Annotated in this window: 105 protein-coding genes and 1 tRNA gene (1 of these 106 only partly in view); 57 read left to right on the top strand and 49 right to left on the bottom strand. The window is 62.6% G+C overall.

Translation table 11 applies throughout. From position 1 onward, the window contains the following. Together ilvA and AC2FML_RS10605 are read right to left on the bottom strand one after the other, a co-directional pair. Window positions 1-940, bottom strand: partial view of a threonine ammonia-lyase IlvA gene (gene ilvA / locus AC2FML_RS10610; protein ID WP_170340699.1) — the 5' portion only. It extends 287 nt beyond the left edge of the window; the window shows 940 of its 1,227 coding nt (coding positions 1-940); its start codon is at window positions 938-940; the stop codon falls past the left edge of the window. A 59-nt stretch (window positions 941-999) separates the two neighbouring features. Next, the gene (locus AC2FML_RS10605) at window positions 1,000-1,767 is read right to left on the bottom strand and encodes a hypothetical protein (RefSeq protein WP_170364369.1); all 768 of its coding nucleotides are present in this window, start codon (window positions 1,765-1,767) and stop codon (window positions 1,000-1,002) included. A 134-nt stretch (window positions 1,768-1,901) separates the two neighbouring features. Between AC2FML_RS10605 and AC2FML_RS10600 the strand changes: the two genes are divergently transcribed. The 4 genes from AC2FML_RS10600 to msrA (AC2FML_RS10585) all read left to right on the top strand — a co-directional run bounded on the left by AC2FML_RS10600 (window position 1,902) and on the right by msrA (AC2FML_RS10585) (window position 4,682). Beyond that, window positions 1,902-3,128 carry an argininosuccinate synthase gene (locus tag AC2FML_RS10600; RefSeq protein WP_170433562.1) on the top strand — a complete coding sequence of 409 codons (1,227 nt, stop codon included), beginning with the start codon at window positions 1,902-1,904 and terminating at the stop codon, window positions 3,126-3,128. Window positions 3,129-3,160: 32 nt separating this feature from the next. Then, window positions 3,161-3,559: a DUF1810 domain-containing protein gene (locus AC2FML_RS10595; protein ID WP_170361345.1), complete on the top strand. Its 399-nt coding sequence runs from the start codon at window positions 3,161-3,163 to the stop codon at window positions 3,557-3,559. Window positions 3,560-3,639: 80 nt separating this feature from the next. After that, entirely contained in the window at window positions 3,640-3,921 is a 282-nt protein-coding gene (locus AC2FML_RS10590; RefSeq protein WP_170361121.1) for an SCP2 sterol-binding domain-containing protein, read from the top strand. 95 nt (window positions 3,922-4,016) lie between these two features. Next, window positions 4,017-4,682, top strand: a complete 666-nt coding sequence (gene msrA / locus AC2FML_RS10585) for a peptide-methionine (S)-S-oxide reductase MsrA (protein ID WP_170370389.1) — start codon at window positions 4,017-4,019, stop codon at window positions 4,680-4,682. Here msrA (AC2FML_RS10585) and AC2FML_RS10580 read toward each other — a convergent pair. Next, window positions 4,679-5,551: a ribokinase gene (locus AC2FML_RS10580; protein ID WP_170438912.1), complete on the bottom strand. Its 873-nt coding sequence runs from the start codon at window positions 5,549-5,551 to the stop codon at window positions 4,679-4,681. The two genes, msrA (AC2FML_RS10585) and AC2FML_RS10580, sit on opposite strands and share 4 nt — an antisense overlap. A gap of 4 nt (window positions 5,552-5,555) precedes the next feature. Beyond that, window positions 5,556-7,811: an NADP-dependent malic enzyme gene (locus AC2FML_RS10575; RefSeq protein ID WP_170373150.1), complete on the bottom strand. Its 2,256-nt coding sequence runs from the start codon at window positions 7,809-7,811 to the stop codon at window positions 5,556-5,558. Window positions 7,812-7,971: 160 nt separating this feature from the next. Here AC2FML_RS10575 and mutS point away from each other — a divergent pair, with 160 nt between their 5' ends. Next, window positions 7,972-10,587, top strand: coding sequence for a DNA mismatch repair protein MutS (mutS, locus tag AC2FML_RS10570; RefSeq protein WP_496783462.1), 2,616 nt, complete (start codon window positions 7,972-7,974; stop codon window positions 10,585-10,587). Between the two features lie 35 nt (window positions 10,588-10,622). Here mutS and AC2FML_RS10565 read toward each other — a convergent pair whose 3' ends face one another. Continuing rightward, window positions 10,623-11,186 carry a nucleotide exchange factor GrpE gene (locus AC2FML_RS10565; RefSeq protein ID WP_093963902.1) on the bottom strand — a complete coding sequence of 188 codons (564 nt, stop codon included), beginning with the start codon at window positions 11,184-11,186 and terminating at the stop codon, window positions 10,623-10,625. Between the two features lie 10 nt (window positions 11,187-11,196). After that, window positions 11,197-12,261, bottom strand: coding sequence for a heat-inducible transcriptional repressor HrcA (gene hrcA / locus AC2FML_RS10560; RefSeq protein WP_170342649.1), 1,065 nt, complete (start codon window positions 12,259-12,261; stop codon window positions 11,197-11,199). Between the two features lie 113 nt (window positions 12,262-12,374). Here hrcA and rph point away from each other — a divergent pair, with 113 nt between their 5' ends. From rph to AC2FML_RS10540, 4 genes are read left to right on the top strand one after another with little or no spacing between them, the layout of a single operon-like run. Continuing rightward, entirely contained in the window at window positions 12,375-13,088 is a 714-nt protein-coding gene (rph, locus tag AC2FML_RS10555) for a ribonuclease PH (protein WP_170443854.1), read from the top strand. Beyond that, window positions 13,085-13,699 carry an RdgB/HAM1 family non-canonical purine NTP pyrophosphatase gene (rdgB, locus tag AC2FML_RS10550; RefSeq protein WP_496783067.1) on the top strand — a complete coding sequence of 205 codons (615 nt, stop codon included), beginning with the start codon at window positions 13,085-13,087 and terminating at the stop codon, window positions 13,697-13,699. The genes rph and rdgB overlap by 4 nt, the downstream gene beginning before the upstream one ends. Then, entirely contained in the window at window positions 13,689-14,843 is a 1,155-nt protein-coding gene (gene hemW / locus AC2FML_RS10545; protein WP_496783066.1) for a radical SAM family heme chaperone HemW, read from the top strand. Before rdgB ends, hemW begins: the two co-directional genes overlap by 11 nt. A 2-nt stretch (window positions 14,844-14,845) precedes the next feature. Then, window positions 14,846-15,199 (top strand): YbaN family protein, encoded by a 354-nt coding sequence (locus AC2FML_RS10540; RefSeq protein WP_496783064.1) that lies wholly within the window; start codon window positions 14,846-14,848, stop codon window positions 15,197-15,199. On the opposite strand, the gene AC2FML_RS10535 is transcribed toward AC2FML_RS10540, so the two are convergent. The 7 genes from AC2FML_RS10535 to AC2FML_RS10505 form a co-directional block, all read right to left on the bottom strand. Next, window positions 15,189-16,085 (bottom strand): ParB/RepB/Spo0J family partition protein, encoded by an 897-nt coding sequence (locus tag AC2FML_RS10535; protein WP_496783063.1) that lies wholly within the window; start codon window positions 16,083-16,085, stop codon window positions 15,189-15,191. The two genes, AC2FML_RS10540 and AC2FML_RS10535, sit on opposite strands and share 11 nt — an antisense overlap. Before the next feature lie 20 nt (window positions 16,086-16,105). Continuing rightward, the gene (locus AC2FML_RS10530; protein WP_315901682.1) at window positions 16,106-16,909 is read right to left on the bottom strand and encodes a ParA family protein; all 804 of its coding nucleotides are present in this window, start codon (window positions 16,907-16,909) and stop codon (window positions 16,106-16,108) included. After that, window positions 16,902-17,525, bottom strand: coding sequence for a 16S rRNA (guanine(527)-N(7))-methyltransferase RsmG (rsmG, locus tag AC2FML_RS10525; protein WP_496783062.1), 624 nt, complete (start codon window positions 17,523-17,525; stop codon window positions 16,902-16,904). Before rsmG ends, AC2FML_RS10530 begins: the two co-directional genes overlap by 8 nt. Continuing rightward, the gene (gene mnmG / locus AC2FML_RS10520) at window positions 17,522-19,390 is read right to left on the bottom strand and encodes a tRNA uridine-5-carboxymethylaminomethyl(34) synthesis enzyme MnmG (protein WP_496783060.1); all 1,869 of its coding nucleotides are present in this window, start codon (window positions 19,388-19,390) and stop codon (window positions 17,522-17,524) included. Before mnmG ends, rsmG begins: the two co-directional genes overlap by 4 nt. A 12-nt stretch (window positions 19,391-19,402) precedes the next feature. Next, on the bottom strand, window positions 19,403-20,689 hold the full coding sequence (gene mnmE / locus AC2FML_RS10515) for a tRNA uridine-5-carboxymethylaminomethyl(34) synthesis GTPase MnmE (protein WP_496783058.1): 1,287 nt from the start codon (window positions 20,687-20,689) through the stop codon (window positions 19,403-19,405). A gap of 31 nt (window positions 20,690-20,720) precedes the next feature. Continuing rightward, complete coding sequence (rho, locus tag AC2FML_RS10510; protein WP_170361100.1) at window positions 20,721-21,992, bottom strand: transcription termination factor Rho; 1,272 nt, start codon at window positions 21,990-21,992, stop codon at window positions 20,721-20,723. A gap of 135 nt (window positions 21,993-22,127) precedes the next feature. Beyond that, complete coding sequence (locus AC2FML_RS10505) at window positions 22,128-22,577, bottom strand: CopD family protein (RefSeq protein WP_149774104.1); 450 nt, start codon at window positions 22,575-22,577, stop codon at window positions 22,128-22,130. A gap of 403 nt (window positions 22,578-22,980) precedes the next feature. On the opposite strand from AC2FML_RS10505, the gene AC2FML_RS10500 reads away from it, so the two are divergent. Genes AC2FML_RS10500 through dnaQ form a run of 4 tightly spaced genes read left to right on the top strand, consistent with a single transcriptional unit; the run spans window position 22,981 to window position 25,715 of the window. Continuing rightward, the gene (locus tag AC2FML_RS10500; protein WP_170370397.1) at window positions 22,981-23,580 is read left to right on the top strand and encodes a Maf family protein; all 600 of its coding nucleotides are present in this window, start codon (window positions 22,981-22,983) and stop codon (window positions 23,578-23,580) included. Then, window positions 23,577-24,410, top strand: coding sequence for a shikimate dehydrogenase (locus AC2FML_RS10495; RefSeq protein WP_170433534.1), 834 nt, complete (start codon window positions 23,577-23,579; stop codon window positions 24,408-24,410). The genes AC2FML_RS10500 and AC2FML_RS10495 overlap by 4 nt, the downstream gene beginning before the upstream one ends. Beyond that, window positions 24,407-25,000 (top strand): dephospho-CoA kinase, encoded by a 594-nt coding sequence (gene coaE / locus AC2FML_RS10490; protein ID WP_496783056.1) that lies wholly within the window; start codon window positions 24,407-24,409, stop codon window positions 24,998-25,000. Before AC2FML_RS10495 ends, coaE begins: the two co-directional genes overlap by 4 nt. Continuing rightward, window positions 24,993-25,715, top strand: coding sequence for a DNA polymerase III subunit epsilon (gene dnaQ, locus AC2FML_RS10485; RefSeq protein WP_496783055.1), 723 nt, complete (start codon window positions 24,993-24,995; stop codon window positions 25,713-25,715). Before coaE ends, dnaQ begins: the two co-directional genes overlap by 8 nt. Window positions 25,716-25,740: 25 nt before the next feature. Here the strand turns inward: dnaQ and secB are convergent, their stop codons facing one another. Beyond that, entirely contained in the window at window positions 25,741-26,241 is a 501-nt protein-coding gene (gene secB / locus AC2FML_RS10480) for a protein-export chaperone SecB (RefSeq protein ID WP_170342607.1), read from the bottom strand. A gap of 54 nt (window positions 26,242-26,295) precedes the next feature. After that, window positions 26,296-26,790 (bottom strand): FxsA family protein, encoded by a 495-nt coding sequence (locus AC2FML_RS10475; RefSeq protein ID WP_496783054.1) that lies wholly within the window; start codon window positions 26,788-26,790, stop codon window positions 26,296-26,298. A 108-nt stretch (window positions 26,791-26,898) separates the two neighbouring features. Here AC2FML_RS10475 and AC2FML_RS10470 point away from each other — a divergent pair, with 108 nt between their 5' ends. From AC2FML_RS10470 to AC2FML_RS10460, 3 genes are read left to right on the top strand one after another with little or no spacing between them, the layout of a single operon-like run. After that, a complete protein-coding gene (locus AC2FML_RS10470) occupies window positions 26,899-27,558 on the top strand; it encodes a Tim44/TimA family putative adaptor protein (RefSeq protein ID WP_170340666.1) in 660 nt (219 codons plus the stop codon). Further along, window positions 27,555-28,595, top strand: coding sequence for a murein transglycosylase A (mltA, locus tag AC2FML_RS10465; protein ID WP_170447201.1), 1,041 nt, complete (start codon window positions 27,555-27,557; stop codon window positions 28,593-28,595). The genes AC2FML_RS10470 and mltA overlap by 4 nt, the downstream gene beginning before the upstream one ends. Next, entirely contained in the window at window positions 28,595-29,182 is a 588-nt protein-coding gene (locus AC2FML_RS10460; protein ID WP_170361086.1) for a Smr/MutS family protein, read from the top strand. The genes mltA and AC2FML_RS10460 overlap by 1 nt, the downstream gene beginning before the upstream one ends. On the opposite strand, the gene AC2FML_RS10455 is transcribed toward AC2FML_RS10460, so the two are convergent. The 3 genes from AC2FML_RS10455 to hslU form a co-directional block, all read right to left on the bottom strand. Then, window positions 29,179-30,324: an MFS transporter gene (locus AC2FML_RS10455; RefSeq protein WP_496783052.1), complete on the bottom strand. Its 1,146-nt coding sequence runs from the start codon at window positions 30,322-30,324 to the stop codon at window positions 29,179-29,181. The two genes, AC2FML_RS10460 and AC2FML_RS10455, sit on opposite strands and share 4 nt — an antisense overlap. A gap of 71 nt (window positions 30,325-30,395) precedes the next feature. Beyond that, window positions 30,396-31,493 carry an alpha/beta hydrolase gene (locus AC2FML_RS10450; RefSeq protein ID WP_170342596.1) on the bottom strand — a complete coding sequence of 366 codons (1,098 nt, stop codon included), beginning with the start codon at window positions 31,491-31,493 and terminating at the stop codon, window positions 30,396-30,398. 100 nt (window positions 31,494-31,593) lie between these two features. Next, a complete protein-coding gene (gene hslU, locus AC2FML_RS10445; RefSeq protein ID WP_496783050.1) occupies window positions 31,594-32,901 on the bottom strand; it encodes an ATP-dependent protease ATPase subunit HslU in 1,308 nt (435 codons plus the stop codon). Window positions 32,902-33,101: 200 nt separating this feature from the next. Here hslU and AC2FML_RS10440 point away from each other — a divergent pair, with 200 nt between their 5' ends. After that, window positions 33,102-34,343 (top strand): MFS transporter, encoded by a 1,242-nt coding sequence (locus tag AC2FML_RS10440; RefSeq protein WP_170361080.1) that lies wholly within the window; start codon window positions 33,102-33,104, stop codon window positions 34,341-34,343. 3 nt (window positions 34,344-34,346) lie between these two features. On the opposite strand, the gene hslV is transcribed toward AC2FML_RS10440, so the two are convergent. Then, window positions 34,347-34,904, bottom strand: a complete 558-nt coding sequence (hslV, locus tag AC2FML_RS10435; protein WP_093963878.1) for an ATP-dependent protease subunit HslV — start codon at window positions 34,902-34,904, stop codon at window positions 34,347-34,349. A gap of 195 nt (window positions 34,905-35,099) precedes the next feature. Between hslV and AC2FML_RS10430 the strand changes: the two genes are divergently transcribed. Further along, window positions 35,100-35,294, top strand: a complete 195-nt coding sequence (locus AC2FML_RS10430; RefSeq protein WP_496783048.1) for a DUF1127 domain-containing protein — start codon at window positions 35,100-35,102, stop codon at window positions 35,292-35,294. A gap of 127 nt (window positions 35,295-35,421) precedes the next feature. Here AC2FML_RS10430 and trxA read toward each other — a convergent pair whose 3' ends face one another. From trxA to regB, 8 genes are all read right to left on the bottom strand, one after another. Beyond that, the gene (trxA, locus tag AC2FML_RS10425; RefSeq protein ID WP_093963876.1) at window positions 35,422-35,742 is read right to left on the bottom strand and encodes a thioredoxin; all 321 of its coding nucleotides are present in this window, start codon (window positions 35,740-35,742) and stop codon (window positions 35,422-35,424) included. Window positions 35,743-35,802: 60 nt separating this feature from the next. After that, window positions 35,803-39,162 carry a double-strand break repair helicase AddA gene (addA, locus tag AC2FML_RS10420; protein ID WP_496783046.1) on the bottom strand — a complete coding sequence of 1,120 codons (3,360 nt, stop codon included), beginning with the start codon at window positions 39,160-39,162 and terminating at the stop codon, window positions 35,803-35,805. Next, a complete protein-coding gene (gene addB / locus AC2FML_RS10415) occupies window positions 39,159-42,086 on the bottom strand; it encodes a double-strand break repair protein AddB (protein WP_496783044.1) in 2,928 nt (975 codons plus the stop codon). Before addB ends, addA begins: the two co-directional genes overlap by 4 nt. Beyond that, window positions 42,079-42,765, bottom strand: a complete 687-nt coding sequence (locus AC2FML_RS10410) for a nucleotidyltransferase family protein (protein ID WP_170391400.1) — start codon at window positions 42,763-42,765, stop codon at window positions 42,079-42,081. Before AC2FML_RS10410 ends, addB begins: the two co-directional genes overlap by 8 nt. After that, the gene (locus tag AC2FML_RS10405; RefSeq protein WP_480636932.1) at window positions 42,762-43,766 is read right to left on the bottom strand and encodes an aminoglycoside phosphotransferase family protein; all 1,005 of its coding nucleotides are present in this window, start codon (window positions 43,764-43,766) and stop codon (window positions 42,762-42,764) included. The genes AC2FML_RS10410 and AC2FML_RS10405 overlap by 4 nt, the downstream gene beginning before the upstream one ends. Beyond that, entirely contained in the window at window positions 43,763-44,233 is a 471-nt protein-coding gene (tsaE, locus tag AC2FML_RS10400; RefSeq protein ID WP_170363940.1) for a tRNA (adenosine(37)-N6)-threonylcarbamoyltransferase complex ATPase subunit type 1 TsaE, read from the bottom strand. The genes AC2FML_RS10405 and tsaE overlap by 4 nt, the downstream gene beginning before the upstream one ends. Window positions 44,234-44,274: 41 nt before the next feature. Then, complete coding sequence (locus AC2FML_RS10395; protein ID WP_496783041.1) at window positions 44,275-45,783, bottom strand: PAS-domain containing protein; 1,509 nt, start codon at window positions 45,781-45,783, stop codon at window positions 44,275-44,277. Window positions 45,784-45,849: 66 nt separating this feature from the next. Next, window positions 45,850-47,247: a sensor histidine kinase RegB gene (gene regB / locus AC2FML_RS10390; RefSeq protein WP_093963869.1), complete on the bottom strand. Its 1,398-nt coding sequence runs from the start codon at window positions 47,245-47,247 to the stop codon at window positions 45,850-45,852. 90 nt (window positions 47,248-47,337) lie between these two features. Here regB and AC2FML_RS10385 point away from each other — a divergent pair, with 90 nt between their 5' ends. Together AC2FML_RS10385 and AC2FML_RS10380 are read left to right on the top strand one after the other, a co-directional pair. Further along, entirely contained in the window at window positions 47,338-47,964 is a 627-nt protein-coding gene (locus AC2FML_RS10385) for an SCO family protein (RefSeq protein WP_170340640.1), read from the top strand. An 80-nt stretch (window positions 47,965-48,044) separates the two neighbouring features. Continuing rightward, window positions 48,045-48,599 (top strand): ActR/PrrA/RegA family redox response regulator transcription factor, encoded by a 555-nt coding sequence (locus tag AC2FML_RS10380; protein ID WP_170368977.1) that lies wholly within the window; start codon window positions 48,045-48,047, stop codon window positions 48,597-48,599. 50 nt (window positions 48,600-48,649) lie between these two features. Here the strand turns inward: AC2FML_RS10380 and AC2FML_RS10375 are convergent, their stop codons facing one another. Both AC2FML_RS10375 and AC2FML_RS10370 read right to left on the bottom strand, forming a co-directional pair. Beyond that, on the bottom strand, window positions 48,650-49,789 hold the full coding sequence (locus AC2FML_RS10375; RefSeq protein ID WP_217355917.1) for an alpha/beta hydrolase: 1,140 nt from the start codon (window positions 49,787-49,789) through the stop codon (window positions 48,650-48,652). Window positions 49,790-50,017: 228 nt separating this feature from the next. Then, window positions 50,018-50,611 (bottom strand): HD domain-containing protein, encoded by a 594-nt coding sequence (locus AC2FML_RS10370; RefSeq protein WP_170361062.1) that lies wholly within the window; start codon window positions 50,609-50,611, stop codon window positions 50,018-50,020. A 204-nt stretch (window positions 50,612-50,815) separates the two neighbouring features. Between AC2FML_RS10370 and AC2FML_RS10365 the strand changes: the two genes are divergently transcribed. Both AC2FML_RS10365 and ahcY read left to right on the top strand, forming a co-directional pair. After that, complete coding sequence (locus AC2FML_RS10365) at window positions 50,816-51,130, top strand: hypothetical protein (protein WP_496783038.1); 315 nt, start codon at window positions 50,816-50,818, stop codon at window positions 51,128-51,130. A 99-nt stretch (window positions 51,131-51,229) separates the two neighbouring features. Beyond that, complete coding sequence (gene ahcY / locus AC2FML_RS10360; protein WP_480775908.1) at window positions 51,230-52,618, top strand: adenosylhomocysteinase; 1,389 nt, start codon at window positions 51,230-51,232, stop codon at window positions 52,616-52,618. 54 nt (window positions 52,619-52,672) lie between these two features. Here ahcY and AC2FML_RS10355 read toward each other — a convergent pair whose 3' ends face one another. Beyond that, window positions 52,673-53,320, bottom strand: a complete 648-nt coding sequence (locus AC2FML_RS10355) for a DUF899 family protein (RefSeq protein WP_170340633.1) — start codon at window positions 53,318-53,320, stop codon at window positions 52,673-52,675. A gap of 188 nt (window positions 53,321-53,508) precedes the next feature. Here AC2FML_RS10355 and AC2FML_RS10350 point away from each other — a divergent pair, with 188 nt between their 5' ends. Continuing rightward, complete coding sequence (locus tag AC2FML_RS10350) at window positions 53,509-53,850, top strand: DUF2853 family protein (protein WP_490362077.1); 342 nt, start codon at window positions 53,509-53,511, stop codon at window positions 53,848-53,850. 218 nt (window positions 53,851-54,068) lie between these two features. On the opposite strand, the gene AC2FML_RS10345 is transcribed toward AC2FML_RS10350, so the two are convergent. Genes AC2FML_RS10345 through tsaD form a run of 4 tightly spaced genes read right to left on the bottom strand, consistent with a single transcriptional unit; the run spans window position 54,069 to window position 56,818 of the window. After that, a complete protein-coding gene (locus tag AC2FML_RS10345; protein ID WP_496783036.1) occupies window positions 54,069-54,491 on the bottom strand; it encodes an EVE domain-containing protein in 423 nt (140 codons plus the stop codon). Further along, window positions 54,491-54,760 carry a YciI family protein gene (locus AC2FML_RS10340; protein ID WP_170361052.1) on the bottom strand — a complete coding sequence of 90 codons (270 nt, stop codon included), beginning with the start codon at window positions 54,758-54,760 and terminating at the stop codon, window positions 54,491-54,493. The genes AC2FML_RS10345 and AC2FML_RS10340 overlap by 1 nt, the downstream gene beginning before the upstream one ends. A gap of 1 nt (window position 54,761) precedes the next feature. Next, a complete protein-coding gene (locus AC2FML_RS10335; RefSeq protein WP_496783034.1) occupies window positions 54,762-55,724 on the bottom strand; it encodes an NAD(P)H-dependent glycerol-3-phosphate dehydrogenase in 963 nt (320 codons plus the stop codon). Further along, window positions 55,721-56,818 carry a tRNA (adenosine(37)-N6)-threonylcarbamoyltransferase complex transferase subunit TsaD gene (gene tsaD / locus AC2FML_RS10330; RefSeq protein ID WP_496783032.1) on the bottom strand — a complete coding sequence of 366 codons (1,098 nt, stop codon included), beginning with the start codon at window positions 56,816-56,818 and terminating at the stop codon, window positions 55,721-55,723. Before tsaD ends, AC2FML_RS10335 begins: the two co-directional genes overlap by 4 nt. 97 nt (window positions 56,819-56,915) lie before the next feature. Here tsaD and AC2FML_RS10325 point away from each other — a divergent pair, with 97 nt between their 5' ends. From AC2FML_RS10325 to AC2FML_RS10315, 3 genes are read left to right on the top strand one after another with little or no spacing between them, the layout of a single operon-like run. Continuing rightward, window positions 56,916-57,629, top strand: a complete 714-nt coding sequence (locus AC2FML_RS10325) for a uroporphyrinogen-III synthase (RefSeq protein ID WP_174822957.1) — start codon at window positions 56,916-56,918, stop codon at window positions 57,627-57,629. Between the two features lie 53 nt (window positions 57,630-57,682). Next, complete coding sequence (locus AC2FML_RS10320) at window positions 57,683-58,924, top strand: COG4223 family protein (RefSeq protein ID WP_496783030.1); 1,242 nt, start codon at window positions 57,683-57,685, stop codon at window positions 58,922-58,924. A 10-nt stretch (window positions 58,925-58,934) separates the two neighbouring features. After that, window positions 58,935-60,443 (top strand): heme biosynthesis protein HemY, encoded by a 1,509-nt coding sequence (locus tag AC2FML_RS10315; protein ID WP_496734773.1) that lies wholly within the window; start codon window positions 58,935-58,937, stop codon window positions 60,441-60,443. Here the strand turns inward: AC2FML_RS10315 and AC2FML_RS10310 are convergent. The 3 genes from AC2FML_RS10310 to AC2FML_RS10300 are packed head-to-tail and all read right to left on the bottom strand — an operon-like array spanning window position 60,440 to window position 63,538. Then, entirely contained in the window at window positions 60,440-61,480 is a 1,041-nt protein-coding gene (locus AC2FML_RS10310; protein WP_170443799.1) for an ABC transporter substrate-binding protein, read from the bottom strand. The genes AC2FML_RS10315 and AC2FML_RS10310 overlap by 4 nt on opposite strands. Then, on the bottom strand, window positions 61,477-62,874 hold the full coding sequence (locus AC2FML_RS10305; protein ID WP_496783028.1) for a sensor histidine kinase: 1,398 nt from the start codon (window positions 62,872-62,874) through the stop codon (window positions 61,477-61,479). Before AC2FML_RS10305 ends, AC2FML_RS10310 begins: the two co-directional genes overlap by 4 nt. Further along, window positions 62,867-63,538 carry a response regulator transcription factor gene (locus tag AC2FML_RS10300; protein ID WP_093963855.1) on the bottom strand — a complete coding sequence of 224 codons (672 nt, stop codon included), beginning with the start codon at window positions 63,536-63,538 and terminating at the stop codon, window positions 62,867-62,869. Before AC2FML_RS10300 ends, AC2FML_RS10305 begins: the two co-directional genes overlap by 8 nt. Window positions 63,539-63,695: 157 nt before the next feature. Between AC2FML_RS10300 and AC2FML_RS10295 the strand changes: the two genes are divergently transcribed. From AC2FML_RS10295 to AC2FML_RS10240, 12 genes are all read left to right on the top strand, one after another. After that, window positions 63,696-64,664, top strand: a complete 969-nt coding sequence (locus AC2FML_RS10295; protein WP_170361035.1) for a Bug family tripartite tricarboxylate transporter substrate binding protein — start codon at window positions 63,696-63,698, stop codon at window positions 64,662-64,664. 78 nt (window positions 64,665-64,742) lie between these two features. Then, entirely contained in the window at window positions 64,743-65,174 is a 432-nt protein-coding gene (locus AC2FML_RS10290; protein ID WP_170340610.1) for a tripartite tricarboxylate transporter TctB family protein, read from the top strand. A gap of 9 nt (window positions 65,175-65,183) precedes the next feature. Continuing rightward, a complete protein-coding gene (locus AC2FML_RS10285; RefSeq protein ID WP_170361033.1) occupies window positions 65,184-66,722 on the top strand; it encodes a tripartite tricarboxylate transporter permease in 1,539 nt (512 codons plus the stop codon). A gap of 141 nt (window positions 66,723-66,863) precedes the next feature. Further along, the gene (locus AC2FML_RS10280) at window positions 66,864-67,940 is read left to right on the top strand and encodes an MHYT domain-containing protein (RefSeq protein WP_496783461.1); all 1,077 of its coding nucleotides are present in this window, start codon (window positions 66,864-66,866) and stop codon (window positions 67,938-67,940) included. Between the two features lie 133 nt (window positions 67,941-68,073). Further along, the gene (locus AC2FML_RS10275) at window positions 68,074-68,907 is read left to right on the top strand and encodes an FAD binding domain-containing protein (protein WP_496783026.1); all 834 of its coding nucleotides are present in this window, start codon (window positions 68,074-68,076) and stop codon (window positions 68,905-68,907) included. A gap of 14 nt (window positions 68,908-68,921) precedes the next feature. Further along, window positions 68,922-69,416: a (2Fe-2S)-binding protein gene (locus AC2FML_RS10270; RefSeq protein WP_170361029.1), complete on the top strand. Its 495-nt coding sequence runs from the start codon at window positions 68,922-68,924 to the stop codon at window positions 69,414-69,416. Further along, complete coding sequence (locus AC2FML_RS10265; protein WP_170438855.1) at window positions 69,413-71,830, top strand: aerobic carbon-monoxide dehydrogenase large subunit; 2,418 nt, start codon at window positions 69,413-69,415, stop codon at window positions 71,828-71,830. Before AC2FML_RS10270 ends, AC2FML_RS10265 begins: the two co-directional genes overlap by 4 nt. Before the next feature lie 168 nt (window positions 71,831-71,998). Further along, window positions 71,999-72,799 (top strand): AAA family ATPase, encoded by an 801-nt coding sequence (locus AC2FML_RS10260; protein ID WP_254428977.1) that lies wholly within the window; start codon window positions 71,999-72,001, stop codon window positions 72,797-72,799. Further along, a complete protein-coding gene (locus AC2FML_RS10255) occupies window positions 72,799-73,989 on the top strand; it encodes a vWA domain-containing protein (RefSeq protein WP_496783459.1) in 1,191 nt (396 codons plus the stop codon). The genes AC2FML_RS10260 and AC2FML_RS10255 overlap by 1 nt, the downstream gene beginning before the upstream one ends. A 12-nt stretch (window positions 73,990-74,001) precedes the next feature. Further along, window positions 74,002-74,814, top strand: a complete 813-nt coding sequence (locus AC2FML_RS10250) for an XdhC family protein (protein WP_496783025.1) — start codon at window positions 74,002-74,004, stop codon at window positions 74,812-74,814. A gap of 106 nt (window positions 74,815-74,920) precedes the next feature. After that, window positions 74,921-75,373 carry an SRPBCC family protein gene (locus AC2FML_RS10245; RefSeq protein WP_093963846.1) on the top strand — a complete coding sequence of 151 codons (453 nt, stop codon included), beginning with the start codon at window positions 74,921-74,923 and terminating at the stop codon, window positions 75,371-75,373. A 91-nt stretch (window positions 75,374-75,464) separates the two neighbouring features. Beyond that, window positions 75,465-76,445 (top strand): hypothetical protein, encoded by a 981-nt coding sequence (locus AC2FML_RS10240; protein WP_170443790.1) that lies wholly within the window; start codon window positions 75,465-75,467, stop codon window positions 76,443-76,445. Window positions 76,446-76,501: 56 nt separating this feature from the next. Here AC2FML_RS10240 and AC2FML_RS10235 read toward each other — a convergent pair. Beyond that, a tRNA-Leu gene (locus tag AC2FML_RS10235) sits at window positions 76,502-76,588 on the bottom strand. 211 nt (window positions 76,589-76,799) lie between these two features. Between AC2FML_RS10235 and AC2FML_RS10230 the strand changes: the two genes are divergently transcribed. Next, window positions 76,800-77,783, top strand: a complete 984-nt coding sequence (locus AC2FML_RS10230; RefSeq protein ID WP_170342505.1) for a complex I NDUFA9 subunit family protein — start codon at window positions 76,800-76,802, stop codon at window positions 77,781-77,783. Here the strand turns inward: AC2FML_RS10230 and AC2FML_RS10225 are convergent, their stop codons facing one another. Next, the gene (locus AC2FML_RS10225) at window positions 77,784-78,587 is read right to left on the bottom strand and encodes an undecaprenyl-diphosphate phosphatase (RefSeq protein WP_496783023.1); all 804 of its coding nucleotides are present in this window, start codon (window positions 78,585-78,587) and stop codon (window positions 77,784-77,786) included. Between the two features lie 228 nt (window positions 78,588-78,815). Between AC2FML_RS10225 and AC2FML_RS10220 the strand changes: the two genes are divergently transcribed. From AC2FML_RS10220 to AC2FML_RS10185, 8 genes are all read left to right on the top strand, one after another. Further along, window positions 78,816-80,249, top strand: coding sequence for an NAD(P)-dependent oxidoreductase (locus AC2FML_RS10220; protein WP_496783021.1), 1,434 nt, complete (start codon window positions 78,816-78,818; stop codon window positions 80,247-80,249). Between the two features lie 28 nt (window positions 80,250-80,277). Next, on the top strand, window positions 80,278-80,715 hold the full coding sequence (locus tag AC2FML_RS10215; RefSeq protein ID WP_005979708.1) for a GFA family protein: 438 nt from the start codon (window positions 80,278-80,280) through the stop codon (window positions 80,713-80,715). Further along, on the top strand, window positions 80,712-85,244 hold the full coding sequence (gene gltB / locus AC2FML_RS10210; RefSeq protein ID WP_496783019.1) for a glutamate synthase large subunit: 4,533 nt from the start codon (window positions 80,712-80,714) through the stop codon (window positions 85,242-85,244). The genes AC2FML_RS10215 and gltB overlap by 4 nt, the downstream gene beginning before the upstream one ends. Before the next feature lie 176 nt (window positions 85,245-85,420). After that, a complete protein-coding gene (locus tag AC2FML_RS10205; RefSeq protein WP_170459402.1) occupies window positions 85,421-86,338 on the top strand; it encodes a Hint domain-containing protein in 918 nt (305 codons plus the stop codon). Window positions 86,339-86,378: 40 nt separating this feature from the next. Next, the gene (gene mtgA / locus AC2FML_RS10200; protein WP_170438839.1) at window positions 86,379-87,119 is read left to right on the top strand and encodes a monofunctional biosynthetic peptidoglycan transglycosylase; all 741 of its coding nucleotides are present in this window, start codon (window positions 86,379-86,381) and stop codon (window positions 87,117-87,119) included. A gap of 59 nt (window positions 87,120-87,178) precedes the next feature. Continuing rightward, complete coding sequence (gene fzlA, locus AC2FML_RS10195; RefSeq protein WP_170364267.1) at window positions 87,179-87,844, top strand: FtsZ-binding protein FzlA; 666 nt, start codon at window positions 87,179-87,181, stop codon at window positions 87,842-87,844. A gap of 75 nt (window positions 87,845-87,919) precedes the next feature. After that, on the top strand, window positions 87,920-88,957 hold the full coding sequence (gene queG, locus AC2FML_RS10190; protein ID WP_496783017.1) for a tRNA epoxyqueuosine(34) reductase QueG: 1,038 nt from the start codon (window positions 87,920-87,922) through the stop codon (window positions 88,955-88,957). Between the two features lie 71 nt (window positions 88,958-89,028). Then, window positions 89,029-91,032 (top strand): hydantoinase/oxoprolinase N-terminal domain-containing protein, encoded by a 2,004-nt coding sequence (locus tag AC2FML_RS10185; RefSeq protein ID WP_496783015.1) that lies wholly within the window; start codon window positions 89,029-89,031, stop codon window positions 91,030-91,032. A gap of 3 nt (window positions 91,033-91,035) precedes the next feature. On the opposite strand, the gene msrA (AC2FML_RS10180) is transcribed toward AC2FML_RS10185, so the two are convergent. Next, window positions 91,036-91,548, bottom strand: coding sequence for a peptide-methionine (S)-S-oxide reductase MsrA (msrA, locus tag AC2FML_RS10180; protein WP_496783014.1), 513 nt, complete (start codon window positions 91,546-91,548; stop codon window positions 91,036-91,038). Further along, window positions 91,545-91,994 (bottom strand): peptide-methionine (R)-S-oxide reductase MsrB, encoded by a 450-nt coding sequence (gene msrB / locus AC2FML_RS10175; protein WP_496783012.1) that lies wholly within the window; start codon window positions 91,992-91,994, stop codon window positions 91,545-91,547. Before msrB ends, msrA (AC2FML_RS10180) begins: the two co-directional genes overlap by 4 nt. A 145-nt stretch (window positions 91,995-92,139) precedes the next feature. Here msrB and AC2FML_RS10170 point away from each other — a divergent pair, with 145 nt between their 5' ends. Next, window positions 92,140-92,661, top strand: coding sequence for a glutathione peroxidase (locus tag AC2FML_RS10170; RefSeq protein ID WP_496783010.1), 522 nt, complete (start codon window positions 92,140-92,142; stop codon window positions 92,659-92,661). On the opposite strand, the gene AC2FML_RS10165 is transcribed toward AC2FML_RS10170, so the two are convergent. Continuing rightward, window positions 92,637-93,524 carry a DMT family transporter gene (locus AC2FML_RS10165; protein ID WP_496783009.1) on the bottom strand — a complete coding sequence of 296 codons (888 nt, stop codon included), beginning with the start codon at window positions 93,522-93,524 and terminating at the stop codon, window positions 92,637-92,639. The genes AC2FML_RS10170 and AC2FML_RS10165 overlap by 25 nt on opposite strands. Before the next feature lie 184 nt (window positions 93,525-93,708). Between AC2FML_RS10165 and AC2FML_RS10160 the strand changes: the two genes are divergently transcribed. Continuing rightward, window positions 93,709-94,905: a BCCT family transporter gene (locus AC2FML_RS10160; RefSeq protein ID WP_496734777.1), complete on the top strand. Its 1,197-nt coding sequence runs from the start codon at window positions 93,709-93,711 to the stop codon at window positions 94,903-94,905. A gap of 86 nt (window positions 94,906-94,991) precedes the next feature. On the opposite strand, the gene AC2FML_RS10155 is transcribed toward AC2FML_RS10160, so the two are convergent. From AC2FML_RS10155 to ade, 3 genes are all read right to left on the bottom strand, one after another. Continuing rightward, window positions 94,992-95,279: an HU family DNA-binding protein gene (locus AC2FML_RS10155; protein ID WP_170340577.1), complete on the bottom strand. Its 288-nt coding sequence runs from the start codon at window positions 95,277-95,279 to the stop codon at window positions 94,992-94,994. 130 nt (window positions 95,280-95,409) lie between these two features. Further along, entirely contained in the window at window positions 95,410-96,873 is a 1,464-nt protein-coding gene (locus AC2FML_RS10150) for an AMP nucleosidase (protein ID WP_170340576.1), read from the bottom strand. Beyond that, the gene (gene ade, locus AC2FML_RS10145; RefSeq protein WP_496783007.1) at window positions 96,870-98,672 is read right to left on the bottom strand and encodes an adenine deaminase; all 1,803 of its coding nucleotides are present in this window, start codon (window positions 98,670-98,672) and stop codon (window positions 96,870-96,872) included. Before ade ends, AC2FML_RS10150 begins: the two co-directional genes overlap by 4 nt. Window positions 98,673-98,799: 127 nt before the next feature. Here ade and AC2FML_RS10140 point away from each other — a divergent pair, with 127 nt between their 5' ends. Next, window positions 98,800-99,225 carry a VOC family protein gene (locus tag AC2FML_RS10140; protein ID WP_496783458.1) on the top strand — a complete coding sequence of 142 codons (426 nt, stop codon included), beginning with the start codon at window positions 98,800-98,802 and terminating at the stop codon, window positions 99,223-99,225. A 3-nt stretch (window positions 99,226-99,228) separates the two neighbouring features. Here the strand turns inward: AC2FML_RS10140 and AC2FML_RS10135 are convergent, their stop codons facing one another. Then, window positions 99,229-100,113 (bottom strand): LysR substrate-binding domain-containing protein, encoded by an 885-nt coding sequence (locus tag AC2FML_RS10135; RefSeq protein ID WP_496783005.1) that lies wholly within the window; start codon window positions 100,111-100,113, stop codon window positions 99,229-99,231. 114 nt (window positions 100,114-100,227) lie between these two features. Here AC2FML_RS10135 and AC2FML_RS10130 point away from each other — a divergent pair, with 114 nt between their 5' ends. Both AC2FML_RS10130 and AC2FML_RS10125 read left to right on the top strand, forming a co-directional pair. After that, window positions 100,228-100,983, top strand: a complete 756-nt coding sequence (locus AC2FML_RS10130; protein WP_170443763.1) for a class II aldolase and adducin N-terminal domain-containing protein — start codon at window positions 100,228-100,230, stop codon at window positions 100,981-100,983. A gap of 11 nt (window positions 100,984-100,994) precedes the next feature. Continuing rightward, the gene (locus tag AC2FML_RS10125) at window positions 100,995-101,984 is read left to right on the top strand and encodes a sterol desaturase family protein (protein WP_170447131.1); all 990 of its coding nucleotides are present in this window, start codon (window positions 100,995-100,997) and stop codon (window positions 101,982-101,984) included. Here AC2FML_RS10125 and AC2FML_RS10120 read toward each other — a convergent pair. Beyond that, entirely contained in the window at window positions 101,981-102,928 is a 948-nt protein-coding gene (locus AC2FML_RS10120; protein ID WP_170360983.1) for a GlxA family transcriptional regulator, read from the bottom strand. The two genes, AC2FML_RS10125 and AC2FML_RS10120, sit on opposite strands and share 4 nt — an antisense overlap. A gap of 78 nt (window positions 102,929-103,006) precedes the next feature. Between AC2FML_RS10120 and AC2FML_RS10115 the strand changes: the two genes are divergently transcribed. The 3 genes from AC2FML_RS10115 to AC2FML_RS10105 are packed head-to-tail and all read left to right on the top strand — an operon-like array spanning window position 103,007 to window position 107,009. Then, window positions 103,007-104,167, top strand: coding sequence for an acyl-CoA dehydrogenase family protein (locus AC2FML_RS10115; RefSeq protein WP_496783002.1), 1,161 nt, complete (start codon window positions 103,007-103,009; stop codon window positions 104,165-104,167). Between the two features lie 2 nt (window positions 104,168-104,169). Beyond that, entirely contained in the window at window positions 104,170-106,227 is a 2,058-nt protein-coding gene (locus AC2FML_RS10110; RefSeq protein ID WP_496783000.1) for an acetate--CoA ligase family protein, read from the top strand. 2 nt (window positions 106,228-106,229) lie between these two features. After that, window positions 106,230-107,009, top strand: coding sequence for a carnitinyl-CoA dehydratase (locus tag AC2FML_RS10105; RefSeq protein ID WP_437342537.1), 780 nt, complete (start codon window positions 106,230-106,232; stop codon window positions 107,007-107,009). Between the two features lie 6 nt (window positions 107,010-107,015). Here AC2FML_RS10105 and AC2FML_RS10100 read toward each other — a convergent pair whose 3' ends face one another. After that, entirely contained in the window at window positions 107,016-107,651 is a 636-nt protein-coding gene (locus tag AC2FML_RS10100) for a class I SAM-dependent DNA methyltransferase (protein WP_170596612.1), read from the bottom strand. Window positions 107,652-107,738: 87 nt separating this feature from the next. On the opposite strand from AC2FML_RS10100, the gene AC2FML_RS10095 reads away from it, so the two are divergent. Then, on the top strand, window positions 107,739-108,599 hold the full coding sequence (locus tag AC2FML_RS10095) for an SDR family oxidoreductase (RefSeq protein ID WP_496782998.1): 861 nt from the start codon (window positions 107,739-107,741) through the stop codon (window positions 108,597-108,599). Here AC2FML_RS10095 and AC2FML_RS10090 read toward each other — a convergent pair whose 3' ends face one another. Continuing rightward, on the bottom strand, window positions 108,600-110,219 hold the full coding sequence (locus AC2FML_RS10090; RefSeq protein WP_496782996.1) for a GMC family oxidoreductase: 1,620 nt from the start codon (window positions 110,217-110,219) through the stop codon (window positions 108,600-108,602). 304 nt (window positions 110,220-110,523) lie between these two features. Here AC2FML_RS10090 and katG point away from each other — a divergent pair, with 304 nt between their 5' ends. Beyond that, entirely contained in the window at window positions 110,524-112,731 is a 2,208-nt protein-coding gene (gene katG / locus AC2FML_RS10085) for a catalase/peroxidase HPI (RefSeq protein WP_170440135.1), read from the top strand. Window positions 112,732-113,118 lie beyond the last annotated feature (387 nt).

Raw genomic sequence — 113,118 nt, 5'->3', positions numbered from 1 at the left:
CCTCGGGAAGACGCTCGAAATCGAAATTCCCGCCCGAGGTGACGCAGACGACCGTCTTGCCGCGCACAAAGCTTTGGACGTCGCCCACCGCCTCGATCGCCAGAGCGCCGGCGGGTTCCAGCACGATGCCTTCTACGTTCAGCATCTCGATCATGGTGGTGCAAATGCGGTCCTCGGACAGAACGATCACGTCCGACAGGTGCCGGTCACGCAACAGCTGGAACGGCTTGTCTCCGATCCGGCCCACCGCCGCGCCGTCGACGAAATTGTCCACCTTGTCCAGCGCCACCGGATGGCCCGCCGCCAGCGCCGCGCGCAGACAGGCCCCGCCCGCGGGCTCGACGAACAGGCAATGGGTGCGGTCGCCGAACCATGTCGCCACACCCGAGGACATGCCGCCACCACCCACCGGCAGCACCACGTGATCGGGAAGGCGGCCCAGCTGTTCCTCGATTTCGACGGCCAATGAGGCCTGCCCCTCGATCACGTCGTCATCGTCGAAGGGCGACAGGAAATACCCGCCCTGCTGCGCGCACCAGTCCTGAGCCGCGGCAAGCGTGTGGTCGAAATAGTCGCCAGTCAGGTGGATCTCGACGTTGTCGCCACCAAAGATTCGGGTCTTCTGGATCTTCTGCTGAGGTGTCGTCACCGGCATGAAGATCACGCCTTTGACCCCCATGTGCTTGCACATAAAGGCCACGCCCTGCGCGTGGTTGCCAGCGCTGGCGCAGACGAACAGGTCCTGTCCCTGCTGCTTGCGCATGGCGTTGAACGCACCGCGGATCTTGTAGGACCGCACCGGGCTGAGGTCTTCGCGTTTCAGCCAGATGTCGGCATCGTATTTCTCGGACAGATGGGCATTGCGCTGCAACGGCGTTGCAGGAAACACGGTGCGCATCGCCTGTTCGGCGGCGCGGGCGCGGGTCATGAAATCACTCATGCCGCATTCCCTGCCCCATCAGGCCGACAAGGGCAAGGAATACATCGGTGTACGGGTGATCAGCCCAGTTCGCGCTTTTCGATGAACACGCCGTACATCGTGGTCAGGATGCTGACGTTGATCATCGGCAGGATCAGAATCCCGAAAAACAGGGCGATCAACACACCCAGTACCGGAATGATCGACAAAACTCCGATCGCCAGCTGAACCAGAAACTGAAACAGGAACGAGACCACGATAAGAACGACGATTGTACCTCCGGTACCCAGAGTGTTGTTCCAAGCCTCGGCCAACGTGATCGGCTGGCCGATTGCCGCAGCCGGCAGGATGATGGACAGCCGATAGAAGCAAATAGCCAGGAAAACCAGGTAGCCGATGGTCAGGATGATCGAAACGGCGATCAGTCCTTCGCCCAGCATGCCTGTCAGGATCCCCATCGGCAGGAATGCAATTGCCATCAGGATCCCGAGCATCAGTCCGCGTCCGAAATAGGCCAGAATGCGATCGAACCGAAAGGTAGGCAGCACGCCGGAAGGATACTCTTCCAGAAGAATGTATCTGTGCCAAGCCACCGCGATCCAGCCCATGATGAGGACCATCACGACGAATAGGAGAAACGCGAACAGAACAATGGCCCCCGGGTTCACCCCCGGCGGTAGCCCGTTCGGATTGTCATCGAATGCCTCGAGTGGAATTCCGGACACCATGAACAGGCCGATGATCGCAACCGTTCCAATTACGGCCGGACCGATAACGATTTGCGCTACCTGCTTGAGATTGCCAAAAACCATCCGAAGCGAGTGGGCAAAAATATTCCATCCGAGCATTCCGAAATTTCCTTGATCAATCCATGGTTGATACCGTTTGACTGCAATTCCGCCGCCCGGTCAATCCACAGCTTCTTGCCCCCACGTCGAAAACCCGCTAGGGGCCAATCGTCTTACGCATAAGGGGAAGTCAGATGTCCGCGCCCAAGAAAGTTGTTCTGGCCTATTCCGGTGGCCTTGATACCTCGATCATCCTGAAATGGCTGCAGACCGAGTATGGCTGCGAGGTGGTGACCTTCACCGCTGATCTGGGTCAGGGCGAAGAGCTTGAGCCCGCCCGACAGAAGGCCGAGCTGCTGGGGATCAAGCCCGAGAACATCTATATCGAGGACATCCGCGAAGAGTTCGTCCGCGATTTCGTCTTCCCCATGTTCCGCGCCAATGCGCAGTACGAAGGGCTGTACCTGCTGGGCACCTCGATCGCGCGGCCGCTGATCTCGAAGCGCCTGATCGAGATCGCCAAGGAAACCGGCGCTGACGCGGTGGCGCATGGCGCCACCGGCAAAGGCAATGACCAGGTGCGGTTCGAACTGGCGGCCTATGCGTTGAACCCCGACATCAAGGTGATCGCGCCCTGGCGCGAGTGGGACCTGAGCAGCCGCACCAAGCTGCTGGAATTTGCCGAGGCGCACCAGATCCCGATCGCCAAAGACAAGCGGGGCGAGGCACCCTTCTCGGTGGATGCGAACCTCCTGCATACCTCGTCCGAGGGCAAGGTTCTGGAAGACCCCGCTGTACAGGCGCCCGACTATGTCTATCAGCGTACCGTCCACCCCGAGGACGCCCCGAACGAGCCTGAATATATCGAGATCGGCTTTGAAAAAGGCGACCCGGTCAGCATCAATGGCGAGGCGATGAGTCCCGCCACCCTGCTGACCAAGCTGAACGAATACGGCGGCAAGCACGGCATCGGTCGTCTGGATCTGGTCGAAGGCCGGTTCGTGGGCATGAAATCGCGCGGCATCTACGAAACACCGGGCGGCACCATCCTGCTGGAGGCGCATCGCGGCATCGAATCCATCACCATGGACCGCGGCGCGATGCACCTGAAGGACCAGCTGATGCCGCAATATGCCGAGCTGATCTACAACGGCTTCTGGTACAGCCCCGAGCGCGAGATGCTTCAGGCCGCCATCGACAAGAGCCAGGAACATGTCACCGGCACCGTCCGCGTGAAGCTGTACAAGGGTCTGGCCTCGACGGTCGGCCGCTGGTCGGATCATTCGCTGTATTCCGAGGCGCATGTGACTTTTGAGGAAGACGCCGGCGCCTATGACCAGAAAGACGCTGCGGGCTTCATCCAGTTGAACGCGCTGCGGCTCAAGCTGCTGGCGGCGCGCGACAAGCGGTTGTCCAAGTGACCGAGGATGACGGCCTGGACGACGAACTGGAAATGTTCATCGAAGCGCAGGACACGGTCTGGTCCGATGTCCTGCGCGAACTGGAACGGGGACAGAAGACCAGCCATTGGATGTGGTTCGTCTTTCCGCAACTGGCCGAGCTGGGCCAATCACACATGGCGCAGCTCTACGGGATCGAGGATCTGGACGAGGCTGCGGCCTATCTGGCCCACCCCGAATTGCGCCGCCGCCTGACCGAGGTGGCCCGGCTGCTGCTGACCCACGCAGGCAAGGACCCGGCCGAGATTCTGGGCAAGGTCGATGCCAAGAAGCTGCGGTCGTCCATGACCCTGTTCGCCGCCGTGCCCGATGCTCCGCCCGAATTCCAGGCGGTTCTGGGTGCGTTCTACGACGGTCAGCCGTGCCCGCGCACGCAGCAGGCCCTGGGCTGAGCGGTTTCCCGTAAGGTCACGCTTGCCCCGGCCCCTGCCCTCTGTCACCCCAAACGCAAGTGCGAAAAAGGGAGGCAGGGATGCTGCAGGAGATCACCGAAGGACTCCAGAAGGGGCTGGCCGACAAACGCTTTGAAGGCTCGTTGAAATTCGATTGCGGCGCCGATGGCGTGATCGTGCTGGCCGACAACACGGCCACAACCCAGGACCGCGAAACCGATTGCACCATCCGCATCTCGCGCGAAAACCTGGGCAAACTGCTGACCGGCAAGCTGAACCCGATGACCGGGGTGATGATGGGCAAGCTCAAGATCTCGGGCGACATGGGCGTCGCGATGAAGCTGGGGCAGTTGCTGGGCTAGGCGATAAACTCGTCTCACCACCGCGTGACAAACGGTTTCAGCCGATTGCCAGCCGCCCCGTTGCGCGGCAGCCTGAGGCGGAAAGGAGATCCGCCATGACCCGTTGCCTCGACCAGATCAAGCTGACCCTTCTGTTTGCGCTGATTGCGCTGGCGCTGATCCTGCGCGCTCAGCCTTCCCCGGCGGCCGGAACCGAGACGCTGACCGTGGCGGGCGGCTGTTTCTGGTGCGTCGAGGCCGATTTCGAATCCGTGCCCGGCGTGATCGAGGCGGTTTCGGGTTACACCGGCGGCACGACTCCGAACCCCACCTACAGCCAGGTCACGAGCGGCGGCACCGGCCATTACGAGGCGGTGCAGATCACCTTCGATCCGGCCCGCGTTTCCCGTGAAACCCTGCTGAACCTGTTTTTCCGCTCGGTCGATCCCACCGATGCCGGTGGACAGTTCTGTGACCGGGGCGACAGCTATCGCACCGCGATTTTCGTCTCTGACACAGGCGAAAAAGCTTTGGCCGAACGCAGCAAGGCCGAAGCACAGCGTGCGCTGGGTCAGGCCATCGTGACTCCGGTCCTGTCGCTTGGGGCGTTCTATCCGGCCGAGGCCTATCATCAGGATTACTACAAGGGCAAAAAGCTGGTGTTCACCCGGTTCGGGCCGAAACGCCAGCTGAATGCCTACAAGGCCTATCGCAAGGCCTGCGGCCGCGATGCACGGGTCCGGCAATTGTGGGGCAACGCCGCGCCGTTTGCCGGATCTTAATCCAGCGCGGCCTCGCGCACCTCTTTCAGATCGGGAATGACGTCCGCCGTACCAGGCCGCATCACCATCAGGGCAGCGGCCCGGTTGGCTTGGGTGATGGCCTGCGCCATCGGCATCCCCCGGTCCATTCCCGCCAGAACATATCCGGTAAAGGTGTCCCCGGCCCCGGTCGTGTCCACGGCCTTGACCTTGTGGGCGGGAAACTCTGCCGCCGCCTGCCCGCGTTGATGATAGCGGGCGCCTTTTGACCCCAGCGTGACGATCACATGCTCGACCGGCAGATCGGCCGGAGCCATCCCTGTGGCCTGTTGCAGCTGGGCGGCCTCGACCTCGTTCAGGATCAGGAAATCCAGATAGGGCAGCACCGCCTGCACCGCCGTTGCGCTGAAGGGGGCTGCGGCATAGCACACCGTCAGACCCCGCTCGCGGCCCAGCTTCGCGGCCTCGACCTGTGCGGTGGTCTCGTTCTGGAACACCAGAAGACCGCCCGTGTCAGAGTCTGCCAGCGCGGCGGAAACCTGACCGGCTCCGATCGCATGGTTGGCGCCGGGGTACAGGATGATCAGGTTTTCGCCCTGCGCATCCACGGCGATGATCGCATGGCCCGTGGGCTGATCGACCTGCGCGATGTGCCGCGTGTCGACCCCGTATTCGGTCAACCGGTCGCGCGCCCACAGCCCGTCGGCCCCCACGGCGCCGATGTGGCGCACATGCGCCCCGGCCCTTGCCGCCGCAACCGACATGTTCGCGCCCTTGCCGCCCAGAAACCGCTGCAAACCGCTGGCCGCAAGGGTTTCACCCGGCGCCGGCAGGTGCGGCAGCGCATAGACCATGTCGGCATTGATCGAGCCCAGGTTCCAGATTGCCATCGGATCACGCCATGTCGCACGAGGCCAGGATGGCCATGTTCAGGATGTCATTCGCGGTCGAGCCGGTCGAACAGATCTGGATCGGCTTGTCGATGCCGGTCAGGATCGGGCCGATCACCGTGGCTCCGGCCATCTCCTGCATCAGCTTGGTGGAAATCGAGGCCGAGTGCCGCGCAGGCACGATCAAGATGTTGGCCGGCCCGGTCAGGCGGCAGAAGGGATAGGCCTCTTGCTGGTGGGCGTTCAGCGCCACGTCGACGGTCATTTCGCCTTCGTATTCGAAATCGACGCCGCGCGCCTCCAGCACTTGCGGGGCTTTGTACAGCTTTTCGGTCCGCTCGGAGACCGGATAGCCGAAGGTCGAGAAGCTGACGAAGGCCACCCGAGGCTCCAGCCCCATGTGGCGGGCAACCGTGGCGGCGCGTTCGGCAATCGTCGCCAGATCGTTCTCGTCGGGCCATTCATGCACCAGCGTGTCGCCGATCAGCACGATCCGGCCCTTGTGCAGCAGCGCGGTGATCCCGGCGGCGCCATGGGCGGCGTCGGCGTCGAACACATGGCTGATGCGGTCCAGCACATGCGCCGATTTGCGGGTGGCCCCGGTCACCAGACCGTCGCCGTGCCCATGCGCCAGCATCAGGGCCGAGAACACATGCCGGTCGCGCGCGGCCAGGCGGTGGATGTCCTTGCGATCAAAGCCTTTGCGTTGCAGTCGCTGATACAGAAAGTCCTTGTAGGCATCGAGATGCGTGGTGTTGGCGGCGTTGACCACTTCCAATTCGCGCACCGCGTCGCCCAGACCGGCGGCTTCCAGCTTGGTCTTCACGTCGTCGGGCCGGCCCACGACCAGCGCCTTGCCGAAGCCCGACCGCTGATACATCACCGCCGCGCGCAGAACCCGCGGATCGTCGCCCTCGGCAAAGATCATCCGGCTTTGCGCCGCGCGGGCCCGGGCGTTCAGGCCACGCAGAATGCTGGCGGTCGGGTCCATGCGCGACTTGAGGCTCAACTCATAGGCCTCCATGTCGATGATCGGCCGCCGGGCCGCGCCGGTGTCCATCCCCGCCTTCGCGACGGCCGGCGGAATGCGATAGATCAGGCGCGGATCAAACGGCGTGGGAATGATGTAGTCGCGCCCGAAGGTCAGCGATTTGCCATAAGCCAGCGCCACCTCGTCGGGCACATCCTCGCGCGCCAGACGGGCCAGCGCGTGGGCGCAGGCGATCTTCATCTCGTCATTGATGGCGCGGGCGTGAATGTCCAGCGCCCCGCGGAACAGGTAGGGAAAGCCCAGAACGTTGTTGACCTGGTTGGGGTAGTCGCTGCGCCCGGTGGCCACGATCGCGTCAACGCGCACCTCGTGCGCCTCTTCCGGGGTGATTTCCGGATCGGGGTTGGCCATGGCGAAGATCACCGGATTGTCGGCCATGCTGGCGACCATCTCCTGCGTGACCGCGCCTTTGACGGATACGCCCAGAAACACGTCTGCGCCCTTCATGGCCTCTTCCAGCGTGCGCAGCTCGGTCGAAATCGCATGCGCCGATTTCCACTGGTTCATCCCCTCGGTCCGGCCCTGGTAGATCACGCCCTTGGTGTCGCAGACGATGCAGTTTTCATGCCGGGCGCCCATCGACTTGAGCAGTTCGATACAGGCGATCCCCGCCGCCCCGGCCCCGTTGAGGACGATCTTCACATCCTCGATCTTCTTGCCCGAGATGTGCAGCGCGTTGATCAGCCCCGCCGCACAGATCACCGCCGTGCCGTGCTGGTCGTCGTGAAAGACGGGGATGTCCATCTCTTCCTTCAGGCGCTGTTCGATGATGAAGCACTCGGGCGCCTTGATGTCTTCCAGGTTGATGCCGCCGAAGGTCGGCCCCATCAGCTTGACCGCGCGACAGAATTCGTCGGGGTCCTCGGTGTCCAGTTCGATATCGATCGAGTTCACGTCGGCGAAGCGCTTGAACAGGACCGATTTGCCCTCCATCACCGGCTTGGACCCCAGAGCGCCCAGGTTGCCCAGCCCCAGAACCGCCGTCCCGTTCGAGATCACGGCCACAAGGTTGCCCTTGTTGGTATAGTCATAGGCGGTCTCGGGGTTTTCGGCGATGGCTTCACACGGAACCGCCACGCCGGGGCTGTAGGCCAGCGACAGATCGCGCTGCGTGGTCATGGGAACGGTGGCCTGCACCTCCCACTTTCCGGGGGTGGGTTCCAGGTGAAAGGCCAGCGCCTCTTCTTTGGTGATCTTCGCTTTGGGCATTTTGACGGTCGGTTCCATGACTTCGGGGCTTTTCGCCTCATACCGCAGGCGCGGGCGCGCCTCAACGACTATGCGATTTCACCTTTCGTCGCGGTTGGGGGATTTGTAAGGTCGCGCCGGAATACGCCAGAGGGGAGCAGCCTTGTCCAACGTCACGCCGATGATGGCGCAATACCTGGAAATCAAAGAGGCCCACAAAGACGCCCTGCTGTTCTACCGCATGGGCGATTTCTACGAGATGTTCTTTGAAGACGCCGTGAACGCCGCCGAGGCGCTGGACATCGCCCTGACCAAGCGCGGCAAGCACAATGGCGACGACATCCCCATGTGCGGCGTGCCGGTGAATTCGGCCGAGGGCTATCTGCTGACGCTGATCCGCAAGGGCTTTCGCGTCGCGGTCTGCGAACAGATGGAAAGCCCGGCCGAGGCCAAAAAAAGAGGCTCTAAATCGGTGGTAAAGCGCGATGTCGTGCGCCTTGTCACCCCCGGCACCCTGACCGAAGACGCCCTGCTGGAGGCGCGCCGCCACAATTTTCTGGCCGCCTATGCCGAGGTGCGCGACGAGGCCGCGCTGGCCTGGGCCGACATCTCGACCGGGGCGTTTCACGTGATGCCGCTGACCTCGGTCCGCCTCAGCCCCGAGCTGGCCCGGCTGGCCCCGTCCGAGCTGATCGTGGCCGACGGCACTGAGGCCGGTCTGCGCGACAAGGTCCAGGACCTGGGCATCGCGCTCACCCCCATCGGGCGGGCCAGTTTTGACAGCACTGCGGCAGAAAAACGCATCTGCGGGTTGTTTCACGTGGGCACGCTGGACGCGTTCGGCAGCTTTGGCCGGGCCGAGATCTCGGCCATGGGCGCGCTGATCGACTATCTGGAGATCACGCAAAAGGGCAAACTGCCGCTGCTGCAGACGCCGATGAAAGAATCCGAGGATCGCGTCGTGCAGATCGACGCGGCCACCCGCCGCAACCTTGAACTTACGCGATCTTTGTCGGGCGGACGGGCCGGATCGCTGCTGTCGGTGGTGGATCGGACCGTGACCCCGGGCGGCGCGCGCCTGTTGGAACAACGGCTGTCCAGCCCCTCGCGCAACCTGGATGTGATCCATGCGCGGCTGGACGCGGTCGATTTTGCCGCGCAGGACAGCCTGATCGCCGCCGATCTGCGCGAAGCCTTGCGCAAGACGCCCGATCTGGACCGCGCCCTGTCGCGCCTGTCGCTGGAGCGCGGCGGCCCGCGCGATCTGGCCGCCATCCGCAACGGGCTGGCGCAGGCGCAGGCGATTGCCGAGATCTGCGCCGGTCAGGACCTGCCCGTCTTGCTGGCGACCGCGGTGCAGAACCTTGTGGGCTTCGACGACCTGCTCGACCTGCTGGATCAGGCGCTGGTCGCCGACCCGCCGCTGCTGGCGCGGGATGGTGGCTTCATCGCCCCCGGTTTCGACGCAGAACTGGACGAGGCCCGCACCCTGCGCGACGAAGGCCGCTCGGTCATTGCCGGGTTTCAGCAGAAATACGCGGAACATACCGGCATCGCCTCGCTGAAGATCAAGCACAACAACGTGCTGGGCTATTTCATCGAAACCACGGCCACCCATGCCGAAAAGATGCTGAACCCGCCGTTCAGCGAGACCTATATCCATCGCCAAACCACCGCCAACCAGGTGCGGTTCACCACGGTTGAGCTCAGCGAGATCGAAACCCGCATCCTGAACGCCGGCAATTTGGCATTAGAGATCGAAAAGCGGCTCTATCAAAGGCTTTCTGACGAGATTCTGGCCCATGCCGCCCGCATCAATCAGGCCGCGCGCGGGCTGGCCGAGCTGGACCTGACCATCGCGCTGGCCGATCTGGCGCGGGGCGAGAACTGGTGCCGCCCGCAGGTGGACGGCTCGCGCTCCTTCGATGTCGTCGCAGGCCGCCACCCGGTGGTCGAGCACGCGCTGCGTCAGCAATCGGGTGATGCCTTCATCGCCAATGACTGCGACCTCAGCGCCGAGGACGGTGCGGCCATCTGGCTGCTGACCGGCCCCAACATGGCGGGTAAATCGACCTTCCTGCGCCAGAACGCGCTGATCGCGCTGCTGGCGCAGATGGGCAGCTTCGTTCCGGCCGAACACGCCCATATCGGGTTGGTCAGCCAGTTGTTCAGCCGCGTGGGCGCCTCGGACGATCTGGCGCGGGGCCGGTCGACCTTCATGGTCGAGATGGTCGAAACCGCGGCGATCCTCAACCAGGCCGATGACCGGGCGCTGGTGATCCTCGATGAGATCGGGCGCGGCACCGCCACCTATGACGGCCTGTCCATCGCCTGGGCCACGCTGGAACATCTGCACGCCGCCAACCGCTGCCGGGCGTTGTTCGCCACGCATTACCACGAACTGACCGCGCTGGCCGGCAAGCTGGAGGGCGTCGAAAACGCCACCGTCGCGGTCAAGGAGTGGGAGGGCGAGGTGATATTCCTGCACGAGGTCCACAAGGGCGCCGCCGACCGCTCTTACGGCGTGCAGGTCGCACAATTGGCCGGCCTGCCGGCTTCGGTCGTCGAGCGCGCACGGGTGGTTCTGGACCAGTTGGAGAAGACCGAGCGCGAGGGCGGCAAGCAAAAAGCGCTGATCGATGATCTGCCGCTGTTTTCCGCAGCACCGCCCCCGCCGCCACCGGTTGCGAAGGCCTCGCCAATCACCGACATGCTGGACCAGATCCTGCCGGACGAGTTGACCCCGCGCGAAGCGCTGGACCTGATCTACAAACTGAAAGAGGCGGCCAAATCCTGACCGCCCCATTCAATTGTCAGTGAAGCTCTGGCCCGTCAGCTGGCCGGGGTCGAGCTGACCCCCACCTGCGCCGGACGCAGCAGGCGGTCATGCAGCATGAACCCTTCGGCCGAGACCTGGATGATCTCGCCCGCTTTGGTGCCCGGCACAGGGGCTTCGAACATGGCTTCGTGCAGATTCGGGTCGAACTTGTCGCCAACCTCGGGTGTGATCACCTCGATCCCGTGTTTCTGGAATACGTCCTTTAACACGCGCATGGTCAGCTCGACACCTTCGATCAGGCCGGCTGCGACCTCTTTCTGCTCGTCCGTAGCCGCCTCGAGCGCTCGTTTCATGTTGTCGTAGACCGGCAGCATGTCGCGCGCCAATTTGGACCCACCATACTGTTCGGCCTCACGGCGGGCCCTGTCGCCACGCTTGCGTGCGTTTTCCGCATCCGCCAGGGCGCGCATGAACTTGTCGCGCAACTCGTCGCGCTCGGCCTTCAGGGCATCCAGTTCCAGCGCTTCTTCGCTGATCTCGGCCATCTCCTCGGCCAGTTCTTCCGCCTCGGCAGTTGCAATGTCGTCCAGAAAGTCTTCGTTCTTCGGCTCTGCCATCTTTTACCCTCTAGCTCCGATCGGAAATCAGTTTCCCAACCAGTTGCGCCGTATAGTCCACGATCGGCACGATCCGCCCATAGTTCAAACGGGTCGGCCCGATCACGCCAACGGCGCCGATTATCTTTCGATCAGCGTTCATATAAGGAGACACCACCAAAGAGGAACCCGAAAGTGAGAAAAGTTTGTTCTCCGAGCCGATAAAAATGCGCACGCCTTCGCCTTCCTCGGTCAATTCGAGGAATTCGGCTATGTCACGCTTGCGTTCCAGATCGTCAAACAGGACCCGGATTCGCTCCAGCTCCTCTTCCTGACCGGTGTCGCCCAGCAGATTCGCCCGACCACGCACGATCAGACGCGCCGAGTCCGACGCCTCGCCCTCCCAGGCCGCAAGGCCGCTTTCCACAAGCTCGCGGGCCAGCACGTCGATCTCTTGCCTGCGCGCCGCAATCTCGGTCTGGATCATCCGGCGCACATCGGACAGTTTCCGGCCCTCGATCAGGGCGTTCAGGAAATTGGCCGCCTCACGCATCGAACTGGGCGTCTGACCCGGTGGTGGCGTGAACAGCCGGTTCTCCACATGGCCATCTGCGAAAACCAATACCACCAGGGCCCGGTCATGGCCCAGGGAAACGAACTCGATATGCTTGATTTCGGATTCGTGCTTGGGTGTCAGCACCAGCGACGCGCCATGCGTGACGTTCGACAAGGCGGCCCCGACGCGATCCAGCATACCGCTGACATCACCGGAATTGCTGCCCAGCGTCTCATCCAGCTTCTTGCGGTCGTCCTCGCCCAGGTCGCCAACTTCCAGCAGGCCGTCGACGAACATGCGCAGCCCAACCTGTGTGGGCACCCGGCCGGCGCTGACATGCGGACTGCCCAAAAGGCCCAGAAACTCGAGATCCTGCATGACATTGCGAACCGTTGCCGCGCTGACTTTTTCACTGAGCGACCGGCTGAGGGTGCGGCTGCCGACAGGCTCGCCGCTTTCCAGATAGCTTTCGACGATCAGGCGAAACACTTCCCGCGACCGGTCGTTCAACTCGTCCAGAATTTTGCTCGCTTCACTCATCGGTGGTTCCCTTGCTGGGTGGTCATTAAATAGCTGCCAACAGAAAGGTCAATCGGGGTTGCATCGCTGCCATGCCGGACGTTATCCCCAAGCCAGCAGACAAAGGATATCTCATGCGACCCTCTGGACGAGATTTAAGCGAAATGCGCACGGTTTCAATCGAGACCGGGTTTACCAAACATGCCGAAGGTTCCTGCCTGATCAAGATCGGCGACACCCATGTTCTGTGTACCGCCACGATCGAGGATCGCGTGCCGCCTTTTATCAAGGGGTCGGGCCTGGGCTGGGTCACCGCCGAATACGGCATGCTGCCCCGCGCGACAAACACCCGGATGCGGCGTGAGGCCGCCAGTGGCAAACAGGGTGGCCGGACCGTCGAGATCCAGCGCCTGATCGGCCGCGCCCTGCGCGCCGGGGTCGACCGCGTCGCCTTGGGCGAACGCCAGATCACCGTGGATTGTGACGTGCTGCAGGCCGATGGCGGCACCCGCTGCGCCTCGATCACCGGCGGCTGGGTCGCGCTGCGGCTGGCGGTGAACAAGCTGATGAAGGCCGGTGACGTGATCTCGGACCCGCTGGTCGATCCGGTCGCCGCCGTATCCTGCGGCATCTATGCCGGCCAGCCCGTTCTGGACCTGGACTATCCCGAAGACAGCGAGGCCGGCGTTGACGGCAACTTCATCATGACCGGTTCGGGCAAACTGATCGAGGTGCAGATGAGCGCCGAAGGTTCCGTCTTCAGCCGCGCGCAGATGGATCAGCTGATGGAACTGGCCGAAAAAGGCGTGTCCGAGCTGGTGGCCGCGCAAAAGGCCGCCACCGCATGACCCGCCGGTTCGAAGGTGATCGGCTGTTGGTGGCCTCGCACAACAAAGGCAAGCTCGAGGAGATGGCCCATCTGCTCGAGCCCTTTGGCGTGACCGTCGTGGGCGCGGCCGAGATGAACCTGCCCGAACCCGAAGAGACCGAGGACACGTTCGTCGGCAACGCGCGCATCAAGGCCCACGCCGCCGCACAGGCCACCGGCCTGCCCGCCCTGTCCGACGATTCCGGCATCACCATCGATGCGCTGGACGGCGCGCCGGGCGTGTACACCGCCGACTGGGCCGAAACCGCTAATGGCCGCGATTTCCTGATGGCCATGACCCGCGCCCACACCGAGCTTGAGGCGCGCAACGCCCCGCATCCTCGCACTGCCCAGTTCCGCTGCACGCTGGTACTGGCTTGGCCCGACGGCCATGACGAGGTGTTTGAGGGCGTCGCACCCGGTCATCTGGTCTGGCCGATCAGCGGCAAGGACGGGTTCGGCTATGATCCGATGTTCGTCCCTGAAGGATTCGACATTACCTTTGCCGAGATGGATCGCTGGGAAAAGAACAAGATCAGCCATCGTGGTCGCGCGGTCGAGCTGTTCGTGAAAGGCTGCTTTGGCGGATGATTGGCGCAACGGGGGCTTTGGCCTGTACGTGCATTGGCCCTTTTGCGAGGCCAAGTGCCCCTATTGCGATTTCAACAGCCATGTTTCCAGAAATATTAATCAAAAACAATGGCTTGACGCCTATCTGTCCGAACTGAAGCGCTCGGCCGCCGAAACCCCCGACCGGGTTCTGAACACGATCTTCTTTGGCGGCGGCACCCCGTCGCTTATGGCGCCCGAAACCGTTGCCGCCGTGATCGACACCGCCCGCAGCCTTTGGCGGCCCGCCAATGACATGGAAATCACGCTCGAGGCCAATCCCGGCTCGGTCGACGCCGGACGGTTCGCCGCCTATCGCGATGCGGGCGTGAACCGGATCTCGATGGGCATTCAGGCGATGAATGACGAAGATCTGCGGCGGCTGGGCCGCATCCACAGCGTGGCCGAGGCACGCGCGGCCTTCGACATCGCCCGCACCTGTTTCGACCGGGTCAGCTTTGACCTGATCTATGCCCGCCAGTACCAGACGCTTGAAGCCTGGCGCGCCGAGCTGACCGAGGCGCTGTCGATGACGATCGACCATCTGTCGCTGTACCAGCTGACCATCGAGGCCGGCACCGCATTCGGCGACCGCTACTCTGTCGGCAAGCTGCGTGGCCTGCCCGAGGACGACAACGCAGCCGATATGTATCTGGCCACGCAAGAGATCTGCGAAGCCCACGGCATGCCCGCCTACGAGGTGTCGAACCACGCTGTTCCCGGGGCCGAGTCTCGGCACAACCTGATCTATTGGCGCTATGGCGATTATGTCGGCATCGGACCGGGCGCCCATGGGCGGATCACGGTGAATGGCCAACGGATCGCAACCGAAACCCATCTGGCACCGACCGCATGGCTGAATGCCGCCACGCAAGGAAATGGCGAAAAGCTGCGGACCCCGCTGACCGCCGAAGAACAAGCGAATGAATACCTCATGATGTGTCTTCGCTTGACTGAGGGTCTAGATATGGACCGCTTCAATCGCCTGTCCGGGCACCCTTTGCCTCAACCCAAACTGGACTACCTGCATGACATCGGAATGATCACCCAAGACGGCCCCCGCGTTTCCGCCACTGCTGGCGGCCGCGCGGTTCTCAATGCGGTGATCCGTGAGTTGCTGGATTAGTCATGCACTATTTGTGGGCCACATTTGGATTGCTCTGCGTGGCCTTGGCCATGATCGGCGTTGCCCTGCCCCTGCTTCCTACCGTTCCGTTCCTACTGTTGGCCGCCTTCTGTTTCGCGCGCTCTTCGTCACGGCTGCATAACTGGCTGATGTCTCACCGAACCTTCGGTCCGTTGATCCTTGATTGGCAAACCTCGGGCGCGATCCGGCCAGCCGCAAAAAAGGCGGCGACCCTGTCGGTTGCCGCCGTCTTTGGTTTGTCGGTTCTGGTTTCTGCGCCCAGCCATGTCCTGATTATTCAGGCCGTGACCTTGGGCGCGGTGATGATCTTTATCTGGTCACGCCCTAACGGCTGAGCTTGGCACAGAGATCATCCAGCTGATCCAGGTTTTCATAGGTCAGAATGACCTGCCCCGTCTCGGTTCCCGGCTTGTGGTTAATGACTACTTTCATCGCCAGGATCGCGGACAGGTCCTTTTCAAGCGCCCGCGTGTCGGCATCCTTACCCGCATTCAGGTTGCGCGAGCGCGGCACGGGCTTGTCCGTATCGCTCTGCTGCTGTTTCTTGACCAGAGCCTCGGTCGCCCGAACCGACAACCCATCCTTGACGACGATTTTGGCCAATTCCGACGGGTTTTCGGCCGTGATCAGTGCGCGAGCATGTCCTGCCGACAATTTTCCTTCAACAACAAGGGTTTGTACGTCACTTGGCAGCGACAGCAACCGAAGAAGGTTGGCGATGTGGCTGCGGCTTTTGCCCAAGGCCTCGGCCAGTTTTTCTTGCGTATGACCGAACCGATCCATCAACTGCTTGTACCCAGCGGCCTCCTCCACGGCGTTCAGATCAGCGCGCTGGATATTCTCGATGATGGCGACTTCAAGTACTTCGGTGTCGTCAAATTCGCGCACGACGACCGGAATGTCGTGCAACTGCGCCATCTGCGCGGCCCGCCAGCGGCGCTCACCCGCGACGATTTCATATTCGCCGCCGCCGACCGAGCGAACGATCAGGGGCTGGATGATCCCTTTCTCTTTGACCGAGGCAGCAAGCTCGTCCAGTTGATCCTGCGAGAATGTGCGGCGTGGCTGATTCGGGTTAGCCCGCAGCTTCTCGATCGGTACCTTCATGTCCGGCCGACGTGGTTCAGCCGTAACCCGGCCCTCAGGATCCTGTGATACATCCGCCATCAAGGCGGACAAGCCGCGCCCCAATCCGCGAGGTTTTCCTTTTCTGGCGCTCACTTCGCCCTCCTGACAGCCGCTCAGGCAGCCACTTTCTTGTTCTTTTGCATGATTTCGCGTGCCAGATGCCGGTACGCCATCGCCCCCAGAGACCCCGAGTCATATTGAAGGACCGGAAGTGCAAATGACGGCGCTTCGCTGACCCGGACATTTCTGGGTATCTTGGTTTTAAATACCATCTCTCCCAGATTGTCACGCGCATCCTTTTCGACCTGCCGGGACAAGTTGTTGCGGTTGTCATACATAGTCAACACAATACCTTCGATTCTGAGGTCTGGATTCGCGGACTGGCGAACCTCTCGGATCGTCAGCATCAGTTGCGAAAGGCCTTCCAGCGCAAAGAACTCGCTTTGCAACGGAACCAACACCGAATGCGCCGCCACCATTGCGTTGACTGTCAGCAGATTGAGGGACGGCGGGCAGTCGATCAGAACGAAGTCAAAACCGAATTTGTCGATCGCCGGTTGCCTGAGCGCGTCGTGCAGCAAGTAGCTGCGTTTTTCATTCGAGATCAGCTCAATATCTGCCGAGCTGAGGTCAACCGTGGCCGGAACGATACTGAGGTTTTCGATTTCGGTTTCCTGCACGACGGCCTCCAAGGGCGCCTCGTCCAGGATCAAATCATACGTGGTCCAATCACGATCCTCGACCCCAAGCCCGGTGGACGCATTTCCCTGCGGGTCCAGATCCACGACCAGAACCTTGCATCCTGCCTCGGCCAAACCCGCCGCCAGATTGATCGCTGTCGTGGTCTTGCCAACCCCACCCTTCTGATTGGCAACCGCCATGATACGAGGTCCTGCAGGGCGCGACAGATCAACCACGTGAGACTCCTTTGATCTTCAGGATGACAGCCTGGGGGTCAGTTAAACTATTAGCTGTCTCCGTGGTAAAATTCCATTCCCGTTGGGCCGCGTCGATTTCTTTTTTCCAGGTGGCGCCTTTGGGAAACACGGCCACTCCATCTTCCTTTAAATGCCTGTCACAAAATGACAATAAAGTCGTCAGGTCCGCGAGCGCCCTTGCGGACAGGACGTCAGCGCCCAAGGGATCAACTGCCTCGATCCGCTTTGAAATCACCGAGCAATTGGCCTGGGTTTCACGGATGACGGTCCGCAAAAACGCCGATTTTCTTTGATCGCTCTCAACCAGGGAAAATTCCGTCTCGGGCGATGCTTCAGCGGCCAGTATCGCGCAGACCAGCCCTGGAAATCCCCCACCGCTTCCTAGGTCGACCCAGTGGTTTTTTGGCTCAACCAAATGAAAGACCTGGATCGAGTCCTTTACGTGCCGCGACCAGACTTCAGGCAGAGTGCTGCGCGAAACCAAGTTAATCTTTGGATTCCACTTCCGCAGAAGATCGACAAAGATTGACAGCTTTTCGAATGTTTCACGTGAAACATTCAAGCCATCGGGCGAAGCGCAGGAGTCTCCGTTCATGCCTTTTTTGCTCTCTGACTGCTTCTGAGTTTTGCCAGCACCAAGGTCAAAGCAGCAGGCGTAACACCCTCCACGCGGCTCGCCTGGGCAATGTTTGCCGGCCGCGCGGCTGACAGCTTCTGCTTCAACTCATTCGAAAGGCCTGTGAGCGACGAATAGTCAAAATCCGCGGGTATGGCATAGGTTTCGTCGCGCTTCATGGCTTCAACATCTCGTTGTTGCCGAGCTATATAGTTAGCGTAGAGCGCGTCCCTTTCGATCTGCCGACGGGTGTCTTGGTCGACATCCTCCAACTGCTGGATCAGCGGCACAAGGTCCTCGAAGCACACGTTCGGAAACGCCAAGACTGCCATTCCGTCCCTGCGGTTACCATCCTGATTTACTTCGATGCCAGCTGCGCGGATTTCCTTGGGTGTATAGGTCCGTTCGGTCAGTACTGACTTCACAGCATCCAGCTTTTCCATTTTTGTTTCAAAAGCCAGGCGACGATGATCCGATATACACCCAATTTCCAGGCCTTGCGGCGTAAGGCGTTGATCCGCATTGTCCGCGCGCAAGGACAGACGGAATTCGGCGCGCGAGGTGAACATCCGATACGGTTCCGCTACACCCCGTGTGGTCAGATCGTCAATCATCACACCAATATAGCTATTGGCTCGGGTAAAATGAATTGCATCTCGCCCCTGAACTTCCAGCGCGGCATTCAGGCCTGCGACTAAGCCCTGAGCGGCCGCCTCCTCATATCCTGTGGTTCCATTGATCTGCCCCGCAAGATATAGTCCTGGGATATCCGGCAAGGCCAAGGACGCGTTCAACACACGCGGGTCCACATAGTCGTATTCAATGGCGTAGCCCGGCTGTAAGATTTCTGCAGACTCAAGGCCTTTGATGGATCGGACATACTCGACTTGGACATCCTGCGGCAGCGAAGTCGAAATCCCGTTTGGATACACAGTGTGGTCATTGACCCCCTCAGGCTCTAGGAAAATCTGATGAGAGTCCTTGTCCGCAAACCGAACGATCTTGTCTTCGATCGAAGGGCAATATCGCGGCCCTACTCCCTCGATATGCCCCCCATACATCGCAGAGCGACTCAGGTTCTTCTCGATGATTTCATGGGTTCGGGCGTTCGTGTGAGTGATGCCGCAAGATATCTGCGGCGCCACCGGTGTTTTGGACAAGAATGAGAACATGGCCGGGTCATCATCACCGTCCTGCCGTTCCAATCCGTCCCAGTCGATCGTGCGCCCATCTAGGCGCGGAGGCGTTCCTGTTTTCAGCCGCGCCATCGGCAGGTCATAGCTATCCAACCGCTCAGCCAGTCGTACAGACGGCCTGTCGCCCATACGGCCTCCGGGCCTCTGAACATCGCCGATATGAATCACGCCCCGCAGAAACGTTCCCGAGGTCAGAATCACCGATTTCGCAGTGATTTCAGATCCGTCGGACAGAACCACCCCGGCAACGCGATGACCGTCCATTCGGAAATCTATGACTTCTCCTGTAATGACTTCGAGGTTCTTGCGCGCCTTTGTTTCCTGTTGCATTGCAGCCCGGTACAGCGCACGGTCGGCCTGCGCACGAGGCCCTTGAACGGCGGGCCCTTTACGGCGATTCAGAAGGCGGAACTGGATTCCCGCCCGGTCTGCAACCCGCCCCATAACGCCGTCCAGCGCGTCGATCTCTCGAACCAGGTGGCCTTTTCCAAGTCCACCGATCGCTGGATTGCACGACATGACACCGATGTCGGTTTCCGAAAGTGTTACCAAAGCTGTCTGAGCACCCATCCGGGCCGCGGCATGGGCCGCCTCGGCCCCCGCATGCCCCGCTCCGATAACGACAACGTCAAACTCCGAATGTTTCACGTGAAACACTCCTCATTTACCCAAACAAAAGCTGGCGAAAATTTCGTCCAGCAGATTTTCCACATCTACTCGACCGACCAAAGACTCCAACGCGCGGATGGCGGTTCGCAGCTCTTCTGCTGCAATATCGTACAGGTCCGGGCCGGAATCCAGAACCCTGAGTGCTTCGGACAGAGCGGCCGAGGATTTCAGCATTGCAACACGATGGCGTTCCCGGGTGGCAATACCAGAAATTGCGGTTCTCTCTCTCAAGACTACCGATATGTTGTGGATCAGGCGGTCGATTCCCTGACCTGTCTTCCCCGACACACCCTCGGTCCCATCTGAACGAAGGTCGGACTTCGGCAGAACCTGGATGTCGCCGGATTGCATACCGATTCCCAACGCTTCCGGGTCCTCGGTCAGAAAAACGCGAAGGTCGGCATTTTCCGCCCGCTTTCTGGCCAGAGCGATCCCAAGGCCCTCTACGTGGTCCTCGGTTTCACGCAACCCGGCCGTATCCAGCAATGTGACCGGCAGACCTGCCAGGTCCATCCGCACCTCGATAATATCGCGGGTGGTGCCGGCATATTCCGAAGTAATTGCCGCCTCCCGGCCCGCAAGCGCATTCAGCAAGGTCGACTTGCCCGCGTTCGGTGGGCCGACGATAGCCACTTCAAAGCCGGAGCGAATCCGCTCGGCAATCCTCACGCCCTTCGCTTCCCGCTCCAGATCCGCCATGACAGCGGTCACAAGCGATCGGACTTCGGGTGACACATCCGTTGGCACGTCTTCATCGGCAAAATCGATGACGGCTTCCAGCAACGAGGCCGCCCGGATCAAATCCCGCCGCCACTGTTCCGCCAGGTCGCCCAATTCACCGGCCAGTATGGTCTGAGCCTGCTTGCGCTGGGCCTCGGTCTCTGCGTCGATCAGATCAGCTAAGCCTTCGACCTGGGCAAGGTCCATCTTCCCGTTTTCAAGAGCACGCCGGGTGAACTCGCCCGGCTCAGCCAGTCGCAGATCCGGCATTTCGGACAAGACGCGCAGAACCGCGTTGACCGAAGCCGTGCTGCCATGGATCTGCAACTCGGCCACATCTTCGCCGGTAAAGCTGGACGGACCGTGGAAGGTCAGGACCAGCCCGTCATCCAGACGCGACCCGTCAGGTGCCCGCAACTCACGCAGGCACATGCCACGCAACGGCAAATCTCCACCCGACAGAACCTTGGCCGCGTGGTGCGACTGCGGTCCTGACAGGCGGATAACAGCAACCCCTGCCTTGCCTTGCGCGCTGGCCAAGGCGAATATCGTATCCATTCGAAGGCCTCGCGTCGGTTACAAGACCGTATCAGGTATTCATCGAGTCGAAGAACTCGGAATTGGTCTTGGTCTGTTTCAACTTGGACAACAGGAACTCGATCGCGTCGGTTGTGCCCATCGGGTTGAGGATACGGCGCAGAACGAAGGTTTTGGCCAGATCGCCCTTGTCGACCAGCAGGTCCTCTTTCCGGGTGCCGGACTTGAGGATGTCGATCGCCGGGAACACCCGCTTGTCTGCGATCTTGCGATCCAGAACGATCTCCGAGTTACCGGTACCCTTGAATTCTTCAAAGATCACTTCGTCCATCCGGCTGCCAGTGTCGATCAGCGCGGTGGCGATGATGGTCAGCGAACCGCCCTCTTCGATGTTGCGCGCCGCACCGAAGAACCGCTTGGGCCGCTGCAGCGCGTTGGCGTCCACACCACCGGTCAGAACCTTGCCCGAGGACGGCACCACGGTGTTGAACGCTCTACCAAGTCTTGTGATCGAGTCGAGAAGGATAACAACATCTCGTTTGTGCTCGACCAGGCGCTTGGCTTTTTCGATCACCATCTCCGACACGGCCACATGGCGGGTCGCCGGTTCATCAAAGGTCGAGGATACCACCTCGCCCTTCACCGAACGCTGCATGTCCGTCACCTCTTCAGGGCGTTCGTCGATCAGCAGGACGATCAGGTAGCACTCCGGGTGGTTCCGCTCGATCGAGTGCGCGATGTTCTGCAGGATCACCGTTTTACCGGTCCGCGGCGGCGCCACGATCAGCGACCGCTGGCCCTTGCCGATCGGGGCGACCAGGTCGATCACACGGGCGGATTTGTCCTTGATGGTCGGATCCTCGATCTCCATCTTCAACCGCTCATCCGGATAGAGCGGCGTCAGGTTGTCGAACAGAATCTTGTGCTTGGCCTTTTCCGGGTCTTCGAAGTTGATCTTGGTGACCTTCGTCAGCGCGAAATAGCGCTCATTCTCGTCCGGAGCCTTGATCTCACCCTCGACCGTGTCGCCGGTGCGCAGCGAATACTGGCGGATCATGTCGGGCGAGACATAGATGTCGTCCGGGCCGGGCAGATAGTTCGCCTCGGGCGAGCGCAGAAAGCCGAAGCCGTCCTGCAGCACCTCGAGCACGCCGTCGCCGCCCACGGTCCAACCCTCGTCCGCGCGTTCGCGCAGGATCTGGAACATCATCTCGCCCTTGCGCATGGTCGAGGCGTTTTCGATCTCGAGCTCTTCGGCCATGGCCAGAAGGTCTTTGGGGCTTTTCGCCTTCAGATCGGACAGGTTCAGGGATTCGATTGTCATGATGATACGGACCTTGGCCGCAGAGGTGCGGCACAGCGTTGAATTTCAAACAGGAAGATGCGCCATCCGGACGGATGGGTTGATCTCTACATAAGGCGGGTCGCCGTCCGAGTCAAACCGGTGCGGAAATAGCCCTCAGAACTTCAGAATGACCGCCAGAACAATGATGACCATCAAAACGGTCGGAACCTCGTTCATCATGCGGTACTGGCGCCCTGTGAGCGTATTGCGGCCTTCGACGAAATCCTTGCGCCGGGCCATCAGCCAGTGATGAAACCAGGTCATGCCGATCACCGCTGCGCCCTTGACCCAGGGCCAGGCCCAGTCCCACCCGACGATGCCGGGAGTGAACACCATGATGAGGCCACAGACCCAGGCCACGATCATCGCCGGTCGCATGATCACGCGCAGCAGCTTTTCTTCCATTTCAAAGAAGATCTCAGGCGCGCCGTCGACGGCTTGTGCCTTTTCGACGTGATAGACGAACAGGCGTGGCAGATAGAACAGCCCTGCCATCCACGAGATAACCGCCATGATGTGCAGTGATTTCACCCAAGGGTACAGCGTGAAGAGAAGATCGGTCATCGGGTTTCCCGGCACTGGTCGGACCCTCCCTAATAAAAAAAATAGAAAAGAGAAAGGATGATGGTTTTGTAGGGTGGGCAAAATCCGTGGATTATTGTTTTGTCCGCCAGTTTTCCCCAGGTGGATGAATAAATTCAAAAACTGGGCGATTCTGGTGATTTCAGTTTTTACGTAATAAAAACAATAGATTAAGTTACACACCGAGGATCTGACTTGGGGATAACTCAAGGGACATCTTTTGATGAACAGGAAATCCCAAGATCCCGAGTTATCCTTGTCCCGACCGGACAGTCTTTGGGCGACTCGGGGAAGTTTCAGGCCGAAATCGCGGGCTTGCGTGTCAACTGGAAAACCATACAAACCGTTCAAAACCAATGATCAACTTGCCCACGGGGTTTTCCACATGACTGTCCCCATCGTTCTTGCCTCGGGGTCCGAGATCCGCGCGCAGTTACTGCGGAACGCCGGAGTGCCGTTTTCCGTCCAGGTCGCCCGCGTGGACGAGGATACCGCCAAACGCGCGCTTCTGGCTGAGGGCGCGCCGCCCCGCGACATCGCCGACGCTCTGGCCGAGCTCAAGGCGCGCAAGATCAGTGACAAGACGCCCGGCGCGATGGTTCTGGGCTGTGACCAGGTTCTGGATTTCGACGGACGCCTGCTGTCCAAGCCCGAAACGCCCGAAGAGGCGCTGGCGCAGTTGAAGGCGATGCGCGGCAAGCGTCACATGCTGCTGTCGGCGGCGGTGATCTATCAGAACGGCGAACCGGTCTGGCGCCATGTCGGTCAGGTGCGGTTGCGGATGCGCGCCAGTTCGGATGCCTATCTGAAGGGCTATGTCGCGCGCAACTGGGACAGCATTCGCCATGCGGTCGGGGCCTACAAGCTGGAAGAAGAGGGTGTGCGCCTGTTCAGCAGCATTGACGGCGACTATTTTAACGTCTTGGGTATGCCCCTGCTGGAGCTGCTCAATTTTCTAGCGGTCCGAGGGGTGATCGAACAATGACCGACAAACGCATTCCACTGGCCGGAGTCATCGGACACCCGATTGCCCATTCCCGATCGCCTGCCCTGCATGGCTATTGGCTGAAGACCTATGGTTTGCCGGGCCATTATGTGCCGATGGATGTTGCGCCTGCCGATCTTGAAACGGTCCTGCGCTGCTTGCCCAAGGCCGGGTTCGTGGGGGCCAATGTTACTGTTCCGCACAAAGAGGCCGCGTTGCGCCTGGCCGATCATGTGTCGGACCGCGCCTCGGTGGTCGGGGCGGCGAACACGCTGGTGTTCCGGTCCGATGGCTCGATTCACGCAGACAATACCGACGGGTACGGGTTCATGCAGAACCTGCGCGCGGGCGCGCCGGATTGGGTGCCGCAGGATGGCCCGGCGGTGGTGTTCGGCGCGGGCGGGGCCGCGCGGGCGGTGCTGCAGGCGCTGGCCGAGGCCGGCGTGCCCGAGATCCTGCTGACCAACCGCACGCGGTCGCGCGCCGATCACCTTAAAGAGGAATTTGGCCAGCGCATCACCGTGGTCGATTGGGTCCAGGCCGGAAACGTGATCGAAAACGCCGAACTGGTGGTGAACACCACGTCGCTGGGTATGCAGGGTCAGCCCGAGCTGCGCGTCCCGCTGGACGGGTTGCAGCCGGGAACGGTGGTGACTGATCTGGTCTACACGCCGTTGAAGACCCGCCTTCTGGAACAGGCCGAGGCTGCGGGCTGTACCGTCGTCGATGGGCTGGGCATGTTGCTGCATCAGGCGGTGCCCGGGTTCGAGCGGTGGTTCGGCTTGCGCCCCGAGGTTACGGAAGAAACCCGCGCAGCGGTTCTGGGATGAGCTTTGCGCTGGGTCTGACCGGGTCGATCGGCATGGGCAAAAGCACCACCGCCAACCTGTTCGCGCAGGAAGGTTGCGCCGTTTGGGATGCCGACGCCGCGGTGCATCGGCTGTACGCGGCCGGCGGCGCGGCGGTCGCGCCGATCCGCGCGGCATTTCCCGAGGCCATCGAGAATGGCGCTGTCAACCGTGATGTCCTGAAACGGATCATCGGTGCCGATCCGACCGCGTTGAAACGGATCGAAGTCATCGTGCACCCGCTGGTGGCCCAGGATCGCGAGGCGTTTCGACAGGCGGCCAAGTCGGACATCCTTGTCTTTGACATCCCATTGCTTTTCGAAGCCGGCGGCGACGCGCAGATGGATGCGGTGGCCTGCGTTTCGATCCCCCCGGACGAGCAGAAACGCCGCGTCATGGCGCGGGGCACGATGACCGAGGCGCAGTTCGAGCAGATCCGCGCCAAGCAGATGCCGAATGACGAAAAATGCGCGCGGGCGGATTTCGTGATCGTCACCGACACTCTGGACCATGCCCGCGCACAGGTGCAGGATGTGGTCAGGCAGATCAGGGCAGGACTGACAGATGCGTGAAATCGTACTGGATACGGAAACCACCGGATTCGATCCCGAAAGCGGCGACCGGATCGTCGAGATCGGGGCTATCGAGCTGTGGAACCACGTCGCCACGGGCGAGACCTATCACGTCTACATCAACCCCGAACGCTCGATGCCGGCCGAGGCCTTCGGCGTGCACGGCATCGGCCCTGACCTGCTGGAGCCGCCGCAACCTGCCGAACCGGGCCAGATCACCCTGAAGGACAAACCTGTCTTTGCGAAGGTCGGGCAGGCCTTCCGCGATTTCGTGGGGGATGCACGGCTGGTGATCCACAACGCTTCATTCGACATGAAGTTTCTCAATGCCGAATTGGGATGGATGGGCCTGCCTCCGATCCCGATGGAGCAGGCGCTGGACACGCTGGCGATCGCGCGCAAGCGGTTTCCCGGCTCGCCCGCCTCGCTGGATGCGCTGTGCCGGAGGTTCAACATCGACAACTCGAACCGGGTTCTGCACGGCGCGTTGCTCGACTCGGAAATCCTGGCAGAAGTCTATCTGGAGCTCATCGGCGGACGCCAACCAGATTTTGGCCTGTCTTCGACGTCTGCCGAAAGCTCAACCGGTGGCGACATTTGGCGCCCCGGTCCACGGCCCAACCCACTGCAGCCCCGGATTACCGAGGATGAGCGCGCTGCGCATGATGCATTTGTCGAAAAGCTGGGCGAAAACGCCCTGTGGTCCCGCACCTGACCCGGGTCAGATGCGGGTTGCCTGATCACGCCTCGGTCTTGTCGGACGCCTCGGCCTGACGGCGCATCAACTCGTTGCGGTACAGACCGACGAAATCGATGTTGTCCAGATTGACCGGTGGGTAGCCACCGTCGCGGGTGATGTCGCTGACGATGCGGCGCAGGTAAGGGAACAGCATCCGCGGGCATTCGATCATCAGGAACGGGTGCAACTGATCATTCGGCACGCCTTCCACGTGGAACAGGCCGCAATAATCGATCTCGCAAAGGAACAGGATGTCCTCCAGACCCTTGGCCTTGGACTTGAGGTTCAGCTTGATCGACACCTCATATTGGTGGTCGGCCGAGCGCTTTTTCGCATCCAGGTTCACCTGGACCGAGATCTCGGGCTGCACGTCGCCCGAGACGCCTTTTTGCGCCATCACGTTTTCAAAGGACATGTCCCGGATGAACTGTCCCAGAATGCGCATCTGGATTTGGGGGGCTGCCTGGGGCTCGGTTGTGCCGGCGGCGGTTTCTTCGGTCATGGATCCGCTCCAAAATTTAAATTCGCCACTGCTTACCAAGTTGGGCCGGGCACCTCAATGCTGGTGCGGCCCTTCCACCCATTTCGACGGTTGTGCGGGTTTTGTGCGCACTTCCGAATACTCTCCATCTATGATGTCATCCCCACCGAACGGATCGCGCGCCGCCCCGTATTGCGGGCCGGGGCCCATCTGGAACTGGGTAATCGTGACCCGTGATTTGAGATACCGAAAAACCGCGGCCCGCACCCCGGGAACCAGCAGCGCAAAGCCGATTGCGTCGGTGAAGAACCCGGGCGTCATCAGCAGAACGCCCGACAGCAGGACCATTGCACCATTGGCCAGCGGTTCGGTCGGGTCGTCCAGTTCGGAAAAGGCGCGCTGCAGCTGACCCATCGCCATGCGACCTTGTGTCCGCACCATCGCGGTACCCAGAACGGCGGTCAAAACCACGATCGCCAGCGTCGGCCACAGGCCGATCAGACCGCCGACCTGGATAAAAAGGGCGATTTCGATGATCGGCACCAATAAAAATGCCAAGAACAGATACATATGCGCTATCCTTTCCCATAGGCCGGGCTGTGGACTTGCCACCAACTGTCACCTACATAGTGGCACGAGGCCGCGTGTACAAAGTCTCGGTGCTGAAAAGAGGACGAAATGAATTCACCCCTGATCCAGCTTCTGGTGCTGGCTGGCATAGCCATCTTCCTGATCCTGCGTCTCAGAAGCGTGCTGGGCACGCGCGAAGGCTTTGAAAAACCACCGGTGCCGCAGCAACCCGACACCGGGAAGTCGCGTCGTGATTTCGAAGTGATCGACGGCGGTCCGGATCGTGACATTACCGACCATGTGCCCGAAGACAGCGAATTGGCGCAGACGCTGGCCGCAATGAAGCGAGTCGAGCCCAGCTTTTCGGTCAGCGAGTTTCTGCAGGGCGCCCGTGGCGCCTATGAGCTGATCGTCATGGGGTTCGAGCGGGGCAATCTGGATGAAATCCAGCCCTTCCTGTCCGAGGAAGTTTTCGAAACCTTCGTGTCGGTTGTCGCCGATCGCGAGGACAAGGGCCTGACGATCGAGGCCGAGTTCATCGGTGTGCGTGAGATGGGCCTGGTGGATGCACAATTCGACAAGGATTCAAACCGCGCCGAGATCACTGTGCGGTTCGTCGGCGAGCTGACGTCGGTCGTGCGTGACCGGGGCGGTGACATCATCGAAGGCAGCCCCAACACGATCAAGCGCCAAAAGGACAGCTGGACTTTTGCTCGCGTCATGGGCGCGGATGATCCGAACTGGCTGCTTGTCGCCACGGACGCATGATCGGAACGCTCCGGTCGTTGATGCTGGTGGCGGTTCTGACCGCCGCCAATGCCGCCGGAGCTGAGGCGACGCGATCCATCCTGTCATTTGCTGACCTTGATGGCTGGGCCGAGGATGACCACGGCGCGGCTTTGTCCGTTTTTCTGGACACTTGCGGGGATCTGGACGATCCGGACTGGCGTTCGTTGTGTGCAGCCGCACGGACATACGAGCCCGATGCCGCGCGCGCCTTTTTCGAACTGTTCTTCCGGCCCATCCTGATCGAGGATGAAAAGGCCCCGCTGTTCACCGGATATTTTGAACCGGAATTGAACGGCTCGCGGACGCGGACTGAAACCTACAGATACCCGGTCTACAAGATGCCGCCCGAGGCGCGGGCGGCTGGGCAATGGCTCAGTCGGCGCGAGTTGCTGACCAGTGACGTGATGAAGGGCCGCGGCTTGGAAATCGCCTGGGTCGATGACCCGGTCGAGTTGTTTTTTCTGCAGATTCAAGGCTCGGGGCGCATCCGTTTGCCGGATGGCAGTTCGGTGCGTGTTGGATATGGCGGGGCCAACGGCCACCCCTATCGGTCGGTTGGGGTTGAGCTGGTCCGGCGCGGTATTCTGGGTGCGCATGATGTGAGCGCCCGGATGATCCAGTCCTGGGTGCGCAAGAACCCCGAGATTGGGACCGAGCTGTTGATGCACAACCCGTCCTACGTCTTTTTCCGCGAGGTTTCGCGGGTGGCTGCAGACCGCGGGCCTTTGGGCGCAATGAACCGGTCGATCACCGCAATGCGCAGCATAGCCGTGGACCCGGCCTATACCCCGTTGGGTGCGCCGGTCTGGGTTGAAAAAGACGGCAAGACTCCGCTGCGGCGTTTGATGATCGCACAGGACACCGGCTCGGCAATCAAAGGCGCACAACGGGCCGACATCTTTTTCGGAACCGGGGACGCCGCAGGACAGGCAGCGGGCCAGCTCAAGGATCCCGGCCGCATGATCGTTCTGCTGCCGATCCAACGCGCCTATGCCATGCTGCCGGATGAGTTCTGATGACCCGCCGCAAGCTGACTGAAGACGAGATTGAATTGTGGCACAAGGTGACCCGGCAGACCGAGCGGCTGCACCCGGAGATTCCCCAATCCGTTCACCCATCGACATTGCCGAAGCCCAAGCCGCGAAAAACCCCCAAAGCGCGGATAGACACCTTTGAACTGGGTCAGAATGCACCGACAAATGGACGCGGTCACAGCTTGAAGCCCGCAATCGGCGACAGCCTGCGCGCCGCACCCGTACAGATGGACAGCAAGGCCTTTGCGCGGATGAAACGCGGCAAGCTGAAACCCGAAGGCAAGCTGGATCTGCACGGAATGCGGGTCGACACAGCCCACCCCGCTTTGATCCGGTTCATCCTGTCGGCGCAGGCATCGGGAAAACGACTGGTTCTGGTGGTCACCGGCAAAGGCAAGGACAGGGACGAACCTGGCCCGATCCCGACGCCCCGCGGCGTGCTGCGCAACCAGGTGCCTCAGTGGTTGAATTTGCCGCCCCTGGCCCAAGCGGTTCTTCAGGTCAGTCCGGCCCATATCAGCCATGGCGGTGATGGGGCTTACTACGTGTATCTGAGGCGGATCCGCTAAAGCAGTCGTCGCGCCCTCTGAATACCGATCCAAACTATGCCGCACGTCGCCACGAAGAACCAGGCGACCCACAGGAACTGCGTGCTGAGCGGCACGCCCAGATCGATCAGCCCGCCAGTCAGGCCGGGCCCGACAGCAGACCCCAGCACCATGACGGCCGCAGCCATCGCCTTGATCGCGCCGATGTGACGGGTGCCGTAGAACTCGGCCCAGAACGCGGCGGGCAGCGTGCTGTTGGCGCCGACCGAAATGGCAAGACAGGACAAACCGATAACGGCGCCGGGGATTGTCTGGACAAACGCAAACAGGGCAAACCCGGCAGCCATCGGAAGCTGATAGAACGGCATCATCCGCGCCGTGCCCCATCTGTCCAGCGCCCAGCCCGAGGCGAACATCGCCAAGATCGACACCCCAGTATAGACCGGAAACAACGCAACCAGTTGGATATGGGCCCAGCCCTTGGTCTGCGCCAGATGGACCTGGTGAAAGAAGAACGCGGTAATGAATGCCGAAGGCCCCATGAGCGCCGGCATCATGAACCAGAAAAGCGGGTTCAATAGCGTTTCGCGCCGGGTCCAGTGCCGCCCAAGCATCCCGGTCGCGCTGGTTTCCCGAGCCAGGCTTTGTGGTGTCCGTTCCTGACGCAGCATCCGCATCAACGCCGGTATTCCCAACAACGCGATGGCGGCGGAGAGCGCCCAAAGAAAATGCCAGTCGACAAAGGCCATGGCGGCGACGAACAGCACGGGCAGCAGGGCCTCACCGACGGCAAATCCCAGCGTTGCGATGGAGAGTGCCCTGCCCCGCGTGGCCGTGAACCACCGGGCCATCGCAACCATTGCAATGTGGCTGCACATGCCCTGGCCGAACAGACGCAGCAGAAAGATCACCACGGGCAACAGGATCACCCAGTGATTGACCGCCATCGCCAGCGCGGCACACGCAAGCCCAAGCAGGACAGCCGGACCCAGCACGCGGACACGATAAATATCGGTCAGCCCTCCGGCCCAGATCATGACGATCGCGGAAACAGTCGTGCCCAAGGAATAAAGACCGCCCCATGCGCCGTGGCTGAGGCCGAACTCGGCCCGAATCTGCCCGGCGAAGATCGAAATGAAAAAGGTCTGCCCGAAACTGGACATGAAGGTCAGCAAGACCCCCGCGCCCAACCACGGAGCATTGTCCGCAAGGAAAAGGCGGACCCCTCGCCCTATCACGGGGTGCTGACCCGCACCTGCCCGGTTTCGGTCAGAACAACCTCGGTCGCGCCGGCATCGTTTCGCACGGCCGGCGGCACCAGAAGATCAATGCCGCCCTGATCCCGGCCAAAGGTCCTGCTGACCCGGCCCGCCGCGTTGAGAATCGACAGAAGTGCCGGAGATGTGGCGGCCACGAAATGCGAGGACTCCGCATCCTTGTTGAAAGCCGTGGTGTCGATGATGCTGACCGGGTACTGCGCCAGCTTCTCGGTCGAGCTGATGTTGCCCAGCCGCTCGCCTTTGGCAGTTCCGCGCAGGCGTCCGGACACGTTCAAGATCTTGTCTTTGCGCGAGACCATGATCACGAATGGCTCGGGCGGAGATTTGATCACCGCCATCTGCGACCGGAACACGTCAACGTCGAGATCGGGCGAGATCAGCAATACACCTTCCAGATTGCGCCGCGACCAGCCTGGCTCGCGCAGCTCGGCCTGGCGCATCATCTCCATGGTCAGCGCGCCTCCCATCGAGTGCGCAACGATCAGCACGCGCGGGACGCCCAGGGATTTCAGCGTAGATATGGTTTGTTGCAGCCCGTCGCGGGCAAACAGCATACTGTCCAGATCATAGGCATAGCCCGATCCGGCCCCTCGGCTGGGCCAGGAATAGACCAACGTCTTTCCAGGCAGGCCGATATCGTGAGCCAACTGAGCCGCGCGAAAAACGGTCTCGGTCTGGGTGGCGTTGTAGCCATGAACAAAAATCGTGACTTCCTTGGCGCCGTTCAGCCGCGCTTTCAGATCCTGCTCGGACGGAAATTCGCGCACACCTGCCAAAACGAACTGCCGGCTCGGGTTCGGGTCCGAATAGGAAAACTCAAGCGTCCCCGGTCGGTGGTTCGGCGGGATCGAGACTGTGGTTTCGAGGAATTGCAGGCGGTCAGCGCGACGATACCCGTATGAGCCGTCGGCCTCGCGTGCGCGGGTGGTGGCCGCGAACACGGTCTGCGCCGTTCCGACGTCCAACGCTTCGGGCAAGGTGACCGAGATGGATCGATCAACGCAGCCTCCCAAAACGGAAACCGTGACGAAAATGATCAGATAGCGCAGCACGGATCGATCCCAGACCAACAGTACGTGCTACGCATAGCGTAACCTGCCGACGCGTCCAGATAATTGCGCAGGACCAACCGGCAAAAACCGGCTGATCATGTTACAGAACGTAACGGCTCAGGTCCGTGGATTTGGTCAGCTCACCAAGGTTTTCATCGACAAAGGCCGCGTTGACCACGATTTCCGCACCGGCACGGTCCGGCGCGACAAAGGACAGATCTTCGAAAACGCGCTCCATCACGGTGTACAGGCGCCGGGCGCCGATATTCTCGACGCTCTGGTTTACCTCGGCGGCGATCCGGGCCAGCGCGGCGATCCCGTCCTCGGTAAACCTGACGGTGACGTTTTCGGTGCCCATCAAAGCCGTATACTGGCGGGTCAGCGCGTTGTCCGTCTCGGTCAGGATGCGCACGAAATCCTCTTCGGTCAGCGCACGCAGCTCGACCCGGATCGGCAAGCGGCCCTGAAGTTCGGGCAGCAGGTCCGAGGGCTTGGCGATGTGGAAGGCGCCCGACGCGATGAACAGAATGTGGTCGGTCTTGACCGGGCCATGCTTGGTGGACACGGTCGTGCCTTCGATCAGCGGCAGCAGGTCGCGCTGCACCCCTTCGCGGCTGACATCCCCGCCGCGGGTTTCTGCCCGGGCGCAGACCTTGTCGATCTCGTCCAGAAATACGATGCCATTCTGCTCGACCGATTCCAGCGCCGCGCGGGTGACGGCCTCGTCATCCAGCAACTTGTCGGCCTCTTCCCCGATCAGGATGTCATAGCTTTCGGCCACGGTCATGCGGCGCTTGACGGTGCGCCCGCCGAAAGCTTTGCCGAAAATGTCGCCCAGGTTCATCATGCCCATCTGACCGCCCGGCTGGCCGGGAATGTCGAACATCGGCATCGGGTTGGACGTGTCGGCCAAATCAAGCTCGATCACCGTGTCGTCCAGCTCGCCGGATTTCAGCTTCTTGCGGAACATCTCGCGGGTGCTCTCGCGGGCGTCCGAGCCGGCGATGGCCTCGATCACGCGGTCCTCGGCAGCCTGATGCGCCTTGGCCTTGACCTCTTCGCGCATGTATTCACGGGTCTGGATGATAGCGGCATCGGCCAGATCGCGGATGATCTGTTCAACATCGCGGCCGACATAGCCGACTTCGGTGAATTTGGTCGCTTCGACCTTGATGAAAGGCGCGCGGGCCAGCTTGGCCAAGCGGCGGCTGATCTCGGTTTTGCCCACGCCGGTGGGTCCGATCATCAGGATATTCTTGGGATAGACCTCGTCGCGGATGTCATCCGGCAACTGCTTGCGCCGCCAGCGGTTGCGCAGGGCCACGGCGACAGCGCGCTTGGCGTCCTTCTGCCCGATGATGAAACGATCCAGTTCCGAGACGATCTCGCGCGGGGTCAGGTCGGTCACAGGGCAGTCCTTTCGATGGTCGGCAGTCAGCTGCGGCTTAGGTAAGCACGGGGTCGGCAAAAACAACCGAGACCGCACATTTGGCCGCGTTGGTTAACAATGACCCGGCGCCAATGCAATTCTTTCCTGACCTCCGTGTTGGGAGATTTCGGTGTCCTCTGATAGGGTTGGCGGAATGTGCGCGGGACCCGGAGAGTGAAATGTCCAAGATTGCCAAGATTACCCTGCTGTTCGTGGTGTTCGTGGACTTGATCGGCCAAGGGCTGGTTTTTCCGATCATCAACTCGCTGATCATGGAGACGAAATCGGGCTTTCTGCCGGAAAGCACGCCAATGGGCAGCCGTCACTTCTACTACGGTCTGGTGATCGGGTGTTTCTTCCTGTCCTGGTTTCTGGGCGTCGTCTATGTCTCGAAAGTTTCGGACTCCATCGGGCGCAAGAATGCACTTCTGGTCTGCCTGGGCGGCGCGCTGGCCGGCTATGCGATCACCATTGCGGCGCTGTATCTCAACAGCCTGATCCTGTTGATCGTGGGCCGGTCGATCACCGGGTTCACGGCCGGAAACCAGCCCATTGCGCAGGCGGCCATGATCGACGGCAGCACGGATGCGGCCGATCGTGACCGGAACATGGGTTATATCGTGACAGGGGTCAGCTTTGGCCTGGTCGGCGGCCCGATCATCGGAGCGGTCCTGTCGGATGCGGCGCTGTTGGGCAGCGTTGCCACGCTCAAGACCCCATTCTACGGCGCGTTTGTCCTGGTGCTTATCGCGATCCTGCTGGTGCTGTTCTTTTTCAAGGATACCCGAACCGAACGCGAACCCTTCGTCTTTCGCCCCCGCGATGTGACCGACAGCCTGGTCGCCGTACGTGGCCACCCCATGGTTCTGAAGATCCTGCCCGTCTACGCGTTCTTCATGATCGCGAACGTCACCTTCTACGTGTTTGTGGACAATTTCTTGACCAGCGCTTTTGGTTACGGCGTGATCGGCGGCAGCATGGCCATGGTCGTCATTGGTGTGGCGCTGGCCTTCTCAAGTACGTTTCTCGTGAAACCCGCGCAGGAACGGTTCAGCAAGCACAACATCATATATGTTTCGCTGATCGTCATGGTGATCTGCGGCTTTGCCTTTGCCTTCAGCCCCAGCGGCGTGCTCAGCTACGTGCCGGTGTTCCTGTTCTATTTCCTGTTCGGCGTGGCCTACCCGACCCTTCTGGGCCTGTTTTCCTCGTCGGTCAGCGAGGCGGATCAGGGCTGGGTCATGGGCGTAACCACGGCCGTGTTCTGCCTGGCGGGTGGAATCATGTCGCTGATCGGCGGCGGGTTGATGAGCATCGATATCCGCCTGCCCTATTACATCGTGATCGCCTCGGCCATTCTGGGGCTGATCGGGATGCACCGCCGGTGGAAGGGCAAGGAGATTTCGGCCCTGCTGGCCTGACCCCTAGCCCGAAATGCTCTCAACCGTCAGGTTGCCGTTGGTGTAGACGCAGATGTCGGCGGCAATTGCCATGGCCTCGCGGGCAACCTCCTCGGCCGACTTGTCGCTGTCCATCATCGCCCGCGCAGCTGCCAGGGCAAAGTTGCCACCCGACCCGATCGCCGCCACGTCATGTTCCGGCTCGAGCACGTCCCCGGCCCCGGTGATCACGAATAGATCTCGGCCGTCGGTGACGATCAGCATCGCCTCAAGCTTTTGCAGGTACTTGTCGGTGCGCCAGTCCTTGGCCAGTTCGACCGAGGCGCGGGCCAGTTGACCGGGCGTGGCCTCCAGCTTGGCTTCCAGCCGTTCCAGCAGTGTGAAGGCGTCGGCGGTCGAGCCGGCGAACCCGGCGACGATCTCGAAGCCGCCGGGCGACAGGCGCCGCACCTTGCGGGCGGTGCCCTTGATCACGGTCTGGCCCAGGCTGACCTGCCCGTCACCCGCGATGACGATCTGGCCGCCTTTCTTGACGCCGATGATCGTGGTGCCGTGCCAACCGGGAAAGTCGTTCTCCGCCATTCAAGCCTCCGTATCCGTTGATGCCCTATATGGGCCGGAGGCGCGATCCGCGCAACCCGTTCTCAAACTGCCCAAAAGATATGCAATCCGTGCATCACGGGGTTGTCGGACCAGCAATTGTGAGTCGCCTGTCGCAAGACTAGATGAGGCTTACAACCGACACAGGGTCGGCTGTTTCAAAAAAGGAATGCGCAAATGGCAACCACCGCAAACATCCATGCGCCGCTCGGAGCAGCTACCATCCTGCGAGTAGTGGACAGCATCTCGCACGCGTTCGAAGCTGTCGCCGAATGGAACACCGCCCGCAAGACCCGCAAGCTGCTGTCGCAACTGAGCGATGCCCAGCTGGAAGATATCGGTCTGGTCCGCGAAGATATCGCAAAGATCTGAATTCAGACCGAATTCGACTAAAGACGAATGGCCGCTTGGATTTCCGGGCGGCTTTTTCTTTTTGCGCAGACCATGCACAAAAAAAGGCGCCCCATGAGGGGCGCCTTTTTTTGAGTTCCGTTCGGTATCAGATGGATTCGTCGATCCAGCTTTGCAGGGCGGCCTTCGGGGCAGCGCCTGCGCGGTTCGAAACCACCTGACCGTCCTTGAAGATGAACAGCGCGGGAATTCCGCGTACGCCCATGGCTGCGGCCGAGTTGGGGTTGCTGTCCACGTCGACCTTGGCGATCTTGACCTTGCCGCCATATTCGGCCGCCAGCTCTTCCAGAGCGGGGCCGATCTGCTTGCAGGGTCCGCACCACTCGGCCCAGAAATCCACCACGACGGGGACGTCCGAGTTCTTGACTTCGGCGTCAAAGGTTTCGTCGGTTACGGCTACGGTCGACATATTCTGTCTCCTGAATGACATGCGGTTGGGAGTCGAACGTAGGTGCGCCAATTGGGGAGGTCAAGATATCTGGGCCCGCACCAGCGCATCTGTCACAAGATCGTGTGGCAGCCACATCAGGCGCGCCGTCCGCGTCCACAAAATCGCGGTGCGGATCTCGCGGCCGGTATAGATCAGCGACAGCGCGGCGGCATAGGCGCCCATCTGGCGCAGCAGGCCCTCGGGGCAGGTTTCGGCCCGATCGGGAACCGTGGCGTTTGATTTGAAATCAATGACTTGCACCACGTCATCCGTCACGATCAACCGGTCGATCACCCCGTGGATCCGGCGACCGTCCAGAGTGGCCGAGACCGGCACCTCGGCCAGCGCGTCTGGGGCAAAGACGGGGGTCAGGTCCGGTGCGATCAGCACGCCCGCCGCCTCGGCCAGAAGGTCGCGGCGGTCACCGTCCTGCATATCGGGCAGAAGCCGGGCGCAGAGCTGATCCCACCGGTCGCGCGGCGCCTGGGCCAAATGTTCGAGCAGCAGGTGCAGGCGGGTGCCGCGCAGCTTGGCGGCCTCTTCCTCAAGTCCGGTCTCGCCCGGCAGGGCCTTGGCCCCGCCCAGATCGGACGGGCTGAGCGTCTCGGCATCGGGCGTCGGCTCGGGCGCGGGCCGGTGGAACAGGTCCGGCAGGGTATCCTGCACCGGTTCCGGGGTCGGGCGATGGTCCAGTGGCAGACCCTCCCAATCGCCATGCGCCAGACGGCGGATGCCGGTGCCGGGGATCTCGGTGGCCCCTGCCCGGTCCATCGCCTCTTCGACCAGTTGGTACCAGCTGGACCCGTCCCGACCCAGATCGCCGGCAGCCGCCACGATCAGCCATTTCTCGGCCCGGGTCAGCGCGACGTACAGCAAACGCAGCCGCTCGTTCTCCTCGCGTTGGCGCGCGTCTTCGCGGGCACGGGTGACAAGGCTGGGCGACAGGTCGGCGGGCACCTTCCACAGAGGTGTGCCGTCGGCGACCATGATCTCGGCATCGCGGGGCGGCTGCCGCTTGCCGGTGTCCGGCAGGATCACGATCGGCGCCTCCAGCCCTTTCGAGCCATGCACCGTCATCACCCGGATCATGTTACCCACGCCGGTCATCTGGCGCTTGATCTCAAGGTCGTCGGTCTGCATCCAGACCAGGAAACCGGTCAGGCTGGGAATGTCCGACCGCTCATAGGCCAGCGCCTGCGACAGTAGCGCGTTGATGCCGTCCTCGGCCTCGGCACCCAGACGGCCCAACAATTTGCGACGGCCGTCATGGCGGGTCAGCACCCGTTCGATCAGGTCATAGGGGCGCAGAAAGTCCACCTGCCCGCGCAGATCGTTCAACACAGCCAGCGTTTCGGCAAAATCCCCGGTGCGTTGGCGCAGCGCCGCCCACAGGTACCTTTCCTGCCGGCGATGAGCGAGGTCGAACAGCATCTGCTCGGACCAGCCGAACAGCGGCGATTTCAGCACCGTGGCCAGCGACAGGTCATCCTCGGGCGTGGCCAAAAAGCTCAGCAGCGCGGCCAGATCCTTGACCGCCAGTTCCGCGCCCACCTTCAGCCGGTCGGCCCCTGCGATCGGCAGACCCTGGGCCTTGCAGGCGCGGATGATTTCGGCGAACAGGTCCGAGCGGCGCTGCACCAGGATCAGGAAATCCCCCGGCCGCACCTTGCGACGCATGAATGTGCCGCGCGTGGGGCTGTCTTCGGGGATGGTTTCGCCGGCGTCGATCATGGCCTTGATGCGCGCGGCGATCTGGTTGGCCAGGATCACCGTGTGATGTTGCGCCGCGGGCCGATCGACCGGATCGGTCCAGTCGCCCTCGTCCGCGTCCTCGACCTTTTCCACCACCGGCCACAGATCGACCCGGCCCGGCAGATCGGCTTTGAAGGCGCGGTGCTGCGACTCTTTCTGAAACCCTGCCTCGGCGCGGTTTTCGAACAGAATATCGACCAGCGACAGGATGGAGCTGGAGGAACGGAACGAGTATTCCAGCGTCCAATCCCACAGTTTAGAGCCTGATTCCTGCAGTTTTCGCCCGAATTCGGCCTGCATCCGGTCAAAGGCCTGCGGGTCGGCCCCCTGGAAGGAATAGATCGACTGTTTCTTGTCGCCGACCACGAAGATCGTGCGCTCGACCCCTGATCGTGCGCCTTCGCCGCTGGTGAATTCCTGCGCCAGTTTCTCGACCACATCCCATTGATCGGGGCTGGTGTCCTGCGCCTCGTCCACCAGGATGTGGTCGATGCCGCCATCCAGCCGGTACAGAACCCAAGCGGCCACCGCCGGATCGTTCAGCAGCAGGCGCGCGCGCAGGATCAGGTCGTCGAAATCCAGCCAGCCGTGCAATTGCTTGCGACGCTCATATTCCGGCAGGAATGCCGCCGCGAAGCGGTGCAGAACCATGGACTTGCGCGCAGCTGCCAGCGCCAGTCGTCCTTCCCGCGCGGCCTCGACCCGCCGCATCAGTGCCTCGAGCGGATCCATCTGCCCCGCCAGAACCCCCTCGCGCAGCGCCTTGGTGGGAAAGTTGCCGATCTTGGCGGTAAAGGGCTCTTTGGCGGATTTTCCGGTCAGGAACACGTCTTCCAGCTCCGGCAACTGACCCAAGGCGGGTTCGGTGAAGCCCGACAGTTTCTCGGCCGCCTTGGCGTCGGTCTTGCCGCCGCCCGCCAGCGCCGGAAGTATCGACCGGATCAGCTCGACCTCGCCGCCCAGAAACACCTGCGCCAGCAGCGCGTCCTCGTCGAACCCCTCGGGCAGGCCAAAACGGGCCAGCAAGTCGGGCCATTGCAGCGCGGGCGTGAACAGGGTGCGCTTCTGGGTGATTGCGGCGGTCAGCTTGTCAAAGCCGGTATCGGTGATGTGGCGGGCCACGTCCTCGATCAGGCTGGCCTGGGGGCCTTCGGCGAAATCCTCGACGATTTCCTCGCGCAGCAGGGCCGCGGCGCGGTCTTCCATCTCGGAAAACTGCGGGCTGACCCCGGCCTCGAGCGGGAACCGCCGCAGCAGCGAGGCGCAGAACGAGTGGATCGTCTGGATCTTCAACCCGCCCGGCGTTTCGATGGCGCGCGCGAACAGGGTGCGGGCCCGGGCCAGGCGGTCGGGGTCGATCACCCCTTCGACGCCCAGTTCGGTCAGTTGCCGCAGCAACGCCGCGTCGTCCAGCATCGCCCACTCGCCCAGCCGCTTGAACAGGCGGTTCTGCATCTCGCTGGCGGCGGCCTTGGTGTAGGTCAGGCACAGGATGTGCTGCGGCTGTACGCCGTCCAGAAGCAGCCGCGCCACGCGGTCGGTCAGAACCCGCGTCTTGCCCGAGCCCGCATTGGCCGCCAGCCAGGTCGACGCATCGGGCCGCGCCGCCTGAACCTGCCGTTCGGTCGCATCGTCGCGCGGGGTCATGTCAGATCCTCGGGCTTGGTTTCGGCGGTGCGGTCCCATTCGCCGAACCGCGCCAGGTGGTCATAGTCGCCCACGTCGCTGTCCTTGTGCATCATCCGGCGCGACGAAAACCCCTGATCAGGCTCTAAGTAGGCAGAAATCAGTTCTTTCAGCTCGGCCAGAACCTTGTCGGGCGGCTCTTTGTCCAGGGGTGCCGGGACCTCCTTGTAGGTGCCGCCCATGCCGATGAACACGGCGCTGGCCACGGCCATCGGGTCAAATCCGTCAATCCCGCCCTGCTCGGCCATCGCGGCCTCGATCAGCAATTGCTTGTCGAATTTGGCCTGCTGCGACTCCGAGGGTGGCGTGCCGGTCTTGTAGTCGATGATGGTCAGCGCGCCGCGGCTGTTGCGGTCGATCCGGTCGGCGCGGCCATTCAGGGCGAACCCAAGCGGTTCCAGCGTCAGGCGCATCTTGGCCTCGAAGGCGATCGGACCGCCGTCGCTGCGGCGGCTGATCTCGGCGCGCAGAAAGTCGTCGGCGATCCGCTCGAGCCGCGCCAGCCACAGTTTCCGGGCGGTGGGCCAGGCGACATGCTGATCCAGCAGCGCCTCGGCCCGTTTCAGGAAGTTGTCGCGGGTCAGCAGCGCACCGTCCAGCACGCTGTCCTTGACGAAATGTTCCAGGATCTCGTGGATCACGATGCCGCGCAGCAGGGCGTCGGGCGCCTGTACCAGTGGGTCCAGCGGTTTCAGGCGCAGGACGTGCTTGGCATAGATCGCATAAGGGTCGCGGATCAGCCGCTTGATCTCGGTAACCGAAAGGCGGCGCGGGCGCGCGGCCACCGGCGGGCGCGGTGAAGGACGCGGTGCGGCGGCGATCCGGGGCGCCTGTTCCAGCATCTCGGACCAGCGCAGCCATGTCTTGCCCCGGTCGCGCATCTGTTCCAGCGCCGCGCGGCCGCCCTGATCCGGCAGGCCCTGCAACAGGTTGGTCAACCGGTTCAGCCAGCGTGACGGCACGGTTTCGGCATCATCCGAGCGGACCGCGCGGGTCAGCCAGACCTCGGTCGCGCCGATGGCCTGCTGGAAATCATGCGCCGACAGGCCGATTCGCCGTTCCGGCAGCAACAGGCCGGCACGGTCGCGCATCTGGCGGTTCAGCCAGGGGTCTGGCGCGGGAGCCTCGGGCCAGCTGCCTTCGTTCAACCCGCCCAGGATCAGCAGGTCGGCACCCTGAACGCGCGCTTCGAGCGTGCCCCAGATCATGATCCGCGGGTGGGGGGCGTCGCGGTCGCGGACCTCTTGCCCGGCCAGCAGCGCGCCCAGCAGATCGGCGAAATCCAGCGCCGTCATCTCGCCGCCGTGCTCGGCCTCGTCTGCAAGTCCCGAGATCACCGCCAGCGCCGCTTGGCCCGCGTTCTTGTCCCACAACTCGCCCGCGCCGTCGGTTCCGGCACCGGCAATCGCTTCGGCCAGATCGCGCAGGTGCTGCACCCAGTCGGTGAGGGGCAGGGTGCCGCTGATCTGCTGGGCGCAGAAATTGCGGATCAGCCACTGGGCCCACGCGTCGGGCACGTCATTTTCGGCGGCAAAGCCGGTCAGGCTGGCGCTGTCGGGGAAGGGCGGCCCATTGCGGCGCAGGTGCAGTTCCAGATCGCGGCTGTGCAACAGATGCGCGCCGCGGTCGCCGGCGCTGTGACACAAAGGGTGTTTCAGCAGGGTCAGCAGTGCCTCGGCATCCAGACGGCGCGCGAACAGCCCGGCCACATGGCGCAGGAACCGGCCCGGTGGCGACAGTTGCAGCGGTAGGCCGGCGCTGTCATCGGGCAGGATGTCCCAGCGGTCCAGCGCGGCGCTGACCTGGCGGGTCAGCATCCGGTCGGGCGTGATCAGGGCGGCGGTCTGTCCGGTCTCGGCCGCCTGCCGCAGGCGCAGGGCGATGGCCAGCGCCTCGGCCCGCGGCGATTGCGCCTCGACCAAGGTGATGTTGCGAGTCGCGGCATCCAGATCGCGCAGCTGCGGGCCTTCGCTCATCCAGGCATCGGTGATCGGGGCAGGGCGCAATGCCAATGAAACCAAACGGTTGCGCGCGGGCGAGGGGGGCTGGTCCGGGGTCCAGGATGCGATCTGATCCGGCCCTATCCCCAGTTCGGTCATCAGCTTGCGGAACCGGTATTGCGGGTGATCCTCCGAGGTCATTGCCGAATCCAACCGTTCCCAGACGTGGGCGGGCTGGTCGAAATCGTACCCCGGCAGGATCAGCGCCCCCTGCGGCAGCCGCGCCACCGCCTGCATCAGCATCAGCGTGGTCCCGCGCGAGCCGGTGGACCCGGCCAGGATCACGGGGTGTTGCGGCGGCGCGTCCTGCCAGCGGGCGATCAGGTTCTCGACCACGCGGTGTTGGCGGGCCTGCACGTCCAGACTGCCATCCTCGGTCTTCAGGAACTGGTCGGCGATGCCGATGAAGGCCTGCGTCCGTGCCCAATGGCCCGACAGGTCAGTCACGTCCAGTTGCCGGATCGCCTCGGGCGGGACGCCTTCGCCCTGCATCTCTTCGATCAGGGCAGCGAGGCTGTCGGAAAGGTCAAACAGCGACGACCGCGCGGCCAGGTCCGGTTGCTGGTCCAGCAGTCGCGCCACCAGCTGCGTCAGTTCCAGCCGGCGACGCAAGGGCGGTACGGCGGGCGGCACCTGATCCAGATCGACGCTTTCGCCCAGATCGGTGACCAGCGAAATGCGGGGCAAGAGGCAGGGCGGACCCTGATCGAACAGCTCGCGCACGCGGCGGGCCATGCGGCGGGTGTTCAGCACCAGTTGCACGCGGGCCAGTGCCTCGGGCGGGTGGCCGTCGCAGCGCGCCCGCAGCCCACGCACCAGTGCCTGCGGAAAATCCGCACCGGGCGGCACCGCGAAGACCCGGGGGGTGGCGCTGGGGTCAAACATCGGCCAGCATCTCCTCGGCCAGGGCGATGCCTTCGGGCCGGCCCACATCGCACCAGCGCCCGGGATACTGCAGACCGTACAGCCGGCCATCGCGGTGCATCCTGTCCCACAAGATATTGAGCGAGAACGCTTTTTCCGGAATGTCCGCCAGACCGTCGGTCTTCAGGATCTGAATGCCGCCATAGACGTGACCCGGCCCGCGTTCAAGCCGGCCTTGGGGGTCGATCCTGAAATCTCCGAGGCCTGCATGTCCGATCGTCTGTGCGATCGGCACGCAGATCAACAGAGCGTCCATCCGCGCCGGATCCCAAGCCGCCTTCAGCAACTCCAAAGGGTTGGGCCCGGACCAGATCGCATCGGTGTTCATCGTGAAAACCGGCCCCGGACCCAGCAGCGGCAGGGCCGCGCGCAATCCACCGCCGGTTTCCAAGATGTCCGGCTGTTCGTGTGAAAGCAGGACACCACGTGGCGCCAAATGATCTGTCAGCTGATCAGCCAGGTAATGCAGGTTCGCGACCACCCGGCGCGGCCTTAGCGCATCCGTCAGGTCCAGCGCATGGTCGATCAGCGGCCGTCCGGCCACTGGGATCAGCGGCTTGGGTCGGGTGCGGGTCAACGCGCCCATGCGGGTGCCGAAACCGGCGGCAAACAGCATGATGGCCTCGGGTGTATCGGTCATCCGGCCCTCAGCCTTGCAAGGTTTTCGGGCGTTGGGGATGGCAGCGCCTGCCGAACCAGATCCGCGACCGAGACCAGCGCCGGATGCTCGAGATCGCGCATCAGATGAGCCCAGGCCGCCGGGATAAGATCCACGTAGTGCGGTTTGCCATAGTCGGTGGCAAGGCGGGCAAATCCCCCCAGTATCCGCAGGTTGCGTTGGGCGCCGAGGACACTGTACGCCGTGCGGAAATCGTGGTCATCCACACCTGTTGCCGTGATGTAGCGGTTGACCATGCTCATTTCGATTGCGGCGGGCACAGTGCGGCGGACATCCTGCAGCAACGACATCAGGTCATAGGCGGGATGGCACAGCATTGCGCTTTGAAAATCCAGCAGACCGACCCGGCAGACCCCGTCGCGCTCAGGCAGCCAGATCAGGTTCTCGGCATGGTAGTCCCTTAGGGTCACCACCCGCGTGCCCGAGGTTTCCTGCAGCAATATGTCGGCGAACCGATGCTGAAAACGATCATGGGCGTCTTGGTCATAGGCGCCTTGTATCCCTTGGGCATATTTGGTGAAGGCAAGAGCCGACAATTCCGCCATGAGGGACGGGTCATAGCTGTCCAATGAGGGCAGGGGCCCAGAGTGCAGATGGATCAGCACGTCGGTTGCGGCCTCGTACAATTCACGCTCGACCTCCGGCTGCTTCTCGATCAGGCGGGCAAACAGGTCGTCGCCGAAATCCTCCAGCAGGAGGAACCCGTTCTCGGCGTCCTCGGCAAGAATCTCGGGCGCGCTCAGACCGACGGACCGCAGGTATTCTGCCACCCTGACAAACGGTTCCACGTCTTCCCCCTTGTCCGGGGGCGCGTCCATCAAAACGGCGGTCCGCCCGGTATCCGGGTCGGTCAGGCGTTCATACCGGCGGTTCGAGGCGTCTCCAGCCAGCGGCGCGCGAGAGGCTTTGGCCCAAGGGGTCCGTGCGACCAGCGCCTCGGCCAGAACTGCGCGGTTGGTCATGCGATCCTCTTCAGTTTTTCGGTCCACTTGGGGTCGGACCACGTCAGTGTCAGGTGTCGGGTTTCTTCGGCAGCGGGGTCGGCATGAAACTGCACCAACAGGGCCGAGGCCGGTTGTAGCGGACCCAGCTTGTCAGGCCATTCCACAAGGCAGATCGCCGTATCAAAGGCCCCGGTCAGGCCCAATTCCTCGATCTCATCCACCGAGGTAAGCCGGTACAGATCGGAGTGCCAGATTTCGCCGGCTTCACCCTCGTAAACCTGAACCAGCGTGAATGTGGGCGATGGCACATCTTCGGGCACAGGCAGGGCCGATTGGATCAGATTGCGTGCAAAATGGGTTTTGCCACTGCCGATTGGGCCGTCCAGCAAAATAACGTCGCCGGGCGCCAAATGGGCGGACAGGCGGCTGGCCAGATCGGCGGTTTCTTCCGGTGATGTCAGAGTGATCGAAGCGGGCGAATTCATGGCGCCACAATGAACGGGGGCCGAACCCTCTGCAACCCGGTTCAGGCGGTGATCTGCAACATATCCGGCGTTTCTCCACGCGCGTGTTCGATCGTGAACCGGACGATGGTTGCGCCATTCTGGATAGGGCTGACCGTACACAAGAGCCGGGTGCCGTCGCGCTTGTACAGATCAGAGCTCCACTCGGCCCGGTTGTTGCGCATTTCCACGAAGTCCCGAATGTCACCCAGAATTGGATTGGCCTGGCATTGCGACTGCCACTGGCGCGTGACGTCCAGAACCGTGGCTGGTTCAAAGCCGACCTCGTCCGAGTCTCCCCACAGCAGCTGGTAGGCGTAGTTGGTGAAAGCCAGTGTCCCGTCATCGGCAAAAACTGCGACGGCGTCCGCAAGCTTGTCGAGGATTGACTGCATAAGGTCCATCTCGGACCGGAACCGGCGGGTCAGGGTGATCTCGGCCGTGATGTCCTCGAACAGAAAGGCGACGGCGCCGTCGGGATGGGGGCGACCGCTGACCGAATAGACTGAGCCCGACGGTAGTGACCAGGTTTCCTGATAGTTTCCGTCCTCGGCTGCTTCCAGAAGATCGTTCATCTGCCGGCGCCAACTGCGGTAGTTCTTGGGTTCGGGCATCATGTGCTGATCCCGAAGGCGGTCAAAGAAGCTTGAGATATTCGGCCGGCAACTCAGGAAGTCGGGCGGCAATGCGGTCAGGTCGATCAAGGCGGGGTTGAACAGCGCCAACTGGCGGTTTCGATCAAAGATTGCCAGGCCGATCGACAGCTGCGCGAAGGTTTTCGTCATCGTCTGGACGAATTTGCGCTGGGCGGTCTCGGCCTCGACAATGGCGTTTACGTCGACCGCGTAATGCAGGTGACCTTCGTCCAGCCCCACAAGCGTCAGATCGAACCACAGCTTGCTGCTGCTGTCCTTCACCGGAATTGACACGCGGGTCTTCTTGCCGGGCCGCGCGTCTTCGGTCAGTTCAGGGAACATGGGTTGGGTCAGATCCGTGTCCTGCCCGCGCGCCTTGCGGGCCAGCGCAACATAGGCGGCGTTGCACCATCTTACCTTGTTGGCATGATCCAAAAGCCACACGGGGTAGGGCGCGCGATCCATGGCGAGGCGGATCGGATCGTTCGGATCCCTCCTTGTCGGTTCGGTGATGCCGGTCAGATCACGCAACTGCACCCGGACGATGCCGTCGATCCATTCACACCGAACCTCGCGCTCGACTGTACAATCTATGGCCGAAACCACGATACTGCCCTGCTGGCGGACGGTTTCGTAAGTCTCGGGGAAGGCCGGAAAGTCGCGCTGCAGCAGGCGCCTGAGATCATCCCAGTCATTCACCGCCTCGAACCCGGACAGGGCGATGTCGGAGTGGCTGATCAGGCGTCTTCCGTTGAACAGAAACACCGCATCCAACAACGAAGCCGGCGCAGACAAACCAAAATTGTCACCGCGCCGCGGACGGCGCGGCATGAGCCACTGCAGGGCAAAGCCCGACGAAACCAGGCTGATCGCCGCAAGTATGATCCAGTCGGCCACAGTGCCGCCTACCCCAAAAACAAACCGGACCCGACTTTGCGCTTAAATAGTTAACGGTGTCTTAACTCAGACCTGGAACCGTTCGTTCACGCCCGACGGCACCGGGTTGTCGCCTGTCTGCGCATCGATCAGCTTGCGCGGCCATGTCACCAGCACGATCGCGCCGCGTCGCTCGGCCTGGTCCGTCACCGCCTGGTAAGGGTCTGACCCATTTGCAAATTTCAGTTCGGCGCCGCTGCGCTCCAAGAGCGTTTTTGCGATGAATAGGCCCAACCCCATACCCTCGTATTCGGGGCGTGTGCGCAGATCGCTTTCGGCGCGTCTGCGGCGCATGAACGGGTCACCGATACGGCCGATGATGTGTGACGGATAACCGCGCCCGTCATCCATGATGCTGACCGTGATCCGGTCCGGCGTCCATTCGGCCTCGACCCAGACTTGTGCGCGGGCAAAGTCCACGGCGTTCTGGATCAGGTTTCGCAGGCCATGAATGATCTCGGGCTTGCGCAGGATCGAGGGCTGCTGGACATCCCCGTCAGGCCCCGGGCCTTCGTCAAAATGTACCTGTTTGCCCCTGTGTATATGGGGCTCGGCCGCCTCGTGGATCACGGCGGACAAAGGTGCCTGGCGCAGGTGCAGGTCATCTTTGCCGGCCCGACCCATGTCGCGCAGGATGTCGCGGCATCGGTCGGCCTGTTCGCGGATCAGGGCGGCGTCTTCTTTCAGGTCCGGGCGGTCGTCCAATTCTTCGATCAGTTCCGAGCTGGTCAGCTTGATCGTGGCCAGTGGGGTCCCCAACTCGTGCGCGGCGGCGGCGACAACGCCGCCGAGGTCGGTCAGCTTCTGCTCGCGCGCCAGGGCCATATGGGTGGCGGCCAGCGCCTCGGACATCGACTGAACTTCGGCGCTGATGCGGTGCGAATAGGCGCCGATGAATACGATCGCGATCACGATGGCGGCCCAGTTGCCGAACAGCAGGATGTCGGGGATGTCCAGAACAAGGCCGAGATCGGTGCGCAGCGGCAGGTGAAACTGGGCCAGAAGCGTCGCCAGCACGATTGCGGCGCCCCCGATGATCAGGGTCGACCGGGTGCTCATGACGTTGGCCGCAATCGTCACGGGGCCCAGCAAAAGCAGGGCAAACGGGTTGTTCAGACCGCCTGTTAGATACAGCAGGAAAGCCAGCTGCAGCAGGTCGAACATCACCATGAGGAAGTTTTCAAATTCCGACAGGCGCTTGTTCTGCGGGAACAGCAGGATGGCGGTAAGGTTGCCCATGACCGAAACACCGATAGCAAGGTAGCACAGCCCAAGCTCCAGCTGGACGTGATAGGTCTGCTGGGCAACGGTGATGGCCGTGATCTGGCCGATGATTGCCACCCACCGCAGCAGGATCAGCGTGCGCAGCCGGATCCAGCTGCTGCGTTCCTGTCCGCGCCAGAGGCTGGTGTTGGAATCCGTCATCGGGCGATTATGTCCTGTTGCGTCCGCTGGTCAACTTGATAGGTGTCCCGGCCGAACCGATCAACAACCCCATGTGTCAGGAATTTCGCCATGACCCGCCTTTATGCCATTCTTGCAACCGTCGTGCTGGCCGTGGGCCTGGGCGCCATGTGGCTGATGACGCGCGGCGGCGGTTCTGACGACAAGTTTGCGCAGTGCCGGTCCAGCCAGATTGCAGGCGGTACCGCAACCATCGGCGGCCCGTTCGAGTTGATCAACTCCAAGGGTGAAACCGTGACCGACAAGGACGTGATCACCGAGCCCTCGCTGATCTATTTCGGCTATACCTTCTGCCCCGATGTCTGTCCGCTGGACACCACCCGCAATGCCGAGGCCGTCGACCTGCTGACCGAGCGCGGTTATTCGGTCACTCCGATTTTCATCTCGGTGGACCCAGACCGGGACACCCCCGACGTCGTGGGGGATTTTGCCTACAACCTGCATGAAAAGATGATTGGCCTCACCGGTACGCCGGAACAGGTCAAGGCCGCGAGCCAGGCCTACAAGACCTATTACAAGGCCCAGGACAAGAGCGACGAGTACTACCTCGTCGACCATTCGACATTTACCTACCTCGTCACGCCGCAGGATGGGTTCCTTGAGTTTTTCAAACGCGACGCGACGGCCGAGCAGATGGCCGACACCGTTGCCTGCTTTGTGGACCAGGCGGCAGAGTAACCGTCGGTTTGACCTTTGGTGTGGCGCTGCTAATACTCATCTCAAAGCCTACCGGCATGAAATAGCAGAAAGACCACACCATGGCAGACATTGCTCAGCTTGACATCGGCCCCGACAAATCCCTGCTTCTGGTGGATGATGACGAGCCGTTTCTGAGACGTCTCGCCAGAGCGATGGAAAAGCGCGGGTTCGAGGTGGAAACCGCCGGTTCCGTCGCCGCCGGACGCGCGATCGCCACCGCCCGCCCGCCTGCCTTTGCCGTGGTGGACCTGCGGCTCGAGGACGGCAACGGGCTGGACGTGGTCGAGGTGCTGCGGGAAAAGCGCCCCGACAGCCGGGTCGTGGTTCTGACCGGATACGGTGCAATTGCGACTGCCGTGGCGGCGGTGAAAATCGGCGCCACCGACTATCTGTCGAAACCTGCCGACGCCACCGACATCACCAACGCGCTGCTGGCCAAGGGCGACGAACTGCCCCCGCCCCCCGAAAACCCCATGAGCGCCGACCGCGTGCGGTGGGAGCACATCCAGCGGGTTTACGAGCTGTGTGACCGAAACGTCTCGGAAACAGCGCGGCGTCTGAACATGCACCGCCGGACCTTGCAGCGGATTCTGGCGAAACGCAGCCCGCGGTAGCTTTTTGCCGATCGGCACTATTCTGGCAACAGGCTTGGGAAATCAAGAAATTAAGGTTCGCCTACAACTTCCACTGAACCTTCGCCAATAAGGTCCTGAAGTTCTGTAGTGGAACGCCTGCCGGTCCGTCTGCTTGTGCGGATTGCTTCACCAGCAATTCGAACCACCTCAGGGGACGAAGCAAATTTCGAGTGACTTGTGCTTTGAGAGTCCTGGACTTGGCTGAGATCAATAACGGTGACTCCTGACCTTGCGAGTTCGGCTGCATCGGCCGCGCCAACACGGTCGACTCCGCCAGAAATGAACTTCGAAAAACTCAAGGCTCCGTCGTCCGAGGATACGAGAACAAAGATTTTCTGATTGTCGTGGGTGATAGTTGAGAGCTGGCTTTCGAATACCGCCAAATCGATATCGGGTGCTGCCAGAATTATGTTTCGAATTTTTTTGTTGGGATTAAACTCGCCAGCAATTTCGGCTTGTGAGATGGCTTCCATCGTAAGGAACGCTCCCATCGAAAACGCGAGTATGTCAAATTGTTGAGCCTGTGATCGCGAAATGATCTCACCGGCTTTCAAAAAGTCTGATCTGGCAGCGAGGGCGCTGTTGATATCGTAGACGTATTTCAGAGTCTCTGCAGCAGACGCCCATGACATCAATACGGGGATCCCGTCATACTCGGTATCCTCGACAAACTGTGCCAATCTAAGGATGGCATCGCTCAGGGTCGTGTTATAGCCGTGCACAAAGACCAGAACGTTTCTGTCGGAAACGCTGAGGTTCAGTAACTGATTGTCAATTTCAGAAACAAAGGCGGCTTCCGAAACATAGACTTTTGGTTCAACTATGGTGAAGTGCTTTGAGGCAATAGGTGGCAGAGAGCTGGCTCTTTCAATTTTCCCTGCTTTGTGAATTGGCGGGATGGTGACGACTACTGAAGCCAAACCCAAACCCTCACCGCGGTCACCGGAAAAGAAGACCCCTTCTGCACCGGACGCTTGACGCGTCGTGGCAATGAAGACTGTTTGGCGCTTGGCCTCTTTTACCTCAGATGCAGGAAGTCTTGGATTATCGATCCCTACCAATTCCGGCGGGCGGCCGCACGAAGCCGCTCCCAGCAACATCATCGTGGATAAACACAGAAGCCGGAATGCGCGCGGTAGATCCGAAGTTCCAATTCTGAGGCGTTTCATACAACGACGATCACTCGGCTCGGTTGCGCCTCATTAGACTGACGGTGCTGTTCTTCTGTCAACCGACGAACGCTGGAGCCGCTCTTTTTGGCTCAAGCAGTGTCTTCTCTGCGGTACGATATTGAGTAAATGAGGCCGTTCTTCGGAGTTTAGACACACGGACTGCGTGGGCGCCGCAAAGGCAAATATGCGGCTGGGGGCAAGCAAGATTCCGTTACCATTCGAGTTTCATAGCTCCGCCAGCAACTCCGCATGCCGCGCCGTATATGCCTGCCGAACCTCAACCGGCGGCCTGAGTGTGATCTGCAACCTCTCCATCACCGCCGCGTCCGGTCGGCCAAAGAACTTGGTTGCCTCGGCCTCGGAAAACCCCGCGATCTGGGTGGCCTCCATCCACGCGCTGATTTTGTCGGCTTTCTTGATCTGACGTTTCACCGTTTTCGGCACCGCGGCGGGCAGGCCGAAGCGGATGTGGATTGCCGCCGCCAGCCGGTCGTCCAGCGCGCCGTAACCCGGGCCGACCGCGGCCTTCACCGGCGAGATCATGTCGCCGATCACATATTCCGGCGCATCGTGCAGCAGCGCCGCCAGCCGCCATTTCACCGGCGCCTTGGGGGCGATCCGGCCGAACAGCTCTTCGACCAGCAGGGAATGCTCGGCCACGGAATAGGCGAAATCGCCCGCCGTCTGGCCGTTCCAGCGCGCCACGAAAGCCAGCCCATGGGCGATATCCTCGATCTCGATATCCACCGGTGTCGGGTCGAGCAGGTCCAGCCTGCGGCCCGACAGCATCCGTTGCCATGCCCTGGGTTGTGTTGCCATTCTGCCATGCCCCATCTTGTCCACCGTGCCCGAGACCCGGATTCATGCTATGCTTAAGCCATCCTGATCACTGGCTGCCAACAATTTCTTGAGCAATCGTGCTTTGAACCGGCACCTTGTGATCACGACATGAAGACTGAGGGGGGCACGCGCTCCTCCCAGTGTGCCCCTCTCGGATTGAAACCCAACCGAAAGGAGCCTGTCATGTTCAAGCGTGTATTCGGACTGGCACTTGTCTTTGGAATGGCTGCGGCAGCGCCGCCTGCATTGGCACAGAACTGTGCCTTGCGCGGAGATGTGATCGCCAAACTGCAGCAATCCTATTCAGAGGAGCTTGCCTTTGGCGGCTTGCAGAACTCGCGAGGCGGACAAACGGTCATGGAGGTATGGGCCTCACGCGAAAGCGGGACCTATACCGTTCTGGTGACCCACGCCAACGGCATCAGCTGCATTGTCGCCGCCGGCACCGATTTCTTTGAAGCGATCCCAAAGATTCAAGCCGAGGGGACGCGCAGTTGAACTGAGCGCCGCTCGCGGTCCACTGCCACCCACATTGCCACTTTTCCCCAACGGTGTTAGGGGCTGCCCAAACCGTTGTTGATCGGAATGGAGCATCTGATGGCTGGCGACTACATCGTCAAAGACATTTCACTGGCCGGGTTCGGCCGCAAGGAATTGGATATCGCGGAAACCGAAATGCCGGGCCTTATGGCTCTGCGTTCGGAATACGGCGACAACAAGCCGCTGAAAGGGGCGCGCATCGTCGGGTCGTTGCACATGACGATCCAGACTGCCGTGCTGATCGAAACACTGGTCGCGCTGGGCGCGGATGTGCGCTGGGCGTCGTGCAACATCTTCTCGACCCAGGACCATGCGGCAGCGGCCATCGCCGAGGCGGGCATTCCTGTCTTTGCCATCAAGGGCCAGACTCTGGAAGAGCATTGGGACTATCTCGACAAGTCTTTCCTGTTCGAAGACGGCCCGAACATGATCCTGGATGATGGCGGCGACGCCACGCTGTACATCCTGCTGGGCGCGCGCGCCGAAGCGGGCGAGGACATCATCCCCGTCCCGTCCTCGGAAGAGGAAGAAGTCATCAAGGCGCAGATCAAGAAGCGGATGGCCGCCAGCCCGGGCTGGTTCACCAAGGTACGCGATCAGATCAAGGGCGTGTCCGAGGAAACCACCACCGGCGTCAACCGCCTGTATCAGCTGGTCAAGGACGGCCAACTGCCGTTCCCGGCGATCAACGTGAATGACAGCGTCACCAAGTCGAAGTTCGACAACAAGTACGGCTGCAAGGAATCGCTGGTCGACGGTATCCGCCGCGCCACTGACACGATGATGGCCGGCAAGGTTGCCGTGGTCTGCGGTTATGGCGACGTGGGCAAGGGCTCGGCCGCCTCGCTGCGCGGCGCGGGCGCCCGCGTGAAAGTGACCGAGGTCGACCCGATCTGCGCCCTGCAGGCCGCCATGGACGGGTTCGAGGTGGTTCTGCTGGAAGACGTGGTTTCGACCGCCGACATCTTCATCACCACCACCGGCAACAAGGACGTGATCCGCATCGAGCACATGCGCGAGATGAAGGACATGGCCATCGTCGGAAATATCGGCCATTTCGACAACGAGATTCAGGTGGCCAGCCTGAAAAACCACAAATGGACCAACATCAAGGACCAGGTGGACATGATCGAGATGCCCTCGGGCAACCGCATCATCCTGCTGTCCGAAGGCCGTCTGTTGAACCTGGGCAATGCCACCGGACACCCGTCCTTCGTGATGTCGGCCTCGTTCACCAATCAGGTTCTGGCCCAGATCGAACTGTTCACCAAAGGCGACCAGTACGAGAACAAGGTCTATATCCTGCCCAAGCACCTGGACGAGAAGGTTGCACGCCTGCATCTGGACCGGATCGGCGTCAAGCTGACCAAGCTGGACAAGGAACAGGCGGATTACATCGGCGTTACGCCCGAAGGCCCGTTCAAGCCCGAGCATTACCGGTATTGATCCGTCAGAAATACGCGGAGAAGGCGGCCATTTGGGCCGCCTTTTTTGTTGCGCTCAGCGGAGCGGCGGCACGAAATCGCCGCGCCCCTGCGGCGTCAGGTCCAGAATGTTCCATAGGGGCCAGGCAGCATCGACATGGCGTGGATGCCAGTCGCTGGGCTGAAAGAACAGCTCGGAGCTCCAGAAATGGTGAATGCCATCCGCATCGCGTTGAAACACGTTCAGAATCGGCAACTGGTTTCCGTCCTCGGTCTCGGCCAGATAGTCTTGCTGGTACGTTGTATCCAACGCGGAATACAGCGGCAGATCCTGCCAGCCCATGCGCCGGCTCAGCGCAGCCAAGGCATCCGGTGTATTCTGCGCCACGACCGCAAAGGCGGTTTTTCGGGTCAGATGTGCGACCTGCCCGGTCAGCCCGTCCAGAAAGGCCGAGCACATGGGGCAGGGGTCCTGCGCCTTGGGGCCAAACATCAGCGAATACACGACCAGAGTGTCATGATCACCGAACAGGCTTGAAATCGGGGCAATTTTGCCCCCGAGGTCCCGAAAAGCGTAATCCTGCGGGATTTGGCCGCCCTTGGGCAAGGTCCGGCGCAGCGCGGCCACTTCCTCGACCCGCGCACGCAGATCGGCTTCGGCGGCCAACAGAGCATTTCGGGCGGTTCGGTATTCGGCGCTTTCGTTCGGTAGGGCGATGGTCATGGCAGTCTCCTCGACTCAGTGATTAACTAAAATGTTAAATAAAACTGAAACAATGATCAACCCGAAGGTGCGCGTATCCCTGCCTTGGGGGGAAACCGTAGGATTTTTCCCTTTGTTGAAAAGCTGTCAGCCGTTACCGTTCAGCCAGCGCCGCAAAGGCCGGAACCCAACCCACACAGGAGAGGACAATGGGAAAACGCGACGAGTTGATCGCCAAATACGCGGATGATCTGAAGAACAAGTGCGGGATGGACCCCGACATGGACCTGCTGACCAAGGTGACGATCGGTTGCGGGCCGTCGATCTATGACGCGGATGCCGCAACCGTGGCCGCCAGCCAGGAAAGCGAGTTGGAAACGGTCAAGAACAACTTCCTGATCAAGAAACTGGGCCTGTCGGATGGCCCCGAGCTGATGGAAGCGATCAACAAGGTCATCGAAACCTACGGCAAGTCCGAACGCAACAAATACCGCGCGGTCATCTACTACATGCTGACCAAGCATTTCGGCAAAGAGTCGGTCTACGGCTGATCCCGCCGCGACATTCGGAAACGCCCGCCCGACTGGTTCGGCGGGCGTTTTGCATTTGAATCATAATCTATTGATTTCATGTTTGAAAAACCGCCGTGTTCTGGGGTACGTTCAACCCGTGACCAGGACGGTCAGAACCAGAGATTTCTTTGCGTGTGGTGAGTAGGGAGCACGCGGGGTAGGGAAGGTTCTGCATCGTCAGGGCCTTCCCTTTTTTCTCAATCCGCCTGGGTCTGGCCCAGTTCGCAGATCACCGCCCATTCAGCATCTGAGACGGGCTGCACCGACAGGCGCGAGTTTTTCACCAACACCATGTCGTTCAGTCGCGGATCGGCCTTGATCTGGTCCAGCGTGACCGGTTTGGCGAAGGGGCGCACCGCCTTGATGTCCACGCAATCCCACCGGTCGTCGTCGGTGGTGCTGTCGGGATGAGCTTCGGCGCAGACCTCGACGATGCCGACGATCGCCTTGTCCTTCTGCGAATGGTAGAAAAACCCCTGGTCGCCCAGCTTCATCTGCCGCATGAAATTGCGGGCCTGATAGTTGCGCACCCCGTCCCATTCTTCGCCCGCGTCGCCCTTGGCGCCCTGCTGGTCCCAGCTCCAGGTCGAGGGTTCGGATTTGAACAGCCAATACGCCATCAACCGATGACCTTCTTCCACGGGATCAGTTCGACCGATGTGAACAGACCGGCCTTGGCATAGGGGTCGTTGTCGGCCCAGGCCTGTGCGGCGGCCAGGTCCTCGACATCCAGGATGACCAGCGACCCGATCATGGCATCGCCGTTCAGCAACGGCCCGGCCTGTGCGACCACGCCGGTTTCTTCGATATAGGCCAGGTGCGCGGCGCGGTTGTCCAGCCGGGTCTGCAGGGCGCCGTCCTTGTCCCGGGCGATCAGGGCGATAAGCATGTCATTCCTCCTTGAGTGGGCGATTGAGCAGGGATTGCAGGGCCTCGGCGACACTGTAGGCGCCACGGCTGAGCTGCGCCACCGTCTGGCAGATGGGCATGTCCAGCCCCTCGGCCGCGGCGATGGCGGCCATGGCATTTGCCGTGGCCACGCCTTCGACGGTGGTCGCGGCGTCAAAGGACTCGCTGCGGCCCAGCGACAGGCCGAACCGGAAGTTGCGCGACAATTCGGACGAGCAGGTCAGGACCAGATCGCCCAAACCCGACAGGCCCATCAGCGTCTCGGGCCGGGCGCCGCGCATTGCGGCAAAGCGCTGCATCTCGGCAAAGCCGCGGGTCATCAGGGCCGCGCGGGCGCTGTCCCCCAGACCCGCGCCGATGCAGGCTCCGCAGGCGATGGCCATCACGTTCTTCAGTGCGCCGCCCAGTTCGGCCCCGGTCACGTCGGTGGTTCGGTAGAGCCGCAGGTTGGCGGTGGTCAGGGCCTGTTGCAGCCGGGTGCCCAAATCCACGTCGGCGCAGGCCAGTGTCAGCGCCGTCGGCAACCCGCGGGCAATGTCATCGGCAAAGCTGGGCCCGGTCAGCAAGGCAGTGCGTGTACCGGGCAGCACCTGTTCGATCACGGCAATCGGACCGAGGCCGGTGGACAGTTCGATGCCTTTGCAGCAGGCCACCAGGGTGCGACCCTGCAGGTCCGCCGCATGGTCCGACAGGACATCGCGCAGTTTTTGCATGGGCACGGCCAGCAACAACACGTCGCTTTGACAGGCCAGGGTGATTTCAGCGGTCACCGTGATGGCGTCGGGCAGGGTGACACCGGGCAGACGGGCGTCGTTGCGGCGGGTCGCCTGCATCGTCTGCGCCTGTTCGTCCGACCGGGCCCACAAGGTGACCGGACCCTTGCCCGCCAGTGAGATCGCCAGCGCGGTTCCGAAGGCGCCCGACCCAAGGACCGAGACGCTCATGCCTTGGCCCCCTTGCGCCCGCCGCCCAGCATGGCCGGGCTAGTCTGGTCCAGCGGCCAGCGGGGACGGGCGGTCAGGTCCAGCCCGTCACGCGCGCCCAGCCGGAATCGTTCCAATCCCGCATAGGCGATCATCGCCGCATTGTCGGTGCACAGGTGCAGCGGAGGGGCGGTAAACCGCGCGCCGACATCCGCGGAAACAGACTCTAACGCGAACCGAATGGCTGTGTTGGCCGCAACGCCCCCGGCCACGGTGATGACCGGCTCGGCCGGGTTGGTTTCAAGATACAGGGCGATGGCGCGGCGGGTCTTTTCGGCCAGCGTATCCACAACCGCCTGCTGGAACCCGGCGCACAGATCGGCGCGGTCCTGACGCGTCAGTCCGCCTTTTTCGGCCACGATCTGGTCGCGCATCCGCATCAAGGCGGTCTTGAGACCGGAAAAGGACAGATCGCATCCGGGCCGGTCCAGCAGCGGCCGCGGAAAGCGAAAGCGTTTGGGGTCGCCCTCGCGCGCCTCGGCCTCGACCGAGGGGCCACCGGGCTGGGGCAGGCCCAGCAGGCGCGCGGTCTTGTCGAATGCTTCACCCGGGGCGTCGTCGATGGTGCCGCCCAGCCGGGTGAACCGCTCGGGACCGTGGGCGATCAGGTATTGGCAGTGCCCGCCGGACACCAGCAGCATCAGGTAGGGAAAGGCGATCCCGTCCGTCAGGCGCGGGGTCAGCGCATGGCCGGCCAGGTGGTTGACGCCGATCAGCGGCAGACCGGTGGCCGCGCTGATCCCCTTGGCGCACATCACGCCGGACATGACCCCGCCGATCAGCCCCGGCCCGGCGGTCACCGCCACGGCGTCCATATCCTGCAGAGTCAGGCCCGCCTGCTCCAACGCCTGCTGCACGCAGACATCCAGCTTTTCGGCATGCGCGCGGGCCGCGATCTCGGGCACCACGCCGCCGAAGGCGCTGTGCAGGTCCGTCTGGCCATGCACGACCGAAGACAGAACCTGCACCGGTTCGCCCTCGGTCTGCCGCACCACGGCCGCCGCCGTGTCGTCGCAGCTGCTTTCCAATCCCAGAACGGTAAGTGTTTGCACCATCGGCCTGAACCATTGCATCATGATCTGGTCGCGGGGTATCACCCCGCGCCGCAGCAAACAATCCTCAAGGCCCGAACGCCCGCCCGTGTACCTGTTGATGACCCGCCCCCGCGCCGCCTCGGAAAGGTTCGTGGCGCAGCTGCCCGAACGTTTGCGGTCGCGGGTTCAGGTGGTCTATTCCCCGCTGCTGGATATCCGACCGATGGAACAGGCGGTGGACACGACTGGAATTCGGGGCCTGATCTTCACCTCGGCCAATGGCGTGGCGGCCGCCGCGGCGCAGGATGTGCGCCGCGATCTACCCGCCTATTGCGTGGGGCCGGCCACCACCGAAACGGCCCGCCAGGCCGGGTGGGAGGCCCGAATGGCCGGCGAAACCGCCGAGGAACTGGTCGCCAAACTGCTCAAAGAGCGCCCGGACAGCCCGCTGCTGCATCTGCGCGGCGAACACAGCCGGGGAAACATCGCGGCCCGGCTGACCGAACTGGGCCTGACCGTGCGGGAACAGCCGGTCTATCGCCAGCATTTGCTGCCTTTGACGCCCGAGGCCCGGGCGGCTGCGGCTGGTTCGGCCCCGGTGATTGCGCCCTTGTTCTCGCCGCGGACCGCGCGACAATTTGCCGACCTTTGGCCCGGACCGGCGCCGCTTTTGGTCGCCGCGATGAGCGGACCGACCGCCGAGCCCCTTGAAAACTTGGCGATTGCCTGTTTGCGGATTGCCAAACGCCCGACGCCCAAGAAAATGCGGAAAGCCGTGAAAAAACTCGTTAAATACGCGATCCGGCTTGAGGGTGCGATGGGCGCGGATTAACTTGGACGCGTCTGCGCGTCAGGTTTTATGGGAATCGACAGGGGGAAGTGACGGTGGCTGCCAAGAAAGACACAGACCAGAAACCGGCCGACGACCCCAAGGTCGAGGAGGTGCCCGAAGCGGTCGACGCCAAGACTGACGCCTACACGCTTGACCCGGAAGATCGGGTTGAACAAAGCCCTTCCGAAGCCGAAGCCGAAGCCGAAGCCGAAGCCGAAGCCGAAGCCGAAGCCGAAGCCGAAGCCGAAGCCGAAGCCGAAGCCGAAGCCGAAGCCGAAGCCGAAGCCGAAGCCGATCGGGCTACGGCAACCGATCAGCAACCTGAGGCCAAGCGAAGCGGGTTCATGCCGGCGCTGATCGGTGGCGTCATCGCGGCGGTGCTGGGGTTCGCCGCCGGACGCAGCGATCTGCTTTGGCCGGCGGGGTCCGATCCGTCCGAGGCGATTGCAGCGCTTGAGACCAAGGTGTCCGACCAGGCTCAGCAACTGGCTGACCTGAGCAAGCAAATGTCTGAAGTTCCCGACCCGTCCGCAGATATCGCGGCGCTGAGCGCCAAGCTGACACCGGTCGAAAGCGATCTTAGCGCGCTCAAATCCAATGTCGACGATCTGTCCGGCAAGCTCGACCCCTTGGCGCAACGCGTCGCACAGCTTGAGGCACGTCCGTTGACCGACGCCGCCTCGCCCGAAACCGTTGCGGCCGTCGAGGCCGAGCTGAAGAAGCTGCAGGAGTCGCTGGCCGCCCAGCGTGCCGAAGTCGAAAAGATGGTCGCCGAAGCGCAAACCCTGGACGCGCAGACCCAAGCCCGGGCACAGGCGGCAGAGAACCTGGCCGCGCTGTCCAAGATTCAGGGTCAATTGGATGCCGGCGCACCCTATGCCGATCTGGTGGCCCAGTTGCAGACCGGCGGCGTGCAGGTGCCGGAAACCCTGTCCGCTCCGGCCGGCGAAGGTGTGCCGACACTGACGGATCTGCGCGAGAGTTTTGCGCCTGCCGCCCGAACTGCGCTGGCGGATGCGCGCGAAGCCGACAAGGGAACGGGCCTTGTCGCCTTTCTTCAGCGACAAACCGGCGCCCGGTCCGTTTCGCCAAAAGACGGCAATGATCCCGACGCCATCCTGTCACGAGCGGAGGCCGCGTTGGGCAAAGGTGACATCAGCACGGCCTTGACCGAGCTGGGCGCGCTTCCGGAATCGGCGCAGCCAGCCATGGCCGAATGGATCGCGGCTGCCAAAACCCGCCAATCCGCGGTCGAAGCCGCCAATGCGCTTGTGACAAGCGTGAACTCGAACTGAGGGGCCTGCCATGCTCTGGTCATTGTTGAAGATCCTGGTTTTTGTCGCGATCGTCGGCCTTCTGGCCATGGGGGCAGGCGTTCTGATGGAAACCAGCGGTGGCATCCAGATCACCGCGATGGGAACCGAGGTCACGCTCAGCCCGCTGCAGTCGGTGATCGCGCTGGGCCTGCTGGTTCTAGCGGTTTGGCTGTTCTTCAAGCTGCTCAACCTGCTGATTGCGACCCTGAAATTCCTCAACGGTGATGAAACTGCCCTTTCGCGCTATTTCGACCGCAGCCGCGAGAAACGAGGCTATCAGGCGCTGGCTGACGGGTTGATGGCGCTGGCCTCGGGCGAGGGGCGGACGGCCATGACGATGGCGCACAAGGCAGAACGGCTGCTGAACAAGCCGGAACTGACGAACCTTCTGGTGGCCCAGGCGGCAGAAATGGTCGGTGACACCAAGAAGGCCTCGGAAACCTACAAGAAACTGGTGACGGATCAGGCCACACGTTTCGTCGGCGTGCGCGGAATCATGAAACAGAAGTTGGCCGAGGGCGACGACGAAACCGCGCGCAAACTCGCCGAAAAAGCACTGGCGCTGAAGCCGCGGCATCAGGAAACGCAGGATGTGCTTCTGAAACTGCAGACCAAGGCGCAGGACTGGGCCGGCGCACGGTCGACCCTGACCGCCAAGTTGAAGTCCGGCGCGCTGCCGCGTGATGTGTTCAAGCGACGCGACGCAGTTTTGGCCCTGTCCGAGGCCAAGGGAATTCTGGATGAAACCGCCAGTGTCGAACAGCAGGAGCGCGCGATCGAAGCGAACCGCCTCTCACCTGACCTGGTGCCGGCGGCAGCCATGGCCGCACGGGCCTACATCGCCAAGGGCAAGCCGCGCGCCGCGACAAAGATTCTCAAAAAGGCATGGGAAGCGCAGCCGCATCCGGATCTGGCCCATGCCTTTGCCGAGATCGTGCCCGACGAAACCGCCGAGGAGCGGGTCAAGCGCTTTACGGCATTGACGCGCATCCATCCCGAGCATCTGGAAACGCGCCTGATCCTGGCCGAGCTGAACATCGTCGCCGAAGACTTTCCCGAGGCCCGCCGGGCGCTTGGCGATGTGGTCGAGAAAGGTGCCGATGCTCGAGCCTATACCCTGATGGCCGCCATCGAGCGCGGCGAAGGGGCCTCGGACGCGGTGGTACAGGGCTGGCTGGCCAAAGCGTTGAATGCGCCTCGCGGGCCGCAATGGGTCTGCGACAACTGCCATGACATCCAGGCTGAATGGGCGCCGGTCTGCCCCAACTGTCACAGCTTTGACACGCTCAGCTGGCAGACGCCCAAAACCCCCGAGATCACCACGGCGACGGGTGTTCATATGCTTCCTCTGATCGTGGGGGCGTTGGAAGACCGCTCGGATATGGCCGAGGACGCCGAGATCGAGGATATCCCCGAGCCCGAGATTGTCGACGCCAGCATGGCTGATCAGGCCCCCGAAGAGCCTGAGACCGAAGACGCCGGACCGAAACCGGCCTAGCGGGCGGTTTCGACCTCGAACGCGTCGTTCCACAGTTTGAACAACTCTGCCCGGCGGTTCGGGTCGCTGGCCACCAGAAGGGCGGGCGACAGGGGGATGAACCGTCGTGCGCTGGGCGTCAGTCCGGTCTCGGCCGAGTCCATCCGGGACACAAGCCCCGAGGTTGCGAGCAAGTCCTGTGCCTGTGCAGAGAGCAGGAAATCCAGCAATCGGGCTGCGGCAGCGCTGTTGCCTGCATTCTTCGGGATCAGAAAGGCGCGGGACAGAACGAGGGTGTAGTCCTCGGGCAGGATCACCCCAACTGCCGGGTCCTGGGCATTCGCGACATATGAGCCAAGCACGTTGTAGGCGATCAGGAACCGGCCCTCGGCAACGTCGCGAATGATCTCGGCGGAACAACAGGTGGCGATGGCATCTATGCGCGCGAAACCTTCGATCAGTGACCCGAAGGTGGTCGCCTCGAGACTGTCGCCATAGGCAAACAGATACCCCAGCCCCGAGGCCGCGATGTCATAGGTCGCCACCCGGCCGCGCAGAAGGTCGGGGCGGGTGCGCATCGCGTCCAGTAGGGAAAAGCGGCTGCGCGGCACCTCCAGATCGTCCAGACGATCCTTGTTGTAGACGATGACCGCGGGTTCGGTGGTGATCCCCCACAGCTCGTCCCGCCAGCGCCGGGCCGGGGGCAGCGCCTGCGTCTGGGCCGAACTGTAGCGGTGGGCGCAGGCGGCATTGACCAACCAGACCATCTGCTGAACGGCCGAGGAAAACACCGCATCGGCCGGGCTGTGGCCGGTCTTGCAGGCCGTCTTGCTGTGCTGGAACAGCGCGTTCGAGCCCCATTGTTCATAGGTGATGGTCAGGTCTGGGTTCTGCGCCGCGAACTGTTCCATCACCGGGCGGATAATGCCGATATCCGTGGTCGAGCGCACAAGCAGGGGGGTGGGCCCGGTGCCGAATTCGGTAACTGCTTCCTGCGCCGCGGTGCGGGTACCCAACGTCAGCAGGCACAGGGCCAGCGGGATCAGAAACCGTATCATGCGCCTGTTCCTTCGGTGGCGGCCGGAAAGTTCAGCGATACGCGAAACCCGCCATCGGTGCGGGTCATCTCGACGGTGCCGTCAAAGGCTTCGGCGGTGGATTTGACGATCGACAGGCCCAGCCCGCTGCTGTCCTCGCCCGAGCCTGCGTTGCGGTTGAACCGATCGCCCAGCCGGGCAGAAACCGACATGTCCGGCCCCGGGCCGCTGTCGCGCACCCACAGAACGGCGCGGTCACCGTCCAGGCTGGCCCCGATGCTGACCGGGGCCTTGCCGTGGCGCAGCGCGTTGCCCAGCAGGTTCTTGGTGGCCTCGCCCAGCGAAAACGCATCGCCCCGCACCCAGACCGGGTCTTCCCCGATTTTCAGATGCACCTCGACACCGGGGGCGATCACCTCGTGGTCGCTCTGCTCCAGCGCCTCGAGTGCCACTTCGCGCAGATCGACCGGCCGGCGCGGGGCGCTGTCGATGCGGTGGATGACCATCGCGCGCGACAAAAGCTGATCCAGAAGTGTCCCGAGCGACCGCGTCCGGTTCAGCAGCCGGTCCAACGCGCGGTGGCGAGCTGGGGCATCCGGATCCGCCTGCGCGATTTCGGCCTGCACCCGGATCGCCGCGACCGGGGTGCGCAACTGATGGGCGGTGTCGGCGATCAGGTTGCGCATCGACAGTACCTGCCGGTCCAGCCGTCCCATGAACCGGTTCATCGCCGCAATCATGACCTGCAATTCGCGCGGCAGCCCGTCGCTGGCCACGGGCGTCAGGTCATAGGGGTCGCGGCGGATCAGGTCATCCGACATCGCCTCGAGCGGGCGCAGCGCCGAACGGGTGACGAACCAGGACATGATCAGCAGCAACGCGCCGGCAGCCGCCATCGGCAGCAGGGCATCCAGCATCAGCCCGGCGGTCATCGCGCGCCGCGCAAGCAAGGTCTGCCCGACCACGATTTCGACTTCGCCGGAAAAGTCGCGCTCGGCGAACAGGCGGGGCAGTCGGACGAACCGGGCCGGTTCCCCGTTCAGGTCTGCCGCGAAATATTGGGCCGACTGGCTGACGGGCTGCGGGGGCGCGATCACCGTGTCCGGGTCCAGCCCGGTGATGAAGCGCCCGTCGGGCCCGCGCACCGCGTAATAGATCCGGTCATCCGGGGCCTGGGCCAGCAGCTCAAAGGCCGAAACCGGCAGGTCGACGATGGGCTGGCCGTCCTGGATGCGCACGGATTCGGCGATGTCGCTGGCCGCGCCCAGCAGCAGCCGGTCATAGGCCTGACGGGCCGCCAACCGGCCGTTGGCCCAGATCGACAGGCCGACCAGCACGCCGCCCAGAACAAGGATCAGCATCACCGCGCTCAGCACCCGGGCGGTCAGGCTGTGGGGCAGGGGCGGCCTAACCATGCAGGCCGATCCGGTACCCGACCCCGCGCTGGGTGGTGATGGCCACGCCGCTGCCCGAGAATTTCTTGCGCAGCCGGGCGATATACAGTTCGATCGCGTTCACGCCCACATCGGCATCCTCGAACCCGTACAGCGAGTCGTACAGTCGGGCCTTGGACAGGAACTGCCCCTCGTGCCGGATCAGGGCGTCCAGCACGGCGGCCTCGCGCGCGGTCAGGTTCAGGCGTTTGCCGCCCAGCGTGGCGCTGCGGTCCTTGGGGGCATAGACCAGCGGGCCCAGCGTGATCTGCTCGCTCTTGCGGTCGGCATCTCGGCGCACCAGCGCGCGCAGCCGCGCCTCGAGCTCGCGCTGGTCGAAGGGTTTGCCCAGATAATCGTCGGCTCCTTTGTCCAGCGCGGCTACCCGGTCCTCGACCGCAGTCAGCGCGGTCAGCATCAAGACCGGAATGCGGTCACCCCCGCCACGGATTTCGTCCAGAAAGCCCAGGCCCGACCCGTCGGGCAGGTTGATGTCCAGCAGGATCGCGTCATAGCCCTGGACCGCGCGGAAATCGCGCGCGGCCTCGACCGAGGTCGCCAGATCGCAGACGACACCGGACCGGCCCAGATGGGCCACGACGCCCTCGGCCAGATCCTCGGCATCTTCGATCATCAATACGCGCATTGTCCCCCCGAACGCCCGTCGCAACATGACAGGTTCGTGACAGCATTATTCGTTAAAGAAAATCAACCTGCAAGGAAGGGCTGCGCGCCCGGCTCCCTGCAGGGACCGGTTTCGTCTGCGTAACAGCAGGCCAAGAAGACCCTAGGAGGAGAACCAAATGAAACTGTTTGGAACCGGCGGCGTCGTAGCCGCTGCCGTATTCGCCCTGACCGGCTTTGCCGCCAGCGCTCAGGAATGTATTGCACCGGCAAACCCCGGTGGTGGTTGGGATTTCACCTGCCGTCAGGTGGGCAAGTCGCTGCAGGATCTGGGCCTGATCGACCAGACCATGCAGGTCGTGAACCTGGCCGGTGGCGGCGGTGGCGTGGCCTTTGCCGAGGTGGTGAACAAGCGCAATGACGACAACAACCTGATTGTCGCCGCAAGTGCCGCAACCGCAACCCGTCTGGCCCAGGGCGCCTATCCGGGCAACACCATGGATCAGGTCCGCTGGCTGGCCGCGATCGGCGCCGACTATGGCGTGATCGCCGTGGCTGCCGACAGCCCCGTCAACACCCTGCCCGAGCTGCTGGACCAGATCAAAGCCGACCCGGCTTCGGTTTCGGTTGCTGGCGGTTCGGCCGTGGGCGGCTGGGACCACCTGAAGGTGCTGATCGCGGCCAACGCCTATGGCATCGACGATGTCCGCTCGGTCAAGTACATCGCCTTTGACGGCGGTGGCGAGGCGGTGACCCAGCTGCTGGCCGGCTCGGTCCAGGCCTTTACCGGTGACATTTCCGAAGCCAAGGGTTTCGTGGATTCCGGCGACATCAAAGTGATCGCGGTTCTGGCGCCCGAGCGTCTGCCCGGTGAATTCGCTGACTTCCCGACCGCCAAGGAACAGGGTGTGGATGCCATCGGCGCCAACTGGCGCGGTTTCTACGCTCCGGGCGGCATGTCGGACGAGGCCTACAACGACTGGGTCGCAAAAATCGGTGACCTGTATGCGTCGGACGAGTGGAAAGAAGTGATGGCCGCCAACGGTCTGGCTCCGCTGGACCTGCAGGGCGAGGACTTCCAGAACTTCGTTGCCGAGTCCGTCGGTCAGATCCAGACCATCTCGAAAGAGATCGGGATCATCAAGTAACCGCACCACTCACGTGCAGGCGGGTGCCGCGACAGCGTGGCGCCCGCACTCTTTTTTCCCGAACAACAGGAGACACCGATGAGTGACCGCATCTTCGGGGTTGTCGGACTTCTTCTTGCCATTGGTTTCGCGATATCCGCGCTGGCGATCGAAGAAAGCTTTCTGTCCGATGCCGTTGGGCCCAAGGCCTTTCCTTTGATCATCGCCGCCATTCTGGGCGTGTCCAGCGCGGTGATCGCCCTGCGCCCGGACGCCGAGCCGGAGTGGCCGGCCCTTGGCCGTCTGGTCGAGATCGCCGCCGCGGTGGTGGTCATGATCCTGTATGCCGAATTGTTGCCCGAACTGGGCTTCGTCATCGCCACGGCTTTTGCCGCGGCCTACCTGGCCTGGCGATTGGGGTCGGGTCCGATCGAAAGCGTTCTGGTCGGCGTGGGCACCTCGGTTGGCATCTACGTCATTTTCCACCTGGTTCTGGGCCTGTCGCTGGCCAAAGGGCCGCTGGGTTTCTAGGGGGCGATCATGGAAACTTTTGCATCCTTGGCCGATGGGTTCGCCATCGCGCTGACTTGGCAGAACCTGATGTTGGCCCTTCTGGGCTGTTTTCTGGGCACGGTCATGGGCGCGCTGCCGGGCCTGGGCCCGTCGAACGGCGTGGCCATCCTGATCCCACTGGCCTTCACGCTGGGGCTGGGCGCGACACCGTCGCTGATCCTGCTGACCAGTGTCTATTACGGGGCGATGTACGGGGGGCGGATCTCGTCGATCCTGCTGAACATCCCAGGCGACGAGCCTGCGATGATGACCTGTCTGGATGGGCATCCCATGGCCAAAAAAGGCCTGGCGGGTGAGGCTCTTTCGCTGTCGGGTATCGCCTCGTTTGTCGGCGCGTTCCTGGCGACCTGGGGCCTGATCCTGCTGGCGCCTCAGCTGGTCAAAGTGGCATTGCTGTTCGGCCCGGCCGAATATTTTGCCCTTTTTGCGCTGGCGTTCATGACGCTGGGCGGTGTGTCGTCGACCAACCAGGCCAAATCGGCTTTTGCCGCCGCGCTGGGGCTTGGGCTGGCGACCATCGGCGTTGATACCCAAACGGGCGTGCCGCGCTTTACCTATGGCGAAGTGCATCTGTACGACGGGATCGATTTCCTGGTGGCCATCGTCGGCCTGTTTGCCCTGTCCGAGGTGTTCATTTTCCTCGAACACCGGCATGGCGGGTCTGACGCCGAGGGCAGCAAGCTGAAAATCGGCAAGCTCTACCCTCCGATGTCGATGATCAAGAGCTGCACGCCGACGATGCTGCGCACCTCGTTCCTGGGCTTCATCGCCGGGGTTCTTCCCGGGGCCGGGGCATCACTGGGGTCGTTCATTTCGTACTCGATGGAAAAGCGGCTGGTGGACAAGAAAAACACCTTTGGCACCGGTGATCCGCGCGGCGTGGCCGCGCCCGAGGCTGGCAACAACGCCGCCGCCGGAGGCGCATTGGTACCGATGCTGGCGCTGGGCGTTCCGGGGTCGGGTACCACGGCGGTACTGCTGGCGGTGCTGCTGGCGCTGAACATCACGCCCGGGCCGCTGCTGTTCACCCAGAATCCGGATGTGGTTTGGGGCCTGATCGCGGCGCTGTTCATCGCCAACTTCATGCTGCTGGCCATGAACATCCCCATGGTGGGCCTGTTCACCCGCGTGCTGATGATCCCGTCGCGCATCCTGATGCCGATCGTGGCCATGGTCAGTTTTGTCGGCATCTACGGCATTTCCGGGTCCAGCTTTGACCTGCTGGTGATGATCGGGTTCGGCGTGATGGGCTGGGTCCTGCGCAAGCTGGACGTGCCACTGGTGCCGATCATTCTGGGTACCCTGCTGGGCAACGCGATGGAGAACAACCTGCGTCGCGCCGTGACCATCGACAATGGCAACTGGTGGACCCTGATCGACAGCCCGCTGTCCATCGGGTTGTGGGCGATCGCGATCATCGGCTTTGTCCTGCCCCTGATCGTGGGCGCCCGGGTCAAGGCCAAGATGCACCAGCGTCGTGACGAAGAAGGCGCGATCAGCGATTGATCTGCCTGTCCGCCGCCCGCCGAAATGGTCGGGCGGCGGATCGTTTGCCGGCCCGTGACCTGCAGGGTCCGCCTGCCGATTGTCCCAGACACTTCGCTTTGCTAACGTCACTCTCGCGTCGGGGAGGGCGTGCAAACCGAAATGCTGGATTACTCGCATAACGCTTGGCTCGCAGCGGCCTCGTTGGCCGTCGCACTCATGGCCGGGTTCACCGGCCTGTATCTGACGCATGGTGCTTCAAAGCTGGATGACCAGAGGCGGAAGTTCGTCGTCGCCCTAGCTGCGGTCATTCTGGGCGGCGGCATCTGGTCGATGCATTTCGTGGCCATGCTGGGCCTGCAACTGCCGATCCTGTTTTACTATGACGCGTTGATCACTCTGATCTCGGCCCTGGTTGCCATTCTGATGGTCGGGCTGGCGCTGCTGCTGTTGCATTTTCGCGCGCGTAGCCCGGGCACGATTGTCGGCGCGGGTGTGATCGTGGGTCTTGGTATCGTGGTGATGCACTATATCGGCATGGCCGGGATGGAGCTGTGTCGCCCCGTCTACACCGCATCAGACGTTGCGATTGCGACCGTGGCCTCGGTGGTGCTGTCAGTGCTGGCGATCTGGGTTGCCTACGACAATCGCACCCAGCGCAATATCCTGCTGGGCACCGTCTGTTTCGGCCTGGCCGTGTTCACCATGCACTTCGTCGCCACGGGCCTGACCGATTTTACCGCCAGTGACAACGCAGGTGGCGCGGGCCCGGCTTTGAACAATCAGGTTCTTGCGATGGGGGTGACCGTTGCGGTGTTCCTGATTTGCGGGGCATTTCTGCTGACCGGGATCACCTTTTTCGGGCCCGAGCCGGCGGTCGAAGCGCCGCAGCCGGAACCGGCTCTGCGCGCCGGCGTCCCGTTCGAGCGCGAGGGCCAGACCTTTTTCACCGAACCAGCGCGCGTCGCCGCCATTCGGGCCGAGGGGCACTACACCGTTTTGTACATGGGCGCCGAGAAACTGTTCTGCCCTTGGTCGATCACCGAGGCCGAAACCCGCCTGAAACCAGACGGCTTTTTGCGGGCCCACCGAAGTTACCTTGTGAACCCCAGACACGTTTCCCGGTTTGAGCGGCACAAGGACAACGGCACCTGTTATTTCGACCAGGTCGATGCGCTCAGCAAGGTGCCGGTCAGCCGATCCCGCCTGACGGACATCCGCGAGGCGCTGGGCCTCTGATCGCAACTCGTGCAGCCCATTCGCATTTCGTGAAACAACCCGCGCCCCCCGTTCCTGCGCGATAGCCTGCGCACGCCCTCAGGACTTTGCTTAATCCCAAGGCCCCGACGTGAACGGGCCAAGGGAGGAAAACATGATACCAGCCGGTTTCGAGTATCACCGGCCAGGCGACATCGCCTCGGCCATCGGCATTCTGCAGGAACACGGGGACGAAGCGCGCGTGATCGCAGGCGGGCACAGCCTGATCCCTATGATGAAGCTGCGCATGGCCGAGATGGGCCATCTGGTCGACCTGCAGGCCATCGAGGAACTCAAAGGCATTGAGGTCGGGTCCGATACTGTGACCCTGGGCGCGATGGTCACGCAGCACGAGTTGATCACCCACGACGGTCTGGCCGACGCGATCCCGCTGATCCGCGAAGCGGCGCTGCAGATCGCGGATCCGCAGGTGCGATACATGGGTACGGTCGGCGGGAACGTGGCCAACGGGGATCCGGGCAATGACATGCCGGGTCTGATGCAGTGCCTGAACGCGTCGTTCGAACTGTCCGGCCCAGACGGCACCCGCAACGTCCCGGCCCGCGATTTCTACGAGGCGGCCTATTTTACCGCCCGCGAGGACGAGGAGATCCTGACACGGATTTCCATCACTGTTCCCGGCCCCGGTGTCGGGCAGGCCTATGAAAAGCAGAAACGCAAGATCGGCGACTACGCAACCGCGGCTGCCGCAGTGATGGTTGGCAACGGTCAGGCATCGGTGGCGATGACCAACCTGTCCGACACGCCCGTCTGGTCTGACGCGGCCAGCGCGGCACTGGCTTCGGGCGATGTCGACGGCTGCGTGGCCGCGATGCTCGAGGCGATCGACCCGGTGGCCGACAACCGCGGCCCCGTCGAATTCAAGAAACACGTGGCCGCCGTGATGCTGCGCCGCGCCATCGACCGTGCGCAGAGCCGCGCGGGCTGAGGGGAGGAACACAGATGTCGAAGATGCATGTCAAACTCACCGTGAACGGCAAGCAGGTCGAGGGCCTGGCCGAGCCGCGCACGTTGCTGATCCACTTCCTGCGGGAGGATCTGAAAATCACCGGCCCGCATATCGGTTGCGAAACCAGCCACTGCGGAGCCTGCACCGTGGATATTGATGGCAAATCCGTCAAATCCTGCACGACCTTCGTGGCGCAGGTGAACGGGGCCGATATCACCACCGTCGAAGGGCTGACCAATGACGACGGCAGCCTTGGTGTGTTGCAGGAAATGTTCCGCGAGCATCACGGGCTGCAGTGCGGTTTCTGCACGCCGGGTATGATCACCCGCGCGCATCGCCTGCTGCAGGAAAACCCCAACCCGACCGAAGAAGAAATCCGCTTTGGCATGGCCGGCAATCTCTGCCGCTGCACCGGGTACCAGAACATAGTCAAGGCGATCTCGGCCTCGGCTGACCTGCTGAACGCGCAGAAGGAGGCCGCGGAATGAACGACCAGACCATGACCCCCGAAGAACGCGCCGCCAACCTCAAGGGGATGGGTAGTTCTCGCAAACGCGTCGAGGACGTGCGCTTTACCCAAGGCAAGGGCAACTACGTCGATGACATCAAGCTGGACGGAATGCTGTTCGGCGCCTTTGTCCGTTCACCCTATGCCCATGCCCGCGTTGTCAGTGTCAACAAAGAGGCCGCTCTGGCCGTGCCCGGTGTCGTGGCCGTTCTGACGGCCGAGGACTTGGCGCCGCTGGGTCTGCACTGGATGCCCACGCTTGCCGGCGACAAGCAGATGGTGCTGGCCGACGGCAAGGTCCTGTTCCAGGGCCAGGAGGTGGCCTATGTGGTTGCAGAAGACCGCTATGTCGCCGCGGATGCCGTCGAACTGGTCGAAGTCGAATACGAGGAACTGCCGGTTCTGACCGACCCGTTCGAGGCGCTGAAATCTGACGTGGTGCTGCGTGAAGATCTGGAAGGTCAGACCGAAGGCGCCCACGGGCCGCGCAAGCATCACAACCACATCTTCACCTGGGAACAGGGCGACAAGGACGCGACCGAAGCCGTTCTGGCCGAAGCCGATGTGGTGGCCGAGGAGATGGTCTATTACCACCGGACACACCCCTGCCCGCTTGAGACCTGCGGCTGCGTGGCCAGCATGGACAAGGTGACCGGCAAGCTGACGCTGTACGGCACCTTTCAGGCGCCGCATGCGATCCGCACCGTCGTGTCCCTGATTTCGGGCCTGGCCGAGCACAATATCCGGGTGATCAGCCCCGATATCGGCGGCGGTTTCGGCAACAAGGTGGGCGCTTATGCGGGTTATGTCTGTTCGGTCGTGGCCTCGATCGTCACCGGTCAACCGGTGAAATGGGTCGAGAACCGGATGGAAAACCTGATGTCCACCGCCTTTGCCCGCGACTACTGGATGCAGGGCAAGATCGCCGCCACCAAAGACGGCAAGATCACGGGCCTGTGGTGTCATACAACCGCGGACCACGGTGGGTTCGACGCCTGCGCCGACCCGACCAAGTTCCCGGCCGGGTTCATGAACATCTGCACCGGGTCCTACGACATCCCGACCGCCTATCTGGCCGTGGACGGCGTCTACACCAATAAGGCTCCGGGGGGTGTGGCCTATCGCTGTTCCTTCCGCGTGACCGAGGCCGCCTATTTCATCGAGCGGATGATCGAGGTTCTGGCCATCAAGTTGAACATGGACGCGGCCGAGCTGCGCCGGATCAATTTCATCAAGGCCGACCAGTTCCCCTATCAGTCCGCGCTGGGATGGGAATATGACTCGGGCGATTACCACACCGCCTGGGACAAGGCGCTGGCTGCGGTTGGATACGAGGATCTGCGTGCCGAACAGGCACAGCGGGTCGAGGACTTCAAGGCCGGCAAGACGCGCAAGCTTCTGGGGATTGGTCTGACGCATTTTACCGAAATCGTCGGGGCAGGGCCTGTGAAGAACTGCGATATTCTGGGCTTGGGGATGTTCGACAGCTGCGAAATCCGCATCCACCCGACCGGGTCAGCCATCGCGCGGCTGGGGACGATCTCACAGGGCCAGGGTCACGCCACGACCTTTGCCCAGATCATCGCCAGCGAGATCGGCCTTCCAGCCGACGACATCACGCTGGAGGAAGGAGACACCGACACCGCGCCCTATGGCTTGGGCACCTATGGTTCTCGGTCCACGCCGGTTGCGGGGGCTGCAACAGCCATGGCTGCACGCAAGATCCGCGCCAAGGCGCAGATGATCGCGGCCTATCTGCTTGAGGTTCACGACGACGATGTCGAATGGGACGTGGACCGGTTCGCGGTCAAAGGCGCGCCCGAGCGGTTCAAGACCATGAAAGAGATCGCCTTTGCCGCTTACAACCAGGCCATCCCGGGGTTGGAGCCGGGTCTGGAGGCCGTCAGCTACTATGACCCGCCCAACATGACCTATCCGTTCGGCGCCTATATCTGTGTCATGGAGATCGATGTCGATACCGGCGAATGGGAAGTCCGGCAGTTCTATGCGCTGGACGATTGCGGAACCCGGATCAACCCGATGATCATCGAAGGTCAGGTTCATGGCGGTGTGACCGAGGCGCTGGCCATCGCGATGGGTCAAGAGATTGCCTATGATGAGATGGGCAACGTCAAGACCGGCACGCTGATGGACTTCTTCCTGCCAACCGCCTGGGAAACGCCCAACTATACGACCGATCACACGGTGACCCCCTCGCCGCATCATCCGATCGGCGCGAAGGGTGTCGGCGAAAGCCCGAATGTGGGTGGCGTGCCGGCGTTCTCGAATGCGGTGCATGATGCGTTCCGACCGTTTGGCCTGGTTCAGAGCCACATGCCGCATGACCATTGGCGGATCTGGAAGATCGCCAACGGCTTGGGGATGCACGGGTAATCGGTTTCGGACCGGCGGGGCCCGGTCCGACCGAACGGAGGGGGTGCTGACCCCCTCCGACCCCCTCGGGATATTTTGGTCAAACGAAGATTGGACCCTGGTGTGACACTGAGTGACGTTCAGAACGGTTTGGCCCAGCAGGGCTATGTTGCCGACGACCGGTTGGCGATGGCTTTGCATTTGGCCCAGACTCTGGGACGACCGCTGCTGCTGGAGGGTCCGGCCGGTGTCGGTAAGACCGAAGTGGCCAAGGCGTTGGCGGCGTGGCGCGACACCCGTTTGATCCGCTTGCAGTGTTACGAAGGATTGGACGCCAGTCACGCGATCTATGAGTGGAACTACCAGCGGCAGCTGCTGGCCATCCGTGCCTCCGAGGCGCGCGGCGGAACCAGCGAGGCCCAGCTGTTTTCCGACGACTATCTGCTGAAGCGGCCGTTGCTGGAGGCGATCAGCGCCGATGATCCGCCCGTTCTGCTGATCGATGAGATTGACCGGGCCGATGAAGAATTTGAGGCCTACCTGCTTGAAATCCTGTCGGACTTTCAGATCACGATCCCGGAACTGGGGACGATTTCCGCCAAAACGCGACCCATCGTCATTCTGACCGCGAACGGTACGCGCGATCTCTCGGATGCGCTGCGGCGGCGGTGTCTGTACAGCTTTTTGAACTATCCGTCCGGCGAGACCGAAATGGCCATCCTGCGGGCACGGATGCCCGAAGTCGAAGGGCTGTTGGCGCGCCAGATCATCGGAGTGGTTCAGAACCTGCGCAAGGAAGATCTGGAAAAGACACCCGGCATTGCCGAAATGCTCGACTGGGCCGCGGCCCTGTCGGGTCTTGGCGTGAATGATCTGTCCCAAACGCCCGAGGCCGTACAGGCCACACTGGTCTGTCTGCTGAAGACCGCTGCGGACTATGATGCCGTTCCACCCGAGGTGATGGATCGCCTGATCGGAAAGGTCGCGTGATGCAGGTAACACGGTTTCCATCGCGAGCGCACGGATTGGCCGACCGTATGGCGGGATTCGTGGCGCATCTGCGCGGGAACGGTTTGCGGGTCGGACCGCGTGAGACCGGAGATGCGCTGGCCGCACTGGCCTCGGTCGAGGCCACCGATGTCGGACAGGCGCGGGATGCCTTGTGTGCCCTGATGTCCGGGGATGCCGAGGATTGGCGGCGCTTTGACGATTTGTTCGATGCCTATTGGTTCAACGCGGGCAAGCAGCGGAACGGTGTCGCACAGAACACCCATGTCAAGGTCCAGTCGGCCAAGCCGATGATCTGGCAGACCGAAGATCGCGGAGATTCCGCTGACGATTCCCCCGATGCTCAGGATGCCAGCACCCCGGATTCCGGGGATGGACAGGCCGAAGGAACGGACGGGAAGCTGATCGCAACCCGGACCGACAACCTGTCACGCCGGGATCTGCGCGAGTTGATGGATGAGCAATCCCTGCGCCGGGCCGAAGCCGCGGCGCTTGCCCTGGCGCGGGCGATCCGGGATCGACGTTCGCGCAGGCGCAAACAGGCGCGGCGGGGTCCGGCGCTGGACATGCGTCGCATCCAGCGGGCAAGCCTTGCGCGCGGGGGCGAGCCTTTGGAGCTGTTTCGCCGTGCCCGACCGCCTCGCCCGATGCGGATTGTCGCGCTGTGCGATGTCAGCGGGTCCATGACTGTCTATTCGCGTGTATTTCTGGCCTTTCTCAAGGGCCTTGTGGCCAGCGGCACGGATGCGGATGCCTATCTGTTTCACACGCGGTTGATGCGGGTCACCGATGCATTGCGGGACCACGACAGCTTGCGCGCCGCTGGTCGGTTGTCACTGATGGCCGAAGGTTTTGGCGGCGGCACGGACATCTCCGGCAGTCTCGAAAGGTTTTTGGACGGATACGGTGCGCGCGCGCTGAATGGGCGCACCATCGTGCTGATCCTTTCGGATGGCTATTGCAGTTCTGACCCGCAGGCGCTGGGCGCGGCTTTGGCGAGGATCCGGCGCAAGGCGCGCCGGATCGTCTGGCTGAACCCTCTGAAAGGTTGGGAGAATTATCAGCCCGTCGCCGCCGCCATGCAGGCCGCCTTGCCCCATCTGGATGCGCACCTTCCGGCAAACACGCTCGACGCGCTGGCCGCGTTGGAGCCCGAGTTTCAAAAGTTTTGAGAGGAACCAATCATGCCTGGTTTCGACATTTTCGACACGATTGACCAGTTGCGCAGCAGCGGCGAGGCGTTCTGCGTCGCAACGGTGGTGCGGACGGCAGATGCGACCTCGGCCAAGGCGGGCGCCAAGGCGGCGATCACCCGGGACGGGCGGATTCTCGGCCATCTGGGCGGAGCCTGTGTCCAGCGGGCGGTGCGCGCCTCGGCACAGGAAGCGCTGGCCAGCGGTGCGTCGCGGATGATCCGCATGAAACCCTCGGACAAGGTGGTGGCAATGACCGATCCGGATGGCGTTCAGACCTTCAAGAGTGGCTGCCCATCCGGCGGTACGGTCGATCTGCTGGTCGAACCCTATCAACACGCACCCCGCCTGGTGATCTTTGGCGATACCCCGATTGCCCATGCGTTGGCGGCTCATGCGGCATTGGCCGGGTTGCGCGTATTCGTTTCGTTTGAGGCCAGCGACGAAGCGGCGCAATCATGTTTCGACCCAAACGACGTGGATGCGTTGGGGGTTGAGCCCCGCGATTTTGTGGTCGTCGCCTCGCAAGGCCAGAACGACAGGGCCGCGTTGGCCTCGGCGCTGGGTACGCCGGCAAGGCGGGTGTCGATGGTGGCCAGCCAGCGCAAGGCAAAGGTGCTGTCGGCCAGGTTGGTATCGCAGGGCATGGACACCGAGAAGGTTGCGCGCCTGAAGTCGCCTGCCGGGCTGGATATCGGGGCCATTGATCCGCATGAAATCGCGTTGTCCATCCTGGCCGAGATCGTGCGCTGGCGAAATGCGGACACCGCCGAGGAGACAACTCATGATGAAAAACTTGCGTAGCTGGGTGGCGCGGCTATGGCCGCCCCGGCCCGCTCAAACCCCCGAGGATGCCGCGGAACAGGCGCTGCGCGTCTTTCCCAGATGTTGCTGAGCAGAGGAATACCCAATGGAACTGACTGACGAAATTCGCATCGCGGCCCCCCGGGACGCGGTTTATCGCGCGCTGAACGATCCCGAGGTTCTGCGTGAATGCATCCCGGGCTGCGAAGAGCTGACCCAGACCGCCCCCAACGAGCTTGAGGCCAAGGTGGTTCTGAAAATCGGCCCGGTGAAGGCGCGGTTCGCTGGCGAGGTGACGCTGGACCAGACCAACGCCCCCGACGGGTTTTCGCTGGTGGGCGAGGGCAAGGGCGGAGCCGCAGGTTTTGCCAAGGGTGGTGCGGACGTCACGCTGACCGAAGATGGTGATGAGACCGTTCTGACCTATACCGCCAAGGTCGATGTCGGGGGCAAGATCGCCCAGTTGGGCAGTCGTCTGATTGCCGGAACGGCCAAGAAGCTCTCGGGCAAGTTCTTCACCCGGTTCGGCGAGGTCGTTGCCGCGCAAACCGCTGCCTGACGCAGGCGCCCGGCGCCGTTCCGGTTGACGAATTGCGTGAGGGGGGTATGCACCTGCATAGCGTTTGGCGATGATGCAGCAGGAGACAGTGGTGCCCCCCACCTCGAAAATTGCCGAACTTGAGAATTGGCTGGTGATGAAGCCCGCTGACCTCAAGTCGATTCGTCAGTTGGTCACACGGCTGGAACATGCGCCCAAGGCTCCGGGTTCGGCTGGGCGTTTCTCTGCGGCACAAGCGGACATCGTTACCTCGCTGGGCGCCGATTGGCAGGCGGATCTATTTGAGCCCGAGCACATGGTCAAACAGTACCGCGCATGGTTGGCTGCATTGCGAAGCCGCGGCGTTTCGCAAGCGGTGCCGATCGGGCAGGTCTTTTCCGGGCGCGTCCTCAAGGTACGCGGGCAGAACGCCTATTGCGGCGTTTTTCTGGACTTCTTCAAAGAGACCGGCGCTATCCCGGCTCTTTGCAATGACTGCTACAAGGTACAGATTTTGCCGCATGACCTGCGTGCGATGTTCCAGACCTATGCCCTGTTGCTTAAGCTGGATCTACCCAATGACAACGCCCGCAAATGCATGATCGAGCTGCGCGACGGGATCAAATTTCCGTACAAGGCCTATATCTATTGCGACACCGTTGATGACGTGCGCGCCTGCCTGCAGGCGTTCCGCGATCTTCAGGCCAAGCATGGCATTGAAGGAATCAGCAGCAAGATCTCGCACGGATGTTCGGAATACGGGCAGAAGTATCAAGCATTCAAATTTCCGGAAACCGATGACGCGCCCGAGTTCGTTCCCGATCCGCAATGGCCCGCTATCGAAAAGGCCTATTTCAGGTCGATCAAGCTTCCGGCACAGGCCCGGGACAGCAACACCCGTGAGCATGTGAGCCTGCGCGATGTCTTCGCCTTCTGCACATGGGTCAAATACGCCGACCTGATCGGCGACCCGACCAGCGAGGCCTACGCGGCGCTGCGCGGACCGGACCTTCCCCAGCAATTCATCAAGCGGGTGCGGTCTCAGGCAAAGATCCGTCGCCGCGAGATGGAGGAATTGCAGAAGACGGAATGAGAGCCGACCACCCGTTCGAGGGTGGTTTGCGCGGTCGTCAAATCTTTTCGGGGATATGGTGCCCAGGAGAGGACTCGAACCTCCACGTCCATACGGACACTAGCACCTGAAGCTAGCGCGTCTACCAATTCCGCCACCTGGGCAGGTGTCGTGGAGGGGCGTTTAAGCCTACTCGCCGAGGGCGTCAACAGGATTCGAACGGATTATCGAAAGTTTTTTTTCGGTCACCTTCTCGCGGCGCGATCCCGTCGGTTCCGGCAGTGTTTTTTGCCTTATGCGCGGCGTTATTGCGCCTTGTTTGCCGGGCTTTGGAGCGGTAGATCGGAACAAGACCTACACAGCAGGAGCCCAACCATGTCCAAACTGGTCACGATTTACGGTGGATCGGGATTCGTCGGCCGCTATATCGCGCGACGCATGGCGAACGAAGGGTGGCGTGTACGGGTGGCGGTCCGCCGTCCGAACGAGGCAATCTTCGTCAAGACCTATGGCGTCGTGGGCCAGGTCGAGCCCATTCTGTGCAATATCCGCGACGATGCCTCGGTGGCCAGTGCGATGCATGGCGCCGATGCGGTCGTCAACTGCGTGGGCGTTCTGAACGAACTGGGCAAGAATGGATTTGGCGCCGTGCAAGCCGAAGGCGCGGGCCGCATCGCCCGTCTGGCGGCCGAGCAAGGCATTTCCCGTATGGTCCACATTTCGGCCATCGGTGCTGACGCGAATTCCGACAGCGAATACGCCCGCACCAAGGCGGCAGGTGAGGCTGCCGTGCTGACCCATATCCCCGATGCCGTGATCCTGCGACCCTCGGTGATCTTCGGGACCGAAGATCAGTTCTTCAACCGTTTCGCCGGCATGACCCGTATCTCGCCCTTCCTACCGATCTTTGGTGCCGACACCCGGTTCCAGCCGGTGTTTGTGGATGACGTGGCGCAGGCCGCGGTCAAGGGTGTGTTGGGTCAGGCCGCACCGGGCGTCTACGAATTGGGTGGGCCTGAGGCCAAGACCTTCCGTGAGCTGATGCAGCAGATGCTCGGGGTGATCCACCGCCGCCGCATCATCATCGGTCTGCCGTTCTGGGTTGGGCGGATCATGGCCGGGGTTCTGGACATGCTGAAATTCATCAGCTTCCAGCTGTTTCCGAACAACATTCTGACCCGCGACCAGTTGAAGAACCTGCGCCGTGACAATGTGGTGTCCGAAGGAGCGAAGGGTTTTGCCGATCTGGGGATCGAGCCTGCTTCGCTGGAATCGGTTCTGCCGGAATACCTGTGGAAATTCCGCCCGTCGGGTCAGTACGACGACATCCAGAACTCGGCCCGGAACCTGCGCATCTGATCAGCTGTAAGCGACAATCAGCAGGATCGTACCCAGGATCACGCGATAGATCACATATGGCGTGAAGCTGACGCTACGCAGCAGACGCATCATCAGGTTCAGCGCCAACAGGGCCGAAACAAAGGCGAACACGGCTGCAATGGCGCTGTCCTTGGCCAGCTGAGCGTTGGCCTGCCCGATCACGTCCAACGACAGCAGCGCGCCCGAGGCGATGATTGTAGGGATTGACATCAGCATCGCGATGCGCGCGCCGTCCTCGCGGGTATACCCCAAGTGTCGCGCGCCGGTGATGCAGATCCCCGACCGCGAGGTGCCGGGAATCAGCGCCAGGACCTGCCACAGACCCAAAATAACCGCGTCATGCAGCCCCCAGTCGCCGGCCTCTTTGGTCTGGGGGCCTTTTTGGTCCATCCAATACAGCAGCAGTCCGAAGCCCAACATCGTCCACCCGATCACCGCCACGGACCGCATCGCACTGCTGAGGCCGGTCAGGTGCAGGATGGCACCAACGATAACGGTCGGGATGGTGGCTACGATCAACGCCAGGGCCAGTCGGGACTGTGGGGTGTCGATGCGCCCGCGCAAAGCACGTGGCAGGCCCGCAAGGGCCAGTTTCACGTCGCTCCAGAAATACAGAACCACCGCGCCCAATGTGCCCACATGCACCGCGACGTCGATGGCCAGGCCCTGGTCTTCCATTCCGGTGAGGCTTGGCAGCAGGATCAGGTGGCCTGATGACGAAATCGGCAGAAACTCGGTGATCCCCTGGATGATCGCCACCAGAATCAGCTGAAAAAGACTCATCTGCCCGCCCGTGTTTGCGCCCGTGTTCTTTGCATTCAAGGCGTATAAGCGCGATCAGCAAAAGGAAAGTCAGGATTTAGGTCCGAAGTGGTCCTAAAAATGAACAGAAAGTCGCCCAAAGAGATCGATCTTTCCGATTTTTTCCAATTTAGGTCAGCACAATTGACTTTTCATCCGAATTGGCTTCGCATAAAGAAATCCGACCAAGCCAATTCATGGAGTCTGACCGTGGCCAAGCAACCGATGCTGAAATTTGTGCAGATCGATCGTGACATGCCTGAAAAGCGCGCCGCAACCGATCGCAGAGCGGACTTTCATGAAATCTATGCCGAATACGCCGCCGAAAAAGCCGCCGAGCAGGCCAGCCGTTGCAGCCAATGCGGTGTGCCGTATTGTCAGTCGCACTGCCCGCTGCACAACAACATCCCCGACTGGCTGCGCCTGACCGCCACCGGACGGCTTGAAGAAGCCTATCAGACCAGCCAGGCCACCAATACCTTCCCCGAGATCTGCGGACGTATATGCCCGCAGGACCGACTGTGCGAAGGCAACTGCGTGATCGAGCAATCGGGCCATGGCACTGTCACCATCGGTGCGGTCGAGAAATACATCACCGACACCGCGTGGGAGGAAGGCTGGGTCAAACCTGTCGCTCCAACCGCCGAACGCCCCGAAAGCGTCGGCATCATCGGGGGCGGACCCGGTGGTCTGGCGGCGGCGGACATGCTGCGCCGGGCCGGGATCCAGGTCACGGTCTATGACCGCTATGACCGCGCGGGCGGCCTGCTGATGTACGGCATTCCGGGCTTCAAGCTGGAAAAGGACGTGGTTCAACGCCGCAACGACCTGCTAGCCGAGGGCGGCGTCACTTTTGAACTGAACTGTGACGTCGACGCTGCCAAGTTCGCCGATATCCGCGCCAAACATGACGCCGTGATCATTGCGACGGGCGTCTACAAGTCGCGGGATCTGTCCATGCCCGGCAGTGGCCTGCCCGGTATCGAAAAGGCGATCGATTTCCTGACTGCCTCGAACCGCAAAAGCTTTGGCGACGCGGTTCCCGAGTTCGACGATGGCCGCCTGAACGCCAAGGAAAAGAAGGTGGTCGTGATCGGTGGCGGTGATACTGCGATGGATTGCGTCCGAACCTCGATCCGCCAGGGCGCGACCTCGGTCAAATGCCTGTATCGCCGCGACCGGGCAAACATGCCTGGCTCGCAGCGCGAAACCCAGAACGCCGAGGAAGAGGGCGTGATCTTCGAATGGCTCAGCGCGCCCAAGGGGTTTGTTGGCGACGAGCGGGTCACCGGCGTGATGGTGCAGAAGATGCGCCTGGGCCAACCCGACGCCACCGGCCGCCAGGCCCCCGAAGTGATCGAAGGCGCGGATTACGTCGAAGAAGCCGATCTGGTCATCAAGGCGCTGGGCTTCGAGCCCGAGGACCTGCCCACCCTGTTCGACCAGCCCGACCTGCCCGTGACCCGCTGGGGCACCATCAAGGCCGCGTTCGAAACCGGCGAGACCGAGATGGACGGCGTCTATGCCATTGGTGACATCGTGCGCGGTGCCTCGCTGGTGGTCTGGGCGATCCGCGACGGCCGCGACTGCGCGCAAGCCATCATCGACCGGTTCAACGGCAAGGCTGCGCTTGCCGCAGAATAACCTACTGCCCAGCGACAGGAGGGACAGGATGCCCGAATTGCAAGGCCAATGCATGTGCGGCGCGGTCACCGTGACCGCGACCCCCGCCCGCGACGCGCTGGGCGCCTGCCATTGCGACATGTGCCGCCGCTGGACCAGCAGCGCGCTGGTCACCTTTCCGGCGCAGCCGGGCTATGCGGCGCTGGGGCCGGTCAAGACCTTCACCTCGTCCGACTGGGCCGAACGCGCCTTCTGCGAAGAATGCGGATCGGCCCTGTGGTACCGGATCACCCTGCCGGGCGAGATGCACGGCCAGACACAGATCGCGGCCGGCCTGTTCGACAACGCGGCCGGCAACACGCTGAAACTTGAACTTTACATCGACAAGAAGCCCGAGGGTTACGCGTTCGCAGGTGAGCGCCGCCAGATGACCGAAGCCGAGGTCATGGCCATGTACGCCCCGTCGGAAGAAGGAGACAGCCAATGACGAAATATGATGCCGATTGGGTCCGGGCCGAGGAAGCCAAACGCAAGTGGATGGCAGAAAATGGCCTGTATTCCGAGCAGGAGGAGCATTCCTCGTGCGGGGTCGGTCTGGTGGTTTCGGTTGACGGCAAGAAAAGCCGCAAGGTGGTCGAGGCCGGGATCAATGCGCTCAAGGCGATCTGGCACCGCGGCGCGGTGGATGCCGACGGCAAGACCGGCGACGGCGCGGGCATCCATGTGCAGATCCCGGCCCCCTTTTTCTATGACCAGATCCGCCGCACCGGGCACGAGCCCAAGATGGACGAGCTGATCGCCGTGGGGCAGGTGTTCCTGCCGCGCACCGATTTCGGCGCGCAAGAGCGCTGCCGGACCATCGTGGAAACCGAAGTTCTGCGGATGGGTTACTACATCTATGGCTGGCGACACGTGCCGGTGGATGTCACCTGCTTGGGTGAAAAGGCCAACGCGACCCGGCCCGAGATCGAGCAGATCCTGATCTCGAATTCCAAGGGCGTTGACGAGGACACGTTCGAGCGCGAGCTGTACGTCATCCGCCGCCGGATCGAGAAAGCCGCCGCCGCCGCGGGGATTTCGGGTCTGTACCTGGCCTCGCTCAGCTGCCGGTCGATCATCTACAAGGGCATGATGCTGGCCGAGCAGGTCGCCGTGTTCTACCCCGACCTGATGGACGACCGCTTCGAGTCGGCCTTTGCGATCTATCACCAGCGCTATTCCACCAACACCTTCCCGCAATGGTGGCTGGCGCAGCCATTCCGCATGCTGGCCCATAATGGTGAGATCAACACGCTGAAGGGCAACATCAACTGGATGAAAAGCCACGAGATCCGCATGGCCTCGGCGACCTTTGGCGACTATGCCGAAGACATCAAGCCGATCATCGCCGGCGGATCGTCGGATTCGGCGGCGCTGGATTCGGTGTTCGAGGTTCTGGTGCGCGCGGGCCGCTCGGCCCCGATGGCCAAGACGATGCTGGTGCCGGAAAGCTGGTCGAAACAGGCGGTGGAACTGCCGCAGTCCTGGCGCGACATGTATTCCTACTGCAACTCGGTGATGGAGCCGTGGGACGGCCCCGCCGCGCTGGCCATGACCGATGGCCGCTGGGTCTGCGCCGGGCTGGATCGCAACGGCCTGCGCCCGATGCGCTATGTCGTCACCGGCGACGGTCTGGTGATCGCCGGGTCCGAGGCGGGTATGGTCCCGATCAACGAGGCCAGCGTTAAGGAAAAAGGTGCGCTGGGTCCGGGCCAGATGCTGGCCGTCGACATGAAGAAGGGCAAGCTGTACCGCGACAAGCAGATCAAGGACAAGCTGGCCGCGGCCCTGCCGTTCGGCGAATGGGTCAGCAAGATCAACGATCTGGACGAAAAGCTGGCGGAGGTCGCCGAAAAGCCGCTGTTCACCGGTGAGGAACTGCGCAAGCGCCAGATCGCGGCGGGCTACACGGTCGAGGAACTGGAGCAGATCCTCGCACCGATGGCCGAGGATGGCAAAGAGGCGATCGCCTCGATGGGCGACGACACGCCCTCGGCGGTTCTGTCCAAACAGTACCGGCCGCTCAGCCATTTCTTCCGCCAGAACTTCAGCCAGGTGACCAACCCGCCGATCGACAGCCTGCGCGAATACCGCGTGATGTCGCTGAAGACGCGGTTCGGCAACCTCAAGAACGTGCTGGACGAGGACAGCAGCCAGACCGAGATCGTGGTGCTGGAAAGCCCCTTTGTCGGCAACGCGCAGTGGGAAGAACTGGTGGCGAATTTCGATGCGCCGCTGGCCGAGATCGACTGCACCTTCGAACCCGGCAACGGCGCGCTGAGCGCCGCGTTGGCCCGCATCCGCGCCGAGGCGGAGGAGGCCGTGCGTTCGGGCGCGGGTCACCTGGTGCTGACCGACCAGTATTCCGGCCCCGGCAAAGTGGCGATGCCGATGATCCTGGCCACCAGCGCGGTGCATTCGCACTTGATCCGTCAGGGCCTGCGGACCTTCTGCTCGCTCAACGTGCGCTCGGCGGAATGCATCGACCCGCATTATTTCGCGGTGCTGATCGGCTGTGGCGCGACCGTGGTGAACGCCTATCTGGCCGAGGATTCGTTGGCCGACCGGATCGAACGCGGGTTGCTGGAAGGCAGCCTGACTGAAAACGTCGCGCGTTACCGCGAGGCGATCGACCAGGGCCTGCTGAAGATCATGGCCAAGATGGGCATCTCGGTGATCTCGTCCTATCGCGGCGGCCTGAATTTCGAAGCCGTGGGCCTGAGCCGCGCCATGGTGGCCGAATATTTCCCCGGCATGACCAGCCGGATTTCCGGCATCGGCGTCACCGGCATTCAGTCCAAGGCTGAAGGAATCCACGCCAAAGGCTGGGAGAGTGGCCTGGATGTTCTGCCTATCGGTGGCTTCTACAAGGCCCGCAAATCGGGTGAGACCCATGCGTGGGAAGCGACCTCGATGCACATGATGCAGATGGCCTGCAACCGCGCCTCGTACGAGCTGTGGAAGCAGTACTCGGCCAAGATGCAGGCGAACCCGCCGATCCACCTGCGCGACCTGATGGATTTCAAACCGTTGGGCAAGCCGATCCCGATCGAGGAGGTCGAGTCGATCACCTCGATCCGCAAGCGCTTTGTCACCCCGGGCATGTCGCTGGGCGCGCTCAGCCCCGAGGCGCACAAGACGCTGAACGTGGCGATGAACCGGATCGGCGCGAAATCCGACTCGGGTGAAGGTGGGGAAGATCCCGCACACTTCGTGCCCGAGCCGAATGGCGACAACCCCTCGGCCAAGATCAAGCAGGTGGCATCTGGCCGGTTCGGTGTGACCGCCGAATACCTCAATCAGTGCGAAGAGCTGGAAATCAAGGTGGCCCAGGGTGCAAAGCCCGGCGAGGGCGGCCAGCTGCCTGGCATGAAGGTTACCGATCTGATCGCGCGCCTGCGCCACTCGACCAAGGGCGTGACCCTGATCTCGCCCCCGCCGCACCACGACATCTACTCGATCGAGGATCTGGCGCAGCTGATCTATGACCTCAAGCAGATCAACCCGCGCGCCAAGGTGACGGTGAAACTGGTGGCGTCCTCGGGCGTGGGCACGATCGCCGCCGGGGTGGCCAAGGCCAAGGCCGACATCATCCTGATCTCGGGCCACAATGGCGGCACCGGGGCATCCCCCGCGACCAGCATCAAATATGCCGGCCTGCCGTGGGAAATGGGCCTGACCGAGGCGCATCAGGTTCTGGCGATGAACAACCTGCGCGACCGGGTAACCCTGCGGACCGATGGCGGCTTGCGCACCGGGCGCGACATCGTCATGGCGGCGATGATGGGGGCCGAGGAGTACGGCATCGGCACCGCCGCCCTGATCGCGATGGGTTGCATCATGGTGCGCCAGTGCCAGTCAAACACCTGCCCGGTGGGCGTATGTACGCAGGACGAGAGCCTGCGCGCCAAGTTCACCGGCAATGCCGACAAGGTGGTGAACCTGATCACCTTCTACGCACAGGAAGTGCGCGAGATCCTGGCCAGCCTCGGCGCACGGTCGGTCGACGAAATCATCGGTCGGGCGGATCTGCTGGCGCAGGTCAGCCGCGGCTCGGCGCATCTGGACGATCTGGACCTGAATCCGCTGCTGATCACCGTCGATGGCGCGCAAAACATCGTCTATGACCGTGACAAGCCCCGCAACGCGGTGCCTGATACGCTGGACTCTGAAATCGTGCGCGACGCTGCGCGGTTCCTGAAGGATGGCGAGAAGATGCAGCTGTCTTATGCCGTGCAGAACACGCACCGGACGGTAGGCACCCGCGTGTCCAGCCACATCGTGCAGAACTTTGGGATGCGCAACACATTCCAGCCCGACCATCTGCATGTGAAACTGCAAGGCTCGGCCGGTCAGTCGTTGGGCGCCTTCGCCGCGCCGGGGCTCAAACTGGAAGTGTCGGGTGACGCCAACGACTATGTGGGCAAGGGCCTGTCGGGCGGTACCATCGTCGTGCGCCCGCCGCAGGTCAGCCCGCTGCAGGCCGACCGGAATACGATCATCGGCAACACGGTCCTGTACGGCGCGACCGACGGGTACCTGTTCGCGGCTGGCCGTGCTGGGGAACGCTTTGCCGTGCGCAACTCGGGTGCCACCGTGGTGGTCGAGGGCTGCGGCTCGAACGGGTGTGAGTACATGACCGGCGGCGTTGCGGTGATCCTCGGTGACATCGGTGCGAACTTTGGCGCGGGGATGACGGGTGGCATGGCCTATCTGTACGACCCCGAAGGCAAGGCGCAGCTGCTGATGAACATGGAAACCCTGGTGACCTGCCCCGTAACGGTCGAGCATTGGGAGATGCAGCTGAAGTCGCTGATCGAGCGCCACGCCGCGGAGACCGGCAGCCGCAAGGCCGCCGATATCCTGCAGCACTGGGATGTCGAGCTGTCGAACTTCCTGCAGGTCTGCCCGAAGGAAATGCTGAACAAACTCAGCCACCCGCTGAGCCACGAGGCAGCGGCGGTTCCGGCCGAGTAAGACCGCCTGTGAAGCCTGCCCCGCGTGTTTGAAAAGACACGCGGGGTTTTCGTTTTCTGCCCTCCCGTTTCCGGATTTCTTGAAAAAACATTGCGTGTCGCTAGGCCTGTACACGGAAAGTTTGGAAATTTCGCCAATGCTTCCGCTTGCCACCAATTTCGCCAGGGAGTCGTCGCATGCCCACGACCTATCTTGACCAGTTCTTTGCCATGGATCCGGCCAGCCCGCCGGCAACGGGGACCCTTCTGACGGTTGAGAAGTACAATCTGGTCGACCAGAACGACGATGGCGACATCGACAGTTCCGACAATGACTCGGTCAACGGCATTGATGTCACCCGATCCTGGCCGGGCGACACGGTGACGATCAACGTGTCCGGTGTGGGAAACGTCACCTACACGGGAATCACCTTCTATCTGGCTGATGGCAGCCGCGTGTTCACCCCGACGGACGGTCAGGTGCTGCAAGAGGGGACGCTAGTCTCGACGACTTTCGTCAATACCGAAGGTCCCTTGGTGGTTCCGGGTGAGCTTGGGCCGCCGTGTTTTACTGCCGGAACAATGATAAAAACACCCGATGGATTGCGCCGCGTCGAAGATCTGCAGGCCGGTGACCTGGTCACGACGGTCGACAACGGCGCGCGGGCTCTGATCTGGGTTGGCAGAACCACCGTTGCGGCCGAGGGCAACGCCGCCCCCATCCGCTTTGCCGCGGGGGTCCTGGGACTGGACCGTGACACTCTGTTCTCGCCGCAACACCGGATGCTGATCGACGATTGGCGCGCGGCTTATTTCTACGGCCACCCCGAGGTTTTGATTGCCGCACATTCCCTGGTTAACGGCACGACGGTGACCCGGGTCGAAGGCGGCGAGATCGAGTATTTCCACCTGTTGTTCGACCAACACGAGATCGTCATCGCCAACGGCGCCAAAAGCGAAAGCTACTATCCCGGCCACGCCGTTACGCGGTCTGACCGGGAAACCCAGGCCGAGCTGTTGCGACTGTTCCCGCAGTTGGCAGCGGTGGAAGATGGTGGTCCGAAAACCGCCCGTCCGGTGGTGCGCCCGCGCGAAGGGCGGCTGATCGCGTCATAATTCCGTTCCAAATACCGGTGCTGCGGCGTATAGCAGGAACATGGCGAAGAAAGCAGCGCGCAAATCCCGCGGTAAGTCCAAAAAGGCAACCCGGTCTCGGAAAACGGAAACGCTCATCGTTCGGATTCGGCGGTGGGTACTGCGTGTCATTGGGGCTCTGGCCGCGGCGTTCGTGGCGCTTGTTTTGCTTTACACCGTGGTCAACCCGCCGATCACCCATACGATCTGGTCCGAGTGGCGCCGCCTCGGCAAGGTGGACAGGGAATGGGTCGCGATCGAGGATATGTCTCCGGTCATGGCCCGATCGGTCGTTGCGGCCGAGGATGCGAATTTCTGCCTGCATTGGGGCTTTGACGTAAACGCGATCCGCGATGCGCTTGAAGATGGTGGCAACCGCGGGGCGTCGACCATTTCTCAGCAGGTGGTCAAGAATGTCTTTCTGTGGCAGGGGCGCAGTTGGGTGCGCAAGGCGCTTGAGACCTCTATGACCCCGGTCGTCGAAATTCTCTGGAGCAAGAAGCGCATACTCGAGGTGTATCTGAACGTGGCGGAGACCGGTGAGGGACTGTTCGGGATCGAGGCGGCCGCCCGCAAGAATTTTGGAGTCAGTTCCGCCCAACTCAGCCCGGTGCAGGCGGCGCGGCTGGCGGCAATCCTTCCGTCACCGCGAAACCGTTCGGTCACGGACCCGTCGGTTTACACCCGCAGACGAGCCGCCGCGATCCGCGATGGAGCGGCCACCATCCGCGCAGATGGTCGCGCAGATTGCTTCGAGGATTGAAACTTCTGCCCGTCAGCGGCTATTGCTGAGCGGTACTCAATTGGTTCGAATGGATCCACATGGCGCGTTTGTTTCACGTTCCCCTGTCCCCCTTTTGTCGAAAAGTCCGCCTGTCCCTGGCGGAAAAGAAGATCGAAGTCGAATTGGTCGAGGAAAAGTACTGGGAAAAATCCCCGGACTTCTTGCGCAGAAACCCTGCGGCCAAGGTCCCGGTTCTGCGGCTGGATGGCCGGGTGATGTCAGAAAGCGCGGCGATCTGCGAATACATCGAAGAGACACGGCCGGAACCCGCATTGATGCCGAAAACTCCGGAAGCACGGTTCGAGGTGCGCCGTCTGGTCAGTTGGTTTGATGACAAATTCCACCATGAGGTGACATCCAAGCTGCTGTACGAGCGGGTGAACAAAAAAGTGACCGGTCAGGGCTATCCCGACAGCAAGAACGTCAAGGAAGGCGCGCGGGCAATCAAGTTCCACTTGGATTACATGGCCTGGCTGCTGGATCAGCGGCGCTGGCTGGCGGGGGATCAGATGACATTGGCCGATTTTGCGGCTGCCGCGCATCTGTCGGCGTTGGACTATATTTCGGACGTGGACTGGAATCGCAGCCATGTGGTCAAGGACTGGTACGCCAAGATCAAGTCTCGCCCGGCCTTCCGGTCGATTCTGGCGGATCAGGTGCCGGGCTTCCGCCCGCCCGCCCATTACGCCGACCTGGATTTCTGATAGGTTGGGGCAGGGGGCGGTCTGCCCCCTCTTGGCCCATTGGGCCAATTCACCCCCGAGGATATTTTGGGCCAGATGAACAGCGCGACGGCATTGAAGGACAGGTTGGTGTCGCAGGCCCGGGCCGAGGGGTTCGTGTCGTGCCGGATCTGCCGACCCTGGGACGTGCCGGAAGTGCCTGCGCGGTTGGCCGCCTTTCTGGCGGCCGGTTATCACGGGCAGATGGGCTGGATGGCCGAGCGCGCCCATTGGCGGGGGGATCCGGCGGAGCTGTGGCCTGAGGCGCGCTCGGTCATCATGCTGGCCGAGAGTTACACGCCGGATCATGATCCGACCGAGGTTCTGGGCCGACCCGATCGCGGGACGATCTCGGTCTATGCACAGAACAAAGACTACCATGATCTGGTCAAAAAGCGGCTGAAGCGGCTGGCCCGGTGGCTGATTGCCGAGGCCGGGGGCGAGGTGAAGGTGTTCGTCGACACCGCGCCGGTGCCCGAGAAAGCACTGGGCCATACGGCCGGGTTGGGCTGGCAGGGCAAACACACCAATCTGGTCAGCCGGGATTGGGGCAATTGGGCCTTTTTAGGGTCTGTTTTCACCACTCTGGACCTGCCGACGGACCCGCCGGAAGTGGATCATTGCGGGTCGTGTCGGGCCTGTCTGGATGCCTGTCCGACGGATGCCTTTCCGGCGCCCTATCAACTGGATGCGCGGCGCTGCATTTCCTATCTGACCATCGAGCACAAGGGGCCGGTGGATCAGGAGTTGCGCGGCAAGCTGGGCAACCGGATCTATGGCTGTGATGATTGCCTGGCCGCCTGTCCGTGGAACAAGTTCGCGGTGGCGGCCAGTGACATCCGATATGCCGCGCGCCAAGACCTGATGGCGCCGCCGCTGGCGGAACTGGCCGGGTTGGACGATGCGGCGTTCCGGGCCAGATTCTCGGGTTCTCCGATCAAGCGGATCGGGCGCGACCGGTTCGTGCGAAACGTTCTGTATGCCATCGGCAATTCCGGGTCGTCGGAGTTGATTCCGGTCGCGCAGGCGTTGATCGAGGATGCCGACCCCACGGTGGCCGACGCGGCGCGCTGGGCGGTCGAACAACTGTCGTGAATGCCGCAAACAGGCTGGACGCGTCGGTTCAAACCGCTACACCCGTGACTGCGAACAGGATGGAGATCCCGATGGCGTTGGCTTTGGGCGTGGATACCGGTGGAACCTACACCGATGCGGTGCTGATCCGGGACGAGGAAGAGGTGATCGCCTCGGCCAAGTCCCTGACCACACGCGAGGATCTGGCGATCGGCGTCGGGCGGGCGATCCGGGCGGTGCTGGACCAGGCGCAGGTCGCGCCCGTTCAGATCTCGATGGCGTCGCTGTCGACGACGCTGGCCACGAACGCGCTGGTCGAGGGGCAAGGCGGGCGCGTCGCGCTGATCTATGTCGGATTTCGGGACGGCGATCTGGACAGGCATGGGCTGCGCGATGCGCTGAAGGGTGACCCGGCGCTGGTGATCTCGGGCGGGCACAGCCATGCCGGGGCTGAGGCCGCGCCTTTGGATACAGGGGCGTTGACCGAATTTCTGGACCAGCAGTCCGGGATTTCCGGGTTCGCGGTTGCGGCCCAGTTTGCCACGCGCAATCCCGCGCATGAGCTTGAGGTCGCGCGGATCATCACTGAGAAAACCGGCGCGCCGGTGACCTGCTCGCATCAGTTGTCGGCCAAGTTGAACGGGCCGAAACGTGCGGTGACGGCAGTGCTGAACGCACGTCTGATCGGAATGATCGACCGCCTGATCGGCCGGGCGCAGGTTGTGTTGCTCGAGCTGGGCATCGACGCGCCGATGATGGTGGTGCGTGGGGATGGCGCCTTGATGAGCGCCGAGCAGGCGCGGGAGCGGCCGATCGAAACGATTCTCAGCGGTCCGGCGGCCTCGATCGTGGGGGCGCGCTGGCTGACCGGAGTTCAGGACGCACTGGTGTCGGATATCGGAGGGACGACGACCGATGTGGCTCTGATCCGCGACGGAAAGCCGGCGATCGACCCGGCGGGCGCCCGGGTCGGCGGGTTCCGCACCATGGTCGAGGCGGTGGCGATGCGCACGCATGGTCTGGGCGGTGACAGCCAGGTGCATGTGGTGACCGAAGGCCTGCGCGGCGGCGTTTTCCTGGGTCCGCGCCGGGTGCTGCCGGTGTCGCTGATCGCGTCTGAGGCGCCCGAAGTGGTCCATGCCGCGCTGGACGAGCAGTTGCGCGCGACCACGGTGGGCGAGCACGACACCCGTTTCGCCCGCCGCGTGCCCGGCATCCACGCCGAGGGTCTGGGACCGCGCGAGGCGGGGCTGCTGGAGCGGCTGGGGGACAGGGTTCTGCCCCTGAGCGCCCTGCTGCGCACGCGGATGGAAAACGGCGCTCTGACCCGGTTGGTGGATCGCGGGATCGTTCAGGTCTCGGGGGTGACGCCGTCGGATGCCAGCCACGTTCTGGGGCGCCTGTCCGATTGGGATAAGGGTGCCGCGCGCAAGGCGCTGGAGTTGATTGCGCGCCGGCGTGTGGGGTCGGGCGACCGGCTGGCGGGCTCGGCCGATGAACTGGCCGGGATGATCGTGGATCAGTTGACCGAACAGACCGTTTTGACCCTATTAGAGACTGCTTTTGCGGAAGAGGCCGAGGCGTTCGGCCTGCCGCCCGAGGATCTGGCGCGCCATGTGCTGACCCGGCGGGGCTTGCACGGGCATCGCGGTCTGCTGGCGTTGGACACGAGGCTGAACGTGGATGTGGTCGGGCTGGGAGCCTCGGCGCCGAGCTATTACCCGGCGGTCGGCGAGCGTCTGCGCTGTACCATGGTGCTGCCCGACCATGCCGGGGTGGCCAATGCGATCGGGGCCGTCGTGGGGCGGTTGACCATGCGGCGAGCGGGCACGGTGACCGCTCCGTCCGAAGGCCGGTACCGCGTGCATCTGAACGACGGGCCGCAGGATTTCCCCGAACCCGAACCCGCGCTGGCCCTGCTGGAGGCCGAACTGCGGCGCGAGACCGAAAGCGCCGTGCGCGAGGCCGGGGCCGAGGATATCCGCGTGATCGTCAACCGCGACATCCGCACCGCCCGGATCGAAGGCAAGGATGTCTTCGTCGAGGCGATGCTGACCGTCGAAGCCAGCGGCCGCCCGCGGGTGGCCGTCGGCTGACCTTTATTCGGCGGCGCTGCTGCGTTTGGGCAGAACCCAGTCCGGGCGCGGGAAGTGGCAGGTATAGCCGTTGGGGATACGCTGAAGGTAGTCCTGATGCTCGGGCTCGGCCTCCCAGAAATCGCCCACGGGTTCGACCTCGGTCACGACCTTGCCGGGCCACAGCCCGCTGGCATTCACATCGGCGATCGTGTCCAGCGCGATCTGTTTCTGCGTCTCGTCGCAGTAATAGATGGCCGAGCGATAGCTCATTCCGATGTCATTGCCCTGACGGTTTACGGTGGTCGGGTCGTGGATCTGGAAGAAGAACTCGAGCAGATCGCGATATGTGATCTGCGCGGGGTCGAACCAGATCTCGATTCCTTCGGCATGGGTGCCGTGGTTGCGATAGGTCGCGTTGGGCACGTCGCCGCCGGTATATCCGACGCGGGTGCGCAGAACGCCGGGCAGCTTGCGGATCAGGTCCTGCATGCCCCAGAAGCAGCCTCCGGCCAGAACGGCGCGTTGTTCGGTCATTTCGGGTCCTCCACTTGATCGAGGTATTCGCCATAGCCCTCGGCCTCCATGTCGTCACGATGGACGAACCGCAGCGCGGCGGAGTTGATGCAGTAACGTAGCCCACCCTGATCCAGCGGACCATCGGGAAACACATGGCCCAGGTGGCTGTCGCCGTGTTTCGAGCGGACCTCGGTCCGGATCATGCCCAGCGAGCGGTCCTCCAGCTCGGTGACGTGGTCATGCACGATGGGTTTGGTGAAACTGGGCCAGCCGCAGCCCGACTCGTATTTGTGGGTCGAGGCGAACAGCGGCTCGCCCGATACGATATCCACGTAAATGCCGGGTTCTTTGTTGTTCAGGTGTTTTCCGGTGCCGGGGCGTTCGGTCCCGTTGCGCTGGGTGACGTGGAATTCCTCGGGCGACAGGGCCGCGACAACCGATGGATCTTTGGGATATTTGGGCATGGGTCCTCCGGCATTGCATACGTTGCCGAGATATTTGGGGTGCGCCGCGACAAAAGCAAAGCCCTGTTTCACCCGGCTCGCGCGATCGTGCGGGTGATCTGCCGCCGTGCTTCGAGCGTATCATTACCAAAGAGGAGGTCACGCCATGTTCAGAATGTTGCTGTTGTCTGCCTTGTTGTTGATCGGTCGAACGGTGCAGGCCGCGCCCGTGTCCGGAGAATTCCCATCGATCGACGGCGGCACGCTGTCGCTGTCGGACTGGCGCGGCCAGCCGGTTCTGGTGGTCAACACGGCCTCGCAATGCGGGTTTACCGGGCAGTATTCCGGGCTGCAAAAGCTGCAGGACACCTATGGGCCCAAGGGTTTGGTGGTTTTGGCGGTCCCATCGGATTCCTTCAACCAGGAACTGGAAACCGCCAGCGAGGTCAAGGAGTTCTGCGAGTTGAACTATGACCTGACCCTGCCCATGACCGACATCACCCCCGTGACCGGTCCGCAGGCCCACCCGTTCTACAAGGCGGTCGCGGCCGAAACCGGGTTTGTGCCGGGCTGGAATTTCAACAAGATTCTGCTGAGCTCCGAAGGCGAGGTCGTCGCGACCTTTGGGTCGACGACCCGGCCGGACTCCCGCAAGCTGCGCCGTCAGGTCGAGGCCCTGCTGCGCTGAACCGGCTGGCGTGACAACTGCACAGCCAGAATGCCCAGCGTGGTGACCGCAACGCCGACGGCATCCATTGCGCCCAACCGCTCACCCAGCAGAATCGCGGCGATCGTGACCCCGAACACCGGGTTGAGGAAATGGAAGGTCGCCGCGCGGATCGGCCCGATCCGGTTGAGCAGAAGGAACCAGATCAGCGTGGCCAGCAGGCCGGGGAACAGGGTCGTGTAGGTGAAGGCCAGCGCCAGCGGCCAGGTCGGGCGGACATAGATCGTCTCGAACAACGGGGCGGCGACAAACAGAACCGCCGAGCCGACGAACATCTGCAAACCGACGACCATCATGAAATTCCCGCCCGAGGTCGCCCCGCGCACGGCCAGCGTGGCGAAGGTCAGCGCCAGCGCGCCCAGCCCGCAGAGGGCAACGCCAAACAGGTCGATCCCTGCGCTGATCCGGCTGCTCATGATCAGGGCCACGCCAGCGAACCCGGCCAGCAGACCCACGACACCCAGCGGGCGCAACCGTTCCCCGAACAGCAGCCAACCGGCCAGCGCCACCAAGAGTGGCATGGTCGAGGCGATGATCGCCGCTACCGAGGCTTCGACCGTTTGCATCGCATAGAAATTCAGACCCAAATACAGGGCATTCTGGCAGATTCCGAACAGGATGGTCGCATGCCATTGCGACCGCGTCAGGTGCCAGCTCTGGCCCATAGCCCGGGCGATTGCGACACCCAGGATGCCGGAAATCAGGAAGCGAACCGCCAGTGAAAACAGCGGCGAGGCATCCGCGACGATGATCCGCGCCGATGTAAAGGCCGACGACCAGATGAAGGCAAAGGCCAGCCCCATGGCGATGGCGCGCAGATCCATGACCGCTCCTGTTTGAATATGCGGCGACTGTTTCCGATTTTCTCTCGGGCCACAAGCGCCCGAGCGTCAAAAAAGACACATGGAGCGCGCAAGTTTTCCGTGGGTGCCGGTTTTATTGATTGACTAGCCAATTAAAGATATCCGCTCGGTGATCTGACATTTAAAGGGAGGTTTGTCGGTGCTATTGGAATACATCCTGTCATTCGGGGTCCTGCTTGCTCTTGGGCTGGTAGCGTTCTTCGTCGTGAAATGGTGGAACCTGCGGTGCGTGGGCGTGACACCTGTACATCTGTTCACTTTCATCGCGATCCTGTTCACATCCGGCCTGGATGTCGGGCTGATCATGTTCCCACTCACCGAATTCGGAGGCTATGCCGAAGATCCGGCCTATGCGTTCGCAAACCCGCTGGCGGTCGAGTTCGGGTTCTGGGGTTTCCTGATCTGGGCCTTCTATTTCCTGACGGCCTTCTATTTCTGCGTCATCGAGCCCCGAGTGCAGTTCTTTGAGATCCCGGTGGTCAAGCTGATCAACAATGTGGTGATCATCGGGACCTGCGCTTTCACCGCCAGCCTGTTCCTGATCTACCTGCCCGGATACCTGCCCGAAGTTGGTGATGGCGAGTCCGTGGTGACCACGTTTTACATCATCGTATTTGTCGTCATTCTGGCCGCGGCCTATTCCTCGACTGACCTGAAATACGTGCGGATTCTTTCTGTCGGCTCGACGTTTCTGTTTCTGGCGCTGATCCTTGGCATGTGGGCCGCGGCCGGTATGGGCGTTGCGGGTTTCGTGGAAACCAGCAGCAATATCGGGGCGTATTTCGCCAATATCCACAAGTTCATACTGCCTCTGACCGACTATCACGCCTTCTACCTGTTCTGGTGGTTTGCCTGGTCGATCATGATCGGTCAGTTCACCTCGCGCTTTGTCGGAGGGCTGACCACCTGGCAATTGCTGGCGGCGCTGCTGATCTTTCCGTCGATCCCCTTGGCGATCTGGTTCAGCGTGCTTTACTACTATCACCTGAACGGCATCAGCACCGCAGGCATCACCAACATCGCGATGGTGATCGTCGGCGTGACCTTCGTGATCAACTCACTGGACTCGCTGATCAGGCTCTATACCGACAACCTGAACATGACGGTCGAACGCTTCGGTAAGACGGCCTATGTTGCCGGCAATGTGGTGCTTCTGTTTGTGCTGACGCTTCTGTTCCAGAGCCAGTGGCTGCAGATTCAGTGGATCGGCGCCGTGGTGGTTGGCCTCTACCTCGCCTGCGTGGTCTATATCCTGGTCGTCAAGCGCACAGAGGTGATGAGCATCGACTCGATGCCCGAAGATCGGGATCTGGATTTCCACAAGGTCGAGACTGTTCACTGACCTCGGCCCGCCGGACCCGGTAAACAAATACCAAAGAAAAAGGGCCGCGAAATCGCGGCCCTTGATCGTTTTCCCTAAGGCGCGGATCAGCTGTTGACGCTGTCCTTCAGGGCCTTGGCGATGGTCATCTTCACAACCTTGTCGGCTTCTTTGGTGAAGGTCTCACCAGTGGCCGGGTTGCGAACCTGACGCTCGGGGCGCTCGCGGCAGTAGATCTTGCCGACGCCCGGCAGGGTCACAGCGCCTCCGGCCGAAACTTCGCGGGTGATCAGGCCAGTGATCGCCTCCAGCGCCGCGTTCGCGGATTTCTTGTCGGTTCCCATTTCCTCAGCGAGAGCAGCAACCAGCTGAGTCTTCGTCATAGGCTTTGCCATTTCTTGGTCTCCTTAACGTGCCCGATCTATTGGGCCTCACCGCGTAACTGTAACGGGATATTGTGGGCGAACACAACGAATAGTAGCACCGAAACCCCAAAAAATATGGGGATTTCGTTGCTTTTTTGCGTCAGAGGAAGGCCGTTTCGTCGAACGAGCGCAATTTCCGGCTGTGCAAACGTTCCAGCGGCATGCCTCGCAGGTGTTCCATCGCGCGGATTCCGATCGCCAGATGGCGGCTGACCTGGGTTGTATAGAACTCGGACGCCATGCCGGGCAACTTCAATTCTCCATGCAGGGGCTTGTCGGACACGCACAGCAAAGTGCCGTAGGGCACGCGGAAGCGATAGCCGTTTGCGGCGATCGTGGCGCTTTCCATGTCCAGCGCGATCGCGCGCGACTGGCTCAACCGTTGCACCGGGCCGGATTGGTCGCGCAGTTCCCAGTTACGGTTGTCGACCGAAGCCACCGTGCCGGTGCGCATGATCCGCTTCAGCTCATAGCCTTCCAGCTCGGTCACTTCGGCTACGGCGCGTTCCAGCGCGACCTGAACTTCGGCCAGCGGCGGGATCGGCACCCAGACGGGCAGATCGTCGTCCAGCACCTTGTCTTCGCGCAGATAGGCATGGGCCAGCACGAAATCCCCCAGAGCCTGCGTGTTGCGCAGCCCCGCACAGTGGCCGACCATCAGCCAGGCGTGTGGTCGCAGCACCGCGATGTGATCGGTGGCGGTTTTGGCGTTGGATGGGCCGACGCCGATATTGACCAGCGTGATCCCCGACCCGTCGGCGCGTTTCAGGTGATAGGTCGGCATTTGCGGCAGTTTCAGCGGCTGTTCCAGCGGCGCGTCGGGGTCGGTGATCTCGACATTCCCGGTCGAGACGAAACTGGTATAGCCGCTGTTCGGGTCGGCCAGTTGCGCGCGGGCGTAGTTCTCGAATTCCGAGACATAGAACTGGTAGTTGGTGAACAGAACGTGGTTCTGGAAATGGTCCGGATCGGTGGCGGTATAGTGGGCTAGCCGGGCCAGCGAATAGTCGATGCGCTGCGCGGTGAACAAGGCCAGCGGGCCGACGCCATCCTGCGGTTCGTGCACACCGTTGACGATGTCGTCATTGGTGGTGGTCAGGTCGGGCACGTCGAACACGTCGCGCAGGGTGAACCCCGCCGCACCCTGATGCGGCACCACCAGATCGGGGTTGCCGGCCACGGCGAAATGCACCGGCATCGGCGTGGTCGAGGGGCCGATGGTCACCGGCTGGTTGTGATTCTTGATCAGCAGCGCGATCTGCTGCGTGAGGTAGGACCGGAACAGATCCGGGCGGGTCACGGTAGTGGCATGAACCCCCGGCTCGGACACGTGACCAAAGCTCAGGCGGCTGTCCACATGCGCGTAGGACGCCGTACGGATACGGATTTCCGGGTAATAGGCTCTGTACCGGACCTTGGGCGCGCCGCTTTCCATCGCCTCGGCAAAGCTTTCGCACAGAAAGGCGGTGGCCTCGTTATACAGCTCTTCCAGCCGGGCAACGGCTGCGGCGGCATCGGTGAAAATCTCGGGGTCCCGTGGGTCGGGAGTTGTTATTTTTGTCATGCGAGGGGTTCCAGAAGGTCAATTTTTTCGAATGTTCGGACATCCACCAGTCCCAGATCGGATATCCGCAGTTCGGGGATGACGACAAGGGCCAGCAGCGAGTGCTGCATATAGGCGTTGTTCAACTGACAGCCGCAGGCCTGCATCGCCTCGACCATTTTCTGCGCCTTGGCCGCGACGTCCGCGGCAGGGCTGTCGGACATCAGGCCCGCAATGGGCAGTTCGACCAGCGCCAGCTCTTCGCCATCACGGAAGATGGTGATGCCGCCGCCTACTTCGGCCAGGCGATTGGCGGCCAGCGCCATCTGATCGCGGTTGGTGCCGACCACGATCATGTGGTGGCTGTCATGCGCCACAGTCGAGGCCATGGCCATCCGGCCCTGATAGCCAAAGCCCGAAACGAAGGCGTTGGTCACGCCGCCCGTGGCGCGGTGCCGCTCGACCAGCGCAATCTGGCAGACATCGCCTTCGCCCTCGACCAGCCCGCCGATAATGGGCAACTCGGCCTTCAGCGCCTGGGTGGGGGCCTGGTTCTCGACCACGCCGATCACGTTTGCACGCACGCGATTGGCGCCTTCGGGCGCGGAGATCTCGAAATCGGCGGCGGTCAGGGCATGGCCCAGATGCACCGTGTTGCGTGCCCGGCCAGGCCAGTCGAAATGCGGGCAATCCACCGTGATCGCGCCGTTCTCGGCCACCACCTGTCCGCGGGCGATGGCCATCTCGATCGGCAGTTCAGTCAGGTTCGAACTGAGGATCACGTCCGCCCGGCGGCCCGGCGTGATCGAGCCGATCTCGCGCTCAAGCCCGAAATGGGTGGCGGTGTTGATCGTGGCCATCTGCAACGCGATCAACGGGTCGCAGCCACAGGCGATGGCATGGCGCACGACGCGGTTCATGTGACCCTCGTTCACCAGCGTGCCCGAGTGGCAGTCATCGGTGCACAGGATGAAGTTGCGCGGGTCCAGCCCCTTTTCGGTGACGGCGGTGATCTGGCTTTCCACGTCATACCAGGCCGAGCCCAGCCGCATCATCGACCGCATCCCCTGCCGCACGCGGGCAATGGCGTCGGCCTCGCAGGTGCCTTCGTGGTCATCCGCCGGGCCGCCGGCGACATAGGCGGCAAAATCAGGCCCCAGATCGGGCGAGGCATAGTGCCCGCCCACCGTCTTGCCCGCGCGCTGGGTGGCGGCGATCTCGGCCAGCATCTTGGGGTCGGCGTTGATCACACCGGGAAAGTTCATCATCTCGCCCAGCCCGATGATGCCGGGCCAGGTCATCGCCTCGGCCACGTCTTCGGCGGTGATCTCGTAGCCCGTGGTTTCCAGCCCGGGCGCCGAGGGCGCGCAGGACGGCATCTGGGTGAAGATGTTGACTGGCTGTATAAGCGCCTCGTCATGCATCATCCGCACGCCGTCCAGCCCCAGTACGTTGGCGATCTCATGCGGGTCGGTGAACATCGACGTGGTGCCATGCGGGATCACCGCGCGGGCGAATTCGGCCGGGGTCAGCATGCCGGATTCGATGTGCATATGCGCGTCGCACAGGCCGGGGATCATGTAGCGGCCCTTGGCTTCGATGATCTGCGTGTCGGGGCCGATGCAATGGCTAGCGTCGGGGCCGACATAGGCGATGCGACCTTCGGCGATGGCGATGGAGTGATCGGGCAGCGCCTCGCGGCTGTGCACGTTGATCCAGATCCCGCCGCGAATGACCATGTCGGCGGCTTCGCGGCCGGCGGCAACGGCGATCAGGCGGGGGGCGACGTCGGGCCAGGATGGGAAGGGTGCGTATTCCATGGCACAACTTTCCCGAATGCATCGGAAGGTGCAACCCCTGCCGTGCCACCTTCATGAAACCGTCATCCGACCGGGCGCGGGGCAGCAAATGCTTGATCCGCGCTGCGATGCGGGGTCTGGTAGGGACATGGATTACGAAACCATAGATGCGGACAGTTTCGGCCGCAGCCTGCGCGGGATCGGGCTGAACCTGCTGGTGCGCGACGTCCCGGCGGAATGCGCCTTTTTAGAGGCTGTTTTTGGATTGAAATCCCATCAGGTGACGGCGGATTTCGCCATCGTCACCTATGGCGATCAGGTGTTTCAGTTGCATTCGGACGGCACCTATCATTCCAACCCGCTGCTGGGGCTGGTTCCCGAAACGCCCCCGCGCGGTGGCGGGATCGAGATTCACCTGTACGACACCGACCCGGACGAGGCGGCGGGGCGCGCCAGATCCGCTGGCGCGGTCGTCCTGCAGGAGCCGACCGACAAGCCCCATGGCCTGCGCGAGACCTATATTCTGTGCGAGAACGGCTATGCCTGGGTCGCCAGCCGCCCCAAGGACGGCTGAAAGTCAGGCGCGGTGTTGCTCGGCCGCGATTTCCGCCCTGATCCACTCGGCAAAGGCCACGGCACCCGGCGTCTCCTCGGCCTGGGGCGACAGCAGCAGGTAATAGGCTTCGGGCATCGGCGCGCGATGTTCAAAGGGTGCGATCAGGCGGCCTTCGTCCAGCAGGCGCTTTGCGATGGTGTCATGGGCCAGGCACAGCCCGCCGCCGGCCATCGCGACGGACAGGCCGACCATATAGGTCGTGGCATAGGTAATCGGCGAATTTTCCCAGTTTAGACCCTGATCTTCGGCCCAGCTGGCCCAGTTCGACAGCAGGTTTGAGCAATCATACAGCGGTTGCTGCTGAAGGGTTTCCAGCGTGACCGGATAGTCGGGGGCACAGACGGGGTAGTAGTGATCGCTGCGCAAAAGCTCGGTGCGGACCGTGTCGGCTGGGCGCAGGGAATAGCGGATCTCGACCGCCGCGCCTTCGGCCATCTCGCGCGGCTCCCACAACTCGGTGAAGATGTTCAGGCGGACATCGGGGTGCAGCGCGCGGAAGGCGGGCAGGCGGGGGGCCAGCCAGTTGACCGAGAAGGTGATGTTGCACTGCACCTGTACGGTATTTTCCTGCTGCCCGGTCACAGCTTGGGTGCCACGCACCAGCGTCCGGAACGCCTCGCGCACCACGGGCAGATAGGTGATTCCGGCCTCGGTCAGTTCCAATGCGCGGGGGCGGCGGTGAAACAGAGGCTGGCCCAGATAGCCCTCGAGCGATTTGATCTGCTGGCTGACGGCGCTTTGCGTCATGTTCAGATCGCGCGCCGCGCCGGTGAACGACAGGTGGCGGGCGGCGGCCTCGAAGGTGCGCAGCCAGCCAAGCGGGGGAAGGGGAGTCCGGGGTTTCATAATCCAATCATAAGTTCAGCTAATGCCAAAACGCCAATTTTTTCGTTGGTCAATTGCGCCCCGGCCCGGCACGGTTTTCACCAGCCACCTGTCCAAGCCGAATGGAGCCCCCGGATGAGCGTCACCAATCTGAAGCCGAATATCGACCATTGGCAGGAGCGCGTGGACATGGCCGCCGCCTTCCGCTGGACCGAGCGGTCGAACATGCACGAAGCGGTCGCCAATCACTTCAGCCTTGCCGTGAACGAGGATGGCACGCAGTTCCTGATGAACCCGAACCAGATGCATTTCGCGCGCATCCGCGCCTCGGACCTTCTGCTGCTGGATGCCAACGATCCCGACACGATGAGCAAGCCCGGAGCACCGGACCCGACCGCATGGGGTCTGCATGGATCGATTCACCGGAGATGCCCGCATGCGCGTTGCGTGATGCATGTGCATTCGATTTTTGCCACCGTCCTGGCCTCCTTGGCCGACAGCAACCTGCCGCCGATCGACCAGAACACCGCAACCTTTTTCAACCGCTATGTCATTGATGACGAATTCGGCGGTTTGGCCTTTGAAAGCGAGGGTGAGCGTTGCGCGACAATGCTGCAAGACCCGAAAAAGAAGGTCATGATCATGGGCAACCACGGTGTGCTGGTGATTGGCAACAATGCAGCGGATGCCTTTAACAGACTCTATTATTTCGAGCGCGCCGCCGAGACCTATGTACGCGCCCTTCAGACGGGCCGGCCGTTGCGGGTGCTTTCGGACGAGATCGCCGAAAAGACCGCGCAGGAGCTGGATGACTACCCGGGGCAGGCCGAGGCGCATCTGCGTGAAATAAAGGCCGTCCTGGATGCGGAAGGCTCGGACTACGCCACCTAGAGGGTTTTATCATGACCGATGCCCCGCATGATCCCGAAGCCGCCCGCTGGCACTATCGGCCGTCTGACCCTGTTGCGTTGAACCCTTTGTTCAGTTGGCCACCGCGCCCGATCGCCGTTTTGAAATGGTATTCCGGGGCGTGGCTGCCGATCACAGCGCTGACCCTGTGCATGGGGCTGGCCGTGATTGCTTATGTGCTGTTCCTGCCGCCGCTCGAGGCGATGCAAAGCTTTGCGCCCGGCTGGATGTTCCGCGTCTGGCTGCTGAACATGGTGCCTCAGATCCTTGTTGCGGGTGGGCTGCACTGGTGGCTCTACATGCGCAAGGGGCAGGGTATGTACAAAAAGTTCGATCGCCGCGACCTGACCCGCGACAACGGAACCTTCACCTTCCGCAATCAGGTCTGGGACAACATCTGGTGGACCCTGGGCAGCGCCATGACGGTGGCGACCGTCTATCAATGGGGTATCTACTGGGCGATGGCCAACGGGTATGCGCCAACGGTCACTTGGGCCAGCGCGCCGGTCTGGTGCGTGGTCTGGATGCTGTTCATTCCGATGTGGTCGGGTCTGCATTTCTATTGGGTGCACCGGCTGGAGCATCACCCGAAACTGTACAAGCATGTGCACGCCGTTCATCACCGCAACGTCAATGTTGGGCCGTGGTCGGGCATCTCGAACCACTGGTACGAGAATCTGCTGTATTTCACGACCTATTTCATCCACCTGATCGTGCCCTCAAACCCGTTGCATCTGCTGTTTCATGTCTATTTCCAGCAGATCAGCCCGGTCCTGTCCCATTCGGGGTTCGAAAAGCTGAAAGCAGGGGACACGGATGCCGCGCGGGCAGGCGATTTCTTTCACCAGCTGCACCACCGGTATTTCGAGTGCAACTACGGCACGTCCGAGATCCCGTTCGACAAGTGGTTCGGCACCTACCACGACGGGTCGGCCGAGGCGACGACGCGGACGCGGGCCTACAAGAAACAGATGTATACCTAGCCGGACCGGCTGCGCAGGGCTCGTGGACTGAGACCGAACTCGGCCCGAAAGGCGCGGGTCAGCGCGCTGGGGTCTTCATAGCCCGCGCGCAGAGCGATTTCGGCGATACTCAGGTCGGTTTCCGCGGCCAGCTTGCGCGCAAGGTTCAGACGCATCCGACGATAGACCTTGGCCGGCCCGGCCCCCAAGTCCGCCCGCATCCGGGATTCCAGTGCTTTTTGCGACCGTCCCACGCGCCGGGCGATCTCGGGGATCGGCAGAGGGGTCTCGAGATTTTCCTGCATCAGTGCCAGCGCCTTGTTGACATGCGAACTGGCCGAGCCTGCGCCGCCGGAATGTGACCGGGCGGAGTCGCGCGTCATGAACAGCTGCGCGACTTCCAGTGCCAGCGCCTGACCGTGATCCTGCCCGATCAGGTGCATCACCAGATCAAAGGCGGCCATGGCGCCCGAGCAGGTGATGCGGTCACCGTCGATGACATAGCGCTCGCGGCAGGTCTCGACTTCAGGGAATCGCTCGGTGAACGCGGTCAGTTCCTCCCAATGGATCGTGGCGCGGTGGCCGTTCAGCAATCCGGCCTGGGCCAGCAACCAACTGCCGGTGTCCAGCCCGGCGAGGGTGCGAAAGCGCCGCGTCGCCGCACGCAACCCCGCCTGGGTGCGCCAACCACCATGTGCTTGAAACCCGTAGGAGGGCATCACCAGCAGCATATCCCCATCCGCATCCGTAAGCGCCGCATGGGGTGCCACCTGCAACCCTGAGGACGACGTGACCGGCCTCGGATCCAGTGACAGGAATTGCCAGTCATACAGTCGCTGCCCCGACAGCGTGTTGGCCGCGCGCAGCGGCTCGACCGCATTGGCCAGGCAATGGTTCGAGAACCCGTCGAACAGAAGTACCCCGAATCGCTGCGGTGCGGCGGGTGATTTGGTCCATCTCTGCATGATTGAAGTCTAGTTCTGCATTATTGCGACCTCAAGCCGCGTCAGGATTATCGCACGCCCAGAAACCGGAGACCCGCGATGCAATATGGCCTGACCGACGAGCAGGAGATGATCGTCTCGACTGTCCGCAGCTTTGTGGAGAATGAGATCTATCCCCACGAAGAGCTGGTCGAGCGCTCCGGCGATGTACCGAAAGAGATCGCCGACGAGATCAAGCGCAAGACGATCGAACTCGGCTTCTACGCCTGCAACTTTCCCGAAAGCGTCGGCTGCGCGGGGCTGAACCATCTGGAATTCGCGCTGGTCGAACGCGAGTTGGGGCGCGGGTCGATGGCGTTGAACCATTTCTTCGGGCGGCCGCAGAACATCCTGATGGCCTGTCAGGGCGATCAGGTCGAGCGCTATCTGATGCCCACCGTGCGCGGCGAGAAAATGGACGCGCTGGCGATGACCGAACCGGGCGCGGGTTCGGATGTGCGGGGCATGAAATGCTCGGCCGTGCGTGACGGTGGCGATTGGGTCGTGAGCGGCACCAAGCATTTCATCTCGGGCGCGGAACATGCCGATTTCATCATCGTCTTCATCGCCACGGGCGAGGATCAGACGCCGAAAGGTCCCAAGAAGCGCATCACCGCCTTTCTGGTCGATCGCGGCACGCCGGGCTTCACCATCCGCGACGGCTACAAGTCGGTCAGTCATCGCGGTTACAAGAACATGGTGCTGGACTTCGACGATTGCCGTCTGCCGGATGCGCAGGTGCTGGGCGAGGTCGATGGCGGGTTCGAGGTGATGAACACCTGGCTGTATGCCACCCGCATCACCGTGGCGGCCATGTGCGTGGGTCGAGCGCGGCGGGCTTTCGACTATGCGCTGGACTATGCCGCCACCCGCGAACAGTTCGGCCAGAAGATCGGCAAGTTTCAGGGCGTCAGCTTTCAGATCGCCGACATGATCACCGAGATCGACGCCGCCGACTTGCTGACCCTGGCCGCCGCCGACCGGCTGGACAAGGGCCTGCCCGCCAACCGCGAGATCGCCTCGGCCAAGCTCTATGCCTCGGAGATGCTGGCGCGGGTGACCGATGCGGCGATCCAGGTGCATGGTGGCATGGGGCTGATGGACGACTATCCGCTGGAACGCTTCTGGCGCGATGCCCGGGTGGAGAGGATCTGGGACGGCACCAGCGAAATTCAGCGCCACATCATCAGCCGCGACCTGCTGCGCGCGTTGGGGGCGTGAACATGACGCCGGGCCTGAGCGGCGCGGCGGGTGCGCTCGCGCCGGGAAAGCTCGCCGCGCTGAGGCGGATGCTAGGGTTCCGCTCGCTGGCGGTGATTGGCGGGGGCGCATGGTGCGCCGAGGTCATCCGGCAGGTGCGGAAACTGGGTTTCACCGGCCCGGTCTGGCCGGTGCATCCCAAGGCCGACGAGGTGGCGGGCGAGCGCGTCTTTGCCACGATCGAGGACCTGCCCCAAGCGCCCGACGCGGCCTTTGTCGGCATCAATCGCCGCGCCACCATCGAGGCGGTCGAGGTTCTGTCCCGCATCGGCGCGGGCGGGGCGGTGTGTTTCGCCTCGGGCTTTACCGAGGCGCAGGCCGAGGACGCCGATGGGGCCGACTTGCAGGTGCAGCTTGTAACTGCAGCGGGGGACATGCCGATCCTCGGACCCAACTGTTACGGCTTCGTCAACGGTCTGGACCGGGTGGCGATCTGGCCCGACCAGCACGGGATGCGCCCGGTGGACCGGGGCGTCGCGATCCTGACGCAAAGCTCGAACATCGCCATCAACATGACCATGCAGCGCCGGGCGCTGCCACTGGCCTTCATGCTGACCTGCGGGAATCAGGCGCAAACCCATCAGGCCGAGATCGCCATGGCGCTGCTGGAGGATGACCGGATCACCGCCATCGGCGTGCATGTCGAAGGCTTTGGCGACCTGCGCAAGTGGGAGGCGCTGGCCGCCAAGGCGCATGACCGTGGCGTGCCGATCGTGGCGCTCAAGGTGGGGCGGTCGGAACACGCGCAGGCAGCGACCATTTCGCACACGGCATCGCTGGCGGGGGACGATGCCGGGGCGCAGGCGTTTCTGGACCGGCTGGGAATCGCGCGGCTGGGGGACGTGCCCGAGTTTCTGGAAACACTGAAGCTGTTGCATGTCACCGGGCCGCTGGACGGGACCGGAGTGGCGACGATCAGCTGTTCCGGTGGCGAGGCCAGCTTGGCCGCCGACATGGCCGAAGGATCCGGCCTGCACTTTCCGCCGCTGACCGCGGATCAGGTCTCGGGCCTGCGCGCGGCGCTGGGGCCGATGGTGGCGCTGGCCAATCCGCTGGACTACCACACCTATGTCTGGCGCGACGCTGACGCGATGGCACGGGCGTGGTCGGCGATGACGGGGCCGCATGTGGCGATGACGATCTCGATCGTTGACTACCCTCACACCGATGCCGCCGATTGGGACTGCGCCACCCGTGCGGCGTTGACCTGCGCAAGCGAAACCGGTCGTCCCTTTGCCGTGGCCGCGACCTTGCCGGAACTGATGCCCGAGGACGTAGCCGAGCGGTTGATGGCGGGCGGTGTCGTGCCCTTTGCCGGGCTGCGTGAGGCGCTGGCGGCGACACGCGCTGCGGCCTGCCCGCATCCCCAACCGCAGGAGCCGGTTCTGCTGCCCGCCGCCAATGCGGCCACAACCGCTCTGACCGAGGCCCAGGCCAAGGCCGAACTGGCCGCTTGCGGCGTGCCGATTCCCCGCTCGGTCGTCGCGCGGGCGGATCGGGCGGAAAAGGCGGTGGACGGTCTGAGCGGGTCCTTTGCGGTGAAAGGCGTTGGCCTGGCGCACAAATCCGAACATGGCGCGGTGCGGCTGGGCATTTCTGCACAAGATCTGCCCGAGGTCGCGAGATCAATCGGCACCGATGAGGTTCTGATCGAGGAAATGGCCCCGGCCGGGATTGTCGAGCTGTTGATCGGCGTCACCCGCGACCCGGCGCATGGCTATGTGCTGACCCTTGGGGCGGGTGGGGTTCTGACCGAGATCCTGCGCGACTCGACCTCGATCCTGATCCCGTCCACGCCGTCTGCGGTCCGCGACGCGCTGGGCAAGCTGGCCTGTGCGCCCGTGTTGAGCGGATATCGGGGCAAGCCCGGCGTGGATATCGATGCGGTCGTGCGGGTGGCCATGGCGGTGCAGAACTACGTCATTGCCAACGCGGCGGTCGTGGACGAAGTTGAAATCAACCCTCTCATCTGCGCGGCCGACAGTGTGGTCGCCGTTGATGCCCTGATCCGAAAGGCATGACCATGAACCCGATCAAAACCTACCGCGATGGTGCAATCCTTCAGGTCACGTTGGACCGGCCCAAGGCGAACGCGATCGACTTGGCGACCAGCCGGGTGATGGGCGAGGTCTTCCGCGACTTTCGCGATGACCCCGACCTGCGGGTGGCGATCCTGACGGGGGGCGGCGAGAAGTTCTTCTGCCCAGGCTGGGACCTGAAGGCCGCAGCCGAAGGCGATGCGGTGGACGGCGATTACGGCGTTGGCGGTTTCGGCGGCCTGCAGGAGTTGCGCGACATGAACAAGCCGGTGATTGCCGCCGTGAACGGGATTGCCTGCGGCGGCGGGCTGGAGCTGGCCCTGAGCGCCGACATGATTCTGGCCGCCGATCACGCCACTTTTGCCCTGCCGGAAATCCGCTCGGGCACGGTGGCGGACGCGGCCAGCGTCAAGCTTCCCAAGCGCATCCCCTATCACATTGCGATGGAACTGCTGCTGACCGGCCGCTGGTTCGACGCCGAAGAGGCGCATCGCTGGGGGCTAGTCAACGAGATCGTCCCGGCTGACCAGTTGATGGACCGGGCATGGGAGCTGGCGCGCCTGCTGGCAAGCGGCCCGCCGCTGGTCTATGCCGCGATCAAGGAGATCGTGCGCGAGGCCGAAGATTCCAAGTTCCAGGACATCATGAACCGTATTACCAAGCGGCAACTGCGGACGGTCGATGTGCTCTATGGCTCCGAGGACAATCTGGAAGGCGCCCGCGCCTTCGCCGAAAAGCGTGACCCGGTCTGGAAAGGCCGCTGAGGCGGTTCAGGTTTTCTCGAACAGGGCGATCAGCGCGGTGTCGTCCTTGTTGGGGCCGGCGGCCAGATCGCCGTAGATGCGGACCGTGGTCAGAGCCAGATGTTCCATCCAGCCCTCGGCCTGCAGCTTGTCGAAGGCGGTTGCAAATCCCAGCGCCTCGAAGTGTTTGGCGTTGATCGAAAAGGCGAATTGTGCCCCGGGCCGGGCCACCCGCAGCAGGGCCGGCAGAACCTCGGGGCCCAGATGGCCGTGGGTGAAGGTACCCGACGACACGATGCCCGAATAACTGTCGCGCGGAACGGGGATGCCCTCGTTCAGGTCGGCCTCGATCGCGTCGCGGTAGATGTCTTTGCGCATCGCCTTGTCCAGCATCTCGGCACTGATGTCGGTGGCATCGATCGGCCCCACACCCAGATCGGCCAGAACCGCGCCGCACAGGCCGGTTCCCGCGCCCACATCCAGCACCGGACCCTGTCCCCCTGCGCCGACAAAAGCGCGGGCGGTGTGAATATGCAGCTGGTAATCCTCGCGCGCGGCGAATCCGCGATCGTAATCTCCGGCCCATTCGGCATAGAGCCGTTTGTTGTCTGCCGGAGTTTTCAGCGCATAGGCCGCGTGCAGGCTGGGTTTGTCATCACTCATGACACCATGAAGGCGCAGGCGGGGATTCGAATCAAGTGCGGCCATCCGGCGCTTGCATCCCGCCCGCGGCGCGATCATCAAGGGACCATGACTGGAACGCTTTTTTCATTCGGGCACGGCTATACCGCCCGCGCCCTGTCGCGCCGGCTGGCCCCCAAGGGTTGGCGCATCGTCGGAACCACCCGCGATGCCGCCGAGAAGGACGCCATCCGCGCCGCCGGGGCCGAACCGCTGGTCTGGCCGGGCGAGGCCCCCGACCTGGACGGGGTCACGCATCTGCTGATCTCGACCGCGCCCACGGCCAAGGGAGATCCGGTTCTGGCCGCCCTGCGGGATGAGATTGCCGCGCGCGCCGGTCAGTTCGATTGGGTCGGGTACCTGTCGACCACCGCCGTCTATGGCGACCACCAGGGGGACTGGGTCGATGAAACCACGCCGGCGACACCCACGGCCGAGCGCGGGCGCTGGCGGTTGCGGGCCGAGCAGGACTGGGCCGCGATCCCCGGCCTGCCGCTGCACATTTTTCGCCTTGCGGGCATCTACGGGCCGGGCCGGGGGCCGTTTTCCAAGCTGAAAAAAGGCGGTCTGCGGCGGATCATCAAGCCGGGGCAGGTGTTTTCTCGTATTCATGTCGAAGACGTTGCGCAGGTGCTCGAGGCGTCGATGCGACGTCCTGATCCGGGCGCGATCTACAATGTATGCGATGACGAACCGGTGCCGCCACAGGACGTGATCGGCTATGCCGCGCAACTTCAGGGCCTGCCGCTGCCGCCTACGGTGGATTTCGACACGGCCGACCTGACGCCGATGGCCCGCAGTTTCTACAACGAGAATAAGCGCGTTCGGAACGACCGGATCAAGACCGATCTGGGCGTGACGTTGAAATATCCCAACTACCGCGTGGGCCTTGAGGCGCTGCACGCGGATCAGACGTTGAACGGCGACTGATCAGACCACATCCGCCAGGATCATGTCGGTGGCCTTTTCCGCGATCATGATCGTGGGGGCGTTGGTGTTGCCCGAGACCAGCGTCGGCATGACCGAGGCATCGACCACCCGCAGCCCCTGCAGCCCACGCACGCGCAGCTGCGGATCGACCACTGCCAAATCGTCCACCCCCATCTTGCAGGTGCCCACGGGGTGATAGATCGTATCGGCCCGCGCGCGGATATGGCCTTCCCAATCCGGGTCGGTCCGGGCGGTGTCGGTGCCGAACATTTCCTTGTGGCGGTATTTGGCGAGGGCCGGTGCCTCGAGGATTTCGCGCGTCATCCGCGCGCCCTTGATCATCGTGTCCAGATCGCGCGGGTCGGACAGAAAGGCCGGGTCGATCGCCGGGGCGGCAAAGGGGTCGGCGCTGTGCAGCGAAACGGTGCCGCGGCTTTCGGGGCGCAGTTTGCAGATATGGCAGCTGAACCCGTAGCCCAGGTGCAGTTTGCGCGCGTGGTCATCTACCAGCGCGATGGTGAAATGCAGCTGGATGTCGGGGCGGTCCAGATCGGGAGAGGTCTTCAGAAAGGCCGCGCCTTCCGCAAAAGGGGTGGCCGCCATCGACACCCCGGTCTTGCGCCAGCGCAAAAGGTGCTTGATCAGCCCCACCGTACCGGCGGCGCCGATGCCGAAATTGTCGGTGTCCTTTGTCTTGTAGGCCAGGATGAAATCCAGGTGATCCTGCAGGTTCTTGCCCACGCCCGGCAGCGCATGGCGGACGACGATTCCATGCGGGCTCAGGTCCTCGGGGTCGCCGATGCCCGACAACTGCAGCAGTTGCGGCGATTTCAGCGCGCCCGAGCAGACCAGAACCTCGCGCGTGGCGGTGACGGTGAGATCGGCGCCTTTGCCGCCCTGGCGATAGATCACGCCCGTGGCGCGGTGGCCGTCAAAGGTGATCTCGCGCGCCTGCGCCCCGGTGATGACCGTCAGGTTGGGCCGGTCCATGACTGGAAACAGATAGGCTGCGGCGGCCGAGCACCGCTCGCCGTTTTTGGCGGGGTCATGGAACTGGGTGACTTGGTACAGCCCCGCGCCTTCGTTGTCGCCACGATTGAAATCGTCGGTCACCTTGTGTTGCAACTGGGCGGCGGCCTCGACGAAGGCGCGCGTGATCGGGCGTTCTTCTTTCTGGTCGGACACCTGAAGCGGGCCGTCGGCGCCATGCAGGTCATCCGCGCCGCGTTCGTTGTTCTCGGACCGTTTGAAGTAGGGCAGAACGCTGTCCCAGTCCCAGCCCTCGCAGCCCAGATCGGCCCAGCCGTCAAAATCCTGCCGCTGCCCGCGCACATAGAGCATTGCGTTGATCGCGCTGGACCCGCCCAGGGCCCGGCCGCGCGGCTGATAGCCCGTGCGCCCGTTCAACCCCGGTTGCGGCACCGTTTCAAAGGCCCAGTTGTTGATCTTGGGTCGCCCCGGCAGCATGGCAACCACAGCGGCAGGCATCCGCACCAGAATGCCGTTCCCGCCCCCGCCCGCCTCGAGCAGGCAGACCCGCGTGCCCGGATTGGCGCTCAGACGGTTGGCCAGCACGCATCCCGCGGACCCTCCGCCGACGATGACGTAGTCGAATTGCATGGCGATCCTCCCCTGTGGCCCGCGCGGTGTCGCGCGTCACGGCCCGCAGTTTGAAGCACCGGCGGCAAAACGCAATCGGGGCGGAGGGGAACGCCGCGTCATGTGGATGGGGATCGGTTTGAAAGATCACGGCAGAGCCATAATCAATACCTATCAAATCAATCCGAAAACAAAATTTTTTCTCATGACAGGGATTTGCTATGACTCGGGGTATTCCAGCGGACTGCGGTCCGCCCCTTTTTGACGTGCCATACGCACGGTTGCCTCGCAAACAGACAGACACCAGCCAGGATCGGAGATTAAGATGGACGGAAGCGACAACCCCAACACGGGCAAATGCCCCATCATGCACGGCGCCGGAACCCGATCGAACCGGGACTGGTGGCCCAACCAGCTGAACCTGGCGATCCTGCACCAGCACCAGCCGGCCGGGAATCCGCTGGGGGCAGATTTCAGCTATGCCGACGCGTTCAAGAAGATCGACTATGACGCGTTGAAACAGGACTTGTATGACCTGATGACGGATTCGCAGGATTGGTGGCCGGCGGATTACGGCCATTATGGCGGTCTGTTCATCCGCATGGCCTGGCACAGCGCCGGCACCTACCGGACGGCTGACGGGCGGGGCGGCGCCTCGACCGGGAACCAGCGGTTCGCGCCGCTCAACAGCTGGCCGGACAACGGCAACCTCGACAAGGCCCGTCGTCTGCTGTGGCCGATCAAGCAGAAATACGGCAACCAGATTTCGTGGGCCGACCTGATGATTCTGGCCGGCAACTGCGCCATTGAATCGATGGGCGGCAAGACCTTCGGCTTTGCCGGCGGCCGGGAAGATATCTGGGCGCCCGAGGAGGACATCTATTGGGGTGCCGAGACCGAATGGCTGGCCCCGACCGAAAACCCGCACAGCCGCTACTCGGGCGAGCGCGATCTGGAAGATCCGCTGGCCGCCGTGCAGATGGGCCTGATCTATGTGAACCCCGAAGGCCCGGACGGAGAGCCGGACGTGCTGGCCTCGGGCCGTGACATTCGCGACACCTTTGCCCGGATGGCAATGAACGATGAAGAGACCGTCGCACTGGTTGCCGGTGGCCACACATTCGGCAAGGCGCATGGTGCCGGGGACCCGGCGCTGGTCGGCCCCGAACCCGAGGCCGCGCCGATCGAAGAGATGGGCTTTGGCTGGATCAACAAATTCGGCACAGGCAAGGGTGACGATACCACGACCAGCGGAATCGAGGGCGCCTGGACCGCGAACCCGATCAAGTGGGACAATGGCTATTTCGACCTTCTGTTCGGTTATGACTGGAACCTGACCAAAAGCCCTGCCGGAGCGTGGATCTGGGAGCCGGTCGGCGTCAAGGAAGAGGACATGGCACCAGCTGCGCATGATCCGTCGAAAAAGGTCAAGACGATGATGACCACCGCCGACATGGCGATGCGCATGGATCCGATCTATGGGCCGATCTCGAAGCGGTTCCACGAAAACCCCGACGAGTTCGCCGACGCCTTCGCTCGCGCTTGGTTCAAGCTGACCCATCGCGATATGGGGCCAAAGGCGCGCTACATCGGTCCCGAGGCGCCAGCAGAAGAGCTCATCTGGCAGGACAACGTGCCGGCGGTGGACCATGATCTGATCGATGCCGCGGACGTGGCCGACCTGAAAGCCCGGCTGCTGGATTGTGGCCTGTCGGTGTCGGAACTGGTCGCGACGGCATGGGCCTCAGCTTCGACCTTCCGCGGCTCGGACAAGCGCGGTGGCGCCAACGGCGCCCGCATCCGGCTAGCGCCCCAGAAAGACTGGGACGTCAACGAGCCCGAGAAACTGTCCAAGGCGCTGGATGCTCTGGCGGCGGTACAAGCCGAGTTCAATGCCGCGCAGTCCGGCAACAAGAAGGTTTCGCTTGCGGATGTAATCGTGCTGGGCGGCGTTGCGGCGATCGAAAAGGCCGCCAAGGCTGCCGGGCATGACATCGATGTTCCGTTTGTGCCCGGCCGTACGGATGCCACGCAGGACCAGACCGACGCTGAATCCTTCGCCCCGCTTGAACCGATCGCGGATGGGTTCCGGAATTACCAGCGCAAGGAGTACAGCGTGTCTCCTGAAGAGTTGCTGGTGGACAAGGCGCAACTGTTGACCCTGTCGGCACCCGAGATGACCGTCCTGGTCGGCGGTATGCGCGTTCTGGGTGCGAATTTCGGTGGCACGGCGCATGGCGTCCTGACAGACCGGGTCGGGGTTCTGAGCAATGACTTCTTTGTCAATCTGCTGGACATGCGCACCGAATGGAAGCCGGCGGCAGACGCCAAAGGAGTGTATGAAGGCCGGGATCGGGCTTCGGGTGAGGTGAAGTGGACCGGAACCCGCGTTGACCTGGTATTCGGTTCCAATTCACAACTCCGGGCTCTGGCCGAGGTTTACGGCCAGAAAGATGCCGACGCCAAATTTGTCGGTGACTTCGTATCGGCGTGGACCAAGGTGATGAACGCGGACCGCTTCGACCTGACTTGAGGGCGGAACAGCTCCCATGATCAGCGCCGCCAGGGGAAACCGTGGCGGCGTTTGTCGTGTCCGAGTCCTGGTCTTGCCAAGACGCGCGGCGACGATTCCATCCGCACCGCGTAGAGGGACCCTGAAAAATGGACGGCGCATACCGCAAAAATGGGGAATACCGTGGGAATTGTTAAGCTAACCTATTGTTTTTATTAACACCGCAAAGAATCCGCCGAGAATTGCGAAGTTTTTTCAAAATGGGGGTTGCAGGTCCCGGACCTAATCCGTAAATACCCCTTCACCGGCGCTGCTGAGGCGGTGTTGGTTGGTCGGATGGACGGCCTGACGGACTGGAAAGACGGTTGAGACGCCTGGGAGAGACCGGGGGCATCTTGAGTGAGTGTT

This window comes from Ruegeria sp. BHSC029, from assembly GCF_059613085.1.
The sequence above is the reverse complement of the archived record's forward strand: the minus strand, read 5'-3'. Positions and strand labels throughout refer to the sequence as shown.

Excerpts from the sequence above, each read along its gene's own strand:
- AC2FML_RS10245 (WP_093963846.1), top strand. The coding sequence starts at position 74,921 with ATGGAACTGACTGACGAAATTCGCATCGCGGCCCCCCGGGACGCGGTT.
- AC2FML_RS10335 (WP_496783034.1), bottom strand. The coding sequence starts at position 55,724 with ATGAGCGTCTCGGTCCTTGGGTCGGGCGCCTTCGGAACCGCGCTGGCG.
- AC2FML_RS10125 (WP_170447131.1), top strand. The coding sequence starts at position 100,995 with ATGACCGATGCCCCGCATGATCCCGAAGCCGCCCGCTGGCACTATCGG.
- AC2FML_RS10090 (WP_496782996.1), bottom strand. The coding sequence starts at position 110,219 with ATGCAATTCGACTACGTCATCGTCGGCGGAGGGTCCGCGGGATGCGTG.
- AC2FML_RS10205 (WP_170459402.1), top strand. The coding sequence starts at position 85,421 with ATGCCCACGACCTATCTTGACCAGTTCTTTGCCATGGATCCGGCCAGC.
- trxA (WP_093963876.1), bottom strand. The coding sequence starts at position 35,742 with ATGTCGACCGTAGCCGTAACCGACGAAACCTTTGACGCCGAAGTCAAG.
- AC2FML_RS10495 (WP_170433534.1), top strand. The coding sequence starts at position 23,577 with ATGACCGACAAACGCATTCCACTGGCCGGAGTCATCGGACACCCGATT.
- AC2FML_RS10165 (WP_496783009.1), bottom strand. The coding sequence starts at position 93,524 with ATGGATCTGCGCGCCATCGCCATGGGGCTGGCCTTTGCCTTCATCTGG.
- queG (WP_496783017.1), top strand. The coding sequence starts at position 87,920 with ATGAACAGCGCGACGGCATTGAAGGACAGGTTGGTGTCGCAGGCCCGG.
- AC2FML_RS10475 (WP_496783054.1), bottom strand. The coding sequence starts at position 26,790 with ATGTATCTGTTCTTGGCATTTTTATTGGTGCCGATCATCGAAATCGCC.
- AC2FML_RS10255 (WP_496783459.1), top strand. The coding sequence starts at position 72,799 with ATGCAGGTAACACGGTTTCCATCGCGAGCGCACGGATTGGCCGACCGT.
- AC2FML_RS10100 (WP_170596612.1), bottom strand. The coding sequence starts at position 107,651 with ATGAGTGATGACAAACCCAGCCTGCACGCGGCCTATGCGCTGAAAACT.
- AC2FML_RS10225 (WP_496783023.1), bottom strand. The coding sequence starts at position 78,587 with ATGAGTCTTTTTCAGCTGATTCTGGTGGCGATCATCCAGGGGATCACC.
- AC2FML_RS10540 (WP_496783064.1), top strand. The coding sequence starts at position 14,846 with ATGCACTATTTGTGGGCCACATTTGGATTGCTCTGCGTGGCCTTGGCC.
- regB (WP_093963869.1), bottom strand. The coding sequence starts at position 47,247 with ATGACGGATTCCAACACCAGCCTCTGGCGCGGACAGGAACGCAGCAGC.
- AC2FML_RS10580 (WP_170438912.1), bottom strand. The coding sequence starts at position 5,551 with ATGGCAATCTGGAACCTGGGCTCGATCAATGCCGACATGGTCTATGCG.
- AC2FML_RS10460 (WP_170361086.1), top strand. The coding sequence starts at position 28,595 with ATGACCCGCCGCAAGCTGACTGAAGACGAGATTGAATTGTGGCACAAG.
- AC2FML_RS10575 (WP_170373150.1), bottom strand. The coding sequence starts at position 7,811 with ATGCCCAAAGCGAAGATCACCAAAGAAGAGGCGCTGGCCTTTCACCTG.
- katG (WP_170440135.1), top strand. The coding sequence starts at position 110,524 with ATGGACGGAAGCGACAACCCCAACACGGGCAAATGCCCCATCATGCAC.
- AC2FML_RS10590 (WP_170361121.1), top strand. The coding sequence starts at position 3,640 with ATGCTGCAGGAGATCACCGAAGGACTCCAGAAGGGGCTGGCCGACAAA.
- AC2FML_RS10115 (WP_496783002.1), top strand. The coding sequence starts at position 103,007 with ATGCAATATGGCCTGACCGACGAGCAGGAGATGATCGTCTCGACTGTC.
- AC2FML_RS10290 (WP_170340610.1), top strand. The coding sequence starts at position 64,743 with ATGAGTGACCGCATCTTCGGGGTTGTCGGACTTCTTCTTGCCATTGGT.
- msrA (WP_170370389.1), top strand. The coding sequence starts at position 4,017 with ATGACCCGTTGCCTCGACCAGATCAAGCTGACCCTTCTGTTTGCGCTG.
- AC2FML_RS10095 (WP_496782998.1), top strand. The coding sequence starts at position 107,739 with ATGACTGGAACGCTTTTTTCATTCGGGCACGGCTATACCGCCCGCGCC.
- AC2FML_RS10365 (WP_496783038.1), top strand. The coding sequence starts at position 50,816 with ATGTTCAAGCGTGTATTCGGACTGGCACTTGTCTTTGGAATGGCTGCG.
- AC2FML_RS10140 (WP_496783458.1), top strand. The coding sequence starts at position 98,800 with ATGGATTACGAAACCATAGATGCGGACAGTTTCGGCCGCAGCCTGCGC.
- AC2FML_RS10565 (WP_093963902.1), bottom strand. The coding sequence starts at position 11,186 with ATGGCAGAGCCGAAGAACGAAGACTTTCTGGACGACATTGCAACTGCC.
- AC2FML_RS10295 (WP_170361035.1), top strand. The coding sequence starts at position 63,696 with ATGAAACTGTTTGGAACCGGCGGCGTCGTAGCCGCTGCCGTATTCGCC.
- AC2FML_RS10300 (WP_093963855.1), bottom strand. The coding sequence starts at position 63,538 with ATGCGCGTATTGATGATCGAAGATGCCGAGGATCTGGCCGAGGGCGTC.
- AC2FML_RS10285 (WP_170361033.1), top strand. The coding sequence starts at position 65,184 with ATGGAAACTTTTGCATCCTTGGCCGATGGGTTCGCCATCGCGCTGACT.
- ahcY (WP_480775908.1), top strand. The coding sequence starts at position 51,230 with ATGGCTGGCGACTACATCGTCAAAGACATTTCACTGGCCGGGTTCGGC.
- AC2FML_RS10325 (WP_174822957.1), top strand. The coding sequence starts at position 56,916 with ATGACCCGCCCCCGCGCCGCCTCGGAAAGGTTCGTGGCGCAGCTGCCC.
- AC2FML_RS10430 (WP_496783048.1), top strand. The coding sequence starts at position 35,100 with ATGGCAACCACCGCAAACATCCATGCGCCGCTCGGAGCAGCTACCATC.
- AC2FML_RS10375 (WP_217355917.1), bottom strand. The coding sequence starts at position 49,789 with ATGAAACGCCTCAGAATTGGAACTTCGGATCTACCGCGCGCATTCCGG.
- mutS (WP_496783462.1), top strand. The coding sequence starts at position 7,972 with ATGATGGCGCAATACCTGGAAATCAAAGAGGCCCACAAAGACGCCCTG.
- AC2FML_RS10170 (WP_496783010.1), top strand. The coding sequence starts at position 92,140 with ATGTTCAGAATGTTGCTGTTGTCTGCCTTGTTGTTGATCGGTCGAACG.
- AC2FML_RS10110 (WP_496783000.1), top strand. The coding sequence starts at position 104,170 with ATGACGCCGGGCCTGAGCGGCGCGGCGGGTGCGCTCGCGCCGGGAAAG.
- AC2FML_RS10280 (WP_496783461.1), top strand. The coding sequence starts at position 66,864 with ATGCTGGATTACTCGCATAACGCTTGGCTCGCAGCGGCCTCGTTGGCC.
- rsmG (WP_496783062.1), bottom strand. The coding sequence starts at position 17,525 with ATGAACGGAGACTCCTGCGCTTCGCCCGATGGCTTGAATGTTTCACGT.
- AC2FML_RS10440 (WP_170361080.1), top strand. The coding sequence starts at position 33,102 with ATGTCCAAGATTGCCAAGATTACCCTGCTGTTCGTGGTGTTCGTGGAC.
- AC2FML_RS10120 (WP_170360983.1), bottom strand. The coding sequence starts at position 102,928 with ATGCAGAGATGGACCAAATCACCCGCCGCACCGCAGCGATTCGGGGTA.
- addB (WP_496783044.1), bottom strand. The coding sequence starts at position 42,086 with ATGTTTGACCCCAGCGCCACCCCCCGGGTCTTCGCGGTGCCGCCCGGT.
- AC2FML_RS10105 (WP_437342537.1), top strand. The coding sequence starts at position 106,230 with ATGAACCCGATCAAAACCTACCGCGATGGTGCAATCCTTCAGGTCACG.
- AC2FML_RS10185 (WP_496783015.1), top strand. The coding sequence starts at position 89,029 with ATGGCGTTGGCTTTGGGCGTGGATACCGGTGGAACCTACACCGATGCG.
- AC2FML_RS10600 (WP_170433562.1), top strand. The coding sequence starts at position 1,902 with ATGTCCGCGCCCAAGAAAGTTGTTCTGGCCTATTCCGGTGGCCTTGAT.
- rph (WP_170443854.1), top strand. The coding sequence starts at position 12,375 with ATGCGACCCTCTGGACGAGATTTAAGCGAAATGCGCACGGTTTCAATC.
- secB (WP_170342607.1), bottom strand. The coding sequence starts at position 26,241 with ATGACCGAAGAAACCGCCGCCGGCACAACCGAGCCCCAGGCAGCCCCC.
- AC2FML_RS10265 (WP_170438855.1), top strand. The coding sequence starts at position 69,413 with ATGAACGACCAGACCATGACCCCCGAAGAACGCGCCGCCAACCTCAAG.
- AC2FML_RS10350 (WP_490362077.1), top strand. The coding sequence starts at position 53,509 with ATGGGAAAACGCGACGAGTTGATCGCCAAATACGCGGATGATCTGAAG.
- AC2FML_RS10355 (WP_170340633.1), bottom strand. The coding sequence starts at position 53,320 with ATGACCATCGCCCTACCGAACGAAAGCGCCGAATACCGAACCGCCCGA.
- AC2FML_RS10500 (WP_170370397.1), top strand. The coding sequence starts at position 22,981 with ATGACTGTCCCCATCGTTCTTGCCTCGGGGTCCGAGATCCGCGCGCAG.
- mnmE (WP_496783058.1), bottom strand. The coding sequence starts at position 20,689 with ATGGATACGATATTCGCCTTGGCCAGCGCGCAAGGCAAGGCAGGGGTT.
- AC2FML_RS10595 (WP_170361345.1), top strand. The coding sequence starts at position 3,161 with ATGTTCATCGAAGCGCAGGACACGGTCTGGTCCGATGTCCTGCGCGAA.
- tsaE (WP_170363940.1), bottom strand. The coding sequence starts at position 44,233 with ATGAATTCGCCCGCTTCGATCACTCTGACATCACCGGAAGAAACCGCC.
- tsaD (WP_496783032.1), bottom strand. The coding sequence starts at position 56,818 with ATGGTGCAAACACTTACCGTTCTGGGATTGGAAAGCAGCTGCGACGAC.
- AC2FML_RS10345 (WP_496783036.1), bottom strand. The coding sequence starts at position 54,491 with ATGGCGTATTGGCTGTTCAAATCCGAACCCTCGACCTGGAGCTGGGAC.
- AC2FML_RS10505 (WP_149774104.1), bottom strand. The coding sequence starts at position 22,577 with ATGACCGATCTTCTCTTCACGCTGTACCCTTGGGTGAAATCACTGCAC.
- AC2FML_RS10250 (WP_496783025.1), top strand. The coding sequence starts at position 74,002 with ATGCCTGGTTTCGACATTTTCGACACGATTGACCAGTTGCGCAGCAGC.
- addA (WP_496783046.1), bottom strand. The coding sequence starts at position 39,162 with ATGACCCCGCGCGACGATGCGACCGAACGGCAGGTTCAGGCGGCGCGG.
- AC2FML_RS10230 (WP_170342505.1), top strand. The coding sequence starts at position 76,800 with ATGTCCAAACTGGTCACGATTTACGGTGGATCGGGATTCGTCGGCCGC.
- rho (WP_170361100.1), bottom strand. The coding sequence starts at position 21,992 with ATGACAATCGAATCCCTGAACCTGTCCGATCTGAAGGCGAAAAGCCCC.
- msrB (WP_496783012.1), bottom strand. The coding sequence starts at position 91,994 with ATGCCCAAATATCCCAAAGATCCATCGGTTGTCGCGGCCCTGTCGCCC.
- AC2FML_RS10405 (WP_480636932.1), bottom strand. The coding sequence starts at position 43,766 with ATGACCAACCGCGCAGTTCTGGCCGAGGCGCTGGTCGCACGGACCCCT.
- AC2FML_RS10340 (WP_170361052.1), bottom strand. The coding sequence starts at position 54,760 with ATGCTTATCGCCCTGATCGCCCGGGACAAGGACGGCGCCCTGCAGACC.
- ade (WP_496783007.1), bottom strand. The coding sequence starts at position 98,672 with ATGGAATACGCACCCTTCCCATCCTGGCCCGACGTCGCCCCCCGCCTG.
- AC2FML_RS10130 (WP_170443763.1), top strand. The coding sequence starts at position 100,228 with ATGAGCGTCACCAATCTGAAGCCGAATATCGACCATTGGCAGGAGCGC.
- dnaQ (WP_496783055.1), top strand. The coding sequence starts at position 24,993 with ATGCGTGAAATCGTACTGGATACGGAAACCACCGGATTCGATCCCGAA.
- AC2FML_RS10135 (WP_496783005.1), bottom strand. The coding sequence starts at position 100,113 with ATGAAACCCCGGACTCCCCTTCCCCCGCTTGGCTGGCTGCGCACCTTC.
- hrcA (WP_170342649.1), bottom strand. The coding sequence starts at position 12,261 with ATGAGTGAAGCGAGCAAAATTCTGGACGAGTTGAACGACCGGTCGCGG.
- AC2FML_RS10275 (WP_496783026.1), top strand. The coding sequence starts at position 68,074 with ATGATACCAGCCGGTTTCGAGTATCACCGGCCAGGCGACATCGCCTCG.
- AC2FML_RS10410 (WP_170391400.1), bottom strand. The coding sequence starts at position 42,765 with ATGACCGATACACCCGAGGCCATCATGCTGTTTGCCGCCGGTTTCGGC.
- AC2FML_RS10155 (WP_170340577.1), bottom strand. The coding sequence starts at position 95,279 with ATGGCAAAGCCTATGACGAAGACTCAGCTGGTTGCTGCTCTCGCTGAG.
- hslV (WP_093963878.1), bottom strand. The coding sequence starts at position 34,904 with ATGGCGGAGAACGACTTTCCCGGTTGGCACGGCACCACGATCATCGGC.
- AC2FML_RS10370 (WP_170361062.1), bottom strand. The coding sequence starts at position 50,611 with ATGGCAACACAACCCAGGGCATGGCAACGGATGCTGTCGGGCCGCAGG.
- AC2FML_RS10315 (WP_496734773.1), top strand. The coding sequence starts at position 58,935 with ATGCTCTGGTCATTGTTGAAGATCCTGGTTTTTGTCGCGATCGTCGGC.
- AC2FML_RS10605 (WP_170364369.1), bottom strand. The coding sequence starts at position 1,767 with ATGCTCGGATGGAATATTTTTGCCCACTCGCTTCGGATGGTTTTTGGC.
- gltB (WP_496783019.1), top strand. The coding sequence starts at position 80,712 with ATGACGAAATATGATGCCGATTGGGTCCGGGCCGAGGAAGCCAAACGC.
- coaE (WP_496783056.1), top strand. The coding sequence starts at position 24,407 with ATGAGCTTTGCGCTGGGTCTGACCGGGTCGATCGGCATGGGCAAAAGC.
- msrA (WP_496783014.1), bottom strand. The coding sequence starts at position 91,548 with ATGACCGAACAACGCGCCGTTCTGGCCGGAGGCTGCTTCTGGGGCATG.
- mltA (WP_170447201.1), top strand. The coding sequence starts at position 27,555 with ATGATCGGAACGCTCCGGTCGTTGATGCTGGTGGCGGTTCTGACCGCC.
- AC2FML_RS10260 (WP_254428977.1), top strand. The coding sequence starts at position 71,999 with ATGGCTTTGCATTTGGCCCAGACTCTGGGACGACCGCTGCTGCTGGAG.
- AC2FML_RS10270 (WP_170361029.1), top strand. The coding sequence starts at position 68,922 with ATGTCGAAGATGCATGTCAAACTCACCGTGAACGGCAAGCAGGTCGAG.
- fzlA (WP_170364267.1), top strand. The coding sequence starts at position 87,179 with ATGGCGCGTTTGTTTCACGTTCCCCTGTCCCCCTTTTGTCGAAAAGTC.
- AC2FML_RS10380 (WP_170368977.1), top strand. The coding sequence starts at position 48,045 with ATGGCAGACATTGCTCAGCTTGACATCGGCCCCGACAAATCCCTGCTT.
- AC2FML_RS10455 (WP_496783052.1), bottom strand. The coding sequence starts at position 30,324 with ATGTCCAGTTTCGGGCAGACCTTTTTCATTTCGATCTTCGCCGGGCAG.
- AC2FML_RS10470 (WP_170340666.1), top strand. The coding sequence starts at position 26,899 with ATGAATTCACCCCTGATCCAGCTTCTGGTGCTGGCTGGCATAGCCATC.
- rdgB (WP_496783067.1), top strand. The coding sequence starts at position 13,085 with ATGACCCGCCGGTTCGAAGGTGATCGGCTGTTGGTGGCCTCGCACAAC.
- AC2FML_RS10150 (WP_170340576.1), bottom strand. The coding sequence starts at position 96,873 with ATGACAAAAATAACAACTCCCGACCCACGGGACCCCGAGATTTTCACC.
- AC2FML_RS10385 (WP_170340640.1), top strand. The coding sequence starts at position 47,338 with ATGACCCGCCTTTATGCCATTCTTGCAACCGTCGTGCTGGCCGTGGGC.
- mtgA (WP_170438839.1), top strand. The coding sequence starts at position 86,379 with ATGGCGAAGAAAGCAGCGCGCAAATCCCGCGGTAAGTCCAAAAAGGCA.
- AC2FML_RS10305 (WP_496783028.1), bottom strand. The coding sequence starts at position 62,874 with ATGGTTAGGCCGCCCCTGCCCCACAGCCTGACCGCCCGGGTGCTGAGC.
- AC2FML_RS10310 (WP_170443799.1), bottom strand. The coding sequence starts at position 61,480 with ATGATACGGTTTCTGATCCCGCTGGCCCTGTGCCTGCTGACGTTGGGT.
- AC2FML_RS10215 (WP_005979708.1), top strand. The coding sequence starts at position 80,278 with ATGCCCGAATTGCAAGGCCAATGCATGTGCGGCGCGGTCACCGTGACC.